General features: G+C 64.5%; 78 protein-coding genes and 1 riboswitch. Of the genes, 41 read left to right on the top strand and 37 right to left on the bottom strand.

The genetic code is table 11. The annotated features are described in order from the left end of the window. Positions 1 to 280 precede the first annotated feature (280 nt). Together gstA and gbcB are read right to left on the bottom strand one after the other, a co-directional pair. Positions 281 to 886, bottom strand: coding sequence for a glutathione transferase GstA (gstA, locus tag E8F06_RS21965; protein WP_280370989.1), 606 nt, complete (start codon positions 884 to 886; stop codon positions 281 to 283). A gap of 294 nt (positions 887 to 1,180) precedes the next feature. Continuing rightward, complete coding sequence (gene gbcB / locus E8F06_RS21960) at positions 1,181 to 2,284, bottom strand: glycine-betaine demethylase subunit GbcB (protein ID WP_280370987.1); 1,104 nt, start codon at positions 2,282 to 2,284, stop codon at positions 1,181 to 1,183. 362 nt (positions 2,285 to 2,646) lie between these two features. On the opposite strand from gbcB, the gene gbcA reads away from it, so the two are divergent. The 6 genes from gbcA to E8F06_RS21930 all read left to right on the top strand — a co-directional run bounded on the left by gbcA (position 2,647) and on the right by E8F06_RS21930 (position 11,347). Further along, positions 2,647 to 3,936, top strand: coding sequence for a glycine-betaine demethylase subunit GbcA (gene gbcA / locus E8F06_RS21955; RefSeq protein ID WP_280370985.1), 1,290 nt, complete (start codon positions 2,647 to 2,649; stop codon positions 3,934 to 3,936). A 719-nt stretch (positions 3,937 to 4,655) separates the two neighbouring features. Further along, positions 4,656 to 5,726 carry a pentapeptide repeat-containing protein gene (locus tag E8F06_RS21950; RefSeq protein WP_280370983.1) on the top strand — a complete coding sequence of 357 codons (1,071 nt, stop codon included), beginning with the start codon at positions 4,656 to 4,658 and terminating at the stop codon, positions 5,724 to 5,726. Positions 5,727 to 6,502: 776 nt separating this feature from the next. Next, positions 6,503 to 6,823, top strand: a complete 321-nt coding sequence (locus tag E8F06_RS21945) for a hypothetical protein (RefSeq protein WP_280370982.1) — start codon at positions 6,503 to 6,505, stop codon at positions 6,821 to 6,823. Between the two features lie 460 nt (positions 6,824 to 7,283). Continuing rightward, entirely contained in the window at positions 7,284 to 7,850 is a 567-nt protein-coding gene (locus tag E8F06_RS21940) for a fimbrial protein (RefSeq protein ID WP_280370980.1), read from the top strand. Positions 7,851 to 7,924: 74 nt separating this feature from the next. Then, complete coding sequence (locus E8F06_RS21935) at positions 7,925 to 8,656, top strand: molecular chaperone (RefSeq protein ID WP_280370978.1); 732 nt, start codon at positions 7,925 to 7,927, stop codon at positions 8,654 to 8,656. A 117-nt stretch (positions 8,657 to 8,773) separates the two neighbouring features. Continuing rightward, complete coding sequence (locus E8F06_RS21930) at positions 8,774 to 11,347, top strand: fimbria/pilus outer membrane usher protein (RefSeq protein WP_280370977.1); 2,574 nt, start codon at positions 8,774 to 8,776, stop codon at positions 11,345 to 11,347. A gap of 11 nt (positions 11,348 to 11,358) precedes the next feature. Here the strand turns inward: E8F06_RS21930 and E8F06_RS21925 are convergent, their stop codons facing one another. Then, a complete protein-coding gene (locus E8F06_RS21925; protein WP_280370975.1) occupies positions 11,359 to 11,994 on the bottom strand; it encodes a response regulator transcription factor in 636 nt (211 codons plus the stop codon). Between the two features lie 168 nt (positions 11,995 to 12,162). Between E8F06_RS21925 and E8F06_RS21920 the strand changes: the two genes are divergently transcribed. Then, positions 12,163 to 13,359 carry an EAL domain-containing response regulator gene (locus tag E8F06_RS21920; protein WP_280370973.1) on the top strand — a complete coding sequence of 399 codons (1,197 nt, stop codon included), beginning with the start codon at positions 12,163 to 12,165 and terminating at the stop codon, positions 13,357 to 13,359. Here E8F06_RS21920 and E8F06_RS21915 read toward each other — a convergent pair. Then, positions 13,353 to 16,967 carry a transporter substrate-binding domain-containing protein gene (locus E8F06_RS21915; RefSeq protein WP_280370971.1) on the bottom strand — a complete coding sequence of 1,205 codons (3,615 nt, stop codon included), beginning with the start codon at positions 16,965 to 16,967 and terminating at the stop codon, positions 13,353 to 13,355. The two genes, E8F06_RS21920 and E8F06_RS21915, sit on opposite strands and share 7 nt — an antisense overlap. Before the next feature lie 509 nt (positions 16,968 to 17,476). On the opposite strand from E8F06_RS21915, the gene E8F06_RS21910 reads away from it, so the two are divergent. Next, on the top strand, positions 17,477 to 18,109 hold the full coding sequence (locus E8F06_RS21910; protein ID WP_190834783.1) for a response regulator transcription factor: 633 nt from the start codon (positions 17,477 to 17,479) through the stop codon (positions 18,107 to 18,109). Positions 18,110 to 18,137: 28 nt separating this feature from the next. On the opposite strand, the gene E8F06_RS21905 is transcribed toward E8F06_RS21910, so the two are convergent. From E8F06_RS21905 to choX, 4 genes are all read right to left on the bottom strand, one after another. Beyond that, positions 18,138 to 18,617 carry a thioesterase family protein gene (locus E8F06_RS21905; protein ID WP_280370968.1) on the bottom strand — a complete coding sequence of 160 codons (480 nt, stop codon included), beginning with the start codon at positions 18,615 to 18,617 and terminating at the stop codon, positions 18,138 to 18,140. 86 nt (positions 18,618 to 18,703) lie between these two features. Next, positions 18,704 to 19,669: an L-carnitine dehydrogenase gene (locus E8F06_RS21900; protein WP_280370966.1), complete on the bottom strand. Its 966-nt coding sequence runs from the start codon at positions 19,667 to 19,669 to the stop codon at positions 18,704 to 18,706. A 114-nt stretch (positions 19,670 to 19,783) separates the two neighbouring features. Beyond that, positions 19,784 to 20,668, bottom strand: coding sequence for a 3-keto-5-aminohexanoate cleavage protein (locus E8F06_RS21895; RefSeq protein WP_280370964.1), 885 nt, complete (start codon positions 20,666 to 20,668; stop codon positions 19,784 to 19,786). A 136-nt stretch (positions 20,669 to 20,804) separates the two neighbouring features. Then, positions 20,805 to 21,743 (bottom strand): choline ABC transporter substrate-binding protein, encoded by a 939-nt coding sequence (gene choX, locus E8F06_RS21890; protein WP_280370962.1) that lies wholly within the window; start codon positions 21,741 to 21,743, stop codon positions 20,805 to 20,807. 262 nt (positions 21,744 to 22,005) lie between these two features. Between choX and E8F06_RS21885 the strand changes: the two genes are divergently transcribed. Continuing rightward, on the top strand, positions 22,006 to 22,974 hold the full coding sequence (locus tag E8F06_RS21885; RefSeq protein WP_280370961.1) for a GlxA family transcriptional regulator: 969 nt from the start codon (positions 22,006 to 22,008) through the stop codon (positions 22,972 to 22,974). Between the two features lie 132 nt (positions 22,975 to 23,106). On the opposite strand, the gene E8F06_RS21880 is transcribed toward E8F06_RS21885, so the two are convergent. From E8F06_RS21880 to E8F06_RS21865, 4 genes are read right to left on the bottom strand one after another with little or no spacing between them, the layout of a single operon-like run. Beyond that, on the bottom strand, positions 23,107 to 23,328 hold the full coding sequence (locus tag E8F06_RS21880) for a formate dehydrogenase subunit delta (RefSeq protein WP_077520446.1): 222 nt from the start codon (positions 23,326 to 23,328) through the stop codon (positions 23,107 to 23,109). Continuing rightward, positions 23,325 to 26,201, bottom strand: coding sequence for a formate dehydrogenase subunit alpha (fdhF, locus tag E8F06_RS21875; RefSeq protein WP_280370960.1), 2,877 nt, complete (start codon positions 26,199 to 26,201; stop codon positions 23,325 to 23,327). Before fdhF ends, E8F06_RS21880 begins: the two co-directional genes overlap by 4 nt. Beyond that, positions 26,198 to 27,757, bottom strand: coding sequence for an NADH-quinone oxidoreductase subunit NuoF (locus E8F06_RS21870; RefSeq protein WP_280370958.1), 1,560 nt, complete (start codon positions 27,755 to 27,757; stop codon positions 26,198 to 26,200). Before E8F06_RS21870 ends, fdhF begins: the two co-directional genes overlap by 4 nt. After that, positions 27,751 to 28,233, bottom strand: coding sequence for a formate dehydrogenase subunit gamma (locus E8F06_RS21865; protein ID WP_280370956.1), 483 nt, complete (start codon positions 28,231 to 28,233; stop codon positions 27,751 to 27,753). The genes E8F06_RS21870 and E8F06_RS21865 overlap by 7 nt, the downstream gene beginning before the upstream one ends. A gap of 574 nt (positions 28,234 to 28,807) precedes the next feature. Here E8F06_RS21865 and E8F06_RS21860 point away from each other — a divergent pair. From E8F06_RS21860 to E8F06_RS21830, 7 genes are all read left to right on the top strand, one after another. Next, on the top strand, positions 28,808 to 29,785 hold the full coding sequence (locus E8F06_RS21860) for a dipeptidase (RefSeq protein ID WP_044871141.1): 978 nt from the start codon (positions 28,808 to 28,810) through the stop codon (positions 29,783 to 29,785). 123 nt (positions 29,786 to 29,908) lie between these two features. Next, the gene (locus E8F06_RS21855; RefSeq protein WP_280370954.1) at positions 29,909 to 30,439 is read left to right on the top strand and encodes a 4-vinyl reductase; all 531 of its coding nucleotides are present in this window, start codon (positions 29,909 to 29,911) and stop codon (positions 30,437 to 30,439) included. A 15-nt stretch (positions 30,440 to 30,454) separates the two neighbouring features. Beyond that, positions 30,455 to 32,515 (top strand): dimethylglycine demethylation protein DgcA, encoded by a 2,061-nt coding sequence (dgcA, locus tag E8F06_RS21850; protein WP_280370952.1) that lies wholly within the window; start codon positions 30,455 to 30,457, stop codon positions 32,513 to 32,515. 167 nt (positions 32,516 to 32,682) lie between these two features. Continuing rightward, positions 32,683 to 34,641, top strand: coding sequence for a dimethylglycine demethylation protein DgcB (dgcB, locus tag E8F06_RS21845; protein ID WP_280370950.1), 1,959 nt, complete (start codon positions 32,683 to 32,685; stop codon positions 34,639 to 34,641). Positions 34,642 to 34,762: 121 nt separating this feature from the next. After that, positions 34,763 to 35,995: an electron transfer flavoprotein subunit alpha/FixB family protein gene (locus E8F06_RS21840; RefSeq protein ID WP_280370948.1), complete on the top strand. Its 1,233-nt coding sequence runs from the start codon at positions 34,763 to 34,765 to the stop codon at positions 35,993 to 35,995. Beyond that, complete coding sequence (locus tag E8F06_RS21835; RefSeq protein ID WP_280370946.1) at positions 35,985 to 36,764, top strand: electron transfer flavoprotein subunit beta; 780 nt, start codon at positions 35,985 to 35,987, stop codon at positions 36,762 to 36,764. Before E8F06_RS21840 ends, E8F06_RS21835 begins: the two co-directional genes overlap by 11 nt. Positions 36,765 to 36,796: 32 nt before the next feature. Continuing rightward, positions 36,797 to 37,042: a hypothetical protein gene (locus E8F06_RS21830; RefSeq protein ID WP_028630518.1), complete on the top strand. Its 246-nt coding sequence runs from the start codon at positions 36,797 to 36,799 to the stop codon at positions 37,040 to 37,042. A gap of 211 nt (positions 37,043 to 37,253) precedes the next feature. On the opposite strand, the gene E8F06_RS21825 is transcribed toward E8F06_RS21830, so the two are convergent. Both E8F06_RS21825 and E8F06_RS21820 read right to left on the bottom strand, forming a co-directional pair. Then, positions 37,254 to 38,357, bottom strand: coding sequence for a GlxA family transcriptional regulator (locus E8F06_RS21825; RefSeq protein WP_280370945.1), 1,104 nt, complete (start codon positions 38,355 to 38,357; stop codon positions 37,254 to 37,256). Positions 38,358 to 38,747: 390 nt separating this feature from the next. After that, complete coding sequence (locus tag E8F06_RS21820) at positions 38,748 to 40,124, bottom strand: L-serine ammonia-lyase (RefSeq protein ID WP_280370943.1); 1,377 nt, start codon at positions 40,122 to 40,124, stop codon at positions 38,748 to 38,750. A 416-nt stretch (positions 40,125 to 40,540) separates the two neighbouring features. On the opposite strand from E8F06_RS21820, the gene E8F06_RS21815 reads away from it, so the two are divergent. The 6 genes from E8F06_RS21815 (at position 40,541) to betI (E8F06_RS21790) (ending at position 46,935) form a co-directional block, all read left to right on the top strand. Continuing rightward, positions 40,541 to 41,497: a choline ABC transporter substrate-binding protein gene (locus E8F06_RS21815; RefSeq protein WP_280370940.1), complete on the top strand. Its 957-nt coding sequence runs from the start codon at positions 40,541 to 40,543 to the stop codon at positions 41,495 to 41,497. Between the two features lie 415 nt (positions 41,498 to 41,912). Then, positions 41,913 to 43,109 (top strand): glycine betaine/L-proline ABC transporter ATP-binding protein, encoded by a 1,197-nt coding sequence (locus E8F06_RS21810; RefSeq protein WP_280370939.1) that lies wholly within the window; start codon positions 41,913 to 41,915, stop codon positions 43,107 to 43,109. A gap of 2 nt (positions 43,110 to 43,111) precedes the next feature. Continuing rightward, positions 43,112 to 43,999, top strand: coding sequence for a proline/glycine betaine ABC transporter permease (locus E8F06_RS21805; protein ID WP_280370937.1), 888 nt, complete (start codon positions 43,112 to 43,114; stop codon positions 43,997 to 43,999). A gap of 34 nt (positions 44,000 to 44,033) precedes the next feature. After that, positions 44,034 to 44,978 carry a choline ABC transporter substrate-binding protein gene (locus tag E8F06_RS21800; protein ID WP_280370935.1) on the top strand — a complete coding sequence of 315 codons (945 nt, stop codon included), beginning with the start codon at positions 44,034 to 44,036 and terminating at the stop codon, positions 44,976 to 44,978. A 154-nt stretch (positions 44,979 to 45,132) separates the two neighbouring features. Further along, a complete protein-coding gene (locus E8F06_RS21795; protein ID WP_280370933.1) occupies positions 45,133 to 45,990 on the top strand; it encodes a glycine betaine ABC transporter substrate-binding protein in 858 nt (285 codons plus the stop codon). Positions 45,991 to 46,254: 264 nt separating this feature from the next. After that, a complete protein-coding gene (gene betI / locus E8F06_RS21790) occupies positions 46,255 to 46,935 on the top strand; it encodes a transcriptional regulator BetI (RefSeq protein WP_280370931.1) in 681 nt (226 codons plus the stop codon). A gap of 83 nt (positions 46,936 to 47,018) precedes the next feature. Here the strand turns inward: betI (E8F06_RS21790) and E8F06_RS21785 are convergent, their stop codons facing one another. Next, positions 47,019 to 48,563, bottom strand: coding sequence for a BCCT family transporter (locus tag E8F06_RS21785; RefSeq protein WP_280370929.1), 1,545 nt, complete (start codon positions 48,561 to 48,563; stop codon positions 47,019 to 47,021). Between the two features lie 287 nt (positions 48,564 to 48,850). Between E8F06_RS21785 and betI (E8F06_RS21780) the strand changes: the two genes are divergently transcribed. The 3 genes from betI (E8F06_RS21780) (at position 48,851) to betA (ending at position 52,755) form a co-directional block, all read left to right on the top strand. After that, on the top strand, positions 48,851 to 49,444 hold the full coding sequence (gene betI / locus E8F06_RS21780) for a transcriptional regulator BetI (protein ID WP_280370927.1): 594 nt from the start codon (positions 48,851 to 48,853) through the stop codon (positions 49,442 to 49,444). A gap of 47 nt (positions 49,445 to 49,491) precedes the next feature. Continuing rightward, a complete protein-coding gene (betB, locus tag E8F06_RS21775; RefSeq protein WP_280370925.1) occupies positions 49,492 to 50,964 on the top strand; it encodes a betaine-aldehyde dehydrogenase in 1,473 nt (490 codons plus the stop codon). Positions 50,965 to 51,066: 102 nt separating this feature from the next. Next, complete coding sequence (gene betA / locus E8F06_RS21770; RefSeq protein ID WP_280370923.1) at positions 51,067 to 52,755, top strand: choline dehydrogenase; 1,689 nt, start codon at positions 51,067 to 51,069, stop codon at positions 52,753 to 52,755. A gap of 274 nt (positions 52,756 to 53,029) precedes the next feature. Here the strand turns inward: betA and torT are convergent, their stop codons facing one another. After that, a complete protein-coding gene (gene torT / locus E8F06_RS21765) occupies positions 53,030 to 54,061 on the bottom strand; it encodes a TMAO reductase system periplasmic protein TorT (RefSeq protein WP_280370922.1) in 1,032 nt (343 codons plus the stop codon). 151 nt (positions 54,062 to 54,212) lie between these two features. Between torT and mdtD the strand changes: the two genes are divergently transcribed. Beyond that, positions 54,213 to 55,628 carry a multidrug transporter subunit MdtD gene (mdtD, locus tag E8F06_RS21760; RefSeq protein ID WP_280370920.1) on the top strand — a complete coding sequence of 472 codons (1,416 nt, stop codon included), beginning with the start codon at positions 54,213 to 54,215 and terminating at the stop codon, positions 55,626 to 55,628. 60 nt (positions 55,629 to 55,688) lie between these two features. After that, the gene (dbpA, locus tag E8F06_RS21755) at positions 55,689 to 57,068 is read left to right on the top strand and encodes an ATP-dependent RNA helicase DbpA (RefSeq protein WP_280370918.1); all 1,380 of its coding nucleotides are present in this window, start codon (positions 55,689 to 55,691) and stop codon (positions 57,066 to 57,068) included. 111 nt (positions 57,069 to 57,179) lie between these two features. Here the strand turns inward: dbpA and E8F06_RS21750 are convergent, their stop codons facing one another. After that, positions 57,180 to 57,947 carry a transporter substrate-binding domain-containing protein gene (locus E8F06_RS21750; RefSeq protein WP_280370916.1) on the bottom strand — a complete coding sequence of 256 codons (768 nt, stop codon included), beginning with the start codon at positions 57,945 to 57,947 and terminating at the stop codon, positions 57,180 to 57,182. Positions 57,948 to 58,177: 230 nt separating this feature from the next. On the opposite strand from E8F06_RS21750, the gene yccS reads away from it, so the two are divergent. Then, positions 58,178 to 60,355: a YccS family putative transporter gene (gene yccS / locus E8F06_RS21745; RefSeq protein ID WP_280370914.1), complete on the top strand. Its 2,178-nt coding sequence runs from the start codon at positions 58,178 to 58,180 to the stop codon at positions 60,353 to 60,355. 120 nt (positions 60,356 to 60,475) lie between these two features. Here the strand turns inward: yccS and E8F06_RS21740 are convergent, their stop codons facing one another. Further along, on the bottom strand, positions 60,476 to 60,925 hold the full coding sequence (locus E8F06_RS21740; RefSeq protein ID WP_280370913.1) for a transposase: 450 nt from the start codon (positions 60,923 to 60,925) through the stop codon (positions 60,476 to 60,478). Positions 60,926 to 61,166: 241 nt separating this feature from the next. After that, positions 61,167 to 62,582 carry a PLP-dependent aminotransferase family protein gene (locus tag E8F06_RS21735; RefSeq protein WP_280370911.1) on the bottom strand — a complete coding sequence of 472 codons (1,416 nt, stop codon included), beginning with the start codon at positions 62,580 to 62,582 and terminating at the stop codon, positions 61,167 to 61,169. A 186-nt stretch (positions 62,583 to 62,768) separates the two neighbouring features. Between E8F06_RS21735 and E8F06_RS21730 the strand changes: the two genes are divergently transcribed. After that, positions 62,769 to 63,002 (top strand): DUF1127 domain-containing protein, encoded by a 234-nt coding sequence (locus tag E8F06_RS21730; RefSeq protein ID WP_190833360.1) that lies wholly within the window; start codon positions 62,769 to 62,771, stop codon positions 63,000 to 63,002. Here E8F06_RS21730 and E8F06_RS21725 read toward each other — a convergent pair. From E8F06_RS21725 to E8F06_RS21710, 4 genes are all read right to left on the bottom strand, one after another. After that, a complete protein-coding gene (locus E8F06_RS21725) occupies positions 62,999 to 63,889 on the bottom strand; it encodes a hypothetical protein (protein ID WP_280370909.1) in 891 nt (296 codons plus the stop codon). The two genes, E8F06_RS21730 and E8F06_RS21725, sit on opposite strands and share 4 nt — an antisense overlap. A gap of 45 nt (positions 63,890 to 63,934) precedes the next feature. Next, complete coding sequence (locus tag E8F06_RS21720; protein ID WP_280370906.1) at positions 63,935 to 64,792, bottom strand: HDOD domain-containing protein; 858 nt, start codon at positions 64,790 to 64,792, stop codon at positions 63,935 to 63,937. 87 nt (positions 64,793 to 64,879) lie between these two features. Next, positions 64,880 to 65,635 carry a transporter substrate-binding domain-containing protein gene (locus E8F06_RS21715; protein ID WP_280370905.1) on the bottom strand — a complete coding sequence of 252 codons (756 nt, stop codon included), beginning with the start codon at positions 65,633 to 65,635 and terminating at the stop codon, positions 64,880 to 64,882. Between the two features lie 53 nt (positions 65,636 to 65,688). Further along, on the bottom strand, positions 65,689 to 66,183 hold the full coding sequence (locus tag E8F06_RS21710; RefSeq protein ID WP_280370903.1) for a M48 family metallopeptidase: 495 nt from the start codon (positions 66,181 to 66,183) through the stop codon (positions 65,689 to 65,691). 528 nt (positions 66,184 to 66,711) lie between these two features. Here E8F06_RS21710 and E8F06_RS21705 point away from each other — a divergent pair. After that, positions 66,712 to 67,383, top strand: a complete 672-nt coding sequence (locus E8F06_RS21705) for a polysaccharide lyase family 7 protein (RefSeq protein WP_280370901.1) — start codon at positions 66,712 to 66,714, stop codon at positions 67,381 to 67,383. 130 nt (positions 67,384 to 67,513) lie between these two features. Here E8F06_RS21705 and E8F06_RS21700 read toward each other — a convergent pair whose 3' ends face one another. The 8 genes from E8F06_RS21700 to E8F06_RS21665 all read right to left on the bottom strand — a co-directional run bounded on the left by E8F06_RS21700 (position 67,514) and on the right by E8F06_RS21665 (position 75,428). Next, the gene (locus E8F06_RS21700; protein ID WP_280370899.1) at positions 67,514 to 67,975 is read right to left on the bottom strand and encodes a hypothetical protein; all 462 of its coding nucleotides are present in this window, start codon (positions 67,973 to 67,975) and stop codon (positions 67,514 to 67,516) included. 67 nt (positions 67,976 to 68,042) lie between these two features. Next, the gene (gene fba, locus E8F06_RS21695) at positions 68,043 to 69,107 is read right to left on the bottom strand and encodes a class II fructose-bisphosphate aldolase (protein ID WP_280370897.1); all 1,065 of its coding nucleotides are present in this window, start codon (positions 69,105 to 69,107) and stop codon (positions 68,043 to 68,045) included. A 122-nt stretch (positions 69,108 to 69,229) separates the two neighbouring features. Beyond that, positions 69,230 to 69,547, bottom strand: a complete 318-nt coding sequence (locus E8F06_RS21690) for an MliC family protein (RefSeq protein ID WP_280370895.1) — start codon at positions 69,545 to 69,547, stop codon at positions 69,230 to 69,232. 46 nt (positions 69,548 to 69,593) lie between these two features. After that, entirely contained in the window at positions 69,594 to 69,788 is a 195-nt protein-coding gene (locus E8F06_RS21685; protein WP_280370893.1) for a hypothetical protein, read from the bottom strand. A gap of 65 nt (positions 69,789 to 69,853) precedes the next feature. Beyond that, the gene (locus E8F06_RS21680; protein ID WP_280370891.1) at positions 69,854 to 71,014 is read right to left on the bottom strand and encodes a phosphoglycerate kinase; all 1,161 of its coding nucleotides are present in this window, start codon (positions 71,012 to 71,014) and stop codon (positions 69,854 to 69,856) included. A gap of 28 nt (positions 71,015 to 71,042) precedes the next feature. Next, on the bottom strand, positions 71,043 to 72,092 hold the full coding sequence (gene epd / locus E8F06_RS21675) for an erythrose-4-phosphate dehydrogenase (protein ID WP_280370889.1): 1,050 nt from the start codon (positions 72,090 to 72,092) through the stop codon (positions 71,043 to 71,045). 96 nt (positions 72,093 to 72,188) lie between these two features. Then, positions 72,189 to 74,189: a transketolase gene (tkt, locus tag E8F06_RS21670; protein ID WP_280370887.1), complete on the bottom strand. Its 2,001-nt coding sequence runs from the start codon at positions 74,187 to 74,189 to the stop codon at positions 72,189 to 72,191. Positions 74,190 to 74,294: 105 nt separating this feature from the next. Further along, positions 74,295 to 75,428 carry a TDT family transporter gene (locus E8F06_RS21665; RefSeq protein ID WP_280370885.1) on the bottom strand — a complete coding sequence of 378 codons (1,134 nt, stop codon included), beginning with the start codon at positions 75,426 to 75,428 and terminating at the stop codon, positions 74,295 to 74,297. 108 nt (positions 75,429 to 75,536) lie between these two features. Here E8F06_RS21665 and E8F06_RS21660 point away from each other — a divergent pair, with 108 nt between their 5' ends. From E8F06_RS21660 to ligB, 4 genes are all read left to right on the top strand, one after another. Beyond that, entirely contained in the window at positions 75,537 to 76,418 is an 882-nt protein-coding gene (locus tag E8F06_RS21660) for a LysR family transcriptional regulator (RefSeq protein ID WP_280370884.1), read from the top strand. A gap of 77 nt (positions 76,419 to 76,495) precedes the next feature. Next, entirely contained in the window at positions 76,496 to 77,497 is a 1,002-nt protein-coding gene (locus E8F06_RS21655) for a metalloregulator ArsR/SmtB family transcription factor (protein WP_280370882.1), read from the top strand. A gap of 19 nt (positions 77,498 to 77,516) precedes the next feature. Beyond that, complete coding sequence (gene metK / locus E8F06_RS21650) at positions 77,517 to 78,707, top strand: methionine adenosyltransferase (protein WP_280370880.1); 1,191 nt, start codon at positions 77,517 to 77,519, stop codon at positions 78,705 to 78,707. Positions 78,708 to 79,036: 329 nt separating this feature from the next. Next, positions 79,037 to 80,701, top strand: coding sequence for an NAD-dependent DNA ligase LigB (gene ligB, locus E8F06_RS21645; RefSeq protein ID WP_280370878.1), 1,665 nt, complete (start codon positions 79,037 to 79,039; stop codon positions 80,699 to 80,701). Here ligB and E8F06_RS21640 read toward each other — a convergent pair. After that, positions 80,695 to 81,147 carry a cytochrome c gene (locus E8F06_RS21640; RefSeq protein WP_280370876.1) on the bottom strand — a complete coding sequence of 151 codons (453 nt, stop codon included), beginning with the start codon at positions 81,145 to 81,147 and terminating at the stop codon, positions 80,695 to 80,697. The genes ligB and E8F06_RS21640 overlap by 7 nt on opposite strands. Positions 81,148 to 81,314: 167 nt before the next feature. On the opposite strand from E8F06_RS21640, the gene E8F06_RS21635 reads away from it, so the two are divergent. After that, the gene (locus E8F06_RS21635) at positions 81,315 to 81,710 is read left to right on the top strand and encodes a DUF1090 domain-containing protein (RefSeq protein ID WP_280370874.1); all 396 of its coding nucleotides are present in this window, start codon (positions 81,315 to 81,317) and stop codon (positions 81,708 to 81,710) included. 3 nt (positions 81,711 to 81,713) lie between these two features. Here the strand turns inward: E8F06_RS21635 and E8F06_RS21630 are convergent, their stop codons facing one another. Together E8F06_RS21630 and E8F06_RS21625 are read right to left on the bottom strand one after the other, a co-directional pair. Next, positions 81,714 to 83,288 (bottom strand): methyl-accepting chemotaxis protein, encoded by a 1,575-nt coding sequence (locus E8F06_RS21630; protein WP_280370873.1) that lies wholly within the window; start codon positions 83,286 to 83,288, stop codon positions 81,714 to 81,716. A gap of 155 nt (positions 83,289 to 83,443) precedes the next feature. Continuing rightward, positions 83,444 to 83,848 carry a hotdog domain-containing protein gene (locus tag E8F06_RS21625; RefSeq protein ID WP_280370871.1) on the bottom strand — a complete coding sequence of 135 codons (405 nt, stop codon included), beginning with the start codon at positions 83,846 to 83,848 and terminating at the stop codon, positions 83,444 to 83,446. 185 nt (positions 83,849 to 84,033) lie between these two features. Then, positions 84,034 to 84,137, top strand: a riboswitch (S-adenosyl-L-homocysteine riboswitch). A 22-nt stretch (positions 84,138 to 84,159) separates the two neighbouring features. Here E8F06_RS21625 and ahcY point away from each other — a divergent pair. The 4 genes from ahcY (at position 84,160) to E8F06_RS21605 (ending at position 89,618) form a co-directional block, all read left to right on the top strand. After that, positions 84,160 to 85,569: an adenosylhomocysteinase gene (ahcY, locus tag E8F06_RS21620; RefSeq protein ID WP_280370869.1), complete on the top strand. Its 1,410-nt coding sequence runs from the start codon at positions 84,160 to 84,162 to the stop codon at positions 85,567 to 85,569. A 94-nt stretch (positions 85,570 to 85,663) separates the two neighbouring features. Next, positions 85,664 to 86,509 carry a methylenetetrahydrofolate reductase [NAD(P)H] gene (metF, locus tag E8F06_RS21615; RefSeq protein ID WP_178119259.1) on the top strand — a complete coding sequence of 282 codons (846 nt, stop codon included), beginning with the start codon at positions 85,664 to 85,666 and terminating at the stop codon, positions 86,507 to 86,509. A 170-nt stretch (positions 86,510 to 86,679) separates the two neighbouring features. Continuing rightward, positions 86,680 to 87,435, top strand: a complete 756-nt coding sequence (locus E8F06_RS21610; protein WP_280370867.1) for a transporter substrate-binding domain-containing protein — start codon at positions 86,680 to 86,682, stop codon at positions 87,433 to 87,435. A 191-nt stretch (positions 87,436 to 87,626) separates the two neighbouring features. Then, a complete protein-coding gene (locus tag E8F06_RS21605; RefSeq protein ID WP_280370865.1) occupies positions 87,627 to 89,618 on the top strand; it encodes a DEAD/DEAH box helicase in 1,992 nt (663 codons plus the stop codon). Positions 89,619 to 89,846: 228 nt separating this feature from the next. On the opposite strand, the gene E8F06_RS21600 is transcribed toward E8F06_RS21605, so the two are convergent. From E8F06_RS21600 to E8F06_RS21590, 3 genes are all read right to left on the bottom strand, one after another. After that, positions 89,847 to 90,422, bottom strand: a complete 576-nt coding sequence (locus E8F06_RS21600; RefSeq protein ID WP_280370863.1) for a YceI family protein — start codon at positions 90,420 to 90,422, stop codon at positions 89,847 to 89,849. 31 nt (positions 90,423 to 90,453) lie between these two features. Next, positions 90,454 to 91,008: a cytochrome b gene (locus E8F06_RS21595; RefSeq protein ID WP_280370861.1), complete on the bottom strand. Its 555-nt coding sequence runs from the start codon at positions 91,006 to 91,008 to the stop codon at positions 90,454 to 90,456. 233 nt (positions 91,009 to 91,241) lie between these two features. Further along, entirely contained in the window at positions 91,242 to 92,717 is a 1,476-nt protein-coding gene (locus tag E8F06_RS21590; RefSeq protein WP_280370859.1) for a flavin monoamine oxidase family protein, read from the bottom strand. Positions 92,718 to 92,879: 162 nt separating this feature from the next. Between E8F06_RS21590 and E8F06_RS21585 the strand changes: the two genes are divergently transcribed. Then, positions 92,880 to 94,286, top strand: a complete 1,407-nt coding sequence (locus E8F06_RS21585; RefSeq protein WP_280370857.1) for an adenosylmethionine--8-amino-7-oxononanoate transaminase — start codon at positions 92,880 to 92,882, stop codon at positions 94,284 to 94,286. A gap of 66 nt (positions 94,287 to 94,352) precedes the next feature. Then, complete coding sequence (locus E8F06_RS21580; protein WP_280370855.1) at positions 94,353 to 95,072, top strand: 16S rRNA (uracil(1498)-N(3))-methyltransferase; 720 nt, start codon at positions 94,353 to 94,355, stop codon at positions 95,070 to 95,072. Positions 95,073 to 95,391 lie beyond the last annotated feature (319 nt).

Genomic DNA, 95,391 nt, shown 5'->3' with positions numbered 1-95,391 from the left:
CTTGTGGGGGCGAATTTATTCGCAATGGGCAGTGCAACTGCCCCGGAAATACCTGCAGGGCAGACCTGCGGCCTGCTTAGCGATTGAAATCGCCCCCACGAAAAGCGGGTCAATCTCAAAACCCCTCTGCCTTTGGCACCTCCTCTTAGCCGGGCGGGAAGCGACAAGGGCGCACCTTTCCCTGTAGGGGCGAATTCATTCGCCAAGGGCAGCGCAGCTGCCCCCAGAATCAGCAGCCCGCACAGCGCTTGAAATCGCCCCCACAAAAGCGGGCACGGACTCAGACCAACCCCTCCGCCTTCAGCGCCTCCTGCACGGCTGGACGGGAAGCGACGCGGCCCTGGAATTCCAGGAGTTCCGGGCAGTCGGAAATATCCATCTTCAGGAACCCCGCCCAGTTGGCCACAGTGAACAGATAGGCATCCGCCGCGGTGAAGTCGTTGCCGGTGAGGTACTGGCGGCCGCGCAACTGCTCCGAGGTCCATTGCAGACGACGGTGGGCCATGCCGGTGTAGGTCGCCTTGGCCTTGTCATCCAGAGTGGGGTTGAACAGCGCACCGAAGCTCTTGTGCACTTCGCTGTTGATGAACGCCTGCCACTCCATGACGCGATAGCGCATCAGGGAGCCTGCAGCCGGCATCAGGTCGGTGCGGCCGGCCTGGTCGCACAGGTACTGGCAGATCACCGGCCCTTCGCTGAGGGACTGCCCGTTATCCAGCTCCAACAGGGGCACGTAGCCCTTGGGGTTGTTGCGATAGTAGTCGTCACCGCGCGCGGTCTTGTGAGCACCCAGGTCGACCTTTTCGAGGTTGAAGGGCTTGCCGATCTCGCGCAGGACGATATGCACGGCAAGTGAGCAGGCTCCGGGGGAATAGAAGAGTTTCATCGCATGGGCTCCTCTGGCAGGCCACGAGTAGCCGGCGCAGGCAGTGCGCCGGCGGAGGGAGTCATCAGGACAAGCATAGTGGGGTTGCCCCCACGAACAGTGGACCAGCCTGTGGAAAAGCTGTTCGTCCCCGATGCTCGCCCACGGCCTGCGGGACTTGCGGAGGATTGGCGATTTTTTCAACGATTTCAGCTAGTTGCGCACAGCATCTGTGCACCGCTGCATCCACAAGCTGTGGATAGATGGCGCCAGCCCGCGAATGGCGCGGGCTGGCGGGAGTTGCTCAGAAAACCATCAATAATCGATAGATACGTCGCCCTTGGGAACGCTGCAGCAAGAAAGGATGTAGCCCTCGGCGACGTCTTCGTCGGTGATGCCGCCGTTGTGCTCCATCTCCACCTCGCCAGCGGTCTTCATCACCTTGCAGGTACCGCAGATGCCCATGCCGCAGGCCTTGGGAATATGCAGACCGACCTTGGCAGCGGCCGAGTGCACGGTCTCGCCAGGAGCCACGCGGATGCTCTTGCCGGTTCCGGTGAACTCCACCAGGTTCATCGCGCCGGCCGGTACTTCGGCAGCGGCTTCGGCAGCCTCGGCGGCGTGCTCCTTCACTTCTTCGCGAATCTCCGGCGGGGTCGGGCCGAAGGCTTCTTCGTGATAGCGCTTCATGTCGAAGCCGGCCGCTTCCAGCAGGCGCCGGACCGCAGACATGTAGGGCGTCGGGCCGCAGCAGAAGATCTCGCGTTCCATGAAGTCGCCTGCCATCAGGTCGAGCATCGCGCGGCTCAGGTAGCCGCGATAGCCGGACCAGGTCTCGCCGATCTCGTACTTCTCGCAGATCAGGTGCAGCTTGAAGTTCTCAATGCGCGAGGCCATGTGGCGCAGCTCGCGGTGGTAAATGATGTCTTTCGGCGTCCGCGCACTGTGGACGAAGATCATGTCCACCGCGCCGTTGGTGTCGAAGAACCAGCGCGCCATGGACATCACCGGGGTGATGCCGACGCCGCCGGAAAGGAACAGCACCTTCTCCGCCGGGAAGTCGATGGCGTTGAACAGGCCGACCGGGCCGTGCACCGGAATCACGTCGCCTTCTTTAAGGTTGTCGTGCAGCCAGTTGGAGACCTTGCCACCAGGCACGCGCTTGATGGTCAGGGAGAAGCTGTAGGGCACCGAGGGCGAACTGGAGATGGTGTAGGAACGCATGATCGGCTGGCCGTCGATCTCCAGTTCCAGGGTCACGAACTGCCCCGGCTTGAAGAAGAACACCATCGGCTGGTCGGCCATGAAACAGAAGGTGCGCACATCCCAGGTTTCCTGGATCGCCTTGACGCAGCGAACCATGTGCCGGCCGTTGGTCCAGGTCTGGGTCGTGATGGGATTGAGGAAGTTATTGGTCATGACGCTGCTCCGCCCATGGCCGGAAATCGGCCTATTGCGACGGATTGTGAATAACGCAAAAACGGCCCATTTACCTGTCTGCGACATTCACATGCTCATCGCGACCTGCCAGCAACCATCGGGCCTTGCGCGTCGGAAACGGATGTCCCCATGTCGCCCATGGGCAAGGTCGTGCCTGCCAGCGCCAGCACACTGATTCCCAGCCGAACCATAAGGCTTTTGAGCGAACCACCCTCGCACCCGCAGCAGGGCAGCCAGTCGGCAGGCGAGAAACGAGGGCAGGTCACGCCGCCTTGCGTGACAACCGAAACAGCCACTTATTGCGGCGGTCGCCAGCGCGACCAGCCATTGAGGAGTTACCGATGGACGTCACTTCCACCCTGAGCCTGGGCGATCCGCTTCAACCCGCACGCAAGGCCACGGCCGAAATGCTCCGCGAACGCGACCACAGCTTCTCCCTGCCGCAGCCGTTCTATAGCGACGAGCGCCTGTTCCAGATCGACATGCAGGAGATCTTCCACAAGGAATGGCTGATCGCCGGCATGACCTGCGAGATCCCTGCCAAGGGCAACTACCTGACCCTGCAGATCGGCGACAACCCGATCATCGTCATCCGTGGCGCCGAAGGTCAGATCCACGCTTTCCACAACGTCTGCCGCCACCGTGGCTCGCGCCTGTGCGTCAGTGAGAAGGGCAAGGTCGCCAAGCTGGTCTGCCCGTACCACCAGTGGACCTACGAACTGGACGGCCGCCTGCTGTTCGCCGGTACCGAGATGGGCGCCGACTTCGACCTCAAGGACTACAACCTCAAGCCCGTGCACGTGAAGAGCGCCGGCGGCTACATCTTCATCAACCTGTCGGAAAACCCGCCGGCTATCGACGACTTCCTCTCCACCCTGGCCCATTACATGGAGCCGTACGACATGGAGAACACCAAGGTGGCCGTGCAGACCACCCTGAAGGAAGCCGCCAACTGGAAGCTGGTGATCGAGAACAACCGCGAGTGCTACCACTGCAACGGTTCGCACCCGGAACTGTTGAAGACCCTGCTGGAGTGGGACGACGTTACCGACCCGCGCGCCAGCCAGGCGTTCAAGGATCAGGTCGCAGCCTGCACCAAGGCCTGGGACGAGGAGAAGATCCCCTACGCCCACGCCAGCTTCGGCCTGCGCAACCGCATCGTGCGCATGCCGCTGCTCGACGGCACCGTATCCATGACCATGGACGGCAAGCAGGGCTGCAAGAAACTCATGGGCCGCATCAAGAACCCGGACCTGGGCTCCATGCGCATCCTTCACCTGCCCCACGCCTGGAACCACTGCATGGGCGACCACATGATCGTCTTCACCGTGTGGCCCATCAGCGCCCAGGAAACCGTGGTCACCACCAAGTGGCTGGTACACAAGGATGCCGTGGAAGGCGTTGACTACGACGTGGCACGCCTGCGCGAAGTCTGGGACGCCACCAACGACCAGGACCGTCGCCTGGCCGAAGAGAACCAGCGCGGTATCAACTCCACCGCCTACCAGCCGGGCCCGTACTCCAAGACCTACGAGTTCGGCGTGATCAACTTCCTCGACTGGTACAGCGAACGCCTGCTTAACAACCTCGGCGACACCCCGGCCACCAAGCTGCGCCAGGTCAACGAGTAACACTTCCAGGGAGCTCGGTGAGGCGGCTGCGGCGGCCTCGCTGGGCGGAGGAACAGCCATGTCCGTATGCCTGGGCTTTGCCATCCTCCTGACGTTTTATGGACTGGCCTCGAGCCTGCTCAAGGCCTGGTCCGAACGCACACACTGAGGTCCCCTCAAGGACCACCCTCGCCCTCGTCGGGATGTCGGCCCTGACGGGGGCTTTTTTTAGCTCTTCACGCCCTAGCGTTTTCCCGAGCATCACGCCTCGCGGAGACCTCTTCTTTCTCTTTCCTTTGCCCCGCCAATCCTTCCGTCAGCGGTCGAGACCTTTGCGCCCGTCTCGATATCGAACTTATTCCTACATTTGCTTGGGAGGGACTTCCGCGGCGGCTCGAACATGGTTACGTGCATCCGGATACAGGAATCGACGAGCCGTCCTCTCAATATTCCCGCAAATCCCTCAAATCCTCGCCAAAGAAAACTACTACACCTCCCAAAGCAGCCCCTTACAAGCTCGAAAGCCGCGGCCTATAGCGAGGAAAAGTGCCGATTAATTAACTTGACCGGGCATTTCGATGCAGCACTTTGCCAACGCCCAGGTCGCCCTCTGTTCGACGCGAGCCCCGCTCCGGCGGCGTCTCAGGCAAGCAAGCCTGATCACTCGCGTCACTCAGGAGTAACCGTGACAGGTCCAGTTGAGCACCAGAGGCAAGACAACCTGCGCCTGCTGGCACGCCATGGAGGTCAATCTGCCCGCATCAGGATGCGATGTCAGAAATCAATTTGAAAAGGAAATCACCATGCAAAAACTCCCCAATTCCCTGGAAGCAGGTGCCGAAATGCTCGAAGCGCATCGGCAATGGCTGAAGAATCCGGCACACGGAAGACGTGCCGATATGGAAGGTCTCGACCTGACTAGTGTGAACGGTTTCATGGGCGAGAATCTGAGCTCTGCCAATCTGCGTCAATGCAGGATGTACAACTCCACGTTTGAAGAAACCGATTTTTCCTATGCCGAGCTGTCCTATGCCTGGATCCGTTCCTCATACCTGAACCGGATCAATTTGCACGACGCCTACCTGAGATTCAGCATCCTTTCTAGCGTCCACCTCATGGACGCTGACCTGAGCGAAGCCCGTATGCCCGGCGCCTATCTCACTTCCTGCAATTTTCACCGTTCCAACATCAGCAAGGCTTCTCTAATGTACTGCACGGTGGAAAGTTGCTTCTTTCCCAACAGCAAGCTGAGCGGTACCGATTTTAGATACTCGTCGCTCTTCGCCTGTAAATTGGAACAGGCCGACTTGAGCAACGCTCACCTTAACCACGGGAGATGGAGCGATGTCGATCTTCGCAACGCGAATCTACGTGGCGCGAACCTAACCGATACGGATTTCAAGCGTGTGGATTTCCGCGGCGCAGACCTGAGCAATGCCAACCTGAGCAATGCTCGTTTCATTGACTGCAACCTCAGCGACGTCAATCTGAACAATGCCAATCTGGACCAGGCCACCTTCTCCCGAACGCTGCTCGATGGCAGCCCAATACATGGCGTTGCCTCGATGAACGAGACACTGGGCAATGGCACGCAGATCAAGCACATAGTCTGCGACTCCTATACAGTGACCTACACCGCAGAGCATCTGTTCATCAACGGCCATAAACGCAGCGAACAAGAGTGGTGGTCCCTGGACGACGATCAGGCATCGACGCTAGTCGACCCGGCCTGGTGGAAAACCTGGAAGCCGATCCTGCAACAGATCACCGCAGTATCTCCGGCGGTACCGGCAGCCATCACCTCCCCGTGATAACGTCGACTCAGCGCCTGCCACCTAAGTGAGCGCTGAAAGCGTTTCAACGGAAAACCAATAGCCCCGGGCTCCTCGGCCCGGGGCTATTGCCGTGCCATCCGAAGCTGTATCGGCCGCAACCTGCCGCGTTCACGTCTCCCGGATAGGAAGTCCCGACGCTGCGCCATCCTCTGCTCGATCAGCCCTGCCCGCCGGGCCCGTACTCCAAGACCTACGAGTTCGGCGTAATCAACTTCCTCGACTGGTACAGCGAACGGATGCTGAACAAACAGGGCAACACCCCGGTCACCACGCTGCGCCAGGTCAACGAGTAAGCACCAAGGGTCCGCTCCACGGAGCAGAGGACACTGCCATGTCCGTATGCCTAGGCTTCGCCATCCCCTGACGCTTTATGGACTGGCCTCGAGCCTGCTCAAGGCCTGGTCCGAACGCACACACTGAGGTCCCCTCAAGGACCACCCTCGCCCTCGTCGGGATGTCGGCCCTGACGGGGGCTTTTTTTGCCCGCCACTCCCAGCCAACGTCCTTTCTGACGCTCAGTCAGCCCGGCAAAATTCCCAATGATCCTCGGTTCCCACGGGAAATGGGCTGTGTGAAATTTCCCATTCCCGACGAATTGAGGATGAGCACACATTCCCCATAGGAATTCTCCGAAGACTGCGAAGCGACTTCAGACGGACCCTGAATTCCTACAGAAGAATCGGAAAGCTCAAATCTAGTAGGTCAGAGCCGTCTGATCTTTACTGACCCTAAGTCAGACAGAGGGCTCAGCCATGAAGAAAATTCTTATCCCCATTGCGATGCTGCTGATTGCATTTTCAGCGGCTTCCCAAGCAAACGACGGCAAGACGACACATGGCGTCATTCACTTCGTAGGGAGCATTGAGAGGGGACCGTGTGAATATTCCACGGCTACGTGGAGCCGGCATGCAGGTCGAATCAATGGTGTCAGCCCGGGCAGCGCCGGGGCGGCTCCCGCTGCAAATGGCATCTGTGCAGGCGTGGCTGATACGTCCTCCATAAAGACTTATGAAGTCGCCAGCACCTCCCGTTCCACGATTCGCGGCAAGGTGGTGATCGTCACCTTCAACTGAAAGGACCAGGCCCCCACAGGACGTCGCCAGCCTCCGCTGGGGGCCCACAGCACACTGCAGCTGCCGTCGTGAAGCAGACGACTTTCAATCACGAAGTGTTGGCATCCGCCGACTGCCCCACGCGGCATTCCGGTCCGACTCGGCCAGGCCCGGCAATCGCCTGCCTCCCTCTCCCCTCGCCCACGAGCGAATAGCCATCGTCTAGTCCTGAATTGGCCCTCCAAACGCTACGGCACGGAGCGATCAACCAAGCTGAAGCGGCCGTTTACCAAGGCTTTCTGCTTTCTATTGCAGCAAAGCGTGGCCTTGAAAAACGAGCAAGAAAGGGGCTACCCGCAACGTCGGTAATTCCTTACAGAACCAAGAACCTCATCTGATATGCCCGAAAATCATCAGGGATTATCTTGGCTGGGCATTTCGATGCACCACTTTTCGTGATCAATTTGTCTGGAGTAACACCATGAAAAAGCTCTCCCTGGCCTTCCTCGCGATGTCCGTCATCGCAGCTAGCGGTTCCGCCTTTGCCGTCGACGCAGGTGGTGGCCAGATCAACTTCACCGGTTTCATCAACAACGATGCCTGCACGGTAGACGGCTCCGTCGGTAAGGAAAAGGCCATCATCGTCGATATGGGCAACCTTGCCATCAAGGACATCGGTACCGATACCGCCCCGACCGGCGGCCGAATCGGCGCAAGCAACTTCAACCTGAAGGTCAACTGCAACGAAGGCACCAAGGTCGCCATGGTGTTCGACGCCGCAGCTGGTTCCGGGTTGGTCGACAGCAAGCCAATCCTGGCCCTGAACCGAAGCACCGAATCTGCCACGAACGTCGGCATCGCCATCATGGACAGCAATGGTGAAATCATTGACCTGCGCACAAAAAACACCGCCAAGATCGAGAGCGCACTGAACGGTACCGACGCCACCCTGACCTTCGCCGCAGCCTACGTCACCACTGCCGACCCGAAGACCGCCACTCCCGGTGACGCTAACGCCACCCTGCCGTTCACCCTGCAGTACGAATAAGCAGGAACGGCATCCATGAAGCCTGGCGGGGCCATCCGGCCCCGCTACTTCCCTGGTACCTGATGGTAATTCCTATGCTCCGTCGCACGATCTCCACCTGCCTGGGCGCCTTGAGCCTGGTGCTGGCTTCCCACGCATGCGCGGGAATCTCTCTCAGCTCCACCCGTATTGTCTTCAAAAGCCCCAACAAAGAGGCCAGCATCACCGTTCGCAACACTGGCAAGGACGTTCTTGTTCAGTCATGGATCGACAGCGACAAGGATACGGACACGCCACCACCTTTTGCCGTGACGCCTCCCCTGGCGCGCGTACCGGCGAACGAACGACAACTGTTGCGCATTCTCTATGAAGGCAGCGGCATGCCTACCGACCGGGAGTCGGTGGTATGGCTCAACGTTCAGGAAATCCCCCAGACCACCGAAGGTCGGAACATCTTGCAGTTGGCCGTCCGCCAGCGAATCAAGATCTTCTTCCGTCCGGAGGGGCTGACGACCGAAGCCCACCGTGCGCCGGAAGAACTGCAATGGCAGCTCGCGCGCCTTGGAGGCAAGACGGAGCTGAAGATCCGAAACCCGGGCAAGTACCACGTCTCCATGAGCGATGTGAAGTTGGGCACCACGGTGGCCGTCGACTCGACCATGATCGCCCCCGGCGAAGAACGGGTATTCAGCGTCCCGGATCTGCCCTCTGCGAAAACCGTTGATCTGACCTTCTCCAGCATCAACGACTACGGAGCCCTGGTGCCCTACTCCGCAAGCCTTTCCGTCGGGAGTCCCGCTGGAGCCACGGCAAAGCGGTCCGAGTGAGCTTGTAACGAGCTCTATCCCAAACCTCTGGCTCACCTCCGGCGGGTGCTGAACGCTCCCGCCTGGCACCGCTCGTCCTGAGGGGAGGTGAACCGGGCAGTGCGGAGTCATTGAGAAATGAGCAATTGGCCCAGTCATATCGAGGGACCGTGCACTCGGTTGCCCGCGGACAACCGAAGGTCACGCCCCCTGGTTCGCCGCAGCAGACTCGCGCTAGCCATTTCCCTGGCTCTCCCTTCGACGACGCTGTATGCCAAATCCCCCGAACCGTTACCGGAGGCAGCCCGCCAGGTCGCCTCGTTCAACACGACCTTCCTCAAAGGTGCGCCGTCCGCCGTTGACCTGCAGTCTCTGCTGCGCGCGAACAGCGTCGTGCCCGGCAACTATCGGGTGGACCTTTACAGCAACGAGGTACTGGTCGGGCGCAAGGACATCGACTTTCTGCGCAATCAGCAGACGGGCATCGTCGAACCCTGCCTGACTATCGAGCTGCTCCATCTGCTGGGCATCGACTTGGCAAAGCTGGTGGAACAGGGCGTGGTCGATCCCGACACGGCCGACACCTGTTATGACCTGTCGACACTGATCGACCAGGCCACGCTGCGCTACGACTCGACTCGCCTGCGCCTGAGCGCCAGCATTCCGCAGGTCGCCATGCTCGCGGGCCGGCGTGGCTACGTTGACCCGGCGCTGTGGGACAACGGTGTCACCGCCGCCTTCATCAACTACCAGTTCAACACCAACCGGAACCGGGACGACTACGGCCGGCAGACATTCAACAACCTGGGCCTGCGCAACGGCATCAACCTGGGGGCCTGGCGCCTGCGAAACGAGTCGAACTATCGGACGGGCACTGGTCGGCCAAGCACGTTCACCAGCAACCGCACTTACCTGCAGCGCGACGTCACAAGGCTCAAGGGGCAACTCACCCTGGGCGAGATCTACTCCGACGCCTACCTGTTCGACAGTGTGCGCTACCGCGGCATCAAGCTGGCCTCCGATGACGCCATGCGGGCGGACAGCGAGCGCGGCTACGCGCCGGTCATACGCGGCGTTGCGGAAACCAACGCAACCGTAGAGATCCGCCAGAACGACTACATCCTCTACTCCACGACCGTGGCGCCGGGTCCGTTCGAGATCAGCGACATCTTTCCCACCGGTTCCAATGGCGACCTGGAGATCACCATCATCGAGGCCGACGGACGTCGACGCGTGAGCCTGCAGGCCTTTTCAAGCCTGCCGACCATGGTCCGCGAAGGCCAACTGAACTACAGCCTTTCTGCAGGCGAGTTCAACAGCAACAGTGACGACCTCAAGAACCCGGCATTCGTCAGCGCGACTGCAGCCTACGGCCTCAGCAGCAACCTCACGGGCATTGCCGGAACCCAGGCCACCCAGGACTTCAATGCCGTATCGCTCGGTGCCGGGCGAAATACTCCGATCGGCGCCATGTCGGTCGACGTTACCCACTCGGCCAGCCGGGTTCGCGGGCTCTCCGCCCGAGGCAACAGCCTGCGTGCGCTGTACGCGAAGACCTTCACCGGCACCGACACCAGCTTCACCCTGGCGGCCTATCGCTACTCCACCGAAGGCTATCGGACGCTCTCCGACCATGTTCAAGAACTCACCCTGGGCATGCCGAGCACGAGTGGTCGCTCGAAGATCCGTACCGACCTGACCGTCAACCAGACCCTTGGCCAGCGCAAGTACGGCAGCCTCTACATCAATGCCAGCGACGAGCGTTATTGGAATCGGGGCGGTACGCGCAGCCTCTCCGCCGGCTACTCCAATGGCTGGCGCGATGTCAGCTACAGCTTCAGCGTGAGCCAGACCCGCAACATCGGTACCGCCGGCCCGTCGAACGACGACACCCAGCTAAACCTCTCCGTGTCCTTTCCTCTGGGCTCAAGGCCGCGGGCGCCGCGCGTCTACCTCTCGAACACCCATCAGGACAACAACGACAACACGCAGGTCGGCGTGAACGGCTACCTGTCAGAAGAAGGCGACACCTCCTACTCGGTGCAAGGCAGCAAGAGCAGCAGCGGGGGTAGCTCGACCTCGGTCAACCTGAACAGCCGCACCTCGCTTGCCGAGATCAACCTTGGCTACAGCAAGGGACGCAGCTACACGTCGGAGAACCTCACCCTGTCCGGCTCCGTCGTGGCGCACGCTGGTGGCATCAACCTGGGCCAACCGGTAGGTGAAACCTTCGCACTGGTGGAAGTGCCCGAAATCTCGGGTGTCGGTGTCAGCAACTTCAGCGGGGTCAACACTGGATACAACGGCTATGCCGTGGTGCCCAACGCCCAGCCCTACCGGACCAACTGGATAACCCTGGACACACGCAACCTCGGCGGCGGCGTCGAGATCGACAACGCTACCCAGCAGGTCGTACCGCGCCGCGGGGCCATAGTGCTAGCCCGTTACGAAGGGAAAAAGGGGCAACGCGTCCAGTTCGAGCTGTTCGACAGCCTGGGCCAAGCCATCCCATTCGGCGCTTCGCTGGAGGATGCCAAGGGCAAGCAGCTCGCCATCTCTGACCCGAGTGGCAGGGCACTGGCCCTGGTCGAAGAGGAACAGGCCACGCTGACCATCAAGTGGAGTGGGCAACAATGCGCCGCCGCCTACGCGTTACCACCACAGGACAAGCCCAGCAACTACCAGCGCTATCGCCTCAGTTGCCAGAACTGAGGGACGAAAGTTCAGCCTTCTGGTCGTTCGGCAAGGTCATTGCGCCGGGCGAACTCGATCAGCTCCAGCAATGACCCGAGGTTGAGCTTCTGCTGGATGCGCGTCTTGTAGGTACTGATGGTCTTGTTGCTGAGCAGCATGCGCTCGCCAATTTCCTTGTTCGACAGCCCGGTCGCCAGGTACTGCAAGACCATCAGCTCCTGGTTGGACAGTCTCTCCACCAGTTCACCTTCGCTCAGCGCTGGCGCCGTATTGCCGTTCAGAGAGTTGGAGGGAAACACGGTGAATCCGGCGTTGATGGCATTGATGGCCGTCAGCAGGTTCTGCAAGTCCTCTTCCTTGCTGACAAAGCCCTTCGCTCCTGCCTGGAAGCAGCGCTGGGAATAGCTCTCCGCCGGCTGAGAGGTCAGCACCAGGACCTGACTGTCGAGGCCCAGGGCGCGAATTCGCGAGATGACATTGAGACCATCGAGGCGCGGAATCCCGATATCCAGGATGACGATATCCGGCTCATGCTGACGAATCAGCTGCAAGGCATCGACGCCGTTGTCAGCCTCAGCGACGACCTCCATCCCGCTGCGCTCCAGCAGCATGCGGACGGCCATACGGATGACCGGGTGATCGTCCACGATCAGGGCACTTCTCATTGCAACCTCGAAATCAAAAGGGGAGCGGACGTCCGTGACGCTGTGTCCGTTGGTGACCCGTCCGGGCCATCGATGAATTTTCCTACAACCCCATAGGAAGCGCCGCCTAGATGGGACCACTTCTTCGCCAGTAACTTGGCCGGTATCCCAACCCCTGTCGAGCCCCGCATGAAGAACTTACGCATTCTGGTTCTGGAAGACGAGCCGTTCCAGCGCCTGATCGCGATCACCGCCCTGCGCCAGTTGGGGCTCGAACGCATCCACGAAGCGGCGGACGGTGCCGAAGCGCTGGCCCTGCTGGAAGCCTGTGGCGGCGTGGACATCGTGCTGTGCGACCTGCGCATGGCCGGCATGGACGGCGCGGCCTTCCTGCGTCACGCGAGCGAGGCGGGCGTGGTCCGCTCGGTAATCCTCAGCAGCGAAGTGGACGCCGAAGTGCGCCAGGCCATCAGCGTCATGACCCGCTGTCTGGGCCTGCAATTCCTCGGCGACCTGGGCAAGCCGTTCGACATGGACCGCGCCGCAGCGCTGATCGCACGCCACACCGCCGATTCGGTCACGCCCCCTGCGCCTTGGCAGGCGCCGGATGCCCCCACGCTGGACGACATTCTCCGTGGCCTGGATCAGGGCGAGTTCGAAGCCTGGTTCCAACCCAAATTCCACCTTGGCAACGAGACCTTGCATGGAGCTGAGGTCCTGGCACGTTGGCGTCATCCACAGCGCGGTGTGCTCGCCCCGTCGCAATTCCTGCCGACCATGGAAGCCCACGACCTGATCGACCGGCTGTTCTGGCAGCTCTTCGCCCAGGGCCTCGCGCTGCAGCAGGAGCTCGCCCGCGCCGGACGACGCGTGAACCTGGCATTCAACCTCCAGCCCCGGCAGTTGAGCGATCAAAGCCTCGCCGGGCGCATCGACAAGGCTCTGGCGGATGCCGGTCTCCCCGGTGAAGGCCTGACCTTCGAGCTCACCGAAACAGGCCTGCTGGAAGCCCCTGCGGCGAGCCTGGAATGCCTGGTGAGGTTGCGCCTGCTGGGCTGCGGACTGGCCATGGACGACTTTGGTGCCGGCTACTCGTCGCTGGACCGCCTCTGCGAATTGCCGTTCAGCCAGGTCAAGCTGGACGCCAGCTTCGTTCGCAAACTGATGAACCAGCCACGCACCGGCGCCGTCATCAGCAGCGCCGTTGGCCTGGCCGAATCGATGGACATGACGCTGGTGGTGGAAGGCGTGGAAACCCCCGAGCAACGCGACCAGTTGCTGGCCCTTGGCTGCCAGGTGGCCCAGGGTTACCTCTTCGCCCGCCCGCAGGACCGCGATAGTTTCCTCGACCTGCTGGCCCGCGAGGACAGGTCCGGGCCTCAATGACCGCCAGCGGTCATCCGCGCCATCAGTGCCTGTTCCAGTTCCAGCAGTGCCAGGCGTAGCTCACCCGCAGTCGCGCGCAGTTCCGATGCGTCCGGCGCCGGCGTCTTGCACGCCTGCTCGAGGTTCACGCAAGCGGCGATCAATGGTTCGGCCCGGATGACCCGCGCGGCGCCCTTGAGCCGGTGAGCGAGCTCGGACAGGCCATGGGCATCGCCCTGCTCAGCGAGTTCAGCCAGGGGTCGCATATCCCGGCGATTGGTCTCCAACAGTTCATTCAGCAGGTTGTGGATCAGGCCGGGATCGCCCCCCGTCAATGGCGCCAGCGGCGCGAGATCGAACAACCCCGGCACCTCTGCAGTGGACGGCGTCGGCGAGCTCGCGGCTACCTCGGCTGCCGGCTCTCCACCCTTTGCGGCACGCAGTTTTTCCTCCAGCAGATCGAGCCCGATGGGCTTGATCAGGCAGTCGTCCATTCCCGCCCGGATGCTGCGTTCGACTTCCTCCTGCTGGGCATCGGCGGTCAAGCCGAGAATCAGCGTCGGCGCCCCCTGGGCATCACGCTCGCCTTCACGAATGGCGCGCGCAAGGTCGGCGCCGCTCATGCGTGGCATGTGGCAATCGGTGGCGACGACGTCGAAGCGCCCAGCGCGCCAGAACGCCAGGGCATCCACGCCGTTCTCCGCCTCGACCACCTCGTGACCGAGGAAGCCGAGCTGCTGGGCGAGGATCTGCCGGTTCACCGGATGATCGTCCACCACCAGTACCCGCAGCCTGCGCCGCTCCTGCGCCACCGCCGTCGCGCCGGCAACCGGCTCTTCCACAGGATCGAGGCGATGCAGCCGCAGCTCCACGTCCACCCGCGTACCCCGGCCCGGCGCACTGGTGAGCGTCAGGCGCCCGCCCATCATTTCGCAGAGAGAACGGCAGATGACCAGCCCCAGCCCCGCCCCTTCCGTCTGGTGATAACCCCGCTCGACCTGGGCGAAGGGGCGGAACAAGCGACGCTGGTCCTTCTCGGAAATGCCAATGCCGGTGTCCTCGACGCAGAAGCTCACCCGCAGCAGTCCGGGCTCGGACGCTTCGCCCTCTATCTGCAGGCGAACGCTGCCCTCGCGGGTGAACTTGATGGCGTTGCTGACCAGGTTCGAGAGGATCTGCTTGAAGCGCATGCTGTCCACCAGCACGTCACCCTGGATGCTGGAGTCGATATCCAGCACCAGGCTCAGGCCCTTCTGCCGCGCCAGGCCGTCGAACACCCTCGCGACCGACTCCACCAGCTCACGCAGGTTGGCCCTGTGGGGTGCCAGGCTGAGCCGGCCTGACTCGATCCGGGCGATATCGAGGATGTCGCCGATCAGTACCAGCAGGCTGCGCGCCGAACCGTAGGCGACTTCGATGCTGGAGCGGTCGATGGGCTGGTCCCCGGCGCGCTTGAGCGCCAGTTCGAGAATGCCGATCACCGCGTTCATCGGCGTACGGATCTCGTGGCTCATGGTCGCGAGGAAGGTGGTCTTGGCGCGGCTCGCTTCATCGGCCAGATTCTTCGCGGCCTCCAGCTCCTGCACCAGCTGGCGGTGTCCGGTGACGTCGAGCCAGCCGCAGATCACGCCCTTCACGGTGCCGGTGGAGTCCTGGAAGGGATGGACCCAATGGTCGATCCACAGACTCTGCCCGCCTATCTGCACGGTTCGTACGCCTTGCAGCATCTGACCTTCCGTCATGGCCTGGCGATAGAGCTGCTGGAACTCCGGCGCCGACTCGAAGACCTCCGGAGGCAGCGCCGCAACCGTCCGCCCACGCACCTGCTCCAACGGCAGGCCGATGGCAGACAGGTAGCTGCGATTGCAGGACAGCAGGCGGCCCCCGGCGTCTCGGACATAGAGCGGCGGCGGCATGCTGTCGATCAGGGTCTCGATGAAACGCAGTTCGTCGTTCAACTGGCGTTCCGTGGCCCGGCGCCGGCGCACCTCGCGGCGCTGGTGGAAGACCCAGGCCAGCACCAGCAGCAGCAAAAGCCCGGCACCGATGAGGATGCGCTGGATCAGGGTGCCGTAGTCACGCCAGGTCTGCGGGCTCATCCCCGGACTGCCCCGCCAGGTGTTGGAGATGGCGTTGAGCTGGTCCGGCCCGAGGCTGGCCAGGGTCTTTTCGAGGATGGCGTGGAGTTCGGTATCGGCGCGGCGAACGGCGAAGTTGGCGGTGACCGGCTCGAGCCCGACCAGCCCGCTGATCGCCAGGCGCCCCTGGAACAGCCGCGTGATGTAGTAGCGCGCCGCGCTGATGGGCACCAGCGCGCTATCGGCGCGTCCGTCCGCAACCAGGTGCATCGCGTCCAGGTGGGAGCCGGCATCAGCCAGCTCAAGCGCCGGGTAGATCGCCTTGATCTCATCGCGGGCCACGTTGCCCCTGCTCAACGCCAGGCGCTGCCCCGCTCCGTTCCCCACAAGCGCCACTGCGCCGCTGTCCTGGCCGGAGCGGGCCACCAGCGCGAAGGGCACCCTGGAGATCGGACGGGTGAAGCGCAAGTGCGCCTCTCGCTCCTTGCTCGCGGTGAGGATGGCGAGATCCGCCTCGCCGTCCAGGACGCTGTCGATCTGCCTGTCGATGCCACCGGCCCGGCTGACCGCCTCGAAGCGCAGTCCGGTCCGCAAGGATGCCATTTCAAGCAGGTCGGCAACGATGCCCCGTAATTGCCCGTCTTCATCGAAGAACGCCAGCGGCGCCTTGTCGTCATCGATGACCAGGCGTACCAGCGGATGGCGATCCACCCAACGCTGTTCCTCGGCCGACAACGGCGGCCGCTCGCTGACCAGCGTCATTCCACTGCCCACCCAGCGCCGCGCAACCTCATCCAGTTGCGAGGGACCGATGGCACGCAGGGAGGCATCGATGCCTCGCAGCAGTCGCTGATCGCCCTCGCGCATGATGAAGGCGATGCCGGCATCGGGCTGGTCAATGAAGCGATCGAATTTCACCAGGCCGTAGAAACTGCGATTGAGCTGGAAATAGACCGGCAGCAGGTCACCGAGCAGCAGGTCGGACTGGCCGAAGGCGACCTTGGCCATGGCGTCGTCAACGGACGCGGCGACCACCTGCTGCGCGCCGGGATAGCGCTGACCGAGCGCCTGGTCGTGCCCGGGTACCAGGGCGACGCGCATCCCTTCGAGGTCCGGCGGCAGGACGCGATGGTCGTCGTAGCGGCGGAACAGGGCGAGGCGGTCGGTGGCGAATGCCTGGCTACGTATCGCCGGGGCTTCCCTGCCGTCCTGCCCATCGCCGACGAAGAGATCGATCTCCCCGGCGGCCAGGGCACGCAGCAATGCGGGACGGTCGGAATACTGCCGCAGCCTGATTTGCATGCCGAGCCACTGACTGATCAGCGCAACCGTGTCGGCCGCGATGCCCTCGTAGCTGCCATCGCGCTGGATGATCTCCATGGGGGCCGTGCCGTCGGCGGCCACGCCCAGCACCAGCTCGCGCTTCTGCCGCAGCCAGTGCCAGTCGTCCTCGCTGATGGCGAGGTCCTGCTGATCGACCACCAGTTGGCTGGAAAGGACCAGGCGTTGGACATCCTCGGCAGCAGCGCTGCCCGTGCCGATCAGGGTCATCCAGCACACGAGCCAGAGGCGTCCAACAGACGATCTGAGGAAAGAAGGAATGCGCAACTGGCCAGCCTGCCTGGGTGAATTCAACGATCAGAACCTTAGTCGAAGGGGAAGTCTTTTGTGGCTCTTGCGATGTGGGCGAGAAGTCCGCCTACATGGTCTGTAGGAAAGTTCCTAAACGACCGATCAGAAGTAAAACCAACAATATACTTCCGGCCCTGCGGACCTACTGATTGCTTCGATTCATGCCACTTGACGGAACATCGGCTTTCAAACTTGTTGAAAGTGGGTACGCAGAATTTGGAGAAGTCCGAAGGACAATTCGCTTAATTCTGAAGAAGTTTTCAGAGCGAGCCAACTTGACGTCCTTCAACTCCAAACGCGTTGGACAACCTGCCCCGTCGGGTAGGTGCACCCAGCGAACTTCGAACAACCCCAGCTCCCAACGGCATCTTTCAGAAGGCCACGCGCCGTCCGTATTCATTGGGAAGCCTGACGAGGAGAACCGACGGATGAACAAGGTATTGCTGATCGATAACCAGCCCATGCTCCGCTTTGCCACTCGCGTACTGCTGGAACGCGAGGACTACGAGGTAGTCGGCGAAACGGAAAGCGGCGTCGAAGGCCTCAGCATGGCCCGGTCGCTGCGGCCCGATCTGGTCATCCTGGACATCGCCATCCCCAAACTTGACGGCCTCGAAGTCCTGGGGCGACTCAGCGCCATGGACGCCAACGTGAAGTTGCTGGTGCTCACCTCTCTGCCAGCCTCGCTCTACGCCAACCGCTGCCTGCAGGCCGGCGCCACCGGCTATCTGTCCAAGCAGGAACAGGCGTTCAGCCTGATCTCCGCCGTGCGCTCGGTGCTCTCCGGCTACAGCCTGTTCCCGAGCACCGTGCACCTGCCGGACGCTTCGCAGCCGGGGCAATGCAGCGACAGCTACCTGCTGGACAGCCTCTCCGACCGCGAACTGGCAGTCCTGCAGAATCTGGCCGATGGCAAGAACAACCAGGAAATCGCCAAGCAACTGTTCATCAGCCACAAGACGGTCAGCACCTACAAATCCCGCTTGATGGACAAGCTCAAGACCCGCAACCAGGTCGACCTGATCGACTTCGCACGCCGCTACGTGGTGCCCACTCCCTGAGCATCATGCCTTTCCGGACGCCGCCGCCTCAGCGAGGCGGCGGCAAGCCGATTACACAACCGACATGACGTGGCCGCGGCAGCTCGCAATGAGTCGCCGCGATAGCTTCGATCCGCGCCGCCACGGATGCGTCGAAAACCGCCGAGCGCGACGAACTGGAATCCACGTTCATCAGCATCTGCTCGCTGGCCGCCAACAACTCCTCCCCCTCCCTCAGATACAACCCGTGGTGGATATGCAGCCGCTTGGCGTCGTGGGCGAGCAGTTGGGTGCGCACTTCCACTTCGGCTCCCAGCTTCACCTCGGCCAGATAGTTGAGATGGCATTCCAGCGTGAACAATGTGTGGCCCGTGGTGGCACGACCGCCCTCATCGAGGCCGATCTCGTCCATCAGGGCATCGGTCGCGTAGCTGAAGATCAGCAGGTAGAACGCGTCCCGCAGGTGGCCGTTGTAGTCCACCCAGTCGGGAAGGATGGCAGTGCGGTAGGTGGTGAGGGCGTGACTCATGCAAAAACTCCCAGCGAGGCGCCCTCTCCCCAACCCTCTTCCTGAAGGGAGAGGGGGTCAGCACGGAGTGGCGGGAAGGTTTGAGGTTAGTCGGCGAAGGCGAAGCCGTGATTGGCCTTGGTTTCCTTGATGGCACCGAGCACCGCCAACAGGCAATCGTCACGGTAGCGTTCCAGCTCGGCAATGCTACGTGAACCCTGCTGCTCGGACGTGCCTTCCACTACCCGGTCGATCAAGGTATCGGTCAATTCCGGCGCCGGCAGGTAGGTCCAGGGCAATTGCAGCGCCGGGCCGAACTGCGCCATGAAGTGGCGCATGCCGGCATTGCCGCCCGCCAGGGTGTAGGTCAGGAAGGTGCCCATGAAGGACCAGCGCAGCCCGGCGCCGAAACGGATGGCGTCGTCGATCTCGCCGGTGCTGGCCACGCCGTCGTTGACCAGGTGCAGCGCCTCGCGCCAAAGCGCTTCCAGCAGGCGGTCGGCGATGAACCCCGGCACTTCCTTGCGCACGTGCAGCGGACGCATGCCAAGCGCGGTGTAGATCTCGATGGCGGCCTGCACGGCCTCCGGAGCGGTCTTCTCGCCGCCCACCACTTCCACCAGTGGCAGCAGGTAGACCGGGTTGAACGGGTGACCGACCACGCAGCGTTCAGGGTGCGCGGCGTCGGCGTAGAACTCGCTGGGCAAGAGGCCCGACGTGCTGGAACCGATGATCACATCCGGGCGCGCCGCCGCGCTGATCTTCGCGTGCAGATCGAGCTTGAGGTCGAGTCGTTCCGGGGCGCTTTCCTGGATGAAGTCGGCGTCCCGCACGCACTCCTCGATGGTCGCGACGAAGCGCAGGCGATCCTGGGAAGCGCCGGGTGCCAGGCCCTGTTTCTGCAGCGCTGGCCAGGCATTGGCGATGCGCGCGCGCAGGGCGGCTTCGGCGCCAGGGGCCGGGTCCCAGGCGATGACATCGAGGCCGTGGGCCAGCGCGCGGGCGATCCAGCCGCTGCCGATGACACCGCTGCCGAGAGCGGCGAAGGTCTTGATCTGAGTAACGAAGGACATGGTGGCTCCTGATGGGCGAATGAATGGAGAGTGGGGAACTCCGAGTGCTATCCGGCTTCCCTCACCCCCGGCCCCTCTCCCAGAGGGAGAGGGGAGAAAAGTCCGTGCGGGCGGTCAGCGCGGCTTCAAGTTCATCTTCTTGCGGCCCTCGGCCGGGGTCAGGGCGCGACCGCCAAGGCGTTCGATGATCTCGATGGCGCGTTCCACCAACTGGCCATTGCTGGCGTGTACGCCACGGTCGAGCCAGATGTTGTCCTCCAGGCCTACCCGCACGTTGCCGCCCAGCAGCATCGCCTGGGCCACCATCGGCATCTGCGAGCGACCGATACCAAAGCCTGCCCAGGTGATGCCCGGTGGCAGGTTGTCGGCCATGGCCTTCATGGTGGTGGTATCAGCCGGCGCGCCCCACGGAATCCCCAGGCAGATCTGGATCAGCGGGTCTTCCAGCAGGCCTTCCTTGAGCATTTGCTTGGCGAACCAGAGGTGGCCGGTGTCGAAGATTTCCAACTCGGCCTTCACGCCCAGCTCGGTGATGCGCTTGGCACCGGCGCGCAGCTGGGCCGGAGTGGAGACGTAGATGAAGTCGCCATCGCCGAAGTTCAGGGTGCCGCAGTCCAGGGTGCAGATTTCCGGCAGCAGTTCTTCCACGTGGGCCAGGCGCTCCAGCGGTCCCACCAGGTCAGTGCCGGTGCCGAATTCCAGGGGCTGCTCGCCCTTGCCGATTTCCAGGTCGCCACCCATACCGGCGGTGAGGTTGATGATGACGTCGGTATCGCTTTCGCGGATGCGTTCCACCACTTCGCGGTACAGGGCCACATCGCGGCTCGGCTTGCCGGTCTTCGGGTCACGCACATGGCAGTGAGCGACGGTGGCGCCGGCCTTGGCCGCTTCGATGGCGGCGGCGGCGATTTCCTTCGGGGTGACGGGAATGGCCGGGTGCTTGCCGACGGTATCGCCGGCGCCGGTGACGGCACAGGTGACAATGACTTCGTAGTTCACGGTTGTTTCATCCTTCTGCGAGGCGATCGGAAACCGTGCGCGGGGCAATCCGCGCATGGGGTGTATCGGGTTCATTCGCAGCCGGTAGGGTGGGCTTTAGCCCACCATCGAGCCGGCAGGTGGGCTGAAGCCCACCCTACTTCAAGGAGGCGAAGGCGCTTTCGACGCCGTTCTTGCCGTCGAAGGTGGTGACCCCGGCGAGCCAGCCCTTGACCACTTCCGGATTGGCCTTGAGCCACTGGCGGGCGACCTTGGCTGGGTCTTCGCGGTCCATGATCGGCTGCATCAGCTGGGCTTCCTGGTCGCTGGTGAAGCGCAGGTTGGCCAGCAGGCGATCGGCGTTGGGGCAGCGCTGGGCGAAGTCCGGCGCGGTGACGGTGGAGACGGTGGCGGCGCCATCATTGGGGCCGAACACGTCCTCACTGCCGGTGAGGTAGGTGATGGGCATCTGGATGTTCATCGGGTGCGGTTTCCAGCCGAAGAACACCACCGGCTTGTTGTTCTTCACCGCACGCTTGACCGCGGTGAGCATGGCCGCCTCGCTGGACTCGATCAGCTTGAAGCCGCCCAGGCCGAACTGGTTGGTGTCGATCATCTTCTGGATCGCGGTATTGGCGCCGGAGCCGGATTCGATGCCGTAGATCTTGCCGTCCAGCTGGTCCTTGAATTTCGCGATATCGGAGAAGGTGCGCAGGCCCTGCTCGGCTGTGTAGGTGGGCACCGCGAGTACGGCGATGGCGTCATTCAGCGAGGGTTCGGCGGCAACTTTCACCGATTTGGAAGCCAGGAACGGCTTGATGTTGTCGTCCATGATCGGCTTCCAGTAGCCGAGGAAGACATCGATCTGTTTCTTCTGGATGCCGGCGAAAATGATCTGCTGCGAGGCCTGGGTCTGGGTGGTCTGGTAACCCAGGCTGCCGAGCAGTTCGTTGGTGACGGCGGTGGTGGCGACGACGTCGGTCCAGCCGACCACGCCTACGCGGATCTTCTGGCAACTGGCGTCTTCGGCGGCGAGTGCGGCGGTGGTGGAGAGGGCGAACAGACAGCAACCAGCGAATGCGGTGAGACGTTTCATTGATGCTCCCCTTGCGGCCAAACGGTTATTTATTTGTTGTGCAGGAGCCGGGGCCCGGACAGATCGAGAGCTACTGCGTTCGATCTGTCCGGCAACTCCTTCCGTTTTCGGGCGCCACTACAACCCGATGGAGACAAATTACTCAGCGTCCGAACCCGCGATTCGAACTAAAACGACTACCTGTTGAACAGGAACGACCACCTTTCTTGCACGCGGCTGCGTAGTGTTTTTTAGTGCCTTATCCCCTTCGCGGAAAGCGGCCATGCCACAGACGTTCAGCTTCCTCCTGCTGCCGGGCTTTTCCATGATCGGCCTGATGTCGGCGGTCGAGCCCCTACGGGTGGCCAATCGCTTTCGGAGTGAGCTCTACCGCTGGCGCCTGCTGAGCCTGGATGGCGGCCCGGTGCCGGGGAGCAATGGCATGTCGCTGAACGTGGATGGCGGGCTGGACTCACCGCCAGAAGGCGATTGCCTGTTCGTGGTGGCCGGCTTTGAGCCGCTGGCCAGTTTCGGCCCACGCCTGGCCCACTGGCTCAATCGTGCCGAACGCGACGGTCTGCTGCTGGGGGGCATCGATACCGGCAGCTTCGTCCTGGCCGAGGCCGAACTGTTCAACCGTCAACGCCTGACCCTGCACTGGGAAGCCCTGGAAGCCTTCCACGAACGCTACCCGGCGCTGAACGTCACCCAGGAGCTGTTCGAGATCGACGGCAAGCGGATCACCAGCGCAGGGGGAACCGCCAGCCTCGACCTGATGCTCACGCTGATCGCCCGCAGCCACGGCGAAGCCCTGGCGCTGCAGGTGTCGGAGCAGTTCGTACTGGGCCGCATCCGCACCCAGCAGGACCATCAGCGCATGCAGATCGCCAGCCGCTTCCACGTGCATAACAAGAAGGTGGTGCAGGTGATTGGCGAGATGGAGCGGCACAGCGAGACGCCCCTGAGCTCGCGGGAACTGGCCGAGCGGGTGAGCGTCACCCCGCGCCAGCTGGAGCGGCTGTTTCGTTTGCACCTGAAGGAAACGCCGTCGAATTTCTACCTCGGCCTGCGCCTGGACAAGGCCCGCCAGCTATTGCGCCAGACCGACATGAGCGTGTTGGAAGTCGCCCTGGCCTGTGGCTTCGAGTCGTCGTCCTACTTCTCCCGTGCCTACCGAGCACGCTTCGCCACCTGCCCGAGCCAAGACAGGCATGAGCATCCGGATCCGGAGCCTGCTCGCCAGATAGGTTGAACCAAGAACCTGTGGGGGCGAATTCATTCGCTATGCAGGACGCAGTCCTGCCCTGAAGCCTTGTAAGGGGCAGCTACGCTGCCCTAAGCGAATGAATTCGCCCCCACAAGAGAGAAGGGCCCCCACGGTTGGCTACACAGCCCTCCCCTGCTCCGCCAGCGCCTGCTGCACCAGGGGGTGCAGACATTCGCCATGGTGCTCTACCTGCCAGGCCATCAGTTCAATGCGCATGGCCGGCGTCCAGAAGCTCTGCAGGTGCGTGCGCACCCCCTTCACCGCTTGCTCCTTGTCCGGTTCGGAGGCGAAGAACTGGGCGATCTGGTTGGCCATCTTGATCAGGTTGTCGGTGCTCATCGGCGTACCTCGACTTTTTCGGTCCTGCGGCGATCCTTGAGCAGGCGCCGCTGTTCGTCACTGAACTCTTGATAGCGTTTCTGCCATTCGGAGGGGTGGTAGACCCGCGTCACCTCCACGGCCGTCACCTTGTACTCCGGGCAGTTGGTGGCCCAGTCGGAGTTGTCGGTGGTGATCACGTTGGCCCCCGATTCGGGGAAGTGGAAGGTGGTGTACACCACCCCCGGCGCCACCCGCTCGCTGACCTTGGCACGCAGCACCGTCTGTCCGGCGCGGCTGCCCACGCCCACCCAGTCGCCCTCGGTGATGCCTCGGCTCTCGGCATCGGTCGGGTGGATCTCCAGGCGGTCCTCTTCATGCCAGGCGACGTTGTCGGTGCGCCGGGTTTGGGCGCCGACGTTGTACTGGCTGAGGATGCGGCCGGTGGTCAACAGCAGCGGATAGCGGCTATTGACCTTCTCTTCGGTGGGCACGTAGCCGGTGAGCATGAAGCGTCCCTTGCCCCGCACGAATTCCTCGATGTGCATGGTCGGCGTGCCATCCGGCGCGGCGTCGTTGCAGGGCCATTGCAGGCTGCCGTGACGATCCAGTTCGGCATAGCTCACGCGGGTGAAGGTCGGGGTCAGGCTGGCGATCTCGTCCATGATCTGGGACGGGTGCTTGTAGTCCATCTTGTAGCCGAGGGCGTTGGCCAGCAGCTGCGTCGCCTCCCAGTCGGCCTTGCCGCCCAGCGGGTCCATCACCTTGCGCACGCGGGAGATGCGTCGCTCGGCGTTGGTGAAGGTGCCGTCCTTCTCCAGGAAGGAGCTGCCCGGCAGGAAGACATGGGCGAACTTGGCGGTCTCGTTGAGGAAGATGTCCTGCACCACCACGCATTCCATGGCCGACAGGGCGGCGGTGACGTGCTGGGTGTTGGGGTCGCTCTGGGCGATGTCCTCGCCCTGGCAGTAGAGCGCCTTGAAGGTGCCGCCGAGGGCCGCCTCGAACATGTTGGGGATGCGCAGACCCGGATCGGGCTGCAGGGTCACGCCCCAGGCCTGCTCGAACTGGGCGCGCACGGTGTCGTTGGAAACGTGGCGATAGCCGGGCAGTTCATGGGGGAACGAACCCATGTCGCAGGAGCCCTGCACGTTGTTCTGCCCACGCAGCGGGTTCACGCCAACGCCCTCGCGGCCGATGTTGCCGGTGACCATGGCGAGGTTGGCGATGCCCATGACCGAGGTGCTGCCCTGGCTGTGCTCGGTCACGCCCAGGCCGTAGTAGATGGCCGCGTTGCCGCCGGTGGCGTAGAGCCGTGCAGCGGCGCGGATGTCGTCGGGCGACACGCCGCAGATCGGCCCCATGGCCTCGGGGGAGTTTTCCGGCAGGCTGACGAAATCGCGCCAGCGGGCGAAATCAGTCGCTTCGCAGCGAGCATCCACGAAGTCCTGTTTGACCAGGCCTTCGGTGACGATCACGTGGGCCAGGGCGTTGAGCATGGCCACGTTGGTGCCCGGACGCAGCGCCAGGTGCAGCTCGGCGCGGGCGTGGGGCGAATCCACCAGGTCGATACGGCGCGGGTCGATGACGATCAGCCGCGCACCCTCGCGCAGACGGCGCTTGAGCTGGGAGCCGAACACCGGGTGGGCGTCGGTGGGGTTGGCGCCGATCACCAGCACCACGTCGGCCTGCATCACTGAGTCGAAGCTCTGGGTGCCAGCCGACTCGCCCAGGGTCTGCTTGAGACCGTAGCCGGTGGGCGAGTGGCAGACACGGGCGCAGGTGTCGACGTTGTTATTGCCGAAGCCGGCGCGCACCAACTTCTGCACCAGGTAGGTTTCTTCGTTGGTGCAGCGGCTAGAGGTGATGCCGCCGATGGAGTCGCGCCCGTATTTGAGCTGGATGCGACGGAATTCGCTGGCCGCGTGGTTCACCGCTTCTTCCCAGCTGACTTCCTGCCAGGGATCGCTGATGTGCTTGCGGATCATCGGCTTGGTGATGCGGTCCGGGTGGGTGGCGTAGCCGAAGGCGAAACGGCCTTTCACGCAGGAATGGCCGTGGTTGGCCTGGCCGTTCTTGTCCGGAACCATGCGCACCAGTTGGTCGCCCTTCATTTCGGCTTTGAACGAGCAGCCCACGCCGCAATAAGCGCAGGTGGTGATGACGCTACGCTCGGGCTGGCCAAGTTCGACCACGCTCTTTTCCATCAGGGTGGCGGTTGGGCAGGCCTGTACGCAGGCGCCGCAGGACACGCATTCGGAGTCGAGGAAGTTCTCGCCACCGGCCGCCGCCACGCGGGACTCGAAACCACGCCCGCTGATGGTCAGGGCGAAGGTGCCCTGGGTCTCCTCGCAGGCGCGTACGCAGCGGTTGCAGACGATGCACTTGCTCGGGTCGTAGTCGAAATAGGGGTTGGAGACGTCCTTCTGCTCGTCCAGGTGGTTGGCGCCGTCGTAGCCGTAACGCACCTCGCGCAGGCCCACCTGGCCGGCGACGGTCTGCAGCTCGCAGTTGCCGTTGGCCGAGCAGGTCAGGCAGTCCAGCGGGTGGTCGGAGATGTACAGCTCCATCACATTGCGACGCAGGGTGGCGAGCTTGGGCGTCTGGGTGTGGACCACCATGCCTTCGGTCACCGGCGTGGTGCAGGAGGCCGGATAGCCGCGCATTCCGTCGATTTCCACCAGGCACATGCGGCAGGAACCGAAGGCTTCCAGGCTATCGGTAGCGCACAGCTTGGGAATGGTGGTGCCGAGCAGCGCGGCGGCGCGCATCACCGACGTGCCGGCGGGCACGCTGATCTCGCGGCCATCGATGGTCAGGCTGACCTGCACGTCGCTTTCGCGGGCCGGGGTGCCGAGATCGATGTCGCTGGCGGGGTCGAAGATAGTGATCATTGGTCGGCCTCCGAGGTCTCCAGACCGAAGTCGGCGGGGAAGTGCTTGAGCGCGCTGGTTACCGGGTAGGCGGTCATGCCACCCAAGGCGCAGAGCGAGCCGTACGTCATGGTGTCGCAGAGGTCCTTGAGCAGCAGGGCCTGCTCCTCGCGAGCGGTGATGTCCGTGGCGGCGATCAGGCGGTCCACCACTTCCACGCCGCGGGTCGAGCCGATGCGGCAGGGTGTGCACTTGCCGCAGGATTCCTCAGCGCAGAACTGCAGGGCGAAGCGGGCCATATGGGCCATGTCCAGGCTGTCGTCAGCCACCACCACGCCGCCGTGGCCGAGCATCGCGCCCATGGCGGCGAAGGCCTCGTAGTCCAGCGGCGTATCGAATTGCGACGGCGGCACCCAGGCACCCAGCGGTCCACCTACTTGAGCAGCCTTCAGCGGGCGGCCGCTGGCGGTACCGCCGCCATAGCCCTCCACCAGCTCGCGCAGGCTCAGACCGAAGGCGCGCTCCACCAGCCCGCCATGGCGGATATTGCCGGCGAGCTGGAAGGGCATGGTGCCCAGCGAGCGACCCATGCCGAAGTCCCTGTAGAACTGCGCGCCACGGGCGAGAATCACCGGCACCGAGGCCAGGGTGAGCACGTTGTGGACCAGCGTCGGAAGGCCGAACAGGCCCTGCAGCGCGGGCAGCGGTGGCTTGGCACGGACCACGCCGCGCTTGCCTTCCAGCGAATCCAGCAGGGCGGTTTCCTCACCGCAGATATAGGCACCAGCGCCTACGCGCACGTCGAGGTCGAAGGCCCGGCCGCTGCCACCGACGTTGGCGCCTAGGTAGCCGGCCTCGCGGGCGATCTCGATGGCCGCGCGCAGGTTATCCACCGACTGCGGGTACTCGGAGCGCACGTAGATGTAGCCCATGGTGGCGCCGACGGCGAGGCCGGCGATGGCCATGCCCTCGATCAGCAGGAAGGGGTCGCCTTCCATCAGCATGCGGTCGGCGAAGGTGCCGGAGTCGCCTTCGTCGGCATTGCAGACCACGTACTTCTGCGCGGCGGCGGCGCCACGCACGGTGCGCCACTTGATGCCTGCCGGGAAGGCTGCGCCGCCCCGACCACGCAGGCCGGAATCCAGCACGGCGGTGACGACGTCATCGCCGCTCAAACCAATCGCGCGCGCCAGCCCTTCGAAACCGCCGTGGGCGCGGTAGTCATCCAGGGATAGCGGCCGGGTGATGCCGGCGCGGGCGAACAGCAGCCGTTGCTGGCTCTTCAGGTATGGCAGTTCCTCCACCGGCCCCAGGGCCAGCGGATGGGTGCTGGCGTCGCCCTGCAGGGCGTCCAGCAGGGACGGCACGTCCTCCGGCGCAACCGGGCCGAAACCCAGGCGACCTTCGGCGCTTTCCAGCTCCAGCAGCGGTTCCAGCCAGTAGAGGCCACGGGAACTGGTGCGTTTGATTTCCAGCGGCAGCTTGCGTTGCTCCGCTTCGCGGGCGAGGGCCGTGGCCAGGTCGTCGGCACCAACGGCGCGGGCTACGGAATCGCAGGGGATGCACAGCGTCAGCATGAACCGTCCTCCAGGCAGCCCTTCACCAGCGCACTCAGGCGCTCGGGGGTCAGTCGCGCATGCAGGCGGCCGTCCAGTTCCAGAGCCGGCGAGCAGGCGCAGGCGCCCAGGCAGTAGACCGGCCGCAGGCTGATCTGGCCGTCGGCACTGGTGCCGTGGTCGTCCAGTTCCAGCTCTTCGCGCAGCTGCGCGGACAGGCGCTCGGCGCCCATGCTCTGGCAGGACTCGGCGCGGCACAGGCGCAGGGTATGGCGTGCCGGCGGCGTGGTGCGGAAGTCGTGGTAGAAGCTGATCACCCCGCGCACCTCGGCCAGGCTGAGGTTCAGGGCGTGGGCGATCTCGGGAATAGCGACATCGGGGATGTACCCCGCGCCTTCCTGGATGGCGTGGAGGATCGGCAGCAGGGCACCGGGGGTGTCCTTTTCGCGTTCCAGCACGCTCTGGATCAGAGGCAGGTGAAGCGTCTCATCAGGCATACAGCGTTCCTCTGCTTCACGGGCGACGGGCTGAATTCAGTCGTCCGGAGGTCTCGGCTGCGGCTCACTCGCCACGTCACGGAGCGTGGCCTGTGGTGGCCGTCCTAGCGCCCCGAAGCGCATCTACGCGCGCTGGTCCGGGACATTCGAGGAGCTTGCCATCCCCGTCATTCGGAGATTTCACCCCAGCGACCCTGCGTATCCTGAAACCGACGCAGGCCGACGGAGCGCTCCGTACCTTCCTTTATAGGCGCTCAGGAACGATGCCTGGAGAAGCGCAGACCTGCGGCTTTGCTGTGGGGGCGAATTCATTCGCGACGGGCGGCACCGCCGCCCCATTTCCGGCCTGAAGGCAGGCCTACGGCTTGCATAGCGAATGAATTCGCCCCCACAAGAGCAAGGCCAACCCCCGCAAAAACGGCAGTTCCGAACCCTACTTGCCCATTCGCGACCGGCTTGACGCTTTCGGCAATACCCCGGTCGCTTTTGCGCGATAGCGCCGAATTCCCCAGGGATATGCTCCCCTCAAAGCGCCGGCAGAAGATTCGGCGCATGCATAACAGGGGACAGCCTGATGAGCCCAGCCGAACTGCACGCCGACAGCATCGTCATCGACGGTCTGATCATCGCCAAGTGGAACCGTGAACTCTTCGAAGACATGCGCAAGGGTGGCCTGACCGCCGCCAACTGCACCGTGTCGGTGTGGGAGGGCTTCCAGGCGACGGTGAACAACATCACCGCGAGCAACAAGCTGATCCGCGAGAACAGTGACCTGGTGATCCCGGTGCGTACCACCGCCGACATCCGCAAGGCCAAGGAACTGGGCAAGACCGGCATCCTCTATGGTTTCCAGAACGCCCACGCGTTCGAAGACCAGATCGGCTACGTCGAGGTGTTCAAGCAGCTGGGCGTTGGCATCGTGCAGATGTGCTACAACACCCAGAACCTGGTGGGCACCGGCTGCTACGAGCGTGACGGCGGCCTGTCCGGTTTCGGTCGCGAGATCGTCGCCGAGATGAACCGCGTCGGCGTCATGTGCGACCTGTCCCACGTGGGTTCCAAGACCTCCGAAGAGGTCATCCTCGAATCCAAGAAGCCGGTCTGCTACTCCCACTGCCTGCCGTCCGGCCTGAAAGAACACCCGCGCAACAAGTCCGATGAAGAACTGAAGTTCATCGCCGACCACGGCGGTTTCGTCGGCGTGACCATGTTCGCCCCCTTCCTGGCCAAAGGCATCGACTCGACCATCGACGACTACGCCGAAGCCATCGAGTACGTGATGAACATCGTTGGCGAAGACGCCATCGGCATCGGTACCGACTTCACCCAGGGCCACGGCAAGGAATTCTTCGAGTGGCTGACCCACGACAAGGGTTACGCCCGCCGCCTGACCAACTTCGGGAAGATCGTCAACCCGCTGGGCATCCGCACCGTGGGCGAGTTCCCCAACCTCACCGAAACCCTGCTCAAACGCGGTATGCCCGAGCGCGTTGTGCGCAAGGTCATGGGCGAGAACTGGGTCCGTGTGCTGAAGGACGTCTGGGGCGAGTGATCGCTCTTCTCCCCTCTCCCTCTGGGAGAGGGGCCAAACCCTCACCCCAACCCTCTCCCAAAGGGAGAGGGGGTTAATGAAGCCCGCAGCCGGGCCCAAATCGAATTCCGGAGCTAGAACAACATGGCCAAACACGCCCCTGAAATGCCCATCGAAGTCGACAGCGAAACCGGTGTCTGGACCACCGACGCCCTGCCGATGCTGTACGTGCCCCGTCACTTCTTCGTGAACAACCACATGGGCATCGAAGCCGAGCTGGGCCCGGAGCGCTACGCCGAAATCCTCTACAAGGCCGGCTACAAGTCCGCCTGGCACTGGTGCGAGAAAGAAGCTGAATGCCACGGCCTGGAAGGCGTAGCGGTGTTCGAGCACTACATGAAGCGCCTGTCCCAGCGCGGTTGGGGCCTGTTCCAGATCGAGTCCATCGACCTCGACAAGGGCACCGCCCAGGTCCGCCTGAAGCACTCCGCGTTCGTGTACGTGTACGGCAAGGTGGGCCGCAAGGTCGACTACATGTTCACCGGCTGGTTCGCCGGCGCCCTGGATCAGATTCTCCAGGCCCGCGGCAGCAGCGTCCGCACTGTCGCCGAGCAGGTGTACAGCGGCTCGGAAGAAGGCCACGACGACGGCCTGTTCATCGTCAAACCTCTGTAAGGCGAGGCTAGGGCAATGGCATTCGAAGCAATGTTCCAGCCGATCCAGATCGGCAAACTCACCATCCGCAACCGTGTGCTCTCCACCGCGCACGCCGAGGTCTACGCCACTGACGGCGGCATGACCACCGACCGCTACGTGAAGTACTACGAAGAGAAGGCCAAGGGCGGCATCGGCCTGGCCATCTGCGGCGGCTCGTCGGTGGTGGCCATCGACAGCCCGCAGGAGTGGTGGAGCTCGGTGAACCTGTCCACCGACCGCATCATCCCGCACTTCCAGAATCTGGCCGACGCCATGCACAAGCACGGCGCCAAGATCATGATCCAGATTACCCACATGGGCCGCCGCTCCCGCTGGGACGGCTTCAACTGGCCGACCCTGATGTCGCCGTCCGGCATCCGCGAGCCCGTGCACCGCGCCACCTGCAAGACCATCGAGGTGGAAGAGATCTGGCGTGTGATCGGCAACTACGCCCAGGCCGCGCGCCGGGCGAAGGAAGGCGGCCTGGACGGCGTTGAGCTGTCCGCCGTGCACCAGCACATGATCGACCAGTTCTGGAGCCCGCGCGTCAACAAGCGTACCGACGAGTGGGGCGGCACCTTCGAAGGCCGCATGAAGTTCGGCCTGGAAGTGCTGAAAGCCGTTCGCGCTGAAGTCGGCGACGACTTCTGCGTCGGCATGCGTATCTGCGGCGACGAATTCCACCCGGACGGCCTGTCCCACGAGGACATGAAGCAGATCGCCAAGTACTACAGCGACACCGGCATGATCGACTTCATCGGCGTGGTTGGCTCGGGCTGCGACACCCACAACACCCTGGCCAACGTGATCCCGAACATGAGCTTCCCGCCGGAGCCCTTCCTGCACCTGGCGGCCGGCATCAAGGAAGTGGTCAACGTTCCGGTCCTGCACGCGCAGAACATCAAGGACCCGAATCAGGCCACCCGTATCCTGGAAGGCGGTTACGTGGACATGGTGGGCATGACCCGCGCCCACATCGCCGACCCGCACCTGATCGCCAAGATCAAGATGGGCCAGGTGGACCAGATCAAGCAGTGCGTCGGCGCCAACTACTGCATCGACCGCCAGTACCAGGGCCTGGACGTACTCTGCATCCAGAACGCCGCCACCTCCCGTGAATACATGGGCGTGCCGCACATCATCGAGAAGACTACCGGCGTGAAGCGCAAGGTAGTGATCGTCGGCGGTGGCCCGGCAGGCATGGAAGCGGCCCGCGTAGCGGCCGAACGCGGCCACGACGTGACCCTGTTCGAGAAGAAGGACCAGCTCGGCGGCCAGATCACCATCGCCGCCAAGGCACCGCAGCGTGACCAGATCGCCGGTATCACCCGCTGGTACCAGCTGGAGATCGCTCGCCTGGGCGTCGACCTGCGCCTGGGTACCGCGGCCAACCCGGAAGCCATCCTCGACCTCAAGCCGGACATCGTCGTCCTGGCCAACGGCGGTCATCCGTTCCTGGAGCAGAACGAGCACTGGGGCGCGGCTGAAGGCCTGGTAGTGAGCAGCTGGGATGTGCTCGACGGCACCGTGGCGCCGGGCAAGAACGTGCTGGTCTACGACACCATCTGCGAATTCGGCGGCATGTCGGCGGCGGACTTCCTGGCCGACAAGGGCGCCCAGGTTGAAATCGTCACCGACGACATCAAGCCGGGCATCGCCATGGGCGGCACCACCTTCCCGACCTACTACCGCAGCATGTACCCGAAAGAAGTGATCATGACCGGCGACCTGATGCTGGAAAAGGTCTACCGCGAGGGTGACAAGGTGGTGGCGGTGCTGGAGAACGAGTACACCGGCGCCCGCGAGGAGCGTGTGGTGGACCAGATCGTCATCGAGAACGGCGTGCGCCCGGACGAGGGCCTGTACTACGCGCTCAAGGACGGTTCGCGCAACAAGGGCCAGATCGACGTCGAGGCGCTGTTCGCCATCAAGCCGCAACCTTGCCTCAGCGAAACCGGCAGCGGTTACCTGCTGTTCCGCATCGGCGACTGCGTGGCCCAGCGCAACACCCACGCGGCGATCTACGACGCCCTGCGTCTGTGCAAGGACTTCTAAGCGCCCACACGGACGGCCCCCTCTCCCGCTTGCGGGAGAGGGCGGGGGGAGAGGGCAAGCCGGCAACCCCTGCGTTTTCGGCATCCCCCTCTCCCTAACCCTCTCCCTCAGGGAGAGGGGACTGGTTCGGAGCACCCCTTTCGGTCCCTGCAAGGAGACCAACTAGAATGCTGAACACCCTTCTTCCCATCCTGCTCTTCGCCGCCCTCGGCCTTGCCGTGCTGGGCGCCGCGAAGCGCTTCTTCATGTGGCGCCGGGGCCGACCCTCCAAGGTCGACTGGATCGGTGGCCTGATGAAGATGCCGCGCCGCTACCTGGTGGACCTGCACCATGTGGTCGAGCGCGACAAGTACATGTCCAAGACCCACGTGGCCACCGCCGGTGGTTTCGTGCTGTCGGCCGTGCTGGCGATCGCGGTGCATGGCTTTGGCCTGCAGAGCCGGATCCTCGGCTTCGCCCTGCTGGCCGCCACCGTGCTGATGTTCGTTGGCGCACTCTTCGTCGCCAAACGCCGTCTCGATCCGCCGTCCCGTCTGTCCAAGGGCCCGTGGATGCGTCTGCCGAAGAGCCTGCTGATGTTCGCGGCGAGCTTCTTCATCGCCACCCTGCCGGCGGCCGGCATCCTCCCGGAAGGCTTCGGCGGTTGGTTCCTCGCCGGCATCCTCACCATTGGCGTGGCCTGGGGCGTGTCCGAGCTGTTCCTCGGCATGACCTGGGGCGGCCCGATGAAGCACGCCTTCGCCGGTGCCCTGCACCTGGCCTGGCACCGCCGCGCCGAGCGCTTCGGCGGCGGCCGCTCCACCGGCCTCAAGGCGCTGGACCTGGAAGACCCCAACGCGCCGCTGGGCGTGGAAAAACCCACTGATTTCACCTGGAACCAGCTGCTCGGCTTCGACGCCTGCGTGCAGTGCGGCAAGTGCGAGGCCGTGTGCCCCGCCTTCGCTGCCGGCCAGCCGCTGAACCCGAAGAAGCTGATCCAGGACATGGTCATCGGCCTGGCCGGTGGTGACGACGCCAAGTTCGCCGGCAGCCCCTACCCGGGCATCCCGCTGGGCGAGCACGCTGGCGGCCCGCACCAGCCGATCGTGGTCCAGGGCGGCAAGGGCCTGGTGGAAGCGGACACCCTGTGGTCCTGCACCACCTGCCGTGCCTGCGTCGAGGAATGCCCGATGATGATCGAGCACGTCGACGCCATCGTCGACATGCGCCGCCACCTGACCCTGGAAAAGGGCTCCACCCCGAACAAGGGTGCCGAGGTGCTGGAAAACCTGATCGCCACCGACAACCCCGGCGGCTTCGCCCCCGGCGGCCGCCTGAACTGGGCTGCGGACCTGAACCTGCCGCTGATGAGCGAGAAGAAGCAGGCCGAGGTGCTGTTCTGGGTCGGCGACGGTGCCTTCGACATGCGCAACCAGCGCACGCTGCGCGCCTTCGTCAAAGTCCTGAAAGCTGCCAACGTCGACTTCGCCGTACTCGGCCTGGAAGAACGCGACAGCGGCGACGTAGCCCGCCGCCTGGGTGACGAAGCCACCTTCCAGAACCTGGCCAAACGCAACATCGCCACGCTGAACCAGTACAAGTTCAAGCGCATCGTCAGCTGCGACCCGCACAGCTTCCACGTGCTGAAGAACGAGTACGGCGCATTGGGCGGCCATTACGAAGTCCTGCACCACAGCACCTACATCAACGAACTGATGCAGCGCGGCAGCCTCAGCCTCGGCCAGCACAAGGGCGGCAGCGTGACCTACCACGACCCGTGCTACCTGGGCCGCTACAACGGCGAGTACGAAGCCCCGCGCGCCGTGCTCAAGGCCATCGGCATCGAGGTCAAGGAAATGGAACGCTCCGGCTTCCGTTCCCGTTGCTGCGGCGGTGGCGGTGGCGCACCGATCACCGACATCCCCGGCAAGCAGCGGATCCCGGACATGCGCATGGTGGACATCAAGGAAACCGGCGCAGAACTGGTAGCCGTGGGCTGCCCGCAGTGCACCGCAATGCTCGAAGGCGTGGTCGCCCCGCGCCCGGAGATCAAGGACATCGCCGAACTGGTGGCGGATGTGCTGATCGAGGTGCCGGCGGAAGTAAAAAAGCCGTCGGCGGCTAAAGCTGCCGTGGAGGTGGCGTGATGCATATCCCAGCCCCGGTAGCAGGTGTAGGAGCGAGCTTGCTCGCGAACCGGCACCGCACCGACGTCATCCCCTTCGCGAGCAAGCTCGCTCCTACGAAAAGCACGCTGGAGGCCCGCCCATGAGCGACATCATCCGCCGCGACCCGCGCGCCGAGTGGATCGCCCGCAACCGCCTGCACCCGCTGCATGCCGCCATGCAGACCCAGGGGCAGACGAGCTGGATGGGCCCCAACGGCCTGATCCGCAAGAATCCCCACGCCGCGGCAGCGGGCTTCATCGGCCCCAACGGCGTCAAGCGTATCGACCGCAGCGGCGCCCAGCAGGGCACCGCCGGCAAGCGCAGCGCGGCCAGCGAAGTGGTGCAGCTGCCGTTGCACGTGATCGAACAACCGGCCTTCCACATCTGCGTGGTGCCGGACATGGTCGGTGGCCGTCTCTCCAGCCACGACAAGGACCTCCTGGGCCTGGCCAACAAGTTGGCCGGCAGCGAAGGCGCGGTGGTCGCCGTGCTCTTCGGCGAAGACAAGGAATCCGCCTTCGATACCGCGGGCGTGGACCGCATCCTGCGTATCGCGGGTGACGAGTTCGACGGCTACTCGCCGGAAGCCCGTGTACTGGCCCTGAGCGCTGTGGAAAGCCAGCTGGCGCCCCGCCACTGGCTGCTGCCCGACAGCCGCACCGGTGGTGGCGAACTGGGCCGCCGCCTGTCCGCGAAGCTGGGCGAACGCCCGGCCACGCGCGTCTGGCAGGTCGCCAACGAACAAGCCACTGGCCGCGCCGGTGCAGGCCGCGAGGACCTGGTGCGCCAAGTGCCGCGCCTGATCCTGGCCGCCGCCGAATGCGCCGAACCGGTCAGCGAAACCCGTCACGAGGCCCGTCAGCTGGATCTGTCGGCAAACATCGCCCACAGCCTGCCGCGCATCGAGGACCTCGGCCCGGTGGCCGTGGACCCGGCGCAGATCCCAATGGCCGAGGCGGAGTTCATCCTTTCCGGCGGCAACGGGGTGAAGGACTGGGCACTGTTCCACGAAGCGGCCGGCGCCCTCGGCGCCACCGAAGGCGCTTCCCGCGTGGCGGTGGACGACGGCTTCATGCCGCGTAACCGCCAGGTGGGTGCGACGGGTACCTGGGTCACCGCGCGCGTCTACCTCGCGGTGGGCATCTCCGGCGCCATCCAGCACCTGCAGGGCATCGGCGCCTGCGACAAGGTGGTGGCGGTGAACATGGACCCGGGCTGCGACATGATCAAACGCGCCGATCTCTCGGTGATCGGCGACTCCGGCGCCATTCTCGCGGCGTTGATCCAGCTGGCCACCGAATACCGTCAGGGAGGGGCACGCGATGCCGCATGACGCACTGAAGATCGTCAGCCTGATTTCCATCGGCGCGCACCCCACCTCGGGCCGCGCACGCCGCGCCGACCAGGATGCCCGCGCCGTCGAGCTCGGCCTGCGCCTGGCCGGCCCGCGCTTGCGCGTGGTGCATGCCGGCAATCCCCGGGAAGAAGCCCTGCGCGCCTACCTGGGCATGGGCCTGGACGAACTGATCGTCCTAGAGCAGGGCACACAAGACGACGCCCTGCCCCCGCTGGGCGACTTCCTCCGCGAAAGCGGCGCCCAGCTGGTGCTCACCGGCAGCCAGGCGGAAACCGGCGAAGGTTCGGGCATGCTGCCCTACCTGCTGGCCGAACGCCTGGGCTGGCCGCTGGTGGTGGGCCTGGCCGAGGTGGAAAAAGTGGACAACGGCGTGGCCCAGGTCCTGCAGGCCCTGCCACGCGGCCAACGCCGCCGGCTGAAGGTGCGCCTGCCCTTCGTCGCCTGCGTCGACAACGCCGCTCCCACCGCCCGCCAGAGTGCTTTCGGCCCGGCCCGCCGCGGCCACATCGAAGCCGAAGACGTGGAGCTGGTGGAGGATGTATTGTTCGCCGAGGCCCAGTTGCAACCGGCTCGCCCACGGCCCAAGCGGCTCAAGGTGATCAAGGCCAAGACCGGCGCCGAACGGATGAAGGCGGCGACCGCCAAGGCATCCGGCGGTGGCGGCCAGGTACTCAAGGACGTCTCGCCTCAGGCGGGCGCCGAAGCTATCTTCAAACTGTTGCTGGAAGAGGGTGTGCTGCGCTGATCGCGCGGCACCCGATGCGGAGGAATAGCGCGATGATGCATGCCGATCTGATCGACCAGGAAGACTTTCGTGAGCGCCTGGTGGCGCTGGGTATCAGCATCCCGCCGGGGGTTACCGCCGAGCAGGCCTGCGAACAGGCCGTGAGCGGTCTCAGCCCGGAGCGCGCACTGGCGCTGCGCCGCCTGGTGGAAGAGTTGCTGGGTGGCAGCGCGACGCTGCTGCCGAACGTGCGCGAAGCCATTTCGCGCACGCTGCTGCCGGCGTTGGTGCCGCGCTGAGGGGCTGAATCCGGGATACAAAAAAGGGCGCCCATGGCGCCTTTTTCTTTCCCGTAGGGTGCGCCGTGCGCACCGGGGGATACTTTGTGGGGGCGATTTCAATCGCCAAGCGGGCCGCAGGTCCGCCCTTCTGGTCCTGAATGGGGCAGCTTCGCCGCCCTTGGCGAATGAATTCGCCCCTACAGGCTCCTCATTCGCCAAGGGAGGTGCGTTACACCACCCGCACGCTGGCGAAGGTGGACTCGCCCTGGGCGCGGGTCAGGGCAACGCCGGCGGTGGACGGCGCGTTGCGCACCAGTTCGTCCGGCACCGGCATCAGGGCCACCACGTTGGCGTTCTGGCCGGCACGCTCGTCACGCGGCGGAATGCCGAAATACTCGCGGTAGCACTTGGAGAAGTGCGGGGTGGAAACGAAGCCGCACACCGACGCCACCTCGATGATGGACATGGCGGTCTGCTTCAGCAGCTGGCGTGCGCGGATCAGGCGCAGCTTCAGGTAGTAACGCGACGGCGAGCAGTGCAGGTACTTCTGGAACAGACGCTCCAGCTGGCGGCGCGAGACGTCGACGTAGGTGGCCAGCTCGTCGAGGTCGATGGGCTCCTCCAGGTTGGCTTCCATCAGCGCGACGATTTCCTGCAGCTTCGGCTGGTTGGTGCCGAGCATGTGCTTGAGCGGCACACGCTGGTGGTCCTGCTCGTTGCGGATGCGCTCGTAGATGAACATCTCGGAGATGGCGGCTGCCAGTTCGCGGCCATGCTCGCGCGCGATCAGGTGCAACATCATGTCCATCGGCGCGGTGCCGCCGGACGAGGTGTAGCGATTGCGGTCGATGGAGAACAGACGCGTGCTGATGCCGGCGCGGGGGAAGGCTTCCTGCATGGCTGCCAGGCATTCCCAGTGCACGCTGCACTCGAAACCGTCGAGCAGGCCGGCCTTGGCCAGTGCCCAGCTGCCGGTGCACACGGCGCCCAGCTGGCGGCCCTGGCGGGACTGGGACTGCAGCCACTGCACGTGTTCGCGGCTGACGCTGTGCTGGATGTCGACGCCGCCGCAGACGATCACGGCGTCCAGCGCCGGCGCGTTGTCCAGGCCGCTGTCGGGGGTGATCTGCAGGCCGTCGCTGGCGCTCACGGGACGGGCGTCCTGGCTGAGCGTGTACCAGCGATAGAGTTCGCGGCCGGAGAGGTGGTTGGCCATGCGCAGCGGTTCGACCGCGGATGCCAGGGAAATCAGGGTGAAGTTATCCAGCAGCAGGAAACCGATGGACTGGGGAACACGGTTCTGGGGTTGAGCCCCTTGGTTGAACTGTGACATCAGCGAAACCCTCAGCTAGGCACGGAGCGGAGCCTCGTTTAGAGGCTTTTTTGTTATGGCCTGGTCTTCAAAACCAGGGAATACCAAATCTAGGCAAAGGTCGTGCCTAGTTTTATTGATCGTTCAATTAAAAACAGTGGATTCTTCCAAGGCCCGTGCCATTCGGCCTAGGCGCCAGCGACAGAATCATTCTGTTTACGACCGCGAGAGCCCGCATCCGGCGGGCCCTGGGGACTTAGGTAGCACTGGCGGTGTCAGCGAATGTCACCCCGTGCTATAGGACAACACCTTCAGTAACAGACGGAATATTCATAACCGGACCGCCCGGTCATAACCGCCCCGCCGCATCGTGCACCAGCATTGGGCGGCGGCGGCCGCCCATGGTCGAGATCAGCACTCGATGGCGCTGACCGCCAGGCCACCGCGCGAGGTTTCCTTGTACTTGTCGTGCATGTCGGCGCCGGTGTCGCGCATGGTGCGGATCACCCGGTCCAGCGAGATGAAGTGCTCGCCGTCGCCACGCAGGGCCATCTGCGCCGCGTTGATCGCCTTCACCGCGGCGATCGCGTTGCGCTCGATGCACGGCACTTGCACCAGTCCACCCACCGGGTCGCAGGTCAGCCCGAGGTTGTGCTCCAGGCCGATCTCAGCGGCGTTCTCCAGCTGCGCCGGAGTCGCCCCCAGCACTTCCGCCAGGCCAGCGGCGGCCATGGCGCAGGCCGAGCCCACTTCGCCCTGGCAGCCGACTTCGGCGCCGGAGATCGAGGCGTTCTTCTTGCACAGGATGCCGACGGCGGCGGCCCCGAGGAAGAAGTGCACCACGTCGTCGTCGGTGGCCTCGGGATTGAAGCGCATGTAGTAGTGCAGTACCGCCGGGATGATGCCGGCCGCGCCGTTGGTGGGTGCAGTGACCATGCGCCCGCCAGCGGCATTTTCCTCGTTCACCGCCAGGGCGTAGAGGTTGACCCATTCCATGGCGCTCATGGTCGAGCCGATGACGTTGGGCTTGCCCAGTTCCTGCAGGCTGCGGTGCAGTTTGGCCGCGCGGCGGCGCACATTCAGTCCGCCGGGGAGGATGCCTTCCTCGCCCATGCCGTTACGCACGCATTCCTGCATGGCGTCCCACAGTTTCAGCAGGCCAGCGCGGATTTCCGCCTCGCTGCGCCAGGCCTTCTCGTTGGCCAGCATCAGCTCGGAGATACGCAGGTTGTGGCGCTGGCAGAGCTCCAGCAGCTCTTCGGCACTGGAGAAGTCGTAGGGCAGTGCGGTGGCGTCCTGGTCCAGTTGCCCGGACTTCGCCTGGGCCTCGTCGACGACGAAACCGCCGCCGATGGAGTAGTAGGTGTCGCGGTGCAGTTCACCGCCCTCGCCTTCGACGATCAGGGTCATGGCGTTGGGGTGATACGGCAGGTTCTCGTCGAGCAGCAGCAGGTCGCGCTGCCAGTCGAAGGCCACCGGGTGGCTGCCGTCCAGCAGCAGTTCGCGGGAGGCCTTCAGCGCCTCGATGCGCGGGGCGATCTGCTTCGGGTCGACCTGATCCGGCCATTCCCCCATCAGCCCCACCAGGGTGGCGCGGTCGGTGCCGTGGCCGACACCGGTGGCCGACAGCGAGCCGTACAGGCGCACCTCGACCCGCGTCACCTGGGCCAGCAGGCCGCGCTCGCGCAGCGCCGTGGCGAACAGCGCCGCCGCCCGCATCGGCCCCACGGTATGCGAACTGGAAGGGCCGATACCGATCTTGAACAGGTCGAAAACGCTGATAGCCACGGGGCAACTCCGATAAGGATCACACTTGTCGGACATGATCGGCATTTCGCCGGAGCGAGGACTTCCCACACCGACTTGCTCGTATCCAAACACGTCGTGGCCGGGAATGGTTCGCTCTGCCCTTGTAGGGGCGAATTCATTCGCCAAGCAGGCCGAAGGCCCGCCCAGCATGGCTAGTTGGGGCAGCTGCGCCGCCCTTGGCGAATGAATTCGCCCCTACAGAGAGTCGTCGCGACTGAGCATCAGCTTCCCTATGCCAGCCGCGACAGATAAGTTCTGAGTGCGACCGGGTCGGTAGTCAGGCGATGCGTCTGGCCCGCATCATTCCGCCGCCCGGGGGCGGGGGCCTGCAGCAGTCCGACAGCCACGCGAGTCCGGAGAACGACAATAATTCCTGCTGTGGACGGACCCCTTCAATGACTCGACCCACCACGCCCCTGTTCGCAACAACGCTGTTGGCCGCCTCCCTTTTTACCCTCCCCCAAGCCCTGGCCGCCGTCGACCCGGCACGTTGCTCCACCGTGCAGTTCGCCGATGTCGGCTGGAGCGACATCACGGTCACTACCGCTGTCACCCGCCATGTGCTGAGCGAGCTCGGCTACGTCACCAAGGTCAAGCGCCTGTCGGTGCCGGACACCTACAAGGTCCTCAGCGAAGGCAAGATCGATGTGTTCCTCGGCAACTGGATGCCGAGCATGGAAAACGACATCCGCCCCTATCGGGAGAACGGCACGGTTGAAACCCTCGGGGCCAACCTCACCGGCGCGAAGTACACCCTGGCGGTTAATCAGGCGGCCTGGGACGGCGGACTGAAGAGCTTCGCCGACCTGGCGAAGTTCAAGGAGCAACTGGGCGGCAAGATCTACGGCATCGAGCCCGGTAACGACGGCAACAAGCTGATCGGCAAGATGATCAAGGAGAACGCCTTCAGCCTCGGTGGCTTCAAACTGGTGGAGTCCAGCGAAAGCGGCATGCTGTCCCAGGTCAAGCGCGCCGAGCACCTCAACCAGTGGGCGGTCTTCCTCGGTTGGGAACCGCACCCGATGAACAACCAGCTGAACATGCATTACCTGGCCGGCGGCGATGACGTGTTCGGCCCGGACTACGGCGGCGCCACTGTCTATACCAATGTGCGCAAGGGCCTGACCCAGGAGTGCCCCAACCTCGGACGACTGCTGAAAAACCTCAAGTTCAGCCTGGCCATGGAGAACCACCTGATGGAGGCCATACTTAATCAGAGCACCAACCGCAGGCGCGAAGCGAAGGCGTGGCTGAAAGCCAATCCCGACACGCTGACCGCCTGGCTGCAGGGCGTCACCGCGCGTGACGGCGGTCCCCTGCCAACAGCACTCACGCAGGTGGAAGTGCCGTGACACGGCGCATCCAGCGATATCATCGGCCATGTCGCCGCTCAATATATGGACGTCGCAAACCGACAATTGCGAAGGCCTCAAGGCTTTATCGTTGAGTCACCCGATTTCGTCGCTGTCGGTTCCCGTGGACCGACAGACCGCGAGCACTCCGCTCCGGACCGAAGAACACAAGCGGCGACCTCCCCCCGAATAGAGGTCGGCCTAATAAGAAATTTCGGAAGTACGCGCACCTCTGGCCGAGGTGCTGAACCCGCCCAGGGAATGGGTTTCGTAACACTGCCAGAGGGCTGTCAGGTTCTCGAAACATTGTTATCCACACAGGCAAGACAGTCGGCATCACCAGGCTGGGCGTCGTCGAGCGTCCGTTCTGGCTCCGTGTAGCTGACCTGGATGTCTACTGAAGGGGAAATATCCCATGCAGTCTGGAAAGATCGTGGTTCAAAACCTCTACAAGGTTTTCGGGCAACAACCACAAGAAGCAATCGATCTACTCAAGCAAGGCTGGAGCAAGGAAAAGATCCTGGCCGAACGTGGCGCCGTGATCGGCGTCAGCGATGTGTCCTTCAGTGTCAACGAAGGTGAGATCTTCGTACTGATGGGCCTGTCGGGTTCGGGCAAGTCGACCCTGATTCGTCTGATCAACCGTTTGATTGAACCCACTGCCGGCGATGTGTTCATCGACGGCCAGAACGTCGCCAAGCTGCCCAAGTCGCAATTGATCGACCTGCGCCGCCGCGACATGAGCATGGTGTTTCAGTCCTTCGCCCTGATGCCGTCGCGCAGCGTGCTGGACAACGCCGCCTTCGGCCTGGAGGTGGCCGGCAAGGGCAAGAAGGAACGCGAGAAGCGCGCCATGGAAGTGCTGGAGCAGGTTGGCCTGGCCAGTTTCGCCCACAAGTATCCCCATGAGCTCTCCGGCGGTATGCAACAGCGTGTGGGCCTGGCCCGCGCCCTGGCCGTGGACCCGTCGATGATCATCATGGACGAGGCCTTCTCCGCACTCGACCCGCTCAAGCGCCGCGAGATGCAGGACGTGCTGCTGGACCTGCAGAAGAAGCACAGCCGCACCATCATCTTCGTGTCCCACGACATCGAAGAGGCCATGCGCATCGGTTCGCGCATCGGCATCATGGAAGGCGGCAAGCTGATCCAGGTGGGCACGCCCCAGGAGATCATCGAGAACCCCGCCAACGAATATGTACGCAACTTCTTCAACACGGTCGACACCAGCCGCTATCTCACCGCCGGCCAGCTCAAGTCCGACAGCGTTCCGCTGTTCGTGCACAACGGCAAGGCGCCCGATGCCCAGACGGTCTGCCAGAAGCTGCAGGCCATGGACAAGCACTACGCCTTCATCGTCGACGAGAAGAACAACTTCCGTGGCTCCATCAGCCTGGAAAAGATCGCCCTGCTGGTAGAAGGCGGCCGGACCCTGGATCTGGAGCAGAGCCTGCTCAAGCACATCGACCCGGTACCGGAAGACCTGCCACTCGACAGCGTCATCCAGCGCCTGGTGATAAACGAAGGGCCGATCCCGGTGGTCGACCAGAGTGGCCGCTATAGCGGCGCGATCAGCAAAGGCCGCCTGCTGAGCCGCCTGCGGGGAGAATGACGATGAGCGAGAAACTGGATCTTGGCAGCTGGGTGAATGACGTCGTCCAGCACCTGCTCGAAAACTACAGCGGCGCCTTCGAAAGCGTCGGCAATGTGGTCAGCGGCTTCTCCGAGCTGATTGAGCGCTTCCTGCTCTGGCCGCCGGCCTGGGTGATCATCGCCGTGTTCGTGGGCCTGGGCTTCTGGCGTATCGGCGCCAAGTTCGCTGCCTTCACCGCGGCCTCGCTGATCCTGATCGTGATGACCGGGTTCTGGGAACAGACCGTGGTCACCCTCGGCCTGACCTTCTCCTCCACCTTGATCAGCCTGCTGCTCGGCATTCCGCTGGGTATCTGGGCCGCCAAGAGCGAGCGCGTGGCCTATGTGATCCGTCCGGTACTGGACTTCATGCAGACCATGCCGGCGTTCGTCTACCTGATTCCGGCAGCGATGCTCTTCGGCCTCGGCCGCGTGCCCGGCATCATCGCCACCGTGATCTTCGCCATGCCCCCGGCGGTGCGCCTGACCGCGCTGGGTATCCGCCAGGTGAACAAGGAAATCGTCGAAGCCGGCCAATCCTTCGGCTGCAACAGCTGGCAACTGCTATACAAAGTGCAGCTGCCGAACGCCATGCCGTCGATCATGGCCGGCGTGAACCAGACCATCATGATGGCGTTGTCCATGGTGATCATCGCGTCGATGGTCGGCGCCGGTGGCCTGGGTAACGACGTGCTCGCCAGTATCCAGCGCCTGGACATCGGCCTGGGCTTCGAGAGCGGCATGGCAGTGGTACTGCTGGCAATCATTCTCGACCGTATCACCGAAAGCTTCGGCACCCGCCAGACCGCGACTCGCGGTCGTGTGTTCGGTCGACTCGGCGCCAGATTGCAGCGGCAGCAAGCGCACTAAGAACGCTTCACCTTTCAATGTCAGGGAGTCGCTAATGAAAAAAATGAAGAAAGTCGCTGCACTGGGCCTGCTGGCCTGCGCCTTGGCCCAGGGTGCCTGGGCCCAGGAGCCGCAGAGCTGCAAGCAGGTCCGCTTCGCCGAAATCGGCTGGGCCGACATCGCCGCCACCACCGGCGTGGCCATGGTGCTGACCGAGGGACTGGGCTACACCCCGCGCAAGATCATGGCGTCCGTGCCCATCGCCTTCACCGGCGTGAAGAACAAGCAGATCGACGTCTTCCTCGGCTACTGGGCGCCCTCCATGGACGCGGTGATCGAGCCCTTCACCAAGGACAACGGCGTGAAGGTGCTGGCGACCCCGAACCTGGAAGGCGCCAAGTACACCCTGGCGGTTCCCACCTACGCGGCTGACGCCGGCCTGAAGAGCTTCCAGGACATCGCCAAGTTCAAGGACCAGCTCGGCGGCAAGATCTACGGCATCGAACCGGGTAACGACGGCAACCTGCTGATCGACAAGATGATCAAGGGCGACCAGTACGGCCTGGGCCAATTCCGCATGGTCGAGTCTTCCGAAGCCGGCATGCTGGTACAGGTGCAGCGCGCCGTGAAGAAGAAGGAACCGGTGGTGTTCCTCGGCTGGGCCCCGCACCCGATGAACACTCAGTTCGACATCACCTACCTGGCCGGTGGCGACGACGTGTTCGGTCCCGACTACGGCGCCGCCAAGGTCTACACCGTGGTGCCGCCGGACTATGAACAGCGTTGCGGCAACGTCGGCAAGCTGCTGAACAATCTGCAGTTCAACGTGCAGATGGAAAGCCAGCTGATGGAGAAGATCCTGGAGAAGGAAGACCCGGTGAAAGTCGCCACCACCTGGCTCAAGGCCAACCCGGCCGTGCTGGACAAGTGGCTCGCCGGCGTCACCACCTTCGATGGCCAGGACGGCGCCACCGCCGTGAAGAAACACATCGGCCTGTAACACCCCGGGGCTCCTCCTACAGGAGCCCGTTTCCTTGCAATTCGCCAATCGTGGCCCGGCAACGGGTCACGACGGGCACTGTCGCGAACCCCGCCTGAGAACGGGTCACCGACCACGTAGTTGGCTGCCAATCCCACCTGATGGAGCAATACGTATGCGCAAGATGAAATCCCTGTACCTCAAGACCCTCGGCGTCGCCGCCCTTGCCCTCGGCATGGGCATGGCCAACGCCGCTGACAAACCAACCCTGAAGATCGGCTTCGTGAACGGCTGGGACGACAGCGTCGCCGCCACCTACGTCGCGGGCGAAATCCTCAAGGAGAAACTCGGTTACGGCGTCGAGCTGAAACCCGTCGAGCCGGCCATCATGTGGCAAGGCGTGGCCCGTGGCGACCTGGACGCCACCCTCTCCGCCTGGCTGCCGGCCACCCACGGCGAGTACTACGCCAAGCTGAAGGACAAGGTCGTGGTGCTGGGCTCGAACTACAAAGGCGCCAAGATCGGCCTGATCGTCCCGGACTACGTCCAGGCCAAATCCATTGAGGACCTGAGCAAGTACAGCAAGGACTTCGACGGCAAGATCACCGGCATCGACGCCGGTGCGGGCGTAATGCGCCGTACCGAAGACGCGATCAAGCAGTACAACCTCGACATCAAGCTGATGCCCAGCTCCGGCCCGGCCATGGCCACCGCCCTGACCCGCGCCGAGAAGGCCCAGAAGCCGATCGTGGTGACCGGCTGGATTCCGCACTGGATGTTCGCCAAGTGGAAACTGCGCTTCCTGGAAGACCCGAAAAAAGTCTATGGCGATGACGAGCACGTCGACACCGTGGTCAACCCTGGCCTGGAAGCCAAAGCCGCCGACGCCACCGCGTTCCTGAAGAAATTCTCCTGGAACGGCGAGGAAGTGGGTGCGGTGATGCTGGCCATCCGCGAAGGCGCCAAGCCGGAAGCTGCCGCCAAGGACTGGATCGCCAAGAACCCGCAACGCGTGGATGAGTGGCTGAAGTAAGCAGCCACCTCGCCCAGGACGCCCCCGCCGGCCATCGCCCGCGGGGGCGTTCTGCTTTTCGTGGGGGCGAATTCATTCGCTTTGGGCAACGCAGTTGCCCCTCTCCCAGGCAGACCTTCGGCCTGCATAGCGATTGAAATCGCCCCCACAAAAGCATTCCCCTGCCGCCGATGCACCTTGATCAATCCCATCGATTGATCGATCAATCAATTTCCCCCTAGACTGCGCGCTCCCAATTCCCGCACAAAATGGTGGAAATACCCGATGCCCAAGGTCGGAATGCAGCCGATCCGCCGCTCGCAGTTGATCCAGGCCACCCTCGAAGCTGTCGACCAGGTAGGCCTCAGCGATGCCAGCATCGCCTATATCGCCCGTGTTGCCGGGGTCTCCAACGGCATCATCAGCCATTACTTCCAAGACAAGAACGGCCTGCTGGAAGCCACGATGCGCCACTTGATGGCCGCCCTCAGCGGTGCCGTGCGCCAGCGTCGCTCCACCTTGCACGACGACACCCCGCGCGAACACTTGCGGGCCATAGTCGCCGGCAACTTCGACGACAGCCAGGTCAGCGGCCCGGCAATGAAAACCTGGCTGGCCTTCTGGGCTGCCAGCATGCACCAGCCGTCCCTGCGCCGCCTGCAGCGGATCAACGATCACCGCCTGTATTCCAACCTCTGCTGCGAACTGCGCCGTGCCATGCCCGTGGATCAGGCGCGCTCCGCTGCCCGAGGCCTGGCCGCGCTGATCGATGGCCTGTGGCTGCGCGGCGCCCTCTCGGGCGACGCCTTCAATATCGAGCAGGCGCTGCACATCGCTTACGAGTATCTTGATCAGCAGCTGGCCAAGGCCGAAGACTCCAATGTAGGGGCGAATTCATTCGCCAAGGGCAGCGCAGCGGCCCCTTTCAACACCCCGGGGCAAACCTCCGACCTACTTAGCGACTGAAGTCGCCCCCACAAAAAGTTTGCCTCAGACACAAAAAAGCCCGGTCCAGAGACCGGGCTTTTTCATTTCAGGCTGTTGGCCAATCAGGCCGCTTCGCCTCGCAGCTGGACGACTTTCGCCGGCTTCGGCGCATGCTCCATCGCCGCCACATCCGCCTTCATCTGCTTGAGCAGGGCGAACATATACAGCAGCAGCACCACCGAGAACGGCAGGCCAGCCAGCACCACCACCGTCTGCATCGCGGTGAAGTTGCCGGCGAACAGCAGGCCGATGGTCGCCAGGGTCACCACCACGGACCAGAAGATACGCAGCCAGTTCGGCGCGTCTTCGTCCAGGTCGCCTTCCTCGCGGGACAGGTTGGCCAGCATCACCGAGCCGGAGTCGGCCGGGGTGAGGAAGAGCACGAAGCCGACGCAGATCGACAGGCCGATCACCGCCTTGGCCCAGGGGTAATGCTCCAGCAGCAGGTAGATGGACATGGCCGGCTGCTCCAGCGCCGCCTTGCCGAGATCCGCCGCGTTCTGGTTCATCACCAGGTCGATGGCGCTGTTGCCGAACACCGACAGCCAGGCCAGGGTGAAGCCCAGCGGAATCAGCAGCACGCCGCTGACCAGTTCGCGCACAGTGCGGCCACGGGAGATACGGGCCACGAACATGCCGACGAAGGGCGCCCAGGAAATCCACCAGGCCCAGTAGAACAGGGTCCACAGGCCCATCCACTCTTCGCTCTTGCCGGACTGGCCGGTGTAGACGTAGAGGTCGAAGGTCTTCAGCACCAGGCCGTTGAGGTAGTCACCCAGGTTCTGCACGAAGCCGTTGAGCAGGTGCAGGGTCTGGCCGGCCAGCAGCACGAATACCAGCAGGCCGCTGAATAGGATGATGTTCAGGTTCGACAGGCGGCGGATGCCCTTCTCGATACCCGACACCGCGGCCAGGGTGGCCACCGCGCTCATCACCAGGATCACCGCCAGCAGCGCACCTTGGCTGTGGGGCAGGCCGAACAGGTATTCCAGACCGGAAGACACCTGCAGCGAGCCGATACCGAGGTTGGTCACCAGGCCCAGCAGGGTCACGAAGATGCCGAAGCAGTCCACCGCGTTACCCACCGAACCTTTCATCCGGCGTTCGCCGAACAGCGGGTAGAGCGCCGAACGCAGCGCCAGCGGCTTGTTATGACGATAGGCGAAGTAGCCCACCGCCAGGCCCACCAGCGCGTAGATGGCCCAGCCATGCACACCCCAGTGGAGGAAGGTCAGTTGCAATGCCTGGCGCGCGGCGGACTGGCTGCCCGGCTCGCCTTCCGGCGGGTTGTAGAGATGGTCGATGGGCTCGGACGCCGCGAAGTACAGCAGCGAAATGCCGATGCCCGAGGAAAACAGCATGCCGGCCCAGGCGCCGTAGCTGAAGTCCGGACGGCTGTCGTCGGCGCCCAGGCGCAGATTGCCGTAGCGGGAGAAGGCGACATAGAGGACGAAGAACAGGTACGCGCCGATAGCCAGCATGTAGTACCAGCCGAAGCTGCGCGACAGCCAGGCCTGGGCCTTGCCGAGCACACTGCCGGCGCCTTCCGGGAACGCAATCAAGGCAACCGTGAGAAGCATGATGAGCGCGGTGGATCCGTAGAACACGACCGGATTCAGACGCACCTTCCCATGGTTTGTTGTTGTTGGAGCTTTACTCATTTGGAAATACCAGGGCAGTGAAAGCAGGCGCCTCATGGACGCAACGACAGACCCGCGCCAGCGGCCGGCGACGGGTGGTTTTCGCCGGCAGAAGGCCTGAAATCAGGTGCGGCGAACTGCCGCATCCCGTTCCATGGTGCGCATCGTATTCTTTGTTGTTTGAACGATCAATCAAAATAAAGTAGGCTGGATTTCAACCCGTCCGGAATGGTTCCGGAAGAGGAGGAAACCCCATGCCAAAAGTCGGAATGCAGCCCCTGCGGCGCACCCAGCTGATCCACGCCACGCTCGAGGCGGTGGACCAGGTTGGCATGGGCGACGCCAGCATTTCCTACATTGCGCGGCTCGCCGGGGTTTCCAACGGCATCATCAGCCACTACTTCCAGGACAAGAACGGCCTGCTGGAAGCCACCATGCGCTTCCTCATGAACGATCTGCAGGACGCGGTGCGCAAGCGCCGCGAGACCATGCGCGACGACAGTGCGCGTGGCTACATCCGCTCCATCATCGACGGCAACTTCGACGAGACCCAGGTCAACGGCCCGGCCATGAAGACCTGGCTGGCGTTCTGGGCCAGCAGCATGCACCAGCCGTCCCTGCGCCGTTTGCAGCGCATCAACGACCTGCGCCTGTACTCGAACCTCTGCTGGCAGTTCCGCCGCGAGCTCGATGTGGAAAGCGCACGTACCGCCGCACGCGGCCTGGCCGCCCTGATCGACGGCCTCTGGCTGCGCGGCGCGCTCTCCGGCGAAGCCTTCGAAACCGAGCAGGCCCGCCTGCTCGCCTACGAATTCCTTGATCAACAACTGGCCAAGCAGGCGGCGTGAACCGCCCGGCAGCCTTGCGAACACAAGACCTAGAGAGGACAACCACCATGGCCCGATTCGAAGAACAGAAGCTCTACATTGGCGGTCGCTACGTCGACGCTACCAGCGGCGCCACCTTCGAGACCGTCAACCCGGCCACTGGTGACGTCCTGGCCAACGTCCAGCGCGCCAGCAAGGACGACGTCGAGCGTGCCGTCGCCGCTGCCGTCGAAGGCCAGAAAGTCTGGGCCGCGATGACCGCCATGCAGCGTTCGCGCATCCTGCGTCGCGCCGTGGATATCCTCCGTGAGCGCAACGACGAGCTGGCCGCACTGGAAACCCTGGACACCGGCAAGCCGCTGGCCGAAACCAAAGCCGTGGACATCGTCACCGGCGCCGACGTGATCGAGTACTACGCCGGCCTGATCCCCGCCATCGAAGGCGAGCAGATCCCGCTGCGCGAAACCAGCTTCGTCTACACCCGCCGCGAGCCCCTGGGCGTGGTCGCCGGTATCGGCGCCTGGAACTACCCGGTGCAGATCGCCATGTGGAAATCCGCCCCGGCCCTGGCCGCCGGCAACGCGATGATCTTCAAGCCCAGCGAAGTCACCCCGCTGACTGCCCTGAAACTGGCCGAGATCTACACCGAAGCCGGCGTACCGGACGGCGTGTTCAACGTCCTCACCGGCAGCGGCCGTGAAGTTGGTCAGTGGCTGACCGAACACCCGCTGATCGAGAAGATTTCCTTCACCGGCGGCACCTCCACCGGCAAGAAAGTGATGGCCAGCGCCTCCAGCTCCTCGCTGAAGGAAGTGACCATGGAACTGGGCGGCAAGTCGCCGCTGATCATTTTCGAAGACGCCGATCTCGACCGCGCCGCCGACATCGCCGTCATGGCCAACTTCTTCAGCTCCGGCCAGGTCTGCACCAACGGCACCCGCGTGTTCGTACCGCGCGCCCTGCAGGCCCGCTTCGAAGACAAGGTGATCGAGCGCGTCAAGCGCATCCGCCTGGGCAACCCGGAAGACGCCAACACCAACTTCGGCCCGCTGACCAGCTTCGCCCACATGGAAAGCGTGCTCGGCTACATCGAAGCCGGCCGCAAGGAAGGCGCCCGCCTGCTGATCGGCGGCGAGCGCGTCACCGACGGTGAATACGCCAAAGGCGCCTACGTGGCCGCAACCGTATTCAGCGACTGCACCGACGACATGACCATCGTCCGCGAAGAAATCTTCGGCCCGGTGATGAGCATCCTGGTGTACGACACCGAAGAAGAAGTCATCCGCCGCGCCAACGATACCGAGTACGGCCTGGCCGCCGGCGTCGTCACCCGCGACCTGGCCCGCGCCCACCGCGTGATCCACAAGCTGGAAGCCGGTATCTGCTGGATCAACACCTGGGGCGAGTCCCCCGCCGAAATGCCGGTGGGCGGCTACAAGCAGTCCGGCGTCGGCCGCGAGAACGGCCTGACCACCCTGGCCCACTACACCCGCATCAAGTCCGTACAGGTCGAGATGGGCGACTACTACTCGGTGTTCTGACCCGAGCCAGCGCCCTGGCGGCCCGGAGCATACCGGGCCGCACCCGAGAACAAGATGCCGTGCCCCCGGGGGCGACCCCGGGTTATCTAGCAGGTAAGTCACATGTCCCAAGAATTCGATTACATCATCGTCGGAGCCGGTTCGGCCGGTAACGTGCTGGCCACCCGCCTGACCGAAGATTCCGATGTCAGCGTCCTGCTGCTGGAAGCCGGCGGCCCGGACTACCGCATGGATTTCCGTACCCAGATGCCCGCCGCCCTCGCCTATCCGCTGCAGGGCCGCCGCTACAACTGGGCCTACGAGACCGATCCCGAGCCCTTCATGAACAACCGCCGCATGGAGTGCGGCCGTGGCAAGGGCCTGGGTGGCTCCTCGCTGATCAACGGCATGTGCTACATCCGCGGCAACGCGCTGGACTTCGACGGCTGGGCTAAGATGCCGGGCCTGGAAGACTGGACCTACCTGGACTGCCTGCCCTATTTCCGCAAGGCGGAAACCCGCGACATCGGCCCGAACGACTTCCACGGCGGCGAAGGCCCGGTGAGCGTGACCACGCCCAAGGCCGGCAACAACCCGCTGTTCCACGCCATGGTCGAAGCCGGCGTGCAGGCTGGTTTCCCCCGTACCGAAGACCTCAACGGCTACCAGCAGGAAGGCTTCGGTCCCATGGACCGCACCGTGACCCCGGAAGGCCGGCGTGCCGCCACCGGTCGCGGCTACCTGGACCAGGCACGCAGCCGCCCCAACCTGACCATCGTCACCCACGCCCTGACCGACCGCATCCTGTTCAGCGGCAAGCGGGCCACCGGTGTTGCCTACCTGCAGGGCAACAACGACAACCCCATCACCGTCCGTGCCCGTCGTGAAGTCCTGGTGTGCAGCGGCGCCATCGCCTCGCCGCAACTGCTGCAGCGCTCCGGCGTAGGCCCGGCCGCCCTGCTGCGCGACCTCGACGTACCGGTGGTGCACGACCTGCCGGGCGTGGGCGCCAACCTGCAGGACCACCTGGAGCTCTACCTGCAGTACGCCTGCAAGGAGCCGGTGTCCCTGTTCCCCGCCCTGCAATGGTGGAACCAGCCGGCCATCGGTGCCGAGTGGCTGTTCCTCGGCACCGGGCTCGGCGCCAGCAACCAGTTCGAGGCCGGCGGCTTCATCCGCACCCGCGAGCAGTTCGAGTGGCCGAACATCCAGTTCCACTTCCTGCCGGTGGCGATCAACTACAACGGCAGCAACGCGGTGAAGGAACACGGCTTCCAGGCCCACATGGGCTCCATGCGTTCGCTGAGCCGTGGCCGTATCCACGTGAAATCGAAGGACCCGCGCAAGCACCCGAGCATCCTGTTCAACTACATGTCCCACGAACAGGACTGGCAGGAATTCCGCGACGGCATCCGCATCACCCGCGAAATCATGGGCCAGCCGGCGCTGGACCCGTACCGCGGCCGCGAGCTGAGCCCGGGCGCGAACCTCAAGAGCGACGCCGAGCTGGACGAGTTCATCCGTACCCATGCGGAAACCGCCTTCCACCCGTCCTGCTCCTGCAAGATGGGCACCGACGACATGGCGGTGGTAGATGGCCAGGGCCGCGTGCACGGCATGGAAGGCCTGCGAGTGGTGGACGCGTCGATCATGCCGGAGATCATCACCGGCAACCTCAACGCGACCACCATCATGATCGCCGAGAAAATCGCCGATAAGATCCGCAACCGCAAACCGCTGCCGCGCAGCACCACCAGCTACTACGTGGCCGGCGACAAGCCGGTGCGTGGCGCGCCGCTGCGCAAGCTGTAAGGCGGCAGCCTGAACGAAACGGCCCCTGCCGTAATTTGCCTGGGGTCGTTGTCGGTTGGCGTAGAGCGCAGCGAAACCCAACGATGGGCGGCCAGCAGACAGGCGCGCAGCCCGACACTCCGCTTGTTGGGTTTCGTTCCTCTACCCAACCTACGACTGTGGGGGCGAATTCATTCGCCAAAGGGTGACGCAGTCGCCCCGGCATACTTCAGGGCAGACCTTCGGCCTGCTTGGCGAATGAATTCGCCCCTACAACAACGACATCCTGCGAGCCCTACTCCGGCAACTCCTGCCGGATCATCCAGTGTCCGCTAGGCGGCATCAGGTGGCTGATATCGAAGCGCTTGAGGTTGCCCTTGTCGATCACTTCGATTCGCGGGCTGACGCGCTGCGGCGACGGCTTGCCTTCCAGCGCGCGTATCGCCAGGTCCACCGCCACCCGGGCCTGGATCACCGGCGAATCCGTTGGCGAAGCCAGGACGGAGCCATCGGCAATGGCTTCCAGCACCCGCTCGGTGGCGTAGAGCGAAACCACCTGGGCCTTGTAGCGGCTGCCGCCGGCACGCACCAGTTGGCCGGCGAAGGCCGCCGCCTCTGCATTGCCGAGGATGTAGTCCAGCTCCGGTTCGCGGGCCAGCAACTGGCGCACCAGCACCGCCTGGGTGGATCGGTCCACCGGGCCGTAGCCGCCGTTTATCACCGCCACCTTGCTGCTCATATCCATCTCGGCCAGGCCACGTTCGGCATCGGCCACCCAGCCGGCGTCCTGGGGCCCTGGCAGCCAGCCCACGCGCACCGTTCGTCCCTTGCTGTGTTCGATGATGTAGGCCATCGCGGCCTTGGCCATGTCGGCGAAGTCCACCTGGCTGCGGGCGGTAATGCCGGGGCAGTCGATGCGGTTGATCAGGTCGATCACCGGTACCTTGTCCCGGTGCAGCAGGGCGATCTCGTCGCAGAGGCCTTTGGCGCTGATGGCGGCAATCACATAGGCATCGGCGGCAAGCTGGCCGCAACGGGTGAGTTGCGCACGCTGCATATCGGGATACTGGTAGCCACCGGCTTCGTAGACGCCCAGCTGCACGCCCTGGCGCTGCGCCTCCTCATCCAGCCCCCAGGCCACGCCCCACCAGTAGCGGTCCATGCCGTGAGGCAGCAGTGCGCAGATGCGCCAGGGCTTGCTCGCTCCGGTCAGCGGCTGGTAGCTGGCCTGGCGACCGTCCACCTCGACCTGCAACGGAAACCACTCCGCCGCGACGCAGGAGGTCGCGCTCAGCCAGCTCAACAGCAGGGCACAGAGGGTCCGCATGGGGACATTCCTTCCATGGCAGGAACAGTGGGATATGGATAGTGGCAAGCCTGGCAGCCGGGCGCCAGCACTCATTGGTCCTGGTGTGACCCGCTGGAAACAGCATCCGCCGGAGCCTAAAGTGCGCAGGGTCGCCCACTGAAGGATCGTCATGGCCGAGCCCGTCTCCCTCGATGCCCGCACCGCCCGCCTGTTGCCCTGGCTGGTGGCGGTAGCCTTCTTCATGCAGGCACTGGACGGCACCATCCTCAACACGGCTCTCCCGGCCATGGCCCGCGACCTGGCGGAGGACCCACTGCGCATGCAGTCGGTGATCATCGCCTACATGCTCACCGTGGCCCTGCTGATTCCGGCCTCCGGCTGGATCGCCGACCGATTCGGCACGCGCCGGGTGTTTTTCGGCGCGGTGCTGCTGTTCAGCCTCGGTTCGTTGTTCTGCTCCCTGTCATCCACCTTGCCGCAACTGGTGGGGGCCCGGGTGGTGCAGGGACTCGGCGGCGCACTGATGATGCCGGTGGGACGCCTGGTGGTGCTGCGCGCCTATCCGCGCTCGGAGCTGGTGCGCATCATGAGCTTCATCACCCTGCCCGGCCTGCTCGGCCCACTCATCGGCCCGACCCTGGGCGGCTGGCTGGTGGAGTACGTCTCCTGGCACTGGATCTTCCTCATCAACATTCCGGTGGGTCTGCTCGGCGGCCTGGCCGCCTGGCGGTTCATGCCCGACTTGCGCGGCAGCGGACCGGTGCGCCTGGACCTGGTCGGCTTCCTGCTCTTCGGCACCGCGATGGTGCTGATCACCATCGCCCTGGAAGGCCTGGGCGAACTGCACCTGCCCCATGTGCGGGTGATGCTCTTGCTGCTCGGCGGCCTGGCTTGCCTGGCCGCTTACTGGCTGCACGCGGTGCAGGTGGAAAGCCCCTTGTTCGCGCCCTCGCTGTTTCGCACGCGCACCTTCGCGGCCGGCATCCTGGGCAACCTGTTCTCACGCCTGGGCAGCGGCGCCCTGCCCTTCCTCACGCCGCTGCTGCTGCAAGTGGCCCTGGGCTACTCGCCGGCCAAGGCGGGTATGACCATGATCCCCCTCGCCCTCTCGGCGATGCTCGCCAAGCCCCTGGCCAAACCGTTGCTGGACCGCCTCGGCTACCGCCGCCTGCTGCTCGGCAACACGGCGCTGCTGGGCGGGATGATCGCCAGCCTGGCGCTGATCGACACCGACACGCCCTACCCGCTGCTGCTCCTGCAGCTGGGCGCCCTGGGGGCGGTGAACTCGATGCAGTTCACCGCAATGAACACCGTCACCCTGCTCGACCTCGATGACCAACAGGCCAGCAGTGGCAACAGCCTCCTCTCGGTGGTGATGCAGCTGGCCATGAGCCTGGGCGTCGCAGTGGCGGCAGCGTTGCTCGGTGGCTTCGGCAAACCGGATGTGGAGGGCGTGCTGGAGGCCTTCCAGGCCACCTACCTGTGCGTTGGCGTACTGACCCTGCTGGCGGCGGCGATTTTCTTCCAGTTGCCGCGGGACAGCGGCCGCGCCGCGCGCCGAGTGAGCCGCGATATCGACGAGTGACGGGGGTGGCGTGCCGCGGCCTGCTAAACTGCGCGCCATTTAGACTTGCAGGCTCCTCCCGTGACCACCACCGCCTTTACTTCCCTGCCCCTCTCCGAGGCCACCCTGGCCAACCTGGAAACCCTGGGCTACCGCGACATGACGCCGATCCAGGCCCAGGCCCTGCCGCTGATCCTCAAGGGCCAGGACCTGATCGCCCAGGCCAAGACCGGCAGCGGCAAGACCGCAGCCTTCGGCATCGGTCTGCTGGAGCCGCTCAATCCGCGCTACTTCGGCTGCCAGGCGCTGGTGCTCTGCCCGACTCGCGAGCTGGCCGACCAGGTGGCCAAGGAAATCCGCCGCCTGGCCCGAGGCCACGGCAACATCAAGGTGCTGACCCTCTGCGGCGGCGTGCCCTTCGGCCCGCAAGTGGGCTCGCTGGAACACGGCGCCCACGTCATCGTCGGCACGCCCGGCCGAGTCCAGGAGCACCTGCGCAAGGCCACCCTGGTGCTCGACGGCCTCAATACGCTGGTGCTGGACGAAGCCGACCGCATGCTCGACATGGGCTTCTACGACAGCATCGCCGACATCATCGGCCAGCTCCCGGCACGCCGGCAGACCCTGCTGTTCTCCGCCACCTACCCGGCCGGCATCGCCCAACTGGCCAAGACCTTCATGCGCGAGCCGCAACAGGTCAAGGTGGAAGCCCTGCACGACGACAGCCAGATCGAGCAGCGCTTCTACGAGATCGATCCGCGCCAGCGCATGGACGCCGTGCTGCGCCTGCTGCAAAGCAACCGGCCGCAGTCTTGCGTCGCCTTCTGCCACACCCGCCAGCAGTGCCAGGAGCTGGAAGCCCATCTGCGCGACAACGGCGTGTCTGCGCAGTCGCTGCATGGCGACCTGGAGCAGCGCGAGCGTGACCAGGTGCTGGCGCTGTTCGCCAACCAGAGCTGCAGCGTGCTGGTCGCCACCGACGTCGCCGCCCGCGGCCTGGACATCGCCAGCCTGGAAGCAGTCATCAACGTCGAACTGTCCCGCGACCCCGAAGTGCATATCCACCGCGTCGGCCGCAGTGGCCGCGCCGGCGAGAAGGGACTGGCCCTGAGCCTGGTGGCGCCAGCCGAGGCCAACCGCGCCCAGGCCATCGAGGACCTGCAACAGGCGCCGTTGAACTGGCAGCGCATCGACGAGCTGATCGTGAAGAACCGCGATCCCCTGCTGCCGCCCATGGCCACCCTGTGCATCAACGGCGGTCGCAAGGAAAAGCTGCGCCCCGGCGACATCGTCGGCGCCCTCACCGGCGAAGCCGGGATTCCGGGCAGCCAGGTGGGCAAGATCGCCATCTTCGACTTCCAGGCCTTCGTCGCCGTGGAACGCGGCATCGCCAAGCAGGCGCTCAAGCGCCTCAGCGAAGGGAAGATCAAGGGGCGTTCCTACAAGGTGCGGATCCTCTAAACGTGGCTCCGACCCAGGACCTCGCGAGCTAGAGAAGAACAAGGCGCGAGTGGCTGAGGATGCGGAGTTTACGAGCTGTAAATGACAAATCCGGAGCCATTCGCAACGCAGTTATTCCGACGCGCAGCAGGTCCTATCGGGGGCAGGTAGGCCGTGGCGGGCGAAGATGGCCTCATAGGTTCCGTCGTCGCGCATGGCCTGCATCGCCCGGTTGAACTCGTCCACCAGTTGCTGATGACGCGGGTGGCTGCGGCGCACCAGGATGTGCAGGCCGTTCTCGCTGAGCGGCCGCGGCAGGAACTCCAACTGGTCTCGAACGCCCGCCAACTCGCGGCCGAGGTAGTAGCGCGCCACCAGATCGTCTTCCAGGGTCAGCTGTACGCGCCCGGCAGCCAGCATCCGCGCAGCCATCTGGAAACCCTTTACCGGCACCTTGTTCAGGCTGGCGTCGGCATCGAAACCCGGCAGGTAGCTGTATCCGCGCACCACGGCGATGCTGTAGCGCTTGAGGTCACCCGGCGTCCGGAAGTCGACGTCGCTGCCCTTGCGCCTGAGGAAGAGAATGCGATTGGTCAGGTAAGGCTGGGAGAACTGGCCGAAGCGCGCGCGTTCATCGCTGTACCAGGCGTTGACGATCAAGTCGTAATCCCCCACCTGGACTCCGCGCAAGGCACGGGCCCAGGGCACTTCGATGTATTCCGGGCGGTGTCCGGCGCGCTTGAGTGCGGTGCTCACCAGCTCGGCCGCCAGCCCGTTACCCGGCAGTCTCGCATCGGTGAAGGGCGGCCAGACGTCGGCGGCCATGCGCAAGGTTTCAGCGTAGGCGCTTGCGGTAGTGAGCAGCAGGGCGAACAGGGCAAAACCACAGCGTCGTCTCATGCGGGGGCATCCGAGAACAGGTTTGGCCGACAGGTTCGCCAAGACTGCACCAAATTACAGGTGGCCACCAGCGCGCCCAGGCACTCCCGTACCTGATTTTTCATTCCTCTCCATGTGACTCCCGCCGTCCCCCGGCATCGAATGCGACAGGGTGGCTGACAGCGCCTCCCGCTCACCTTAGGCTGTCGCCAGCAGCACAGCCGTAACGGACATTCGCCCACAAGGCCCCTATGCCCTCGACCCGATTCACTCAAACGCTGCGCCGCCTCTGGGCGCTCGACAAGTTCAGCTACAGCCTGCGCGTCTTCGTCGCCCTCACCGGGAGCATGGCGCTGTGCTGGCAGCAGGACCGCATGGACCTGCTCATCCCCCTCTTCCTCGGCATCATCGCCAGTGCCCTGGCGGAGACCGACGACAGCTGGCAGGGGCGTCTCACCGCACTGCTGGTGACCCTCGGCTGCTTCAGCGTCGCCTCGCTCTCGGTGGAACTGCTGTTCCCCTACCCCTGGGTCTTCGTCGGCGCCCTGGCCCTGGCCAGTTTCGGCCTGACCATGCTCGGCGCCCTTGGCGAGCGCTACGCCACCATCGCCTCGGCGACGCTGATCCTTTCCATCTACACCATGATCGGCGTGGACCAGCGCGATGGCGCGCCCACCAATCTCTGGCAGGAACCCGTGCTGCTGGTGGCCGGCGCCGCCTGGTACGGCCTGCTGTCGGTGCTCTGGCAGGCCGTCTTCACCCACCAGCCGGTACAGCAGAGCCTGGCCAAGCTGTTCCGTGAACTGGGGCAGTACCTCAAGCTGAAATCCGCGCTGCTGGAGCCGGTGCGCCAGCTCGACGTGGAAGCACGACGCCTGGAGCTGGCACGGCAGAACGGCAAGGTGGTGGCGGCGCTCAATGCGGCCAAGGAGATCATCCTGCACCGGGTCGGCAATGGCCGGCCGGGCCCCAAGGTGAGCCGCTATCTCAAGCTCTATTTCCTCGCCCAGGACATCCACGAACGCGCCAGTTCCTCCCACTACGCCTACAACGAACTGGCCGAAGCCTTCTTCCACAGCGATGTGTTGTTCCGCTGCCAGCGCCTGCTGCGCCAGCAGGGCGGCGCCTGCCAAGCCCTGGGGCGCGCCATCCGGATGCGCCAGCCATTCGACTACCTGGACGGCGCCCAGGCCCTGGAAGACCTGAACAAATCCCTGGAACACCTGCGCATCCAGAGCAATCCGGCCTGGCGCGGCCTGCTGCGCTCGCTCAACGCCCTGGCGCGCAACCTCGCCACCCTCGACCGCCTGCTGATCGATGCCAGCAATCCCGACGCCCTCGCCGAAGCCCAGGATGCCAGCCTGCTGGACCGCTCACCCAAGGGCCCGAAGGATGTCTGGGAACGCCTCAAGCAGAACCTCACGCCCACGTCCCTGGTGTTCCGCCATGCCCTGCGCATGGCCGTGGCGCTGACCGCCGGCTATGGCGTGCTGCACCTGATCCACCCCGAGCAGGGCTACTGGATCCTGCTGACCACGGTGTTCGTCTGCCAGCCCAACTTCGGCGCCACCCGGCGCAAGCTGGTGCAGCGGATCGCCGGCACCCTGCTCGGCCTGGCACTGGGCTGGGCGTTGTTCGACCTGTTCCCCAGCGCCCTGGTGCAGTCCGCCTTCGCCGTGATCGCCGGGGTGATCTTCTTCGCCAACCGTGCGACCCGCTACACCCTGGCCACCGCCGCGATCACCCTGATGGTGCTGTTCTGCTTCAACCAGGTCGGCAACAGCTACGGCCTGTTCCTGCCGCGCTTCGTGGACACCCTGCTCGGCGCCCTGATCGCCGGCCTCGCGGTGATCTTCATCCTGCCCGACTGGCAGGGCCGCCGGCTCAACCAGGTGGTGGCCAACACCCTCGCCTGCAACAGCCGCTACCTGCGGCAGATCATGCAGCAGTACGCCAGCGGCAAACGCGACGACCTGGCCTACCGCCTGGCCCGGCGCAACGCCCACAACGCCGACGCGGCGCTGTCCACCACGCTGTCCAACATGCTCATGGAGCCGGGCCACTTCCGGAAGGAAGCCGATGTCGGCTTCCGCTTCCTGGTGCTCTCCCACACCCTGCTCAGCTACCTCTCCGCGCTCGGCGCCCATCGCAGCGAGACGCCGGGCGAAGCCCTGACACCGACCATCAACCAAGCCGCTGAACAGATTGCCGAAAGCCTGGACTGCATCGCCCAGGGCCTGACCGACCGCCGTCCGATCAGTATTCATCGCGATGAGGAGGATGCACTCGCCAAGACCCTGGAGCAGCTTCCCGAAGACATGGACGACCGCCCGCGTCTGGTGCAGACCGAGCTTGGGCTGATCTGCCGGCAGCTGGGGGCGCTGAGGACGCTGGCGGCGCATTTGTTGAATGAGGGGAAGGTGGCGTAGGGGATGCGCGAACCGCTGTAGGGGCGAATTCATTCGCCAAGCAGGCCGAAGGTCTGCCCTTCACGACCCCTGGGGGGCAGCTACGCCGCCCTTGGCGAATGAATTCGCCCCTACAAAGCGTCAGAGCCAGCAGGCATCCCAGAACGGGTAATCCCCTATCTGCTCCACCAGGCCTGCCCGCAAAGGGTTGGCCACGATGTAGCGCGCAACCTGGCGAATGTTCTCCTCGCTGCGCAGGGCGTGGTCGTGAAATCCCGGTTGCCAGACGCCTCCGCCGGTTTCGACGCGGAAGCCCAGCTGACGGGCCGAACGCCCTTTGAATACCTTGACCACGTTGGACAATCCAATCGGCCCGTTGAGCTGGAGCAACCAATGCAGGTGGTCCGGCATCAGCACCCAGGCGAGCGAGTTCACCACATTCTGATCATGCAGCCGGCGCAACTCGGCAATGGCAATGCGAGCGCAATCGAAGTCCCGGAACAGGGGCCGGCGGTCATTGGTTGTGGTGGTGATGTGGTAGATCTGGCCGACTCGTGATACCCGTCCCCTGAGCAAATCGTCCCTCGGCATATCCATTGCCCTCCTGATGCAGAAGGCGATGACTCTATGGGGCAACAATCGAATGCTGGGCCGGCACATTGCAACGAAAAGACTGATCCAGCCTGCAGAAGGCGCCTATGGCCTGTAGGGGCGAATTCATTCGCCAAGGGCTGCGAAGCAGCCCCCTACTCCCTTGCACATCGGCAGACCTTCGGCCTGCTTGGCGAATGAATTCGCCCCTACAGGATGTTTACCCTCAGGTTCTCGCACCCTACTCCCCCATCAACTCCCTGATCGTCTCCCCCACCATCCGCACGGCGGCTTCGATGCTTGGGGTGGGCTTGGAGGAGTAGTTCATCCGCAGGCAGTTCCGGTATTTGCCGGAGGCGGAGAAGATGCTGCCGGCGGCGATCTGTACGCCTTTGGGCAACAGGGCGCGGTTGAGACGCAGGGTGTCGAAGTCCTCGGGTAGTTCCACCCAGAGCATGAAGCTGCCCTGGGGCCGGCTGGCGCGGGTGCCTTCGGGGAAGTAGCGCATCACCCAGTCGATCATCTGGTCACGGCTGTGCTGGTACTGGCTGCGCATGCGCCGCAGGTGCGGTTCGTAGTGGCCGTTGGCGATGAAGTCGGCCAGCGCCAGTTGCGGCTGGGTGGCGGTGGCGCCGGTGGAGATGTACTTCATGTGCAGCACCCGGTCGAGGTAGCGGCCGGGGGCGATCCAGCCGACGCGGATACCCGGCGCCACTGTCTTGGAGAAGGAGCTGCAGAGCAGCACGCGGCCATCGGCGTCGAAGGACTTGATGGTGCGCGGCCGCGGGTACTGGTAGGCGAGGTCGCCGTAGACGTCGTCCTCCAGGATTGGCACGTCGTAGCGCTGGGCCAGGGTGACCAGGGCGCGCTTGCGTGCTTCCGGCATGATGTAGCCGAGCGGGTTGTTGCAGTTGGGGGTGAGCTGGATCAGCTTGATCGGCCACTGTTCCAGGGCCATTTCCAACGCTTCCAGGCTGATGCCATTGAGCGGGTCGGTCGGCAGTTCCAGTGCCTTCATGCCGAAGCCCTTCAAGGTCTGCATGGCGCCGTGGAAGCTCGGCGAATCCACCGCGACTATGTCCCCCGGCTCGCAGGTGGAGCGGATCGCCACCGACAGCGCCTCGTGGCAACCGGTGGTGATGACGATGTCGCTGGCGGGGATCTGGCAGCCGGAATCCAGCACCAGGCGCGCCACCTGTTCGCGCAGGGCCTGGGTGCCATAGATGCTGTCGTAGTACAGACCGCTGCCGTCCTGGCGCCGGCTGATCTGGCCGAGGCTGCGCAGCAAAGGCTTCAAGGTCGGGCTGGTGATGTCCGGCATGCCTCGGCCGAGCTGGAGCACATTGTCCTTGGCGCTGCGCTTGATCAGGTCGAGTACGTCATTCCATTGCGAGACATCCACCGGCCGCTGCGGTGCCCGGCTCACCGCCGGCAGCGCCGGCGTCTGGCGGCGCGGCGGCACGAAGTAGCCGGACTTCGGCCGCGGCTCGGCCAGGCCGCTGTCTTCGAGAATCCGGTAGGCCTGCTGCACCGTACTCAGGCTCACGCCGTGCTCCAGGCTCAGGGCTCGTACCGACGGCAGGCGGTCGCCGGGGCGGTAGTACCCGTGCTCAATACGTTCGCCCAGGGTCTCGGCCAGCTTGATGTAGAGCTTCATGACAGTCTCCCGAATCGGCACATATCCGCAGCAGAACCATTACAGATGATCCTGAAACGGAGGATTCAGATAGGAAATCACGCAATCTGTATGAAAAAAATATACAGATCGTGAATCTGTATTGTGATTTCGCCGACGGACATCATGGTTCCACCCCGATCCACCAAGGGCATGAGGAACGCAATGATGAACGGCCTGAGCGATGTACGTCTGACTCTCCAAGCACGGGAACTGGAACAGGAGCAGCGCGCCACTGTTTCCCTGGCACCGGCACGGCTGGGCGATCGCTGGAACCGCTTCTGGATGCGCCTGCATACCCGCCGCCAGCTCCTGGAGCTGGACGATCACGCCCTGAGGGACGTTGGCCTGAGCCGCGCGCAGGCGCTGGAGGAAGCCCTCAAGCCCTTCTGGAAGCGCTAGGGCCAGGGCTTCCAGTCGCTGGACAACCTGTTCAGCGGCGCCTGCAATTTCTCGAAGCCCGGCTGCCTCTGGAGCTTGCCCAGGGCCTCCATGAGGCGCCGGTCCACCTGGGCGCCACGCAGGTTGTCCGGCACCAGCCAGCGCACCGGATAGAGGCCGAAATCCTGGGCCCGCAACTGCTCACGCAGGCCCAGGCGGTCGATCTCGTGCTCCGTCTGGTTCACCGCGAACACGTAGCCGTCGAGTCGCCCGCGCACCAGCTTTTGCAGGCTGCCCTCGATGCTGTTGCCGGAGAGCGCCGGGAATCCCAGCCAGGGCGCATGGGCGCGATCGGTTTCGATCCGATAGGGATAGGCCAAGGTCCGCAAGGCCGTGGGCACGGTGGGCATGGCGAGCTGCTCCTGCAGTTCGTCCAGTCGCCAACTCCGCCCCAGCAGGGGCTTCAGCTGTGCCTGCTGAGCGGCGTCCATGCCGCTGGCGGCCAGACGCTCGGCACTGAGCACATGGGCCGGGTCGAGCAGTTGGGCGACGCTGAGGGCATTGCCACGCTGGGTGAACAGGCCAAAGCGCACCTGCCAGAGACGGCCCGAGCCATAGCGCAATCCGGCCGGCAGGCGCGGCAGATTGCCAAGAAAGGGCACCTGGAACTCGCACTGGCCGTTCTGCAGCAGATGGAAGGTGCGCGCGAAGGGTGTGATCTGCAGCTCGAAGTCGATGTCCGGCAATTGCGCGTCCAGCGCGCGGAGCAGGTCCGGCAGGGGGCCGGTACCGTTCGCCTCGGCCAGCCCCGGAACCTCTGCCACCGCTACCCGCCACTGCTCGGCAGCCGTGACCGCATGAGCCCAGGCCAGGCACAGGCTGAGGCAGAGCAGCGGTAGTCGGCGCATGGATCACCCGGGAGCGAGCGGTACGCCTGAGTATAGGTGCGCCCTTCAGCGCAGCAGGCTGGCCGTGCGCTGGATGGCGTCCTGATGGGCGGAAACCAGGGCCAGCCCTCCCCCGGCGTCCAGCACGTCCGATGGCGGTACCAGCTTGCGGAACGCGGCGAGCTGGTCGAGCGGCGGCAGCTGCGCGAATCGGCCATCGTCGCGCATGGCATGGTAGAGGCCCAGGTTGACCAGATCGATCAGGCCGAGCCGGCCGCCACTGTCGACGTCCCAGCGCCGAGCGCCGCGCACCACCTCGATGTAGCTCTGATCCACGGCCCATTTCTGCAGCACGATCACGCTCAGGGACTGGCCGTATTCGCGACAGAGCCGCGCATAAACCTCGGGGCCTGGTACCTGACTGGCGTCCTTGAATGCAGAGAGCACCGCCAGCTCGCCGACATCGCAGAGCAGGCTGGCCAGCAGTGCGTGGTCTGGCGAAGTGAATCCCAGGGGGCGGGCGAGCACGGCACTGATGGCGGCCTGCCGCGTCAGCCTTCCCCAGACGCCAACGAACAGTTGCTTGTGGGCGACGCTGTGAAGGGTGAAGAGGCTCTTCAGGCTGTGCACCAGGGTGATGCGGTCCACCTCCTGCAGGCCGAGCATGCGGATGACGTCTTCCAGGGTCCTGGGCGGCTGGGTGGAGCGGAACACGATGCTGGAGGCGTGCTTCATCAGCAGCGCGCTGAGGGCCGGGTCCCTGCTGATGACCTGCTTCAGACGGGCAACCGAGACGTTCGGATCAGCCAGGGCGCGACGGATATCCAGGGTGATCATCGGCAGGCTGGGCAACTGCTCCTCGCCATTCATCAACTGCGTGACCACCTTGCGGTAGATCGAATAATCCGACTCGACTGCGTTCAATCCGGCTCCCCCCTTCTTCTTGTGGCGGCAGTGTAGCCATGTGCCACTCCAACGCCCACGGGCGATTGGCTCAATCGGACGACCTGCTCAGGGAAGCGGCACGCCATAAGGCTTTGCGAGCTTTGCCAGCCGACCATCGGCACGCATCTGTCGCAGGGTGCGGCCGATGTCGTCACGGAGCTGGCGGTGGGCTTCGCCTCTTGGCAGGGCGAAATAGCCCACCTGGGTATCGATGTCCGGCTTGAGGCGATGCACCTTGTCGGCGATACCCAGCTCTTCAATGCGTGGCCGGGAATCCCGCACGTTGGTCGCGGCCAGGTCGGCGCGCCCCGCCATCAGCAGCTTGAAGGCATGCTCCACCGAGGGTGTGACGTGCTGGTCGAGGTGGCCGCGCATGGCTTCGAAGCGTTCACCGTAGATCCAGCCGTGGATGATGGCGATGCGTTTCCCCAGGAGGCTTTCCAGGGTGCCGTCCCAACTGCTGGTGGAGTCCGTGCGGGCATAGAAGACGACGCTGTCGCGGTAGAAGCCGGGCTCGGCGAACTGGAAACGGCGCTCCCGCGCAGCGGTCCGGTAGGGGCCGATCAGCACATCGGCGCGGCCCTCTTCCACCAGCTTCTGCGCGCGTGCCCAGGGGTAGTGCTCGAAACGCACCTGATGACCCAGCTCGCTGGCGATCACGCGCAACGCATCAACGCCGAGCCCGCGCGGCTCACCGCTGCGGTCGAGGACATAGATACCGGGGAATTCGGTGCCGACGGCGAGCAATTCCCGGCCATCGGCGAAGGGGACCAGGCCCAGCACCCAGAGGATGAAACAGAGGGTGCGGAAAGTCGGACGCATGTCCGCGAACCTCGGTCGGCTGCTACCTCAGAGCCTAGCAGCCGGCGTTCGGCTCAGCCCGGCAGCTCCCGCCAGGTGAGGTAGATGCGCAGGTCGAACTCCAGCTGGTGGTAGCCGGGCAGCATGTGTTCGCACAGCTGGTAGAAGGCCTTGGTGTGGTCGCGTTCCTTCAGGTGCGCCAGCTCGTGGACCAGGATCATTTGCAGGAACTCCGGCGCGGCCTCCTTGAACAGCGACGCGACGCGGATTTCCTTCTTCGCCTTGAGCTTGCCGCCCTGCACCCGCGAGATGGCCGTGTTCAGGCCGAGGGCCTTGTGCACCACATCGAGCTTGTTGTCGTAGAGCACCTTGTCCGGGGCCGGCGCGTTACGCAGGTGCTCCTGCTTCAGGGTCATGGCGTAGCTGTACAGCGCCTTGTCGCTCTGCACTTCGTGGCGGCCCGGATAGCGGCGCTCCAGGTACTCGCCGAGGCGGCCGGCGGCCATCATCTGCGCCACCTGTTCCTGGAGGTGGGCCGGGTAGCCGCGGAGGTACTTGAGACTGGTCATGACAAAGCTGGTGGGAATGGGGGCGCGACAGTCTACCCGAGCACAGCCTTTTGCGAGCGCCTCCCGGACCAGTCGACCGTACCTCGAATAGTTCCCTGGGGCTTTGCGACGCAGTTCAATTTTCGAGCAAATTCCCTCTCGAGCGCGCCACGCGTATCGCTGATAGCACCGAGCCAGAGCCGTTCAATAAACCGGCGCCCCCCTTGGGGAAAACTCCTTATCCATCAAGGCCGGTCATATCCGGCCGAATACGATGCGGTCGCCAGAAGCAATATCGCAATACTGGCCAATCGAAAATTCGGCATTTTATTGACGTCAACATGACGACAATCGGTAACTGACAAGCCACGCGGCGAGTCCGTATAAAGCGCTCGCGAGACGGCCGCAATGCCTTCGGACGACACGGCGGGCAACTGCCACCAGCAACCTCACTTTTGGTTCGAGCGCGATTGGCCGGAACGCCGCCCCAGTATCTGGGTGACGAGGATAAGCAGCGCCCGACTGGAAGTTCCTTTCGAGAACTCAGTCATGATCGACCTCTCCACCTGGAACCTGACCCTGCCCGTAGGCGTACCCGCTGTCACCATCGAAACCCCGCTGCTGGTGGGTGGTTACCAGGACCACTATTTCCAGAGCACCTCCACTGGCGTGACCTTCTGGGTCCCGGTGAACGGCACCACCACCGCCAACGCTGTGTACCCGCGCAGCGAACTGCGCGAGACCTACGCCGACGGCGAGCTACGCAACTGGACCTACCCCAGCGCCGACAACCTGCTCAGCGCCAACCTCGCCGTCAGCCAGGTGCCTTCCACCGGCAAGCTGGTGATCGGCCAGATCCACGCCTTTGGCAGCGCCAATCCGCTGCTCAAGCTGGAGTACCAGTTCAAGACTGCGAGCCAGACAGCCAACATCGTCGCCAAGGTGCGCAAATCGCCCACCGAGGAAACCAGCACCGTGATCCCGCTGCTCAGTGGCATCCCGCTGAACCAGCGCTTCAGCTACGTGATCGACCTGTCGCCGAAGGGCGTGCTCAGCGTGATGGTCAATGGCAGCCTGTGGAGCCAGCAGCTGTCCACGGCCTGGGCGCCGAAGCCGCTGTACTTCAAGGCGGGGGTATATGCACAGGACAACACGGGATACGAGACCGAGGCGGGGAAGGCGACCTTCTACAGCCTGAAGATCGAGCATCGGGTGCCCTGACTCCCTCCCCCCGGCCCCTCTCCCCAACGTGGAGAGGGGTGACTCGCGCCTGAATGAATGAAACTCGCCGGCAACCGGGAGTGATGCCGAACGCAAATGACGGCCTTCGCACAAACAGCTCCCCTCTCCCTCAGGGAGAGGGGCTGGGGGTGAGGGTTTCGGGCTCAACGCAACGCGCCAATGCCTTGGGATCGAGCAACGAGCAGGGCTCACCGCCCAGATAACTGCGATACACCCTCAACAGATCCCCCTCGCTGATCCGGCAGTCCTCAGCCGGGCACTGGCTGGCGAACTCGAAGCGCCCGGTGGGCGGGTCGGCCAGACGGATCTTCAGCGACGGCCAGCCGGACGGTTTGGTCGCAGTCGGGGTGAACAGCCAGACGCCCTTGCGCTGCACCAGGGCGCCGCCGGCTTCGGCGTAGTCGAAGACGAACATCAGGGTGCGGGAAGTCTTGGTGGTGCAGTCGGTGCGGTCCAGGCACTGCTGCGGATCGCTGGATACCGGCTCAGGCGGCGGCGCGGGGGCCACCGGCGGCTGGCCGGCACAGCCCGCGACCAGCAGGGCGAAACCCATCATCAGGGGCAGACGCATCGGAAACTCCTTTTGCCGGATACGAAAGAGCCCCGCATTGCGGGGCTCCTCGTGAAGCACTACAGGATCAGTTGACCTTGGCGGCCAGCTCGCCCTTGGCGTAGCGCGCGAACATGCCATCCAGGGAGATCGGCTTGATCTTGGAGGCGTTGCCGGCGGTGCCGAAAGCTTCGTAGCGGGCGATGCAGATGTCGCGCATGGCTTCGACGGTCTTGGCGAAGTATTTGCGCGGATCGAACTCGGCCGGGTTCTTGGCCAGGAAGCTGCGGATGGCACCGGTGGAAGCCAGGCGCAGGTCGGTGTCGATGTTCACCTTGCGTACGCCGTACTTGATGCCTTCGACGATTTCCTCGACCGGCACGCCGTAGGTTTCCTTAATGTCGCCGCCGAACTCGTTGATGATCGCCAGCCAGTCCTGCGGAACGGAGGAAGAACCGTGCATCACCAGGTGGGTGTTGGGGATGCGCTTGTGGATTTCCTTGATGCGGTCGATGGCGAGGATGTCACCGGTCGGCGGCTTGGTGAACTTGTAGGCGCCGTGGCTGGTGCCGATGGCGATGGCCAGGGCGTCCACCTGGGTCTTCTTGACGAAGTCGGCGGCCTCTTCCGGGTCGGTCAGCATCTGGCTGTGGTCCAGAATGCCTTCGGCGCCAACGCCGTCTTCTTCACCGGCCTGGCCGGTTTCCAGGGAACCCAGGCAGCCCAGCTCACCTTCCACGGACACGCCGCAGGCGTGGGCGAAGGCAACGGTCTGCTGAGTGACGCGCACGTTGTACTCGTAGTCGGACGGGGTCTTGCCGTCTTCGCGCAGGGAGCCGTCCATCATCACGGAGGAGAAACCGAGCTGGATGGAGCGCTGGCAGACGTCAGGGCTGGTGCCGTGGTCCTGGTGCATGCACACCGGGATGTGCGGGAATTCTTCGATGGCAGCCAGGATCAGGTGGCGCAGGAAGGGGGCGCCAGCGTATTTGCGGGCACCGGCGGAGGCCTGCACGATCACCGGGGAATCGGTCTTGTCGGCCGCTTCCATGATGGCGCGCATCTGTTCCAGGTTGTTGACGTTGAAAGCCGGTACGCCGTAGCCGAATTCGGCGGCGTGGTCCAGCATCTGGCGCATGCTGATGAGTGCCATGGTGTTTCAGTCTCCCGATTGGGTGGGCTGTCAAATTGCAAAGCCTGCCGCAGGGGCAGGCCGGGTTCAAGTTCCCAGGGAGGAGCGGTCATGCGCCCGCCCCGGGGAAAATCAAAAACGGGTCAGAGGGCTTTGCAGCCGCGACCAATCAGGTCGTCGGTAGCGGCCCAATAGACCAGGCCTTCATCACCCTTGGTGTGGAAGGCCAGGTTGCCGTCGGTGTAGAGCGCGCCGGAGCCCGAGGGTTCCCGCTTGAGGCGGTGGACGATATCGCCGCCGCCCAGGCGCAGATCAACGCTCTCCTGGCTCGCATCGGCGAAGCGCCAGAGTACTTCGGTCTGGCTGTCGCATACCCAGCGGGTCCAATCATCGCTGGGAGCCTGCTGACCGGCACAACCGGTCAGCAGCGCGAGGCCCGCGAGGGCGAACCATCCTTTCATCCACGTCTCCTTGGGGGACGGCTCCGGCCATCCGCGCACCGCTCCGTCACGGGCAATGCTGTTGTCCTTCGTTGCTCTCAGTGGGGTCACCACTGGCCTGCGCCTCTACCCGCTGGTCATCCTGATTGCTCGGGACTATCACCTGGGGCGGGCTCATCACTTCACAAGTGCTGGAGGGCTTGCCACCGGCACAGCCCCAGAGTCCAGCACAGAGAATCAGCAGAATCGCAGCGTAGCGCATGGCAGGTACTCCTTTTCGCTAGCCCTGTTCAAGGGACCGCGGAGCCCTGCCATGGTTTAGGCCTTTTACTTGGCGCGCTGTTCCAGCACTTCCACGGCGGGCAGCACTTTACCCTCGACGAACTCGAGGAAAGCACCACCACCGGTGGAGATGTAGGAGATCTGCTCGTTCACGCCGTACTTGTCGATCGCCGCCAGGGTGTCACCACCACCGGCAATGGAGAAGGCCGGGCTTTCGGCGATGGCCTGGGCCAGGACCTTGGTGCCGTTGCCGAACTGGTCGAATTCGAACACGCCTACCGGACCGTTCCAGAGGATGGTCTTGGAGGACTTCAGCAGCTCGGCGAACTGGGCGGCGGTCTGCGGGCCGATGTCCAGGATCATGTCGTCGTCTGCCACGTCGGCGATTGCCTTGACGGTGGCAACAGCGCTTTCGGCGAATTCCTTGGCGACCACCACGTCCACCGGCAGCGGCACGCTGACCTTGGCGGCAATGGCCTTGGCGGTGTCGACCAGGTCGGCTTCGTACAGGGACTTGCCCACCTTGTAGCCGGCAGCGGCGAGGAAGGTGTTGGCGATGCCGCCGCCGACGATCAGCTGGTCGCAGATCTGCGACAGCGAGTTCAGCACGTCGAGCTTGGTGGAAACCTTGGAGCCGGCAACGATGGCGGCCATCGGACGAGCCGGGTTACCCAGGGCCTTGCCCAGCGCGTCCAGCTCGGCAGCCAGCAGCGGGCCGGCAGCGGCGACCTTGGCGAACTTGGCCACGCCGTGGGTGGAACCCTCGGCGCGGTGGGCGGTGCCGAAGGCGTCCATCACGAAGACGTCGCACAGGGCGGCGTACTGCTGGGCCAGCTCATCGGCGTTCTTCTTCTCGCCCTTGTTGAAGCGCACGTTCTCGAACAGCACCACCTGGCCGGGGGCGACGTCGACGCCGCCCAGGTAGTCGGCCACCAGCGGAACCTCGCGGCCCAGGGCCTTGGACAGGTAGTCGGCCACCGGCTTGAGGCTGTTCTCTTCGGAGAACTCGCCCTCGGTGGGACGGCCCAGGTGGGAGCAGACCATTACCGCCGCGCCCTTCTCCAGTGCCAGCTTGATGGTCGGCAGGGAGGCGAGGATGCGCGCATCACTCTTCACGACGCCGTCCTTCACCGGCACGTTGAGATCCTCACGGATCAGCACGCGCTTACCCTGGAGGTCGAGGTCGGTCATTTTCAACACGGTCATGGGGTCAGTCCTTCACGGGGGCTGGTAGTTAACGAGAAGCAGCGGAAACCCGCAGATAGTGGTCTGCGGTGTCGAGCATTCGATTGGCGAAGCCCCATTCGTTGTCGAACCAGGCCAGCAGGTTGACCAGGCGCGGGCCGGACACACGGGTCTGGCTGCCATCGACGATGGCGGAATGGGGATCGTGGTTGAAGTCGCAGCTGGCGTGGGGCAGCTCGGTGTAGGCCAGCAGGCCCTTCAGCGGGCCGCTTTCGGCGGCTTCGCGGAGCACCCGGTTGATCTCGGCAGCCGAGGTGTCACGGGCGGTCTGCAGGGTGATGTCCAGGCAGGACACGTTCACCGTCGGCACGCGGATCGCCTTGGCCTGGATGCGCCCGGTCAGTTCCGGCAGCAGGCGCTCGATACCGCGGGCGAGTCCGGTGGATACCGGGATCACCGACTGGAAGGCGGAGCGGGTGCGGCGCAGGTCTTCGTGGTGGTAGGCGTCGATCACGGGCTGGTCGTTCATCGCCGAGTGGATAGTGGTAATGGAGACGTATTCCAGACCCACGGACTCGTTGAGAAGTTTCAGCAGCGGCACACCGCAGTTGGTGGTGCAGGACGCGTTGGATACCAGTTTCTCGGCACCGGTCAGGCTGTCCTGGTTGACGCCATAGACGATGGTGGCGTCGATGTCCGACTCGGTGGACATGGGCTGGGACAGCAGCACGCGGGGTGCGCCGGCAGCCAGGAAGCGCTCGGCCTGCTGGCGATGGGTGTACTGGCCGGAGCATTCCAGCACCAGGTCCACGCCCAGGGCAGCCCAGTCGATGCCTTCCGGTTCGGCGCTACGCAGTACCTTCACGCAGTCGCCGTTGATGTGCAGGCAATCGCCATCCACCCGCACTTCGCCGGGGAAGCGGCCGTGGGTGGAGTCGAAGCGGGTCAGGTATTCGATGCTGGCCTGATCGGCCAGGTCGTTCAGCGCGACGATCTCGAAGCTCGCCCCGCCACTGCGCTCATGGAGCGCGCGCAGCACGCAACGGCCGATGCGGCCGTAGCCGTTGAGGGCGACTTTGAAGGGGCGGTTGCTTGGCATGGTGCGCTCGCAGGACCGAGGGGTAGGAAATCCTGTAGGAGCGAGCTTGCTCGCGAAGCAAGAAGCCTCGCGAGCAAGTTCGCTCCTACGGACGGGTCAGACGTCCAGCAGTTCTTCGGCGGTGGCGACGATGTTGTCGACGGTGAAGCCGAAGTGCTCGAACAGGGCTGCGGCCGGCGCCGACTCACCGAAGGTGGTCATGCCGATCACGCGACCTTCCAGGCCGACGTACTTGTACCAGAAGTCCGCATGGGCAGCTTCGATGGCAATGCGCGCGCCAACCTGTACCGGCAGAACGGCCTGCTTGTAGGCGGCGTCCTGCTGGTCGAACAGGCTGGTGGACGGCATGGACACCACGCGAACCTTGCGGCCGGCGGCGGTCAGCACGTCATAGGCCTGGACGGCCAGGCCCACTTCGGAGCCGGTGGCGATCAGGATCAGTTCCGGCTCGCCTTCGCTGTCCTTCAGCACGTAGCCGCCACGGGCGATGTTCGCCACCTGGGCAGCGTCGCGAGCCTGGTGGGGCAGGTTCTGGCGGGAGAAGATCAGCGCGCTCGGGCCGTCGTTGCGCTCGATGGAGGATTTCCAGGCCACAGCGGATTCCACCGCGTCAGCCGGACGCCAGGTGTTCAGGTTCGGGGTGCAGCGCAGGCTGGCCAACTGCTCGACCGGCTGGTGGGTCGGACCGTCTTCACCCAGGCCGATGGAGTCGTGGGTGTAGACGAACAGCACGCGCTTCTTCATCAGGGCGGCCATGCGCACGGCGTTGCAGGCGTATTCCATGAAGACCAGGAAGGTGGCGCCGTAAGGAATGAAGCCGCCGTGCAGGGCGATGCCGTTCATGATGGCGCTCATGCCGAACTCGCGCACGCCGTAGAACAGGTAGTTGCCGGAAGCGTCCTCGGCGGACACACCCTTGCAACCCTTCCACAGGGTCAGGTTGGAGCCGGCCAGGTCAGCCGAACCGCCGAGGAATTCCGGCAGCAGCGGGCCGAAGGCGTTCAGGGCGTTCTGGCTGGCCTTGCGGCTGGCGATGGTTTCGCCCTTGGCGGCCACTTCCGCGATGTAGGCATCGGCCTTGGCGGAGAAGTCGGCCGGCAGTTGGCCCTTGATGCGGCGCTGGAATTCAGCGGCCAGTTCCGGATGGGCGGCGGCGTAGGCGGCGAAGCGCTCGTTCCACTCGGCCTCGCGGGAGGCGCCGGCGGCCTTGGCGTCCCACTCGGCATAGATGTCGGCCGGGACTTCGAAGGGCGCGTGGTTCCAGCCCAGCGCGGCGCGGGTCAGGGCGATTTCGTCGTTGCCCAGGGGAGCGCCGTGGCACTCTTCCTTGCCTTGCTTGTTCGGCGAACCGAAGCCGATCACGGTCTTGCAGCAGATCAGGGTCGGGCGGTCGCTGGATTTGCGCGCGGTCTCGATGGCGGTCTTGATCTCGTCGGCGTCATGGCCGTCGACGTTACGGATCACCTGCCAGCCGTAGGCTTCGAAGCGCTTCGGGGTGTCATCGGTGAACCAGCCGTGGACTTCGCCGTCGATGGAGATGCCGTTGTCGTCGTAGAAGGCGACCAGCTTGCCCAGGCCGAGGGTGCCGGCCAGTGCGCAGACTTCGTGGGAAATGCCTTCCATCATGCAGCCATCGCCGAGGAACACGTAGGTGTTGTGGTCGACGATGTTGTGGCCGTCACGGTTGAACTGGGCAGCCAGGGTCTTTTCGGCGATGGCGAAACCAACGGCGTTGGCGATGCCCTGGCCCAGCGGACCGGTGGTGGTCTCGACGCCAGCGGTGTAGCCGTACTCCGGGTGGCCCGGGGTGCGGCTGCCGAGCTGGCGGAAGTTCTTCAGGTCTTCGATGTTGAGGTCGTAGCCGGTCAGGTGCAGCAGCGAGTAGTTCAGCATCGAGCCGTGGCCGTTGGACAGCACGAAGCGGTCGCGGTTGGGCCATTCGGGGTTGTTCGGGTTGTGCTGCAGGTAATCCCGCCAGAGCACTTCGGCGATATCGGCCATCCCCATGGGGGCGCCGGGGTGGCCGCTGTTGGCTTTCTGCACCGCATCCATGCTCAGGGCACGAATGGCATTGGCACGCTCACGACGGCTGGGCATCGCTTATCTCCTGCAGGTCTGAATAGACGGCTAATCGAAAAAAGGCCGCTATTTTCGCCCAGCCGGCAGGTCGCGGGCAATCACAGATGGTCGCAGTTTCACCAGTCAGGTGCGGGAAAGCCCTGCGACAGCCGCAAGACAGGGCGCCTGGAACAGTTCGCCATGCCAGAGACCGGCCAGCGTACGAGCCATCACCTGGAGCCAGATCAGCGCCAGTCCGAGGGCCAGCGCCCCGCCCACGGGGCCAAAAAAGGCGATGCCGGTGCGACGCTGCAACTCGAAAGTGGCCAGGGTGAAGACCGCCAGCGGGAAGGTGAAGCCCCACCAGCCGAGGTTGAAGCGCATGTCCTGACGCAGATGGCGGCGAGTGCAGAACAGCGCCATCACCAGCCACCAGAATGCAGCACCCCAGAGCAGCAGGCTGCCGATCAGACCGACATCATGGGCTAGCTCCGCCACGCCGGCCAGGGCAGTACCGGCGAAGGCCGCGGGCATCGCCTTGCCCAGGCTCAGCAGGCCGAGGCAACCGGTGGCCAGCGGGCCGACCGGCAGCCAACTGGTGGCGGCGAACTCGCTGCCCGGCAGCTTGTGCAGGGCCAGGCGCAGCAGCACCAGGGTGATCAGGGAGAAAGCCAGGCTCAGGGACACACCCCAGAGCAGATAACCCGTCACCAGCACGAGCCGTGCGGCCTCCGGTGCCAGGTGCGGCGCCAGCACGCCGGCCGATGCCGCCGCCACTTCGGGCGCGACAATGGGCAGCAACCAGACGGCGGTGAGCTTCTCCAGGGCGTGATCCTGGTGGGTGAACATCAGGAAGGGCACCAGCAGGGCGACGCCCAGAGCCAGCACCACATCCAGCCACCAGAGCCCGTGGGCCAGGGCGAGCGCTCCTTCGCCCCAATGCGGCACGCCAAACAGCACCAGGCCGTTGATCAGGGTGGCCAGCCCCATGGGAATGGCACCGAGGAACATCGACTGCACCGGGTGCAGCAGCATCGGCCGCAGGGTGTCGCGGAACAGCAGGATCCGCGCCATGAACAGCAGGGCGAAACCAGCGAAGAGGACGGCATTGAACAGCCAGAAACCTTCAGCCAGGCGCCCCTCCAGCGCTCCGCCCCAGGGCAGCGCCGCAATCACCAGGGCCAGCGCGCCGGTGCCCATGGTCACGGCGAACCAGCTGGGGGTGAACTGGCGAACGAAGGCGAAGGGTTCGGCAAGGCGGGTAAAGGGGCGTGGCATCGAGGGCTCCGGTCGGGTGGTCCCGTGGCGGGAAGAACGACGCCAGACTAGGGAAGGCTGTGCTATATGAAAAATACATATTCAGCATCTATCGCATGCCTTTCATTTATGAATCTGCATCACCTCAAAGTCTTTCTCGCTGTCGCCGAGAGCGGCAGCATCAGCAACGGCGCTGCCCGCCTGTTCATCAGCCAGCCGGCCGTCACCCGGGAAATCCGTGACCTGGAAGCCAGCATCGGCCTGCCCCTGTTCGACCGCCGGCCGCGCGGAGTCAGCCTGACCGAGGGTGGTGAACGCCTGCTGCAATACGCCCAGCGCATCTTCGCCCTGGAAGCCGCCGCGGAGCGCGACCTGCGCGGCTTCGCCAGTCTGGGGGATGGCGAACTGCGCCTCGGTGCCAGCGCCACGTTGGGCAGCTACCTGCTGCCGGAGCTGATCGAGCGTTTCCACCAGTCGCATCCCACCGTGGTGGTGGACCTGGCCGTGAGCAATACCCGCGCGGTGGCCGCGCAGCTGGAGGACGGCCGCATCAGCCTGGGCTTCGTCGAAGGTGCCTTCGACAACCAGGCCTTCGCCAGCCACCTGCTGGACCGCGACCGGCTGCTGCCGGTGGTCGGTCCTGACCATCCACTGGCCGGACGCGGTGAACTCGGCGCCCGCGACCTCGCCGGGCAGGACCACTACCTGCGCGAACAGGGCTCGGCCACCCGCGCCAGCGTCGAGCAGGCCTACCGCGGACGGGGCATCGAACTGCGCGTGCGCATGTCCATCGGCAGCACGGAAGCGCTCAAGCGCCTGGTGCAGGACGGCCGCGGCATCGCCTGGCTGTCGCCCCATATGGTCCGCGAGGAACTGGCCAGCGGCCGCCTGGCGAGCCTGGACGTGCGCGATCTGGCAATCGAACGCGAATTTCATGCCCTCTGGCGCCCCGGCCAGACCCTGAGCCCGGCGCCCGCCGCCTTCCTCGAACGGGTGCGAACGCCCGGCTGACCGTCGATCACTCAATATCAAAACTTTTTGATATTGGCATTGCGACACCGAAACGCGGGGGCTAGACTGCGCCCCCTATGAGCCTGCGCGTACCCCAGATCCGTCATGACGACAGCGACGAGCTGGCCGCCCTGTGCAAGGCCGGCGGCGATCCGCTGCGCCTTAACGTGCTGCGGGTGCTGGCCAACGATTCGTTCGGCGTGCTGGAACTGGCGCAGATCTTCGCCACCGGCCAGTCGGGCATGAGCCATCACCTCAAGGTGCTGGCCCAGGCAAATCTGGTGGCCACCCGCCGCGAAGGCAACGCGATCTTCTACCGCCGCGCCCTGGCGCAGAACGAGCGGGTTGGCGGCATGCTGCACACGGCCCTGCTGGCCGAGGTGGACGAGCTGGAGTTGCCGGCCGAGATCGCCGGGCGCATCGCCGAAGTGCATGCCCAGCGTGAAGCCGTCAGCCGCGACTTCTTCGCCCGCGCAGCAGAAAAATTCCAGGCGCAGCAGGACCTGATCGCAGGACTGCCGCAATACCGTGACAGTGTGCTGGCATTGCTCGATGCGCTGGGCTTCGAACCCGGCGCCACGGCGCTGGAAGTCGGCCCCGGCGACGGCGGATTCCTGCCGGACCTGGCACGGCGCTTCAGCCAGGTCATGGCGCTGGACAACAGCCCGGCCATGCTGGAGCTGGCGCGAATGCGCTGTAACGAAGAAGGCCTCGGCAATGTCGAACTGCGACTGACTGATGCCCTGAATGACGAGCAGGCGGCCGCCGACTGCGTGGTGCTGAACATGGTCCTGCACCATTTCGCGGCACCGGCCGATGCGATGAAACAATTGGCCCAGCGGGTGCAGCCAGGCGGCGCGCTGCTGGTGACCGAGTTGTGCAGCCACAACCAGAGTTGGGCCAGGGAGGCCTGCGGCGATCTATGGTTGGGCTTCGAACAGGACGACCTGGCCCGTTGGGCCAATGCCGCGGGGCTCACGCCCGGCGAGAGCCTCTACATTGGCTTGCGAAACGGCTTTCAGATTCAGGTACGGCACTTCGCCAAACCGGATTCACGAAGCGAACTCACCCACCGGTAACGAATAGGAAAACCGATAGATGAGCGAATACTCCCTGTTTACCTCCGAATCCGTGTCCGAAGGCCATCCGGACAAGATCGCCGACCAGATTTCCGATGCCGTCCTCGACGCCATCATCTCCCAGGACAAGCACGCCCGCGTCGCCTGCGAAACCCTGGTCAAGACCGGTGTAGCCATCATCGCCGGTGAAGTCACCACCTCCGCCTGGGTCGACCTGGAAGAGCTGGTGCGCAAGGTCATCATCGACATCGGTTACAACAGCTCCGACGTCGGCTTCGACGGCGCCACCTGCGGCATCCTGAACATCATTGGCAAGCAGTCCCCGGACATCAACCAGGGTGTCGACCGCTCCAAGCCGGAAGACCAGGGTGCCGGTGACCAGGGCCTGATGTTCGGCTACGCCAGCAATGAAACCGACGTGCTGATGCCTGCGCCGATCTGCTTCTCCCACCGTCTGGTGGAGCGCCAGGCCGAAGCCCGCAAGTCCGGCCTGCTGCCGTGGCTGCGCCCGGACGCCAAGTCCCAGGTCACCTGCCGCTACGAGAACGGCAAGGTAGTCGGCATCGACGCTATCGTGCTGTCCACCCAGCACAACCCCGACGTGAAGTACTCCGACCTGCGCGAAGGCGTGATGGAGCTGATCGTCAAACACGTGCTGCCGGCCGAGTTGCTGCACAAGGACACCCAATTCCACATCAACCCGACCGGCAACTTCGTGATCGGCGGCCCGGTGGGCGACTGCGGCCTGACCGGTCGCAAGATCATCGTCGACTCCTACGGCGGCATGGCCCGTCACGGTGGTGGCGCCTTCTCCGGCAAGGACCCGTCCAAGGTTGACCGTTCCGCCGCCTACGCTGGCCGTTACGTAGCCAAGAACATCGTTGCCGCAGGCCTGGCCGAGCGCTGCGAGATCCAGGTGTCCTACGCCATCGGCGTGGCCCTGCCGACCTCCATCTCGATCAACACCTTCGGCACCGGCAAGATCAGCGACGACAAGATCGTCCAGCTGGTCCGCGAGCACTTCGACCTGCGTCCGTACGCGATCACCAAGATGCTCGACCTGCTGCACCCGATGTACCAGCCGACCGCGGCCTACGGCCACTTCGGTCGCACTCCCTATGAAATGACCTACGGTGACGACACCTTCACCGCATTCACCTGGGAAAAGACCGACAAGGCCGAAGCCCTGCGCATCGCCGCTGGCCTCTAAGCCTCGACCGTTCTGCAAAAAGCCCCGCCTCGTGCGGGGCTTTTTGTTTGGCTATGTCTGCGTTAGCTGTTGCCAGAGATCGCCCATCGGTCCAGGAAACTTGTAGGAGCTAGCTTGCTAGCGAAAAGGGGGCCATTCGCTGGCAAGCCAGCTCCTACGGGCAATGCAGCTACTTGCAACACTTAATGCAGACACAGCGTTTTGTTTCGCCGCCACTGCGATCCCGAATCCCCACACGCAACCACGCCGGAACGGACAAGGGATTCAGCGCCCGCTGACAATCCCCGCTCCTAGACTGGCCGCCTCCCTAACGAGCACGGAGGCTCGCCATGAAAACCTGGATCCCCCTTCCCTTCCTCCTGCCCTGCCTCGCGCTGGCAGATGCCTGTCCGGACTGGCCGGCCACCCGCGCCAGCGCCGAACTCTCATCCCTCGACAACCGCATCGCCGAATGGGACCGCGCGTACCACCGCGAGGGACGTTCGAGGGTGGACGACGAACTCTACGACCAGGCCCGCGCCCGCCTGGCACGCCTGAACGGGTGCTTTCCCGCTGCGGCAGTGCCGCTCCGCGACCCCCTGGCGTCAAGCGGCGGCAAGGCCCGCCATCCGGTGCCCCAGACCGGCCTGGACAAGCTGCGGGACCTCGACGACCTGCGCCGCTGGATGGGTCAGCGCCGCGACCTCTGGGTTCAGCCCAAGGTGGATGGCGTGGCCGTCACCCTGGTTTACCGCCAGAACCGGCTGGTGCAGGCCATCAGCCGGGGCGACGGCGGCCAAGGCCAGGACTGGACCAATCAGGCCCGGCGCATCGCGGTGATTCCCGCGCACTTGCCCGGCATCGGCGATGGCGTGCTGCAAGGCGAGCTCTACTGGCGCCTGGAAGACCACGTGCAGGCTGAACGGGGCGGTCAGGGTGCACGAGGAAAAGTGGCCGGGTTGCTCAATCGCCATGAATTGACCCAGCGCGACGCCGCTGGCATCGGCCTCTTCATCTGGGACTGGCCGGATGGGCCGGCACCAATGGAGGAGCGCCTGCAAGGCCTGAATGCCATGGGCTTCGCCGACGCCCACGCACTCACCCGGCCCGTCGCCAACGCAGACGACATCGCCGCCTGGCGCGAACGCTGGTACCGCTCTCCCCTGCCTTTTGCCAGCGACGGCATCGTGATTCGCCAAGGCGCGCGACCAGCGGCTCGGCAGTGGAAACCGCAGCCGCCGAACTGGGCCGTGGCCTGGAAGTACCCGTTCGCCAAGGCGCTGGCAGAGGTTCGCTCGGTGGAATTCAAGGTCGGCCGTACCGGGCGGGTTACACCCTTGCTCAAGCTGAAACCAATCGAACTCGATGGTCGGCGCATCCAGCGAGTCGGCCTGGGGTCCGTGAAACGTTGGCGAGAACTGGACATCCGACCCGGCGATCAGGTCGCCATCGCCCTGGCCGGACTCACCATTCCGCGATTGGAATCCGTCGTCCTGCGCGCCACGGAACGTCCGCAGGTGGAAGCGCCAGAGCCCAGCCGCTATCACGCCCTCAGTTGCTTTCGTGCGGAACCCGGCTGCCAGGATCAGTTCCTCTCCCGCCTCGAATGGCTGGGTGGCCCCAAGGGCCTGGGCCTGAATGGGCTGGGGCGCGGAACCTGGGCACGCCTGGAACTGGATGGGCTGCTGGACTGGCTTGATCTGGATGTCGCCGCATTGGAGTCCAGGCCGGGCATCGGCACGACTCGCGCGGTCTCACTGGCAGGGGTTTTTCAGGAAGCCCGGAGTCGGCCTTTCGGGCAGTGGCTGAGGGCCCTGGGATTACCGCCCTCCACGGAACGGGAAGGAGACTGGGCAGCGCTGACGGGCAGAACGTCCGCGCAATGGCAGACGCAGGCGGGAATCGGGCCGGGGAAGGCGCGGCAACTGGTGGCGTTCTTCCAGCATCCCGAGGTCCGGATGCTGGCAAAACAGCTTGAAGCGGCCGGGGTGGACGGATTTTCCGCGCCTCAGTAGGCGCGGAATTCCTTGTGGCAGGCTTCGCAGTTGTCTTCCACTTTCTGCACCAGCGGCGCGACGCCCTGGGCGGTGAACGGGCGGGCCTGCGCGGCGCTGGCGAGCTGGCCGGTGCTGGCTTCGAGCTCGCGCACCAGTTCCTTGAAGCGCTCCTGGCGCTGCCAGACTTCATCGCGGGCGGCGCTATCAGCGTCGCCTTCCTGGGCCTGCGGGAAGTGCTGCCAGGGCTCGCGGGAAAGCTGGTCGAGCTTGGTGGCTCCGGTGGCGAAACGCTGCTCGTCGAAACTGATGCGACCACGCAGCATGCCGCCGAGGTCTTCGCTGGTGCGCAGCATTTCCTTGAAGATCGCCTGGCGCTTGCCCAGCGGCGAATTGGGGTCCACACCACCGCAGGCAGCAAGGCTCAGGCAGGCGGCAGCAAGGATGAAAATCTTCTTGGCATTCATCGGCAGGATCACGGGTCAGGCTGAAGGCGGGCGACAGGGTACTCCCAGCAGGCCGACAATTTCCAAGCCAGGCGACAGTTTGTCGCAGATCAATGAAGGCACGATCCGGCCCGCGCCAGACCGGATTTCCCGCCAGAATGGTGTCTTTCGATCTGGAGGAAAATCCGATGAACAGTCGTTTCTCCCTGTCTCTCGCATCCCTGATCACGGGCATCGCCCTGGCCGGTCCGGCCCTCGCTGCCGACATTTCGGCGAGTGGTTGCGCGGCCAAGCGCCAGGTGTTGGAGCAGCGCATCGAGGCCGCCAAGGCTCACGGTAATCGCGATCAACAATCGGGGCTGGAAAAGGCCCTGGCCGAAGTGACCGCCCACTGCACCGATGCCAGCCTTCAACAGGACCGTGAAGCCGACGTTGCCAGACATCGAGAGGAAGTCAGCCAGCGCGAAGCAGACCTGCGCGAGGCCCAGACCAAGGGCGACCCCGCGAAGATCGCGAAGCGCCAGGCCAAGCTGGAAGAGGCCCGCGCCGAGCTGCGCGCCGCCGAGCAGGCGGCGCAGCCCTGAGCCTCAGGTCCTGAAGTGGTCGAGGTGTCCGTTCAGCTCCTGCACCTCTCCCTGGATACGTTCGCTGGCCTGCATCACGCTGCGGGCGTCGTCCCGGCTGCGCTCGGCCAGGCTGGAGATTTCCGTCACCCGCTGGTCGATGTCCTGAGCCACCTGGCTCTGCTGCTCGGCGGCGGTGGCGATCTGGGTGTTCATGGCACTGATACTGTCCACCGCGACCACGATGCTGCCGAGCACTTCATTGGCTTCCTCGATGTGACTGAGGTTCTCTCGCACCAGCTGGTTGCTGTCCTGCAAGGCGGTGACGGCCTGCTGGGCGCCGCCTTGCAAGCGCTGGATCATCGCCTGGATTTCGCCGGTGGATTGCTGGGTACGGCTGGCCAGCGTACGCACCTCGTCCGCCACCACGGCGAATCCACGCCCGGCTTCGCCGGCACGTGCGGCCTCGATGGCGGCATTGAGCGCCAGCAGGTTGGTCTGCTCGGCGATGCCGGTGATGACTTCCAGCACCTTGCCCACGCCTTCGGTTTCATTGCGCAGGACGTTCATCTGCCCGGCACTCGCCGCCATCTGCTCCGATAGCGCACCGATCAGCTCGGCACTGCGTTGCACAGCCCTCTGGCCGGACTTGGCGCAACTATCGGCATTGCGCGCCGACTCGGCAGCATGGGCGGCGTGGCGGGCCACCTCGGCCACGGTGGCGCTCATCTCGTTCATCGCTGTGGCGACCTGGTCGAGGTTCTCGTGCTGCAGGCGCACGCCGTCACTGGCCGCATGGGCAGCGGCCACCACGGTCTCCACGTGCTGGCGGGTATGGCCGCCGGTCTCCTTGACCTGCCCCAGCAGGCCGCGTACCTGCTCGCGCATGAGGTTGTAGCCGGCGACGATCCGGCCGATTTCGTTGTCCTGCCGCCGATTGTCCAGGGACTGGGTGAAGTCGCCCTGCCCCACGCGGGTCAGCACGGCCTCCAGCTCCGTCAGGCGCTGGATCAACGGACGCAGGCCGAATTGCCGCCCAAGCACCACAAGCAAGAGGATGCCGATCACACAGGCGAAGGCCAGCCACATCTGCCGGCGCTGCGAGTTCTCGGCGTGGGCAGCCATCAGGCCGACCGCCTTGTTCATTTCCTTCAGCAGGTTGAGCGAAGCACCTTCCAGGGCCGCGAGGTCGCTGTCCGGGCGCTCCAGCTGCGGCCGGAAGCTCGCCCAGAGCTGGCCTACCAGGCGCATCTGCTCGGCCACAGCCGGAGCCTGGATGGCGCTGATGTTGCGCGCCGGGTTGCCGTTCAGCAGGTCGCGATGGGCCTGGTCGAACTGGGCGATGGTGGCGTCCAGGGTGGGCCGGGCAATGGCGCCCTGGCGCAGGAGCAGCGCCTCCTTGGTCATCTTCTGGCTGAGCATGCGCTGTGCGCCGGCGATGTTGATGGTCTCCGGTGACACCGACATGCTCAGGTAGAGCGCCACCGAGGCGGTAACCGCCAGCAGGAACATCAGCGCGTAGGAAAAGAGAAATTGCTGGTTGAGGGTACGCAGCCCCACGGAGCGGAGCAGCGAGTCGAAAGCGGAAGTGGCGGACATGGGTGCCTCCTGGCCGAGCCCACCCCGGGACTTCAGGCGGGGCTGACGGCTGCACAGCAAGAAGGCGGCCAACCCCGGCGCAGAGAGCCTGGCGACTGGCAACGAGCGTGAAACGCCCCATTACGGGGCGAACTCACGCACCAGGTGCACCAGAGTCAGGCAGACAGGTCGTCGTCTCTGAAGCGGTCCTTGATGTAGGTGATCTCCGTCTTGCCGTGGGGTGCCGGCAGGCCGTCTTCACCGATGTTGACGAACACCATCTTGTCGATGGTCAGGATGCTCTTGCGGGTGATCTTGTTACGCACTTCGCAACGCATGGTGATCGAGGTACGCCCGAACTCCGTGGCGGTGATGCCCAGCTCGATGATGTCGCTCTGGCGCGCGGAACTGACGAAGTTGATCTCGGAGATGAACTTGGTGACCACGCGCTGGTTGCCGAGCTGAATGATGGCGTAAATGGCCGCTTCCTCATCGATCCACTTCAACAGGCTGCCGCCGAACAGCGTGCCGTTGGGATTGAGGTCTTCGGGCTTGATCCATTTGCGCGTATGGAAATTCATGCAGCGTCCTCCTTGTGTGAGATGGGACGCATCATGACCGGCCCGGCGCGGCTTGTCCTGACAAGGCTTTCAATGGCTGCGATAGGGACTCGTCCGGGCGACGGAAAACCTTGGGCTTGCCCGCCAGCGCCGCTATAATCCGCAGGCTTTTCAAACGGCCGGCACAGTCCGGTCGTTCCCGCCTCCCTTCCGAGGGGCGCTGCAGCACGTGGAACCTGATTCGAATCAGCCTCCACCTGTCAGGCTCGGAAGGGGCGTTGCCAAAACGCATCAACGGCGCCCATTCGCATACTACGAATGGAGACTCTTACATGAGCGCTGTCATGACGCCTGCCGGTTTCACCGACTTCAAAGTCGCCGACATTTCCCTGGCCGCCTGGGGCCGCCGCGAGCTGATCATCGCCGAGTCCGAGATGCCGGCACTAATGGGCCTGCGCCGCAAGTACGCCGGCCAGCAGCCGCTTAAAGGCGCGAAAATCCTCGGTTGCATCCACATGACCATCCAGACCGGCGTACTGATCGAGACGCTGACCGCCCTGGGCGCCGAAGTGCGCTGGTCCTCCTGCAACATCTTCTCCACCCAGGACCAGGCCGCTGCCGCCATCGCCGCCGCCGGCATCCCGGTATTCGCCTGGAAAGGCGAGACCGAGCAGGAGTACGAGTGGTGCATCGAGCAGACCATCCTCAAGGACGGCCAGCCGTGGGACGCCAACATGGTGCTGGACGACGGCGGTGACCTGACCGAGATCCTGCACAAGAAATACCCGCAGATGCTCGAGCGCATTCACGGCATCACCGAAGAGACCACCACCGGTGTGCACCGCCTGCTCGACATGCTCAAGGCCGGCACCCTGAAAGTCCCGGCGATCAACGTCAACGACGCCGTGACCAAGAGCAAGAACGACAACAAGTACGGCTGCCGCCACAGCCTGAACGACGCCATCAAACGCGGTACCGACCACCTGCTGTCGGGCAAGCAGGCCCTGGTGATCGGTTACGGCGACGTGGGCAAGGGCTCCGCCCAGTCCCTGCGTCAGGAAGGCATGATCGTGAAGGTTTCCGAAATCGACCCGATCTGCGCCATGCAGGCCTGCATGGACGGCTTCGAGCTGGTTTCCCCGTACAAGAACGGCCTGAACGACGGCACCGAAGCCAGCGTTGACGCTGCTCTCCTGGGCAAGATCGACCTGATCGTCACCACCACCGGCAACGTCAACGTCTGCGACGCGGGCATGCTGAAAGCGCTGAAGAAGCGCGCCGTGGTGTGCAACATCGGCCACTTCGACAACGAGATCGACACCGCCTTCATGCGCAAGACCTGGGCCTGGGAAGAAGTGAAGCCGCAGGTGCACAAGATCCACCGCACCGGTGCTGGCGATTTCGACCCGGCCAACGACGACTACCTGATCCTGCTGGCCGAAGGTCGCCTGGTGAACCTGGGCAACGCCACCGGCCACCCGAGCCGCATCATGGACGGCTCCTTCGCCAACCAGGTGCTGGCGCAGATCTTCCTGTTCGAGCAGAAGTTCGCTGACCTCTCCGCCGAGAAGAAAGCCGAGCGCCTGACCGTGGAAGTACTGCCGAAGAAACTGGACGAAGAAGTGGCCCTGGAAATGGTCAAGGGCTTCGGTGGCGTGGTCACCCAGCTGACCAAGCAGCAGGCCGAGTACATCGGCGTGACTGTGGAAGGCCCGTTCAAGCCGGACACCTACCGCTACTGATGGTCCGGGTGGACGGGCACGTCCCGTTCACCCCTGTTTTCAGCCTGGCGGAGGGCGCGCCCTCCGTCTCTTGCTCCCGAGCCTGGAAAGACCCATGTCCCAAGAACGCCGTTACAGCTTCGAGTTCTTCCCCGCCAAGACCGAAGCCGGGCACGAAAAACTGATGGCCACCGCCCGCAACCTGGCCGCCTACCAGCCGGATTTCTTCTCCTGCACCTACGGTGCAGGCGGCTCCACCCGCGACCGTACCCTGCAGACCGTCCTGCAGCTGGACGGCGAAGTGAAGGTACCCACCGCGCCGCACCTGTCCTGCGTCGGTGACAGCAAGGCCGAACTGCGCGCCCTGCTGGCCTACTACAAGGATGCCGGCATCCAGCGCATCGTCGCCCTGCGCGGCGACCTGCCGTCGGGCATGGGCATGGCCAGCGGCGAGCTGCGCTACGCCAACGAGCTGGTGGAGTTCATCCGCGCGGAAACCGGCGATCACTTCCACATCGAAGTCGCCGCCTACCCGGAAGTCCATCCCCAGGCACGCAGCTACGAGTCCGACCTCGCCAACTTCGTGCGCAAGGTCAAGGCCGGCGCCAGCAGCGCGATCACCCAGTACTTCTTCAACGCCGACAGCTACTTCTACTTCGTCGAGCGCGTACGCAAGCTGGGTGTGGATATCCCCGTGGTACCGGGCATCATGCCGATCACCAACTACAGCAAGCTGGCCCGCTTCTCCGACGCCTGCGGCGCGGAAATCCCGCGCTGGATCCGCAAGCAACTGGAGGCTTACGCCGATGACGCGCAGAGCATCCAGGCCTTCGGCGAGCAGGTGATCACCGAGATGTGCGAGCAGCTGCTGCAAGGCGGCGCTCCCGGCCTGCACTTCTACACCCTGAACCAGGCCGAACCGAGCCTGGCGATCTGGAAGAACCTCAACCTGCCGCGTTGAGTTCGCCGTAGAAGACGAAGAGGCCGGGCATTGTCCCGGCCTTTTTCTTTTCCACATCCGCATGACCCTGTAGGAGTGCAAGTGCCGGCAGAGGCGACGACGGTCACACCTTCGATGCATTGACCTTCGGCTTACTACCCATTGCGTGTGCGGCCACGTAATCTGGCCACATGCCACTACTCAACATCATCCTCTTCGCCCTGCTCGCTTGCCTCGGTTCAGCCATCGAGGCCGAGCCCCTGCGTATCGTCAGCGAGCCCTGGGCGCCCTACATCTATGAGGAAGACGGCGAGATCCGAGGGCTGGACTACGAGGCCAGCAGCATCGTCCTCAAGCGCCTGGGCATCGAGGTGCAGTGGAGCCTGATGCCCTGGAAACGCTGCCTGATGGAGCTGGGAAGCGGACAAGCCGACGCAGTGCTGGATATCTTCCACAACCAGGAACGCGAAGCCCGGATGGCCTTCCCCAGCGAGCCGCTTTCTGAAGTGGAGTTCACCCTGTTCTACGCCAGGCAGCGCCCCTATCCGTTCCAACGCCTGGCCGATCTGCAGGGGCTGAAGGTGGGCGTTTCCCCCGGCTACTGGTACGCCGACCAGGCTTTCCGCACCTCCCCGCTGTTCATCCGTGAACCGGCGCCCACCCACGAGGCAAACCTCGGCAAGCTGGTCCGCGACCGTGTCGACCTGGTGGTGAACGATCGCCGAGCCGGTCTTTTCCTGATCCACCAGATGGGGCTCGGGGACGAAGTCGGCCAGCACGAGCGGGCGGTCAGCCGCGACCGCCTGTACCTGGCGTTTCGCCGTGAAGCGCACCTGGAAAACCTCGCCGGGCGCTTCGGTGAAGCACTCAGGCGCTTCAAGCGGGAGCCCGCATACGCCAAGCTGGTGGATCGCTACCGTGAACCGGGCGCGGGAAACCTTAGGTAACCGTTGAGCACCACGAGGGCTGTACATTCTCGCGGAGCTGTTATACTCGGCGCTCCGTCAGGCATACGCCCGGATGCTGAGCCACCCCCAGAGCCAGCAGGACCGGTCGGGATCGCGAGCCATCGCCGTGATTCGAGCCAGACACGATCACCCTATTGGGCCAGCCCCTTAGAACTCACACAGGATCTCCCATGTCCTTTGCCTCCCTCGGTCTCTCCGAGGCATTGGTCGGCGCCGTCGAAGCCGCCGGCTACGCCCAGCCCACTCCCGTGCAACAGCGGGCGATTCCCGCCGTGTTGCAAGGTCGCGACCTGATGGTTGCCGCCCAAACTGGTACCGGCAAGACCGCCGGTTTCGCCCTGCCTGTTCTGGAACTGCTGTTCCCCAACGGTCACCACGACAAGTCCCAGCGCCATGGCCCACGCCAGGCGCGCGTGCTGGTCCTGACGCCGACCCGCGAATTGGCGGCCCAGGTCCACGACAGCTTCAAGCTCTACGCCCGTGACCTGAAACTGGTCAGTACCTGCATCTTCGGCGGCGTCGGCATGAATCCCCAGGTGCAAGCCCTGTCCAAGGGCGTGGACCTGCTGGTGGCCTGCCCCGGCCGCCTGCTCGACCTGGCCGGCCAGGGCGCCGTCGATCTCTCCCATGTGGAAATCCTCGTGCTCGACGAAGCCGACCGGATGCTCGACATGGGCTTCATCCACGATGTGAAGAAGGTCCTCGCCAAGCTCCCGTCCAAGCGCCAGAACCTGCTGTTCTCGGCAACCTTCTCGAAAGACATCGTCGACCTCGCCAACAAGCTGCTGCACGATCCCGAACGCATCGAAGTGACCCCGCCGAACACCACGGTGGAGCGCATCGAGCAGCGCGTGTTCCGTCTCCCCGCCAGTCACAAGCGCGCCCTGCTGGCGCACCTGATCACGATTGGCGCATGGGAGCAGGTGTTGGTCTTCACCCGTACCAAGCACGGCGCGAACCGCCTGGCCGAGTACCTGACCAAGCACGGCCTGGCCGCCGCCGCGATCCACGGCAACAAGAGCCAGAATGCCCGCACCAAGGCCCTGGCCGACTTCAAGGCCAACGACGTGCGCATCCTGGTGGCCACCGACATCGCGGCCCGTGGCCTGGACATCGACCAGTTGCCCCATGTGGTCAACTTCGAGCTGCCCAACGTCGAGGAAGACTACGTGCACCGCATTGGCCGTACCGGCCGTGCCGGTCGCAGCGGTGAAGCCATCTCCCTGGTCGCGCCGGATGAAGACAAGCTGCTGAAGGCCATCGAGCGCCTGACCAAGCAGAAGATCCCGGACGGCGATACCCAGGGCTTCGACCCGGCGACCGTCGAGGCCGAGCGTCCCGAGGCACGCCCGCCGCGTCCCGAGCGCCAGCCGCGCGCCGATAAGCCCAAGCGCGAAGCCAAGGCCGCCGCACCGCAGGCACCTGCCGAAGGGAAGGAAGCCAGTGCCGAAGGCGCCGCTGAAGGCAAGCCGCGCAAGAGCCGTAATCGCCGTCGTGGCAAGGGCAAAGGCGAGGGTCAGGAGCAAGGCCAGGGTCAAGGCCAACAGGCAGCCGGCCAGCGTCAGCAGCAGCCCAAGCAGCCAAAGCAGGCGCGCGCGCCGCAGACGGCAGCTGATCGTGATCCGGAAGAATTCCTCGACGACGACGTGGACAACTTCGGCAATCGCGCCGATTACGTCAGCCCCTATCCGCCCAAAGGCCAGAACCAGGGTCGCAACCAGCGCCGTGGTGGCCAGGGGCAAGGTCAGGGCCAGCGTCAGCAGGGTCAAGGCCAGCAAGGTCAGGCCCGTAGTGGTGGCGGTCAGGGCCAAGGACGTAGCGGCGGCGGTCAGGGCCGTAGCCAAGGCCAGGGCCAGGGCAGTGGCAGCAACCAGGGCCAACGCCAGGGCGGCCAGAAGCAGGGCCAACCGCGCCAAGGCCAGGGCCAAGGCAAGGCGGCCAAGGGTCGTAGCAACAGCCAGCGCCGTGGTGACGATCAACTGGTGTCCCGTGGTCGCGACGAGCCTGCGGTGCAGGATCCCCGTGCCAACAAGCCGGCACCGAAGATCATCATGAAAGAGTCCCGCGCCGACCGTTACCCGACGCCGGAGCAGCTGGACGAACTGCAACAGAGCAACCGCCCGCGCGGCGAGAAGCCGGCATTGCTGACCCGCAATCGCTGAGTTTCACCCGCTCATGAAAACGCCGGCCAAGTGCCGGCGTTTTCGTTTTCGGATCATGCGGTCCCTGCGCGATGCAGCGACTACAAGCCCATGAAAACACCGGCTCAGCGTCGACATTTTCATTTCCGGGGTCTGCATGCCCTGTAGGAACGATTTCAATCGCGATGCAGGTCCGGACAGCAAAACGCCGGCACTGGGCCGGCGTTTTACTACAGCGGGAAGGCACGCTTAGGAGCGCACGCCCTCGAAGGAGATGATCAGCTCGGCTTCCTGGGAGGCCGGGCCGAGGTCCTTCTGGATGGCGAAGTCCTTCAGCTTGATGGTGGTGGTGCCTTCGAAGCCGGCACGGTAGCCGCCCCACGGGTCGTCGCCCTGGCCAACGAACTTGGCCTTGATCACCACCGGCTTGGTCACGCCGTTCAGGGTCAGGTTGCCGGCCACGTCGGCAGTGCCCTGGCCAGTGGACTTGACCGCGGTGGACTCGAAGGTGGCGGTGGGGTTCTTGCTGACGTTCAGGAAGTCGCCGCTCTTGATGTGCTTGTCACGCTCGGCGTGGTTGGTATCAACGCTGGCGGTCTTCAGAGTGACCTTGATCTTGCTGGCCTCCGGGTTCTTTTCGTCGAAGCTGAAGCTGCCGTCGAAGTCCTTGAAGGAGCCGTAGATGTAGCTGTATCCCAGGTGGCCGATCTTGAAGTTGACGAAGGCGTGCTGGCCTTCCTTGTCGATCACGTAGTCAGCGGCCATCGCCTGGCCAGCGAAGAGCGCAGCACCCAGGGTCAGGGCAGCGAAGGTTTTCTTCAGCATCGATAAATCTCCTTGTTGAGAGGTTGCGGCGTTATTTGGCGGCACGACCGAGCATGCGGGTCAGGGTCGCGTCGCGATCAATGAAGTGGTGTTTGAGGGCGGCCAGGGCATGGATGCCGGCGAAGATCAGCAGGCCCCAGGCGAGGTATTCGTGAATCGCACCGGCGACATCCTCCTGGTCGGGGATGGCGGTCAGGGTGGCGGGCACCTCGAACAGGCCGAACACGGCAATGCCGCGCCCTTCGGCGGTGGAAATCAGGTAGCCGGAAATCATCAGGGCGAACAGACCGACGTAGAGCACCAGGTGGCCGACCTTGGAACCCAGGCGGGTCATAGGTCCATGGTTGGGCAGGGCGGGTGGCGGCGGGCTGACGAAACGCCAGGCCAGGCGCGCCAGCATCACCAGGAACAGCAGGATTCCGATGCCCTTGTGGATATCCGGAGCGGTCTTGTACCAGCTGCTGTAGTAGTTCAGACCGACCATCCACAGGCCCAGGGCGAACAGACCGACGAAGACGATGGCCACCCCCCAATGCAGAACGATACTGACCAGGCCGAAGCGGGACGGGGAGTTACGCCATTGCATGAAATGAATCCTTGGAAACACAGGCTGGGTAAACGCGAGTGATTTAGCCTAGCGGCAAATCTATCGAATTAAAGCGGAAAATTTCGCTTTGAAATATCGAGTAATACGATCTTTATAACGAATGAAGCTTTGCAGGATTTTGTCGAAGGAAATGTCTGAAAGTTCGTAGGGCGCGGCCGAGCGGTGCGCCAGGGGGGACAGGCGGCGAGATGGCTCGCCGCCCGGGGCTGGAATCAGTTGAACAGGCGGGAGAAGAAGCCCTTCTTCTCTTCCTTGGTGGACGCCTTGGGCGCGACTTGCGGCTTGGCTTCGGCCACCGCGTCCACCGGGCCGACGGTCTTGCCGGCTTTCAGGTCGATGACTTGGCCGGCGGCGCGCTGGCCGCTGCGCAGCGCGCCTTCCAGGGTGCCCGGATAGAGCGCGTCGGTGTGTTCGCCCGCGAACACCACACGACCCAGGGGCTGCTCCCACATGCGCCAGTAGAGGCTGATCTCGCCCGGGCCGTAGGCCAGGTAGGCACCGCCCGCCAGGGCGTCCTTGCCGTAGCGGCGCAGCTCGAAGCCCTTGAACTGCTCGCGGGCGCCCGGGAAGTGATTGTCGAAGCGAATCAGCACCTGGTCCACCATCTGCCGGTCGCCGAAGGCCTGCAGCAGGCGCGCGTTGTCGCCGGAAATGTTGATCAGCAGGTTGGCACCGCCCTTCAGCGCGGGTTCGACCCAGAGCATGCCCAGCCCCTGGTCGCTATAGACCTCGCCGGAAAGGCGGCTCTTGCCCCAGACCGGTTTCTTGAACTGCAGCAGCATCTGGTCGCGCCAGCCGTAGTTGATGTCCTTCAGGGCGCGCAGCTGCAGCGAAGAAAGGGACGGGGTCATGCTGATCTTGCCCAGCGCCGGCAGCGGCACGGCGAGCACGACGTAATCGGCCTTGTAGCCGGTGCCACCAACCTTGACGGTGACGCCCTCCTGCTCCTGTACGATGGCGGAAACGCGGGCGTTGGTCTTGATGGTCTTGATCTGCTTGGCCATCGCCTGGGCCAGGACCTGGCTACCGCCGGGCAGGCGTGCTGCACGCATTTCGGTATCCGGCAGGCCACGGTAGACGCGAGCTTGCTGGGCCAGATAGAGCAGCGACAGGCGCGACGGCTCGTCATAGCGCGAGCGGATGCGCTGATCCACCAGGGCCTTGGCGGTGGGCGCCAGGTTCAGCTTCTCCAGCCAACGGGCAACGGAGATGGAATCGAGGGTCTGCAGGGTGTGGTTGGCCAGCGGCTTCATCGGATCGTCGATCGAGGCCGCGAGGTCGTCCAGGCTCTTGTCGAAGCGCTTCAGGCCTTCGACGGTGCTGGGCGCTTCCTTGAGCAGGTCGGCTTCGGAGAAGTAGCGGCCGTTCACCAGGTAACCCGGGTTGCGCACGTACTCCGGCGCGGACACGGCCTTCAGCTTGAACTGGTCCAGGTAGCGATACAGGCTCGGCTGCAGCTTGGCGCTGCCGACCCACTCGCTGGCGGCGAGGCCCGAGCGGCCACCGATGCTCGGCTTGGCCTCCAGCACGGTGACCTGCCAGCCCTTCTGCTGCAACTCGTAGGCCGAAGTCAGGCCCGCCATGCCGCCGCCGATGACGATAACCGTCGGCTGCTTGTCCTTGGCCAGCGCCGTCGCACTGAGCCCTCCCACGATGATCAGCGCCAAGGCGCGCCAGGCTGCAGGCATGAAGAATCCCCCCGGTGAAGCAGCGTCGTTCGAAATTGGCGCGCAGGATACGCCAGCCCCGACGGCCCGGCCAGAAGTGCCTTCCGCGTGTTGAATAGCGTCCTGCTTGTCCGGGCCAGCCTCATTGCATAGGCTTTGCCGATCGCTACAGGAGAACGAGTCATGGGCCTCAATGCCGACTGGATGCAACGCGACCTCGCCGTGCTCTGGCACCCCTGCACCCAGATGAAAGATCACGAACGCCTGCCGGTGGTGCCGATCCGTCGGGGTGAAGGCGTGTGGCTGGAAGACTTCGAGGGCAAGCGCTACCTGGATGCCGTCAGCTCCTGGTGGGTGAACGTCTTCGGCCACGCCAACCTGCGCATCAACCAACGCATCAAGGATCAGGTGGACCAGCTGGAGCACGTTATCCTCGCCGGCTTCAGCCACCAACCGGTGGTGGAGCTGTCCGAGCGCCTGGTGAGGATCACCCCCAAGGGGCTGGATCGGGTGTTCTATGCCGACAACGGCTCCTCCGGCATCGAAGTGGCGCTGAAGATGAGCTACCACTTCTGGCGCAACCAGGGCCTGGAACGCAAGAAACGCTTCGTCACCCTGACCAACAGCTACCACGGCGAAACCGTTGCGGCGATGTCGGTTGGCGACGTTGCGCTGTTCACCGAGACCTACAAGTCGCTGCTGCTGGACACCCTCAAGGTGCCGAGCCCGGACTGCTTCCTGCGCCCCGAAGGCATGTGCTGGGAAGAACACTCCCGCGCCATGTTCGTCCACATGGAACGCACCCTCGCCGAGCACCATGAAGAGGTCGCGGCGGTGATCGTCGAGCCGCTGATCCAGGGCGCCGGCGGCATGCGCATGTACCACCCGGTGTACCTCAAGCTGCTGCGCGAGGCCTGCGACCGCTATAGCGTGCACCTGATCCACGACGAAATCGCCGTCGGTTTCGGCCGCACCGGCACCATGTTCGCCTGCGAGCAGGCCGGCATCGCCCCGGACTTCCTGGTGCTGTCCAAGGCCCTCACCGGCGGTTACCTGCCGATGGCTGCGGTGCTCACCTCAGAGACCGTCTACCAGGGCTTCTACGACGACTACCAGACCCTGCGCGCCTTCCTCCATTCGCACACCTACACCGGCAACCCGCTAGCCTGCGCCGCCGCCCTGGCGACCCTGGACATCTTCGAGCAGGACAAGGTGATCGAGGCCAACCGCAAGCTGGCCATGCGCATGGCGACGGCAACCGCCCATCTCGCGGACCACCCGAACGTGGCGGAAGTGCGCCAGACCGGCATGGTGCTGGCCATCGAAATGGTCCAGGACAAAGCCAGCAAGACGCCCTTCCCCTGGCAGGAGCGCCGCGGCCTGAAAGTCTTCCAGCACGCCCTGGAGCGCGGTGCGCTGCTGCGTCCGCTGGGCAACGTGGTGTATTTCCTGCCGCCCTATGTGATCACCGAGGAACAGATCGATTTCCTTGCCGAGGTGGCTAGCGAAGGCATCGACATCGCCACCCGCGAGTCGGTGAGTGTGTCGGTGGCGGCCGACCTGCACCCGAACCATCGCGATCCGGGCTGACGGGTAACACGGACGGCGCGCCAGGCCTTAAACTGCGCGCCTGTCCCCCCCTTTGCCCAAATGCCCATGCGCCTTTCCCGCTTCTTTATCGACGCCCCGCTCTCCCTCGGCCAGCACGACCTGCCCGAAGCCCAGGCCCACTACATCGGCCGCGTCCTGCGCCTGGCCACGGGCGATGCCGTGCAGCTCTTCGACGGCTCCGGGCAGGAGTACCTCGGCGAACTGATCGAGGTGGGCAAGAAGGCCGTCAGGGTGGAGCTGCGCGAAGCCTTCGCCGGAATGGCCGAGTCTCCCTTGCAGGTGCACCTGGGTCAGGGCCTGTCGCGCGGCGAGCGCATGGACTGGGCGATCCAGAAAGCCACCGAACTGGGCGCGGCCGAGATCAGCCCCATCGTCAGCGAACGCTGCGAAGTCCGCCTCAAGGATGAACGCGCCGACAAGCGCCTCGCCCACTGGCGCCAGGTCGCCATCAGCGCCTGTGAGCAATGCGGCCGCTCGGTGCTGCCGGTCATCCATGCGCCGGTCACGCTGGCCGATTGGCAGCGCGACGTTCAGGCGGATCTCAAGCTGGTCCTGCATCCGGTGGCCGAGCCCCTGGCCAGCCATGCCCGGCCGGGCAGCCTGGCCTTCCTGATCGGCCCCGAGGGCGGCCTCTCCGAAGCGGAGGTCGAATCCGCGAAAGCGGCGGGGTTCCACGCTGCGCGGTTGGGGCCACGGGTGCTACGCACCGAAACGGCGCCCGTGGTGGCGCTCAGCGTGGCACAGCAACTCTGGGGCGATTTCTAGCTGACGTAGGTTGGGCTGAGCTATGCGAAGCCCAACACGCGAGCTAACCGGTGAAACGTTGGGCCTCGCTGCGCTCGGACCAACCTACGGTGCTCAGATCAGTCCGACATCCGCCAGCACAGACGCAGTACTGACGTAGGTTGGTCTGAGCTACGCGAAGCCCAACAAGCGGGATAACCGAAGAAACGCTGGGCCTCGCTGCGCTCGGACCAACCTACGGTGCTCAGATCAGTCCGACATCCGCCAGCACAGACGCAGGTTGGTCTGAGCTACGCGAAGCCCAACAAGCGGGATAACCGAAGAAACGCTGGGCCTCGCT

Source organism: Pseudomonas sp. BN411, assembly GCF_029871235.1.
In the GTDB taxonomy this organism is placed as follows: domain Bacteria; phylum Pseudomonadota; class Gammaproteobacteria; order Pseudomonadales; family Pseudomonadaceae; genus Metapseudomonas.
Note: the sequence above shows the minus strand (reverse complement) of the source record. Positions and strands in the feature narration are given on the sequence as shown.

Bases quoted from the DNA above. Each gene is read 5' to 3' on its own strand.
- E8F06_RS21705 (WP_280370901.1), top strand. From the start codon at position 66,712: ATGATCGACCTCTCCACCTGGAACCTGACCCTGCCCGTAGGCGTACCC.
- E8F06_RS21580 (WP_280370855.1), top strand. From the start codon at position 94,353: ATGCGCCTTTCCCGCTTCTTTATCGACGCCCCGCTCTCCCTCGGCCAG.
- dgcB (WP_280370950.1), top strand. From the start codon at position 32,683: ATGCTGAACACCCTTCTTCCCATCCTGCTCTTCGCCGCCCTCGGCCTT.
- gbcB (WP_280370987.1), bottom strand. From the start codon at position 2,284: ATGACCAATAACTTCCTCAATCCCATCACGACCCAGACCTGGACCAAC.
- mdtD (WP_280370920.1), top strand. From the start codon at position 54,213: ATGGCCGAGCCCGTCTCCCTCGATGCCCGCACCGCCCGCCTGTTGCCC.
- E8F06_RS21680 (WP_280370891.1), bottom strand. From the start codon at position 71,014: ATGACCGTGTTGAAAATGACCGACCTCGACCTCCAGGGTAAGCGCGTG.
- E8F06_RS21835 (WP_280370946.1), top strand. From the start codon at position 35,985: ATGCCGCATGACGCACTGAAGATCGTCAGCCTGATTTCCATCGGCGCG.
- E8F06_RS21610 (WP_280370867.1), top strand. From the start codon at position 86,680: ATGCCACTACTCAACATCATCCTCTTCGCCCTGCTCGCTTGCCTCGGT.
- betA (WP_280370923.1), top strand. From the start codon at position 51,067: ATGTCCCAAGAATTCGATTACATCATCGTCGGAGCCGGTTCGGCCGGT.
- E8F06_RS21715 (WP_280370905.1), bottom strand. From the start codon at position 65,635: ATGCGTCCGACTTTCCGCACCCTCTGTTTCATCCTCTGGGTGCTGGGC.
- E8F06_RS21735 (WP_280370911.1), bottom strand. From the start codon at position 62,582: ATGAAGCTCTACATCAAGCTGGCCGAGACCCTGGGCGAACGTATTGAG.
- fdhF (WP_280370960.1), bottom strand. From the start codon at position 26,201: ATGATCACTATCTTCGACCCCGCCAGCGACATCGATCTCGGCACCCCG.
- E8F06_RS21860 (WP_044871141.1), top strand. From the start codon at position 28,808: ATGAGCCCAGCCGAACTGCACGCCGACAGCATCGTCATCGACGGTCTG.
- E8F06_RS21950 (WP_280370983.1), top strand. From the start codon at position 4,656: ATGGAGGTCAATCTGCCCGCATCAGGATGCGATGTCAGAAATCAATTT.
- E8F06_RS21630 (WP_280370873.1), bottom strand. From the start codon at position 83,288: ATGTCCGCCACTTCCGCTTTCGACTCGCTGCTCCGCTCCGTGGGGCTG.
- E8F06_RS21915 (WP_280370971.1), bottom strand. From the start codon at position 16,967: ATGACCCTGATCGGCACGGGCAGCGCTGCTGCCGAGGATGTCCAACGC.
- E8F06_RS21655 (WP_280370882.1), top strand. From the start codon at position 76,496: ATGAGCCTGCGCGTACCCCAGATCCGTCATGACGACAGCGACGAGCTG.
- E8F06_RS21800 (WP_280370935.1), top strand. From the start codon at position 44,034: ATGAAAAAAATGAAGAAAGTCGCTGCACTGGGCCTGCTGGCCTGCGCC.
- E8F06_RS21825 (WP_280370945.1), bottom strand. From the start codon at position 38,357: ATGTCACAGTTCAACCAAGGGGCTCAACCCCAGAACCGTGTTCCCCAG.
- E8F06_RS21725 (WP_280370909.1), bottom strand. From the start codon at position 63,889: ATGCGCCGACTACCGCTGCTCTGCCTCAGCCTGTGCCTGGCCTGGGCT.
- metF (WP_178119259.1), top strand. From the start codon at position 85,664: ATGTCCCAAGAACGCCGTTACAGCTTCGAGTTCTTCCCCGCCAAGACC.
- betI (WP_280370927.1), top strand. From the start codon at position 48,851: ATGCCAAAAGTCGGAATGCAGCCCCTGCGGCGCACCCAGCTGATCCAC.
- torT (WP_280370922.1), bottom strand. From the start codon at position 54,061: ATGCGGACCCTCTGTGCCCTGCTGTTGAGCTGGCTGAGCGCGACCTCC.
- E8F06_RS21935 (WP_280370978.1), top strand. From the start codon at position 7,925: ATGCTCCGTCGCACGATCTCCACCTGCCTGGGCGCCTTGAGCCTGGTG.
- E8F06_RS21585 (WP_280370857.1), top strand. From the start codon at position 92,880: ATGGGCCTCAATGCCGACTGGATGCAACGCGACCTCGCCGTGCTCTGG.
- E8F06_RS21730 (WP_190833360.1), top strand. From the start codon at position 62,769: ATGAACGGCCTGAGCGATGTACGTCTGACTCTCCAAGCACGGGAACTG.
- E8F06_RS21665 (WP_280370885.1), bottom strand. From the start codon at position 75,428: ATGCCACGCCCCTTTACCCGCCTTGCCGAACCCTTCGCCTTCGTTCGC.
- E8F06_RS21925 (WP_280370975.1), bottom strand. From the start codon at position 11,994: ATGAGAAGTGCCCTGATCGTGGACGATCACCCGGTCATCCGTATGGCC.
- E8F06_RS21710 (WP_280370903.1), bottom strand. From the start codon at position 66,183: ATGACCAGTCTCAAGTACCTCCGCGGCTACCCGGCCCACCTCCAGGAA.
- E8F06_RS21940 (WP_280370980.1), top strand. From the start codon at position 7,284: ATGAAAAAGCTCTCCCTGGCCTTCCTCGCGATGTCCGTCATCGCAGCT.
- betB (WP_280370925.1), top strand. From the start codon at position 49,492: ATGGCCCGATTCGAAGAACAGAAGCTCTACATTGGCGGTCGCTACGTC.
- E8F06_RS21640 (WP_280370876.1), bottom strand. From the start codon at position 81,147: ATGAATGCCAAGAAGATTTTCATCCTTGCTGCCGCCTGCCTGAGCCTT.
- dgcA (WP_280370952.1), top strand. From the start codon at position 30,455: ATGGCATTCGAAGCAATGTTCCAGCCGATCCAGATCGGCAAACTCACC.
- betI (WP_280370931.1), top strand. From the start codon at position 46,255: ATGCCCAAGGTCGGAATGCAGCCGATCCGCCGCTCGCAGTTGATCCAG.
- gstA (WP_280370989.1), bottom strand. From the start codon at position 886: ATGAAACTCTTCTATTCCCCCGGAGCCTGCTCACTTGCCGTGCATATC.
- E8F06_RS21805 (WP_280370937.1), top strand. From the start codon at position 43,112: ATGAGCGAGAAACTGGATCTTGGCAGCTGGGTGAATGACGTCGTCCAG.
- epd (WP_280370889.1), bottom strand. From the start codon at position 72,092: ATGCCAAGCAACCGCCCCTTCAAAGTCGCCCTCAACGGCTACGGCCGC.
- E8F06_RS21660 (WP_280370884.1), top strand. From the start codon at position 75,537: ATGAATCTGCATCACCTCAAAGTCTTTCTCGCTGTCGCCGAGAGCGGC.
- ligB (WP_280370878.1), top strand. From the start codon at position 79,037: ATGAAAACCTGGATCCCCCTTCCCTTCCTCCTGCCCTGCCTCGCGCTG.
- E8F06_RS21870 (WP_280370958.1), bottom strand. From the start codon at position 27,757: ATGCTGACGCTGTGCATCCCCTGCGATTCCGTAGCCCGCGCCGTTGGT.
- E8F06_RS21880 (WP_077520446.1), bottom strand. From the start codon at position 23,328: ATGAGCACCGACAACCTGATCAAGATGGCCAACCAGATCGCCCAGTTC.
- E8F06_RS21855 (WP_280370954.1), top strand. From the start codon at position 29,909: ATGGCCAAACACGCCCCTGAAATGCCCATCGAAGTCGACAGCGAAACC.
- E8F06_RS21865 (WP_280370956.1), bottom strand. From the start codon at position 28,233: ATGCCTGATGAGACGCTTCACCTGCCTCTGATCCAGAGCGTGCTGGAA.
- E8F06_RS21595 (WP_280370861.1), bottom strand. From the start codon at position 91,008: ATGCAATGGCGTAACTCCCCGTCCCGCTTCGGCCTGGTCAGTATCGTT.
- E8F06_RS21945 (WP_280370982.1), top strand. From the start codon at position 6,503: ATGAAGAAAATTCTTATCCCCATTGCGATGCTGCTGATTGCATTTTCA.
- E8F06_RS21625 (WP_280370871.1), bottom strand. From the start codon at position 83,848: ATGAATTTCCATACGCGCAAATGGATCAAGCCCGAAGACCTCAATCCC.
- E8F06_RS21930 (WP_280370977.1), top strand. From the start codon at position 8,774: ATGAGCAATTGGCCCAGTCATATCGAGGGACCGTGCACTCGGTTGCCC.
- E8F06_RS21840 (WP_280370948.1), top strand. From the start codon at position 34,763: ATGAGCGACATCATCCGCCGCGACCCGCGCGCCGAGTGGATCGCCCGC.
- E8F06_RS21685 (WP_280370893.1), bottom strand. From the start codon at position 69,788: ATGCGCTACGCTGCGATTCTGCTGATTCTCTGTGCTGGACTCTGGGGC.
- yccS (WP_280370914.1), top strand. From the start codon at position 58,178: ATGCCCTCGACCCGATTCACTCAAACGCTGCGCCGCCTCTGGGCGCTC.
- tkt (WP_280370887.1), bottom strand. From the start codon at position 74,189: ATGCCCAGCCGTCGTGAGCGTGCCAATGCCATTCGTGCCCTGAGCATG.
- E8F06_RS21905 (WP_280370968.1), bottom strand. From the start codon at position 18,617: ATGAGTCACGCCCTCACCACCTACCGCACTGCCATCCTTCCCGACTGG.
- E8F06_RS21600 (WP_280370863.1), bottom strand. From the start codon at position 90,422: ATGCTGAAGAAAACCTTCGCTGCCCTGACCCTGGGTGCTGCGCTCTTC.
- E8F06_RS21920 (WP_280370973.1), top strand. From the start codon at position 12,163: ATGAAGAACTTACGCATTCTGGTTCTGGAAGACGAGCCGTTCCAGCGC.
- E8F06_RS21635 (WP_280370874.1), top strand. From the start codon at position 81,315: ATGAACAGTCGTTTCTCCCTGTCTCTCGCATCCCTGATCACGGGCATC.
- ahcY (WP_280370869.1), top strand. From the start codon at position 84,160: ATGAGCGCTGTCATGACGCCTGCCGGTTTCACCGACTTCAAAGTCGCC.
- fba (WP_280370897.1), bottom strand. From the start codon at position 69,107: ATGGCACTCATCAGCATGCGCCAGATGCTGGACCACGCCGCCGAATTC.
- E8F06_RS21690 (WP_280370895.1), bottom strand. From the start codon at position 69,547: ATGAAAGGATGGTTCGCCCTCGCGGGCCTCGCGCTGCTGACCGGTTGT.
- E8F06_RS21795 (WP_280370933.1), top strand. From the start codon at position 45,133: ATGCGCAAGATGAAATCCCTGTACCTCAAGACCCTCGGCGTCGCCGCC.
- E8F06_RS21910 (WP_190834783.1), top strand. From the start codon at position 17,477: ATGAACAAGGTATTGCTGATCGATAACCAGCCCATGCTCCGCTTTGCC.
- E8F06_RS21700 (WP_280370899.1), bottom strand. From the start codon at position 67,975: ATGCGTCTGCCCCTGATGATGGGTTTCGCCCTGCTGGTCGCGGGCTGT.
- E8F06_RS21605 (WP_280370865.1), top strand. From the start codon at position 87,627: ATGTCCTTTGCCTCCCTCGGTCTCTCCGAGGCATTGGTCGGCGCCGTC.
- gbcA (WP_280370985.1), top strand. From the start codon at position 2,647: ATGGACGTCACTTCCACCCTGAGCCTGGGCGATCCGCTTCAACCCGCA.
- E8F06_RS21810 (WP_280370939.1), top strand. From the start codon at position 41,913: ATGCAGTCTGGAAAGATCGTGGTTCAAAACCTCTACAAGGTTTTCGGG.
- E8F06_RS21590 (WP_280370859.1), bottom strand. From the start codon at position 92,717: ATGCCTGCAGCCTGGCGCGCCTTGGCGCTGATCATCGTGGGAGGGCTC.
- E8F06_RS21830 (WP_028630518.1), top strand. From the start codon at position 36,797: ATGATGCATGCCGATCTGATCGACCAGGAAGACTTTCGTGAGCGCCTG.
- E8F06_RS21815 (WP_280370940.1), top strand. From the start codon at position 40,541: ATGACTCGACCCACCACGCCCCTGTTCGCAACAACGCTGTTGGCCGCC.
- metK (WP_280370880.1), top strand. From the start codon at position 77,517: ATGAGCGAATACTCCCTGTTTACCTCCGAATCCGTGTCCGAAGGCCAT.
- E8F06_RS21750 (WP_280370916.1), bottom strand. From the start codon at position 57,947: ATGAGACGACGCTGTGGTTTTGCCCTGTTCGCCCTGCTGCTCACTACC.
- E8F06_RS21885 (WP_280370961.1), top strand. From the start codon at position 22,006: ATGCCACAGACGTTCAGCTTCCTCCTGCTGCCGGGCTTTTCCATGATC.
- E8F06_RS21900 (WP_280370966.1), bottom strand. From the start codon at position 19,669: ATGTCCTTCGTTACTCAGATCAAGACCTTCGCCGCTCTCGGCAGCGGT.
- choX (WP_280370962.1), bottom strand. From the start codon at position 21,743: ATGAAACGTCTCACCGCATTCGCTGGTTGCTGTCTGTTCGCCCTCTCC.
- E8F06_RS21740 (WP_280370913.1), bottom strand. From the start codon at position 60,925: ATGCCGAGGGACGATTTGCTCAGGGGACGGGTATCACGAGTCGGCCAG.